This window comes from Hirschia sp. (assembly GCF_058892565.1).
The window spans coordinates 1-115,343 of record NZ_JBZXVU010000024.1 but is presented as its reverse complement, the minus strand read 5'-3'; the positions used below and the strand labels follow the sequence as shown (position 1 = coordinate 115,343).

Annotated in this window: 89 protein-coding genes and 7 pseudogenes (1 of these 96 running past the window's edge); 55 read left to right on the top strand and 41 right to left on the bottom strand. The window is 48.1% G+C overall.

Annotated elements, in window-relative coordinates:
- The 7 genes and pseudogenes from AC5EF3_RS10205 to AC5EF3_RS10175 form a co-directional block, all read left to right on the top strand.
- On the top strand, positions 1–453 hold the 3' portion of the coding sequence (locus AC5EF3_RS10205) for an alpha/beta hydrolase (RefSeq protein WP_493547976.1). The gene continues 339 nt to the left of window position 1, outside the view; only the last 453 of its 792 coding nucleotides appear in the window; its start codon lies off the left edge, out of view; its stop codon occupies positions 451–453.
- A 194-nt stretch (positions 454–647) separates the two neighbouring features.
- Complete coding sequence (locus tag AC5EF3_RS10200) at positions 648–1,586, top strand: hypothetical protein (protein WP_493547975.1); 939 nt, start codon at positions 648–650, stop codon at positions 1,584–1,586.
- A gap of 56 nt (positions 1,587–1,642) precedes the next feature.
- Positions 1,643–2,809 (top strand): benzoate/H(+) symporter BenE family transporter, encoded by a 1,167-nt coding sequence (locus AC5EF3_RS10195; RefSeq protein ID WP_493547974.1) that lies wholly within the window; start codon positions 1,643–1,645, stop codon positions 2,807–2,809.
- A 1,075-nt stretch (positions 2,810–3,884) separates the two neighbouring features.
- Positions 3,885–4,070 (top strand): annotated as a pseudogene (locus AC5EF3_RS10190) (IS6 family transposase); the annotation flags it as partial.
- A gap of 120 nt (positions 4,071–4,190) precedes the next feature.
- Positions 4,191–4,826: a hypothetical protein gene (locus AC5EF3_RS10185; RefSeq protein WP_493547973.1), complete on the top strand. Its 636-nt coding sequence runs from the start codon at positions 4,191–4,193 to the stop codon at positions 4,824–4,826.
- Complete coding sequence (locus AC5EF3_RS10180) at positions 4,826–5,581, top strand: hypothetical protein (protein ID WP_493547972.1); 756 nt, start codon at positions 4,826–4,828, stop codon at positions 5,579–5,581. Before AC5EF3_RS10185 ends, AC5EF3_RS10180 begins: the two co-directional genes overlap by 1 nt.
- Positions 5,581–5,835, top strand: coding sequence for a hypothetical protein (locus AC5EF3_RS10175; RefSeq protein WP_493547971.1), 255 nt, complete (start codon positions 5,581–5,583; stop codon positions 5,833–5,835). The genes AC5EF3_RS10180 and AC5EF3_RS10175 overlap by 1 nt, the downstream gene beginning before the upstream one ends.
- A gap of 28 nt (positions 5,836–5,863) precedes the next feature.
- Here AC5EF3_RS10175 and AC5EF3_RS10170 read toward each other — a convergent pair whose 3' ends face one another.
- The 5 genes from AC5EF3_RS10170 to AC5EF3_RS10150 form a co-directional block, all read right to left on the bottom strand.
- Positions 5,864–7,051 carry a tyrosine-type recombinase/integrase gene (locus AC5EF3_RS10170; RefSeq protein ID WP_493547970.1) on the bottom strand — a complete coding sequence of 396 codons (1,188 nt, stop codon included), beginning with the start codon at positions 7,049–7,051 and terminating at the stop codon, positions 5,864–5,866.
- A gap of 546 nt (positions 7,052–7,597) precedes the next feature.
- On the bottom strand, positions 7,598–9,220 hold the full coding sequence (locus AC5EF3_RS10165; protein ID WP_493547969.1) for a recombinase family protein: 1,623 nt from the start codon (positions 9,218–9,220) through the stop codon (positions 7,598–7,600).
- Positions 9,220–9,630: a DUF2924 domain-containing protein gene (locus AC5EF3_RS10160; RefSeq protein WP_493547968.1), complete on the bottom strand. Its 411-nt coding sequence runs from the start codon at positions 9,628–9,630 to the stop codon at positions 9,220–9,222. The genes AC5EF3_RS10165 and AC5EF3_RS10160 overlap by 1 nt, the downstream gene beginning before the upstream one ends.
- The gene (locus tag AC5EF3_RS10155; protein WP_493547967.1) at positions 9,627–9,854 is read right to left on the bottom strand and encodes a DUF3489 domain-containing protein; all 228 of its coding nucleotides are present in this window, start codon (positions 9,852–9,854) and stop codon (positions 9,627–9,629) included. The genes AC5EF3_RS10160 and AC5EF3_RS10155 overlap by 4 nt, the downstream gene beginning before the upstream one ends.
- A 142-nt stretch (positions 9,855–9,996) precedes the next feature.
- Complete coding sequence (locus tag AC5EF3_RS10150) at positions 9,997–10,182, bottom strand: hypothetical protein (protein WP_493547966.1); 186 nt, start codon at positions 10,180–10,182, stop codon at positions 9,997–9,999.
- Between the two features lie 88 nt (positions 10,183–10,270).
- Between AC5EF3_RS10150 and AC5EF3_RS10145 the strand changes: the two genes are divergently transcribed.
- Positions 10,271–10,480, top strand: coding sequence for a hypothetical protein (locus AC5EF3_RS10145; protein WP_493547965.1), 210 nt, complete (start codon positions 10,271–10,273; stop codon positions 10,478–10,480).
- A 155-nt stretch (positions 10,481–10,635) separates the two neighbouring features.
- Here the strand turns inward: AC5EF3_RS10145 and AC5EF3_RS10140 are convergent, their stop codons facing one another.
- The 5 genes from AC5EF3_RS10140 to AC5EF3_RS10120 all read right to left on the bottom strand — a co-directional run bounded on the left by AC5EF3_RS10140 (position 10,636) and on the right by AC5EF3_RS10120 (position 17,667).
- The gene (locus AC5EF3_RS10140) at positions 10,636–12,558 is read right to left on the bottom strand and encodes a UvrD-helicase domain-containing protein (RefSeq protein ID WP_493547964.1); all 1,923 of its coding nucleotides are present in this window, start codon (positions 12,556–12,558) and stop codon (positions 10,636–10,638) included.
- Positions 12,559–12,567: 9 nt separating this feature from the next.
- On the bottom strand, positions 12,568–14,730 hold the full coding sequence (locus AC5EF3_RS10135; RefSeq protein ID WP_493547963.1) for an AAA family ATPase: 2,163 nt from the start codon (positions 14,728–14,730) through the stop codon (positions 12,568–12,570).
- A 247-nt stretch (positions 14,731–14,977) separates the two neighbouring features.
- Positions 14,978–16,369 carry a hypothetical protein gene (locus tag AC5EF3_RS10130; RefSeq protein ID WP_493547962.1) on the bottom strand — a complete coding sequence of 464 codons (1,392 nt, stop codon included), beginning with the start codon at positions 16,367–16,369 and terminating at the stop codon, positions 14,978–14,980.
- A 243-nt stretch (positions 16,370–16,612) separates the two neighbouring features.
- Complete coding sequence (locus AC5EF3_RS10125) at positions 16,613–16,957, bottom strand: hypothetical protein (protein WP_493547961.1); 345 nt, start codon at positions 16,955–16,957, stop codon at positions 16,613–16,615.
- A gap of 122 nt (positions 16,958–17,079) precedes the next feature.
- Complete coding sequence (locus tag AC5EF3_RS10120) at positions 17,080–17,667, bottom strand: hypothetical protein (protein ID WP_493547960.1); 588 nt, start codon at positions 17,665–17,667, stop codon at positions 17,080–17,082.
- Positions 17,668–17,784: 117 nt separating this feature from the next.
- Between AC5EF3_RS10120 and AC5EF3_RS10115 the strand changes: the two genes are divergently transcribed.
- Positions 17,785–17,988, top strand: coding sequence for a helix-turn-helix domain-containing protein (locus tag AC5EF3_RS10115; RefSeq protein WP_493547959.1), 204 nt, complete (start codon positions 17,785–17,787; stop codon positions 17,986–17,988).
- A 7-nt stretch (positions 17,989–17,995) separates the two neighbouring features.
- On the opposite strand, the gene terL is transcribed toward AC5EF3_RS10115, so the two are convergent.
- The 3 genes from terL to AC5EF3_RS10100 are packed head-to-tail and all read right to left on the bottom strand — an operon-like array spanning position 17,996 to position 21,295.
- Complete coding sequence (terL, locus tag AC5EF3_RS10110; RefSeq protein ID WP_493547958.1) at positions 17,996–19,456, bottom strand: phage terminase large subunit; 1,461 nt, start codon at positions 19,454–19,456, stop codon at positions 17,996–17,998.
- Positions 19,449–19,904, bottom strand: a complete 456-nt coding sequence (locus AC5EF3_RS10105) for a DUF5681 domain-containing protein (protein WP_493547957.1) — start codon at positions 19,902–19,904, stop codon at positions 19,449–19,451. Before AC5EF3_RS10105 ends, terL begins: the two co-directional genes overlap by 8 nt.
- Positions 19,901–21,295 (bottom strand): DNA modification methylase, encoded by a 1,395-nt coding sequence (locus AC5EF3_RS10100; protein WP_493547956.1) that lies wholly within the window; start codon positions 21,293–21,295, stop codon positions 19,901–19,903. Before AC5EF3_RS10100 ends, AC5EF3_RS10105 begins: the two co-directional genes overlap by 4 nt.
- Positions 21,296–21,627: 332 nt before the next feature.
- On the opposite strand from AC5EF3_RS10100, the pseudogene AC5EF3_RS10095 reads away from it, so the two are divergent.
- A pseudogene (locus AC5EF3_RS10095) lies at positions 21,628–21,789 on the top strand (IS6 family transposase); the annotation flags it as partial.
- Between the two features lie 282 nt (positions 21,790–22,071).
- Here the strand turns inward: AC5EF3_RS10095 and AC5EF3_RS10090 are convergent.
- From AC5EF3_RS10090 to AC5EF3_RS10065, 6 genes are all read right to left on the bottom strand, one after another.
- On the bottom strand, positions 22,072–24,093 hold the full coding sequence (locus AC5EF3_RS10090) for a heavy metal translocating P-type ATPase (protein WP_493547955.1): 2,022 nt from the start codon (positions 24,091–24,093) through the stop codon (positions 22,072–22,074).
- Positions 24,094–24,148: 55 nt separating this feature from the next.
- A complete protein-coding gene (locus AC5EF3_RS10085) occupies positions 24,149–27,274 on the bottom strand; it encodes an efflux RND transporter permease subunit (RefSeq protein ID WP_493547954.1) in 3,126 nt (1,041 codons plus the stop codon).
- A gap of 11 nt (positions 27,275–27,285) precedes the next feature.
- Positions 27,286–28,611, bottom strand: a complete 1,326-nt coding sequence (locus AC5EF3_RS10080) for an efflux RND transporter periplasmic adaptor subunit (protein WP_493547953.1) — start codon at positions 28,609–28,611, stop codon at positions 27,286–27,288.
- On the bottom strand, positions 28,608–29,900 hold the full coding sequence (locus AC5EF3_RS10075) for a TolC family protein (protein WP_493547952.1): 1,293 nt from the start codon (positions 29,898–29,900) through the stop codon (positions 28,608–28,610). The genes AC5EF3_RS10080 and AC5EF3_RS10075 overlap by 4 nt, the downstream gene beginning before the upstream one ends.
- Before the next feature lie 73 nt (positions 29,901–29,973).
- Positions 29,974–30,294 (bottom strand): hypothetical protein, encoded by a 321-nt coding sequence (locus AC5EF3_RS10070; protein ID WP_493547951.1) that lies wholly within the window; start codon positions 30,292–30,294, stop codon positions 29,974–29,976.
- A 182-nt stretch (positions 30,295–30,476) separates the two neighbouring features.
- Entirely contained in the window at positions 30,477–30,935 is a 459-nt protein-coding gene (locus AC5EF3_RS10065; protein WP_493547950.1) for a MerR family transcriptional regulator, read from the bottom strand.
- Between the two features lie 498 nt (positions 30,936–31,433).
- Between AC5EF3_RS10065 and AC5EF3_RS10060 the strand changes: the two genes are divergently transcribed.
- The 12 genes from AC5EF3_RS10060 to AC5EF3_RS10005 all read left to right on the top strand — a co-directional run bounded on the left by AC5EF3_RS10060 (position 31,434) and on the right by AC5EF3_RS10005 (position 43,601).
- Positions 31,434–31,580, top strand: coding sequence for a hypothetical protein (locus tag AC5EF3_RS10060; RefSeq protein WP_493547949.1), 147 nt, complete (start codon positions 31,434–31,436; stop codon positions 31,578–31,580).
- Positions 31,581–32,037: 457 nt separating this feature from the next.
- Complete coding sequence (locus tag AC5EF3_RS10055; protein ID WP_493547948.1) at positions 32,038–32,274, top strand: cation efflux transmembrane domain-containing protein; 237 nt, start codon at positions 32,038–32,040, stop codon at positions 32,272–32,274.
- A 737-nt stretch (positions 32,275–33,011) separates the two neighbouring features.
- Complete coding sequence (locus AC5EF3_RS10050) at positions 33,012–33,395, top strand: hypothetical protein (RefSeq protein ID WP_493547947.1); 384 nt, start codon at positions 33,012–33,014, stop codon at positions 33,393–33,395.
- A gap of 272 nt (positions 33,396–33,667) precedes the next feature.
- Entirely contained in the window at positions 33,668–34,033 is a 366-nt protein-coding gene (locus AC5EF3_RS10045; RefSeq protein ID WP_493547946.1) for a copper-binding protein, read from the top strand.
- A 20-nt stretch (positions 34,034–34,053) separates the two neighbouring features.
- Complete coding sequence (locus AC5EF3_RS10040; protein WP_493547945.1) at positions 34,054–36,030, top strand: copper resistance system multicopper oxidase; 1,977 nt, start codon at positions 34,054–34,056, stop codon at positions 36,028–36,030.
- Positions 36,027–36,857 carry a copper resistance protein B gene (locus AC5EF3_RS10035; RefSeq protein WP_493547944.1) on the top strand — a complete coding sequence of 277 codons (831 nt, stop codon included), beginning with the start codon at positions 36,027–36,029 and terminating at the stop codon, positions 36,855–36,857. Before AC5EF3_RS10040 ends, AC5EF3_RS10035 begins: the two co-directional genes overlap by 4 nt.
- Positions 36,858–36,868: 11 nt before the next feature.
- Positions 36,869–37,957, top strand: coding sequence for a DUF2231 domain-containing protein (locus tag AC5EF3_RS10030; protein ID WP_493547943.1), 1,089 nt, complete (start codon positions 36,869–36,871; stop codon positions 37,955–37,957).
- 12 nt (positions 37,958–37,969) lie between these two features.
- Positions 37,970–39,034 (top strand): acyltransferase family protein, encoded by a 1,065-nt coding sequence (locus AC5EF3_RS10025; RefSeq protein WP_493547942.1) that lies wholly within the window; start codon positions 37,970–37,972, stop codon positions 39,032–39,034.
- Between the two features lie 122 nt (positions 39,035–39,156).
- On the top strand, positions 39,157–39,417 hold the full coding sequence (locus AC5EF3_RS10020; protein WP_493547941.1) for a DUF5676 family membrane protein: 261 nt from the start codon (positions 39,157–39,159) through the stop codon (positions 39,415–39,417).
- A gap of 100 nt (positions 39,418–39,517) precedes the next feature.
- Positions 39,518–41,758 (top strand): copper-transporting P-type ATPase, encoded by a 2,241-nt coding sequence (locus AC5EF3_RS10015; RefSeq protein WP_493547940.1) that lies wholly within the window; start codon positions 39,518–39,520, stop codon positions 41,756–41,758.
- A 194-nt stretch (positions 41,759–41,952) separates the two neighbouring features.
- Entirely contained in the window at positions 41,953–42,273 is a 321-nt protein-coding gene (locus tag AC5EF3_RS10010) for a DUF411 domain-containing protein (protein WP_493547939.1), read from the top strand.
- Complete coding sequence (locus tag AC5EF3_RS10005; RefSeq protein ID WP_493547938.1) at positions 42,270–43,601, top strand: APC family permease; 1,332 nt, start codon at positions 42,270–42,272, stop codon at positions 43,599–43,601. Before AC5EF3_RS10010 ends, AC5EF3_RS10005 begins: the two co-directional genes overlap by 4 nt.
- Positions 43,602–43,642: 41 nt before the next feature.
- On the opposite strand, the gene AC5EF3_RS10000 is transcribed toward AC5EF3_RS10005, so the two are convergent.
- Complete coding sequence (locus AC5EF3_RS10000) at positions 43,643–44,923, bottom strand: hypothetical protein (protein ID WP_493547937.1); 1,281 nt, start codon at positions 44,921–44,923, stop codon at positions 43,643–43,645.
- A 193-nt stretch (positions 44,924–45,116) separates the two neighbouring features.
- Here AC5EF3_RS10000 and AC5EF3_RS09995 point away from each other — a divergent pair, with 193 nt between their 5' ends.
- The 9 genes from AC5EF3_RS09995 to AC5EF3_RS09955 all read left to right on the top strand — a co-directional run bounded on the left by AC5EF3_RS09995 (position 45,117) and on the right by AC5EF3_RS09955 (position 54,391).
- Positions 45,117–45,677: a DUF305 domain-containing protein gene (locus tag AC5EF3_RS09995; RefSeq protein ID WP_493547936.1), complete on the top strand. Its 561-nt coding sequence runs from the start codon at positions 45,117–45,119 to the stop codon at positions 45,675–45,677.
- Positions 45,678–45,681: 4 nt separating this feature from the next.
- On the top strand, positions 45,682–46,440 hold the full coding sequence (locus AC5EF3_RS09990; RefSeq protein ID WP_493547935.1) for a MauE/DoxX family redox-associated membrane protein: 759 nt from the start codon (positions 45,682–45,684) through the stop codon (positions 46,438–46,440).
- A 193-nt stretch (positions 46,441–46,633) separates the two neighbouring features.
- Positions 46,634–46,909, top strand: a complete 276-nt coding sequence (locus AC5EF3_RS09985; protein ID WP_493547934.1) for a metal-sensitive transcriptional regulator — start codon at positions 46,634–46,636, stop codon at positions 46,907–46,909.
- Between the two features lie 86 nt (positions 46,910–46,995).
- The gene (locus AC5EF3_RS09980; protein ID WP_493547933.1) at positions 46,996–47,382 is read left to right on the top strand and encodes a hypothetical protein; all 387 of its coding nucleotides are present in this window, start codon (positions 46,996–46,998) and stop codon (positions 47,380–47,382) included.
- An 82-nt stretch (positions 47,383–47,464) separates the two neighbouring features.
- Complete coding sequence (locus tag AC5EF3_RS09975) at positions 47,465–48,676, top strand: TolC family protein (RefSeq protein WP_493547932.1); 1,212 nt, start codon at positions 47,465–47,467, stop codon at positions 48,674–48,676.
- Positions 48,673–50,520 (top strand): efflux RND transporter periplasmic adaptor subunit, encoded by a 1,848-nt coding sequence (locus AC5EF3_RS09970; RefSeq protein WP_493547931.1) that lies wholly within the window; start codon positions 48,673–48,675, stop codon positions 50,518–50,520. The genes AC5EF3_RS09975 and AC5EF3_RS09970 overlap by 4 nt, the downstream gene beginning before the upstream one ends.
- A 9-nt stretch (positions 50,521–50,529) precedes the next feature.
- Positions 50,530–53,745, top strand: coding sequence for an efflux RND transporter permease subunit (locus AC5EF3_RS09965; protein ID WP_493547930.1), 3,216 nt, complete (start codon positions 50,530–50,532; stop codon positions 53,743–53,745).
- Positions 53,742–53,876: a hypothetical protein gene (locus AC5EF3_RS09960; protein ID WP_493547929.1), complete on the top strand. Its 135-nt coding sequence runs from the start codon at positions 53,742–53,744 to the stop codon at positions 53,874–53,876. The genes AC5EF3_RS09965 and AC5EF3_RS09960 overlap by 4 nt, the downstream gene beginning before the upstream one ends.
- 185 nt (positions 53,877–54,061) lie before the next feature.
- A complete protein-coding gene (locus AC5EF3_RS09955; RefSeq protein WP_493547928.1) occupies positions 54,062–54,391 on the top strand; it encodes a copper-binding protein in 330 nt (109 codons plus the stop codon).
- A gap of 90 nt (positions 54,392–54,481) precedes the next feature.
- On the opposite strand, the gene AC5EF3_RS09950 is transcribed toward AC5EF3_RS09955, so the two are convergent.
- From AC5EF3_RS09950 to AC5EF3_RS09930, 5 genes are all read right to left on the bottom strand, one after another.
- Positions 54,482–56,596 carry a TonB-dependent receptor domain-containing protein gene (locus AC5EF3_RS09950; RefSeq protein WP_493547927.1) on the bottom strand — a complete coding sequence of 705 codons (2,115 nt, stop codon included), beginning with the start codon at positions 56,594–56,596 and terminating at the stop codon, positions 54,482–54,484.
- 55 nt (positions 56,597–56,651) lie between these two features.
- Positions 56,652–56,906 (bottom strand): hypothetical protein, encoded by a 255-nt coding sequence (locus AC5EF3_RS09945; RefSeq protein ID WP_493547926.1) that lies wholly within the window; start codon positions 56,904–56,906, stop codon positions 56,652–56,654.
- 75 nt (positions 56,907–56,981) lie between these two features.
- Positions 56,982–57,689, bottom strand: coding sequence for a phosphatase PAP2 family protein (locus tag AC5EF3_RS09940; protein ID WP_493547925.1), 708 nt, complete (start codon positions 57,687–57,689; stop codon positions 56,982–56,984).
- Positions 57,683–60,739: an efflux RND transporter permease subunit gene (locus tag AC5EF3_RS09935; RefSeq protein ID WP_493547924.1), complete on the bottom strand. Its 3,057-nt coding sequence runs from the start codon at positions 60,737–60,739 to the stop codon at positions 57,683–57,685. Before AC5EF3_RS09935 ends, AC5EF3_RS09940 begins: the two co-directional genes overlap by 7 nt.
- On the bottom strand, positions 60,736–61,782 hold the full coding sequence (locus tag AC5EF3_RS09930; RefSeq protein WP_493547923.1) for an efflux RND transporter periplasmic adaptor subunit: 1,047 nt from the start codon (positions 61,780–61,782) through the stop codon (positions 60,736–60,738). Before AC5EF3_RS09930 ends, AC5EF3_RS09935 begins: the two co-directional genes overlap by 4 nt.
- 210 nt (positions 61,783–61,992) lie before the next feature.
- On the opposite strand from AC5EF3_RS09930, the gene AC5EF3_RS09925 reads away from it, so the two are divergent.
- The 6 genes and pseudogenes from AC5EF3_RS09925 to AC5EF3_RS09900 all read left to right on the top strand — a co-directional run bounded on the left by AC5EF3_RS09925 (position 61,993) and on the right by AC5EF3_RS09900 (position 68,297).
- A complete protein-coding gene (locus AC5EF3_RS09925) occupies positions 61,993–62,697 on the top strand; it encodes an IS6 family transposase (protein WP_493547922.1) in 705 nt (234 codons plus the stop codon).
- Positions 62,698–62,752: 55 nt separating this feature from the next.
- Positions 62,753–63,022, top strand: a pseudogene (locus tag AC5EF3_RS09920) (2Fe-2S iron-sulfur cluster-binding protein); the annotation flags it as partial.
- Positions 63,019–63,978, top strand: a pseudogene (locus tag AC5EF3_RS09915) (FAD binding domain-containing protein). The pseudogenes AC5EF3_RS09920 and AC5EF3_RS09915, both read left to right, overlap by 4 nt.
- Positions 63,975–66,167, top strand: a complete 2,193-nt coding sequence (gene paoC / locus AC5EF3_RS09910) for an aldehyde oxidoreductase molybdenum-binding subunit PaoC (protein WP_493547921.1) — start codon at positions 63,975–63,977, stop codon at positions 66,165–66,167. The pseudogene AC5EF3_RS09915 and the gene paoC overlap by 4 nt, the downstream one beginning before the upstream one ends.
- Positions 66,168–66,412: 245 nt before the next feature.
- Positions 66,413–66,640: pseudogene (locus tag AC5EF3_RS09905) on the top strand (IS6 family transposase); the annotation flags it as partial.
- 325 nt (positions 66,641–66,965) lie between these two features.
- Complete coding sequence (locus AC5EF3_RS09900) at positions 66,966–68,297, top strand: hypothetical protein (RefSeq protein WP_493547920.1); 1,332 nt, start codon at positions 66,966–66,968, stop codon at positions 68,295–68,297.
- Positions 68,298–68,381: 84 nt separating this feature from the next.
- On the opposite strand, the gene AC5EF3_RS09895 is transcribed toward AC5EF3_RS09900, so the two are convergent.
- The 7 genes from AC5EF3_RS09895 to AC5EF3_RS09865 form a co-directional block, all read right to left on the bottom strand.
- Positions 68,382–69,215, bottom strand: coding sequence for a class III extradiol dioxygenase family protein (locus tag AC5EF3_RS09895; protein ID WP_015828417.1), 834 nt, complete (start codon positions 69,213–69,215; stop codon positions 68,382–68,384).
- A gap of 33 nt (positions 69,216–69,248) precedes the next feature.
- A complete protein-coding gene (locus AC5EF3_RS09890) occupies positions 69,249–69,524 on the bottom strand; it encodes an extradiol ring-cleavage dioxygenase subunit LigA (protein WP_015828418.1) in 276 nt (91 codons plus the stop codon).
- A gap of 58 nt (positions 69,525–69,582) precedes the next feature.
- On the bottom strand, positions 69,583–70,068 hold the full coding sequence (locus tag AC5EF3_RS09885; protein WP_493547919.1) for a hypothetical protein: 486 nt from the start codon (positions 70,066–70,068) through the stop codon (positions 69,583–69,585).
- Entirely contained in the window at positions 70,065–71,561 is a 1,497-nt protein-coding gene (locus tag AC5EF3_RS09880) for a tripartite tricarboxylate transporter permease (protein WP_015828420.1), read from the bottom strand. The genes AC5EF3_RS09885 and AC5EF3_RS09880 overlap by 4 nt, the downstream gene beginning before the upstream one ends.
- Positions 71,562–71,602: 41 nt before the next feature.
- Entirely contained in the window at positions 71,603–72,763 is a 1,161-nt protein-coding gene (locus tag AC5EF3_RS09875) for a type 2 periplasmic-binding domain-containing protein (protein WP_493547918.1), read from the bottom strand.
- A gap of 83 nt (positions 72,764–72,846) precedes the next feature.
- Positions 72,847–75,498 carry a TonB-dependent receptor gene (locus AC5EF3_RS09870; RefSeq protein ID WP_493547917.1) on the bottom strand — a complete coding sequence of 884 codons (2,652 nt, stop codon included), beginning with the start codon at positions 75,496–75,498 and terminating at the stop codon, positions 72,847–72,849.
- Between the two features lie 238 nt (positions 75,499–75,736).
- Entirely contained in the window at positions 75,737–76,945 is a 1,209-nt protein-coding gene (locus AC5EF3_RS09865) for a LysR family transcriptional regulator (RefSeq protein ID WP_493547997.1), read from the bottom strand.
- Between the two features lie 214 nt (positions 76,946–77,159).
- Here AC5EF3_RS09865 and AC5EF3_RS09860 point away from each other — a divergent pair, with 214 nt between their 5' ends.
- Positions 77,160–78,422: a hypothetical protein gene (locus AC5EF3_RS09860; RefSeq protein ID WP_493547916.1), complete on the top strand. Its 1,263-nt coding sequence runs from the start codon at positions 77,160–77,162 to the stop codon at positions 78,420–78,422.
- Positions 78,423–78,510: 88 nt separating this feature from the next.
- Here the strand turns inward: AC5EF3_RS09860 and AC5EF3_RS09855 are convergent, their stop codons facing one another.
- The 3 genes from AC5EF3_RS09855 to AC5EF3_RS09845 form a co-directional block, all read right to left on the bottom strand.
- Positions 78,511–80,253: a glycoside hydrolase family 43 protein gene (locus tag AC5EF3_RS09855; RefSeq protein WP_493547915.1), complete on the bottom strand. Its 1,743-nt coding sequence runs from the start codon at positions 80,251–80,253 to the stop codon at positions 78,511–78,513.
- Positions 80,254–80,314: 61 nt separating this feature from the next.
- On the bottom strand, positions 80,315–81,292 hold the full coding sequence (locus AC5EF3_RS09850; protein WP_015828426.1) for an ABC transporter substrate-binding protein: 978 nt from the start codon (positions 81,290–81,292) through the stop codon (positions 80,315–80,317).
- A 159-nt stretch (positions 81,293–81,451) separates the two neighbouring features.
- Entirely contained in the window at positions 81,452–83,026 is a 1,575-nt protein-coding gene (locus AC5EF3_RS09845) for an aldehyde dehydrogenase (NADP(+)) (RefSeq protein ID WP_493547914.1), read from the bottom strand.
- A gap of 491 nt (positions 83,027–83,517) precedes the next feature.
- Between AC5EF3_RS09845 and AC5EF3_RS09840 the strand changes: the two genes are divergently transcribed.
- Entirely contained in the window at positions 83,518–86,151 is a 2,634-nt protein-coding gene (locus tag AC5EF3_RS09840) for a TonB-dependent receptor (RefSeq protein WP_493547913.1), read from the top strand.
- Positions 86,152–86,231: 80 nt separating this feature from the next.
- Here the strand turns inward: AC5EF3_RS09840 and AC5EF3_RS09835 are convergent, their stop codons facing one another.
- Entirely contained in the window at positions 86,232–86,609 is a 378-nt protein-coding gene (locus AC5EF3_RS09835) for a hypothetical protein (RefSeq protein WP_493547912.1), read from the bottom strand.
- A 271-nt stretch (positions 86,610–86,880) separates the two neighbouring features.
- Between AC5EF3_RS09835 and AC5EF3_RS09830 the strand changes: the two genes are divergently transcribed.
- The 9 genes from AC5EF3_RS09830 (at position 86,881) to AC5EF3_RS09790 (ending at position 98,038) form a co-directional block, all read left to right on the top strand.
- Positions 86,881–87,906, top strand: coding sequence for an amidohydrolase family protein (locus tag AC5EF3_RS09830; protein ID WP_015828430.1), 1,026 nt, complete (start codon positions 86,881–86,883; stop codon positions 87,904–87,906).
- Positions 87,907–87,932: 26 nt separating this feature from the next.
- Positions 87,933–88,787: an amidohydrolase family protein gene (locus AC5EF3_RS09825; RefSeq protein WP_493547911.1), complete on the top strand. Its 855-nt coding sequence runs from the start codon at positions 87,933–87,935 to the stop codon at positions 88,785–88,787.
- Between the two features lie 50 nt (positions 88,788–88,837).
- Positions 88,838–90,157: an MFS transporter gene (locus AC5EF3_RS09820; RefSeq protein ID WP_493547910.1), complete on the top strand. Its 1,320-nt coding sequence runs from the start codon at positions 88,838–88,840 to the stop codon at positions 90,155–90,157.
- Positions 90,158–90,246: 89 nt separating this feature from the next.
- On the top strand, positions 90,247–91,233 hold the full coding sequence (locus tag AC5EF3_RS09815) for a DODA-type extradiol aromatic ring-opening family dioxygenase (protein ID WP_015828433.1): 987 nt from the start codon (positions 90,247–90,249) through the stop codon (positions 91,231–91,233).
- 92 nt (positions 91,234–91,325) lie between these two features.
- Complete coding sequence (locus tag AC5EF3_RS09810; RefSeq protein ID WP_493547909.1) at positions 91,326–92,183, top strand: HpcH/HpaI aldolase family protein; 858 nt, start codon at positions 91,326–91,328, stop codon at positions 92,181–92,183.
- A gap of 13 nt (positions 92,184–92,196) precedes the next feature.
- Complete coding sequence (locus AC5EF3_RS09805; RefSeq protein ID WP_015828435.1) at positions 92,197–93,741, top strand: acetolactate synthase large subunit; 1,545 nt, start codon at positions 92,197–92,199, stop codon at positions 93,739–93,741.
- A gap of 17 nt (positions 93,742–93,758) precedes the next feature.
- Positions 93,759–94,658: a substrate-binding domain-containing protein gene (locus AC5EF3_RS09800; RefSeq protein WP_493547908.1), complete on the top strand. Its 900-nt coding sequence runs from the start codon at positions 93,759–93,761 to the stop codon at positions 94,656–94,658.
- A 496-nt stretch (positions 94,659–95,154) separates the two neighbouring features.
- The gene (locus AC5EF3_RS09795; protein ID WP_493547907.1) at positions 95,155–96,408 is read left to right on the top strand and encodes a LysR family transcriptional regulator; all 1,254 of its coding nucleotides are present in this window, start codon (positions 95,155–95,157) and stop codon (positions 96,406–96,408) included.
- Positions 96,383–98,038, top strand: coding sequence for an MFS transporter (locus tag AC5EF3_RS09790; RefSeq protein ID WP_493547906.1), 1,656 nt, complete (start codon positions 96,383–96,385; stop codon positions 98,036–98,038). The genes AC5EF3_RS09795 and AC5EF3_RS09790 overlap by 26 nt, the downstream gene beginning before the upstream one ends.
- Positions 98,039–98,171: 133 nt before the next feature.
- On the opposite strand, the gene AC5EF3_RS09785 is transcribed toward AC5EF3_RS09790, so the two are convergent.
- Positions 98,172–99,350, bottom strand: coding sequence for a lactonase family protein (locus AC5EF3_RS09785; RefSeq protein ID WP_493547905.1), 1,179 nt, complete (start codon positions 99,348–99,350; stop codon positions 98,172–98,174).
- A 332-nt stretch (positions 99,351–99,682) separates the two neighbouring features.
- Between AC5EF3_RS09785 and AC5EF3_RS09780 the strand changes: the two genes are divergently transcribed.
- Both AC5EF3_RS09780 and AC5EF3_RS09775 read left to right on the top strand, forming a co-directional pair.
- Positions 99,683–101,629, top strand: a complete 1,947-nt coding sequence (locus tag AC5EF3_RS09780; protein ID WP_493547904.1) for a hypothetical protein — start codon at positions 99,683–99,685, stop codon at positions 101,627–101,629.
- A 185-nt stretch (positions 101,630–101,814) separates the two neighbouring features.
- A pseudogene (locus AC5EF3_RS09775) lies at positions 101,815–102,531 on the top strand (IS6 family transposase).
- A gap of 65 nt (positions 102,532–102,596) precedes the next feature.
- Here AC5EF3_RS09775 and AC5EF3_RS09770 read toward each other — a convergent pair.
- The 3 genes from AC5EF3_RS09770 to AC5EF3_RS09760 form a co-directional block, all read right to left on the bottom strand.
- Positions 102,597–103,769, bottom strand: a complete 1,173-nt coding sequence (locus tag AC5EF3_RS09770; protein WP_493547903.1) for an acetyl-CoA C-acyltransferase — start codon at positions 103,767–103,769, stop codon at positions 102,597–102,599.
- 1 nt (position 103,770) lies between these two features.
- On the bottom strand, positions 103,771–104,673 hold the full coding sequence (locus AC5EF3_RS09765) for an SDR family NAD(P)-dependent oxidoreductase (protein WP_493547902.1): 903 nt from the start codon (positions 104,671–104,673) through the stop codon (positions 103,771–103,773).
- Positions 104,674–104,775: 102 nt separating this feature from the next.
- Complete coding sequence (locus AC5EF3_RS09760; protein ID WP_493547901.1) at positions 104,776–105,462, bottom strand: TetR/AcrR family transcriptional regulator; 687 nt, start codon at positions 105,460–105,462, stop codon at positions 104,776–104,778.
- 364 nt (positions 105,463–105,826) lie between these two features.
- On the opposite strand from AC5EF3_RS09760, the gene AC5EF3_RS09755 reads away from it, so the two are divergent.
- Genes AC5EF3_RS09755 through AC5EF3_RS09740 form a run of 4 tightly spaced genes read left to right on the top strand, consistent with a single transcriptional unit; the run spans position 105,827 to position 113,105 of the window.
- A complete protein-coding gene (locus AC5EF3_RS09755) occupies positions 105,827–108,133 on the top strand; it encodes a TonB-dependent receptor (protein ID WP_493547900.1) in 2,307 nt (768 codons plus the stop codon).
- A 14-nt stretch (positions 108,134–108,147) separates the two neighbouring features.
- A complete protein-coding gene (locus tag AC5EF3_RS09750) occupies positions 108,148–109,860 on the top strand; it encodes a carboxylesterase/lipase family protein (protein ID WP_493547899.1) in 1,713 nt (570 codons plus the stop codon).
- On the top strand, positions 109,851–111,425 hold the full coding sequence (locus AC5EF3_RS09745; RefSeq protein ID WP_493547898.1) for an AMP-binding protein: 1,575 nt from the start codon (positions 109,851–109,853) through the stop codon (positions 111,423–111,425). Before AC5EF3_RS09750 ends, AC5EF3_RS09745 begins: the two co-directional genes overlap by 10 nt.
- Before the next feature lie 18 nt (positions 111,426–111,443).
- Positions 111,444–113,105, top strand: coding sequence for a carboxylesterase/lipase family protein (locus AC5EF3_RS09740; RefSeq protein WP_493547897.1), 1,662 nt, complete (start codon positions 111,444–111,446; stop codon positions 113,103–113,105).
- A gap of 101 nt (positions 113,106–113,206) precedes the next feature.
- Here AC5EF3_RS09740 and AC5EF3_RS09735 read toward each other — a convergent pair whose 3' ends face one another.
- Positions 113,207–114,541: a spinster family MFS transporter gene (locus AC5EF3_RS09735; protein ID WP_493547896.1), complete on the bottom strand. Its 1,335-nt coding sequence runs from the start codon at positions 114,539–114,541 to the stop codon at positions 113,207–113,209.
- 521 nt (positions 114,542–115,062) lie between these two features.
- Here AC5EF3_RS09735 and AC5EF3_RS09730 point away from each other — a divergent pair.
- Positions 115,063–115,209, top strand: a pseudogene (locus AC5EF3_RS09730) (IS6 family transposase); the annotation flags it as partial.
- Between the last annotated feature and the right edge of the window lie 134 nt (positions 115,210–115,343).

The window sequence follows — 115,343 nt, the reverse complement described above, 5'->3', positions numbered from 1 at the left end:
GTTGTGGCCGGCCTGGTTTATGTCTCCGCACTCTCTCCCGATATTGGAGAAACAACGGCTCAACAATATGAAGGTTTTCCGCCTGCGACTGAATTTGTCCTAGATACACGAGAAGACGGATTTGCTTTTGTTGCTCGGGACAAGTTTAAGGCTGGATTTGCGCATGACGTCTCGGATGATCAAGCAAAATTCATGGCTGACTCCCAAGTACCAATCAATCTATCTGCATTTGGGACAAAATTGACTCATGCCTCTTGGAGGTCCAAGCCTAGCTGGGCAGTCATCGCGACCGAAGACAAAGCTTTTGATCAATCCATGCTATTACACATGGCAAACCGTATAAATGCCAAAATCGTCAAGGCTCCGGCGAGCCACGCAGTATTTATGACCCAGCCTGACATTGTGGCTGATACAATTGATCAGGCTGCTAAGTCTGCGTCCAATTCCAATTAACATTCTGATTAAAAAAGAAAAAACTGGAGCGGAGAGCCTCTCGATTATCTGCTCCGGTTTTGATCAACTCTTACAAAGTGGGTTTTGATATTGCTGTTACGAGCAATTGACTTAACTCAGATATGCAGCCAATGCGTGCTTCTGCAACTTGCGCCTTTCATTTCATTCATAAGCTTCTCTTTGGTTCAAAAACTATGACTTTATACAAAAACTCAATTCCATTATCTGCTGCATTTGCATTTTTATGGGTTATGGCATCGAGCTGTTTTTCTGCAGCTGCTGCGCCGGTTTTAGATACAAAAACGGACCTGACTGAGGTCTTGGAAGAGCGTATTGCTCAGCCCCACGAGGAAACAATAGCTGCATATATCAGCACCGGAGCCACCGGCACAAAATCACACAATTTGACCGAAGCTGAATGGGATATGGTAAAGCAGTCTATCGCAGATCTTCCGTTACTTCATCAACAAGTTCTAAAACAGTACTTATCACGTTTAAGCTTCATTGATGCGCCTGAAAGTGCTGGAACCGCACTCACACGCTCATTTAAAGACACGGATGGAACGCTTAAATTCGATATCACAATCCGGGCAGATATTATGAAAATATCACTCGGCGACTTTCTGACTTTAAAAGAACAAAGACTGTTCACCGAAGATGAATCCGGTCAGTCAGTCATAGTATCAACAGGTGATATGAATGCTTTGACCTACCTCCTTCTTCATGAGGCGACACACGTCATCGATAGGAGCCGCGGTATAACTTTAGATGGCGGTCCATTTCGCTCTCTTTGGGCTGATTATAGAACGCTAAAAGATCCCTACCCGTCACAGCCAATCGGTAATTCACCCTACCGTCGGGGACCTAAATTAGCAAATGCACAAAGCATAAGCCTCTATCAGGCACTTAAAAACTCTCCATTTGTGAGCTTATATTCTTCTGCTTCAGCGGGCGAAGATTTCGCTGAACTCGTGACTTGGCGCGTTCTGTCTACACAGTACAACATGCCACTTAGCTTCCAAGTCGTAGACCGGCATGGAAAACCCGTAATCACTGTCGAACCGCTTCAATCTACACAGGTGCTGAACCGCTTCCAAGCAGTTGACGCAATATTGAATGTGCAACCCAATTAAGCGCTCACAAACATTCGGCGCATCTTTTTAACTCCACATCAGAGCTGGCATTTCCCATGCGCAAAATAGTTCCACCATTACAATCATGGTCCTCTGCAATTATCGCTGCCCTGGTAGGGTTTGGTGGAACAATTGCTCTGGTTGTGCACGCTCTTCAAGGCATGGGAGCCAGTGTCGAACAAACGGGCTCGGGTGTCACAGCCTTGTGTCTTGGAATTGGTTTGTCTGGAGCGCTTTTATCTCTAAAATTTAAAATGCCTGTTGTGCTGGCTTGGTCCACACCAGGTGCGGCATTGCTTGCAGCGGCCCCAGCAGGCCTCACTTGGCCTGTCACAATAGGCATTTTCATATTTGCCGCAGTCCTGATGATTATCGTGGGGGTCACGCCAGTATTGGGAAGATTGATTGTTCAAATTCCATCTTCTGTTGCATCCGCAATGCTTGCAGGCGTGCTTTTACCTTTTTGTCTTGAACTTTTTCGCCTTGGATCAGTAGATCCCCTACTGATTGCAAGTTTGGTTATTATCTTTCTTGCAGCCCGCCAACGTGCCCCCATTTATGCACTCATACTGGTACTTATATCCGCAATCGGATTTACGACAATGCGTCAAGATATGGGGCCAATTGCAACGGGGCGGATCTTTGGATCCCTCCTACCTGTTATGCCAATACCTGACCTCGTTTCCATCGTTAGTCTCGGCATTCCCTTGTTTCTGGTCACACTGGTTTCTCAAAACCTTCCCGGACTCGTCGTTTTACGGTCGGCAGATTACGCCCCGCCTGCTGGACCAATAATCGCCATAACCGGTTTAACGAGCCTCACTTTTGCACCTATTGGGGCGCATGGCATTAATCTGGCCGCGATTACAGCCACCTTATGTACAGGCAGTGACGCACACCCAGAGCACTCCAAAAGATGGCAAGTCGGCGTCATTTATGGGTTTATATATTTGCTTCTTGCGGCTTTTGCGCCTGCCCTTGTGCGCCTTTTCCTGGCGTTGCCCAGCACGGTTATCATGTCCGTGACAGGGATAGCTTTGATTCCACCTCTCATTGGTTCTGTCGAAAAAATGATGTCCGAAAAAAAAGATTATGATGCTGCCATCGTAACGTTTTTAGCGACCGGATCAGGCGTCGTTTTTCTAGGCTTAGGGTCCGCCTTTTGGGGACTCATCGCAGGAATGATGGCAATCGCACTGAAATCTTTTTTGAGAAAACGCTGAAAGTCATATTTTTATTTGAAAGCGCTTTGAGAACGCAAGACAATTCCATGCAGAAATCCCGTTTACTCGGCACCAAAGCGTCCGCATTTATTTTTTCAATTCACAGATCATTTACAGAGGCAAACCCGCCTCTTTAACTGTTAACAGATTAAACCTCATTCGTTGAAGGAATTGATTAATTCGAGTTGGTTTGCTTCCTCAAAAGTGGTTCGTAAATTGAGTTAGTTCTGGCTTCATATAAGGAAGCTAGGCATCGTCAGATTAAATCGCTCATTTTCAAACTTGGCCCGTTTGGTCTCGTTGGAACCATGAAAACATCTGTCTTCTGATACGTCTTAATTTTTGAGTGCCATTCTAATCAAACGAGAACATCATACGGAACCGCACAGCCGCCCTTAACAGTCATTCTTGGCGAATGGCACCAATCTTGTGCGAATTCAAAGACTGCCCTGCCCCTAGTCTATCAGAGACCAGTTCGCTTGTGTCTGACACCACCTGCTTCATTCAGTCGTGCCGTTGCTAACCAGCTCAATCATTGCCACGCGCTGGTCGACTGAATGGCCCGGAATGTAGCGGCGCAGGAGCTTGTCGCCCTCCTAGTAACCTCTAACCGATGGCGACAACTTTTGGTAAGCTAAAATAACATTAAACTGCGACCAGTCAGGGTCGTCTACGGTTTCAGGTTTTGCGAATACCTTATATTCTACCCAAAGCCAAATATTAAAACGATACCCAAGTCAATAAAAACTGAATTTTATCCACGGTCTAGAAAAATTAACAACGAAAAAAATGCAAATAATATTCCTGCCAAAGCTCCAAACATATCCTTACGCCAAATGAAAAACGAAATAATTACAAAATTCCAAACTAACCACAATGCTAATGTAGTTAAGCTAGGAGGTATTCCGGTACTCTCACTTATTAGCATTATACTAAATGTCGGCAGGCAAATCACGACCGCACGGACAAAATCTCCGAAAGTTGGCGTAAGCATTGATCCTCTCCTTGATCTTTACGACATTGTCAGATTAAATGCCTTATTTTCATCTTAACGAGCAATTGCTAAGTTGAAACCATGAAAACCTCCATCTTCCGATACTTCAAAACCTCTCCCGAAATCATCAAACTCGCCGTGATGATGTATGTTCGGTTTCCGCTTTCATTTAGAAATGTGGGAGACCTGCTTCGCGAGCGCGGCATTGATATCACGCTCGAAACAATCCGTTCTTGGCGGAATAGATTTGGTCCCTACTTCGCATCATAGATCCGTAGAATACACGCCGATCTCCAACCCCTGAACGTCCCCGAACGCCAGTGGAATGACACTTGATTTAATCCTCATTTTGCCAACTGATTTGGGCAAAAGCGGGAGATTTCAAACATGGGCGGTTTCGGATCTGGCGGTCACAATCTACGCAAGAGATATCTGGAGCAGTTCCGGAGTTTGAATGCAGCCTATTTTCAAAAACACAGCATTTTGACTGATGGCTGGCGCGGCATGATCCATTGGAAAAACGATAGCGAAGACAAGCCCTGCATATCGGTTGAAGGTGGACGAAACCAAGTGACGCTCGTCTATCGCGCAAGGCAAGACAACGCCGCAGACTGGAAAAATGTTCGAGACACGTTTTCCATCGTCTGGTCACCGCGACACTTAGGCGGCGCGCAGGCTTACTTTGCCTGCCTACGATGCAATGCAAGGGCGAAGCTGCTCTATCTCGCCAACTTACATTTTCGCTGTCGCAAATGTCACAACCTTGTCCACGCTTCCAGCCAGGAACAGCCCGGCAATCGAGCCACCCGAAAAAATCAAAAGCTGCGTGCGAAGCTAGGCGCTCCGCAAGGGCTCGGTGATTATGTTCCACGACCTAAGGGCATGCACGAGACTACTTTCCAACATTACTTAGAACGTATTGAAGACGCCGAATGCGAAATCAATGATGACATGATCCGCATTCTACAACGTATTCAGAAAACAAGCGTTCGGCTCAACATGAATCAAAAGGATTTCTGGTAATGACTGCCCCTATCAAAAAGAACATCCCTTCGAGCCATTTTACCAACGCGATTCTGCCTTGGGAAGATGAAACAGAGTTCTTAGAATTGCTGGACAACTGGCGCACAATCTACATGCCGCAAGGCCCCGCCGAAGATAGCCTCATTGACCAACTTGTCTGGATTGAATGGAGACGAAGAAGGCTCATTTCCGGTGAGCGCGCCTTACACATTAATCAGCTTCACAATTGCACAGGAACGGGTGAAACATACTCATCATGCGATCTCCTCACCCGCCGCGCGCTCGTTTGCCAATCAGAACGCAAGCGAACGTTTAACTCACGCACTGCGATATCAACCACTGAAAGAGACGACAAAGAACTGGATATTTTTATAAAAGAAAACCTCTCCCGTTTGAAGGAGGCGCTGCTCATTCTAAAAGACGCAAACAAGAACGCTTACACCAACGCATTAGGTTTTTTAGAGGAAGGAAGCCTTGAATGGTGGGAAGAAGAGATCCAAGAGAATGATAATGGTTTTCAAGCCAACTCAGAAGGTTTAACAAAATTCATTGAAAAAAAACTCCTGCCCTGGCTCAAAAATCTGGAACACGAAACAGAAGAACGCCCAATTGTTCGAATGCAGGCCTATGGGGAAAGTCTAGACCCTCATCGTATGAGCACATTAATGGCGCTGGACGAACGTCTAGGACGCCAGTTTGAAAAGGCTATGAGCATGCTGATTCGATTACAGGAACTCAGAGAAAAGCCGTCCTGATGCTTATGATTACTACGGACGATTGCCCACTTGCCCATTGCACGCCAGACGGTCAGCTGGTTGTGCTTCTCACCTCGAGACATCCAATAACAGGTAAATCGGTTGAGTCAGCTGTCATAAAACTATCCGCGCATCAGGCATTGTGTTTGAGTCATTCTTTGATGGAAATGGCCGAGCAAGTGATAAAGGTTGAATCGAGCCAATCTGGAACCAAAGCGGATATCATCAACCTGAAATCTCAGTTTAAACCCTGAACCCAATCATGGTTCTAATGCATTTGACTTAGCCACACACATACGATGCCCATGCCTCCATTAAAGCGCGGCGGCGTTCTATGGCCTGCCCCCGCCTATAAGCTGCTTCGACTTTGCCAAGACTATGAGCTAGGCTTTCTTCTATGAGTTCACGCGGAAAGTCTGTTTCATTCCTCGCCCAATCGGAAAAGGTAGATCGGAAGCCATGTGCGGTGACAGCTTCCCCCTGTGAATTTGTCAGCTTCATATCTCTTAAAGCCTTGGTCATGGTCATGTCAGAAATCGGCTTTCCTGCGCGCATACCCATAAAGATTAGTTCGCCTTGTCTGGCTTTTGAAATATGATCAATGATTTCAAGAGCCGCTTGGCTGAGTGGCACAATATGCGGTTTTTCAGCCTTCATGCGTTCAGCGGGTATTGACCAAATGCCAGCCTCTATATCGATCTCGTTCCAAGTGGCACCTCTAACTTCTCCTGACCTTGCGGCCGTTAGAATGGTAAACTGAAGTGCGAGTGCGCCCATTCCGTTTTTTTGCCGAAGAGTTTGCCAAAAAGCATGCAAATGGTCGTATTCCAACGCCGCCAAATGCTTTTGCTTTGGCCGCTTACGTCCAAGCACATGCTTTAGCTGACCATTCCAAGATGCAGGATTTGGATCCTCGCGCATGCCGCGCACTCGAGCACTTTCCAGCACTGCTTCAATCCGCCCTCGGACGCGGCGCGCTGTTTCATTCTTTGTTGCCCAGATCGGTTCCAAACATTGTAGTACGTTATCGACTTTAATCTCGTTTAACGGCATAGCCCAGATAGGCTCGGCATAGGTTTCCAATGTTGATCGCCATTGCGCAATATGTTTTGCATTTCGGAAGTCGCCTTTAATCGCGTCTATATGACGAAGCGCAAACGGGCCGAAAGTCTCAATTTTAACCTCTGGCGCATTGAGAACCATCCATTCTTTTTTGGGATCTTTGCGTGGCGTTTGGTTGAGCCAGTCCCGACACATCGCGGCCTGTTTCCGTGCATCGGACAATGAAACTGCTGGATACCCACCCAGCCCTATGGAAGGGCGCTTATCGCCCCACCGGTATATAAACAACCAGTTGCGCGCTCCGGTTTGCTTTACGTTCAAATACAAACCGCCGCCGTCTGAATGGCGGCCGGTTTTCGCGCGTTTGCATTTAAGGTCACTTAGCTTATTGGAAGTCAGGTCAGGCATGGGTTTGATTGCGTCTCAGGGTAAACCATAGGGTCAGCCAAAGAGTATGCCATAAACCATGGATTTGAGCGACTGATAATGAACACGCACGCACAAAAATACTTTAAGTACCTGTATTTTATATATAATAATGGGCCCACACGAAAACACGTAAACACTGGTTATACGGACTGTCTCACCGCCATTCAGTCTGTCTCATTCTGACAGCGCCGTTCTCTCTCAATTTATTGCCGATGTTTCCGTAGCTTAGCCCCCTCATTTTGCGTAGAGACTAGTCGCCTTAAAGATTCCGCCCTGTCTATATCCCAAAATCTCTAGAGCCCATTTTCATGTGGCCGGTTTGCCCATTTTCCCTGTTATTTTACAATTAACAGGGAAATATCGTCTTTTCAGCCTGTATTAAGGTAATATTGGTAAATTATGGAATTTAAAAATGTTTAATTTCAGTGCTTTGATTACCAATTCCCTGATAAAATTAAAACAGGGAATGAAATACACAAGAACAGGGAACAATATGGTTTTGAGTAGGGATATTAATTGAAGCTATCAGGGAGTTATAAATCCCAGTAATTTTTCTTGCTTCTTCCAATCCAATGGAAGCCTTTGAGTAATCAATGCCCGCAATGTTAGCTCAACAGGTTGGCTTCCAGATAATATAGACTCGGTAATTCTAGGGGATAGAAAAGCAAGCGCTATTCGTTTGCGAATGGACGAATCCGTGACGCCCAATTCACGACCTATTTCAGCCAGAGACCGTCCTTCCTTAACCTGCCTCAACCACTCATGCGCTTGAGCAATCGCTTTCACCAAACTGAGATCAGGCTCCCTCACCTCGACACCCGAGACGAGTTTCATCTCATTTCCGCGGCGCTTTAATTGAAAAGGACATTCGAACCTTAAAACAGCCATATCCAATTCATTTACTGAAACACCCAGCATCGAAGCTAAGAGACTGGCATCAAGATCAAAACAAAGGTTTTGTCCTTTAATTTGAGTTCTGTTTATCAAAGACAAAACACAAGTTTTAGCATCTCCTATTTCGGTGACACGCGCTCTCACTTTAGCAAGTATTTGAACATCCGGCGTTTGAAGCAGGAGATGTACATTCTCAGATAATTGATCAATCACTGCTTGGTGAATTAATGCCTCAAGTTGAACAGCTGGAAGCCGCATTGAACTTGCTTCACCTCCACTCTTCGACACATAATAACGGATACGCTTGCCATTCTTCTGAGTATGACTTGGCGTGAGACGGTTACCAATTTCGTCAAACAGTTTTCCCACTAAAAGGGATGGCTGACATCCAGTTTTGCTGTTGCGTGGTTTGTTAGACGCCTTTTGTAAATCAAGCTGCACTTGATCCCACACATCTTGCGTAATGATTGCGCCATGCTGGCCTTCATAGATTTGATCTTTGTGCCGTATATGTCCGGTATAAATTGGGTTTGTCAGTAGGAAGTGAATCTGACCACGAGACATTAGACTGCCCCCTGTTTTGTTCGCTCGCAATTTAGATCTCAACCCTAGCCGATCTGCCGCTTCTTTGACTTTTCTCAAACACTTGTACTCGCCATAAAGCTCAAACAGTTTTCTAACTGTAGCTGCTTCATCTGAATTAATGACAAGCTTACGGATGACGCCCTCTTTTACAGCATCATATCCAAGCGGTGTGAGACCACCCATCCACATACCCTTCTTCTTGGATGCAGCAATCTTATCGCGGATACGTTCGCCTGTGACCTCACGTTCAAACTGAGCAAATGATAAGAGTACATTCAGGGTTAACCGCCCCATAGAACTCGACGTATTAAATGCCTGCGTCACAGATACAAAAGAGCAGTTAGCTTTATCGAAGCGTTCAACCAGTCGTACAAAGTCAGCAAGAGAGCGCGTTAGTCGATCAATTTTGTAAACAATGATCATATCGACTTTCCCAGCATCCACATCATCAAGCAGACGCTGCATACTTGGACGCTCTAAAGTTCCGCCCGATATACCGCCATCATCATAGCGCTGACTGCATGCCTTCCAGCCTTCATGCTTTTGGCTTGCAACATAGGAAAGACAAGCCTCATATTGAGCATCAAGTGAGTTAAACTCCTGATCCAGCCCCTCCTCTGAGGATTTCCGCGTATAGATGGCGCAACGTATGATTTTACGTTTGCTCATCAGTTAGCTTTGCGATTGGTCAACCCAAAGAAACGCGGCCCAGACCAATGCGCGCCCGTAATCTCTTTGGCGACAGCGGACAACGATTTATATGATTTAGCTTTATAAAGAATGCCCTCATCAGAGACATCAACGACATGGCTGACACCATTCCATTCACGCACCAATCTAGTGCCCGATTTAATCTCTATATTGGGCTTGGACGATTTATCGCCTTTTGCAAACGTCAGTAATCGATTCAATGTGCGTTTCTTCAGACCGCCTTCTTGCTTCACCTGAACTTCAAAACCGATAATACGCGCCATCATAGGTCGGCTCATGCCTGATGGTGGATCATCGCCAAACAGCGCTTTCCAATGCTTAAATAATTCGGCGCGTGAGCTTTGTTCTAAAATACCCAAATCTATCATTTGGACACCTCAACAATACGGTAACGTCCCGCTCCAACCTTTGTTTCAGCAGAAATACGTTCTATTTTGTGATCCGCTTGACGCAGCCGCGTAAGCGCAGCACGTGTTGTATGTGTTTGCCATCCAAGGGCTTCAGAAAGTTCGACAATCGTCTTACCTCGCTTGGCTTTTAGCAAGCTAATCAATCGATCCGACTTTGTTGTTTTGGAAATAGATTCTCTCATCAGAAACACCGCTCATCATATCAAGCACAAATGCGTGCCCACTGACTTAAGTCTCGCAGATGTATTCATCCATCTGGAGAGTATGGGGTGTGTCAATTCTTATCTTAGCAATGCTTGCTATGCATAAAAAGTCCAGTTCTAATTAGCTCGAACAGGCCTCACGAGCAAAAGCAATCGCTTGCTTTGTAAAGCTAAAGAGAAGCTCCGCACATTCCTCTATTTCATCTCTTGAGTTTGCGGACTGCCCTTCGATTGAAGCTTCATGCGCATCTTCTAAGAATGCACTCGCCTTCGCCATCAATTCCCTAGCTTTATCAATATCTTCCATACCTACACTAACGCTCGAAGTGAGATAGAAGTCGAGATGTTGCTAGGGAGTTTTATGCTGTCTTGATCTAGTATCTAATCGGCTGCAATTGGTCCGTGGTTGCCCTTTTTACCTACTTGATGATGACGGTAACGGGGTTGAAGAAATAGTAATCGATGAAGTCATCTATATCACTGATTGTGCGGAGTTTCAGCCCTTAGGTGCTGATGTGAATATCCGTAAGAAAAATAAACACTATGAAGCTGCTTTAGAAAAAATGCGGAGCAAATTGAAAAGCGGATCAGATATCCAAGAATAGCTTTTCCGAGGTGATGAGAGCATTCAAGGCTGTTGCCCCGTTTCCCTAGTTCGCCGAATTTGAGGACTGGATAATCCTTAGCAGCTCAGAGATCAGAGTTTCGCTTAAAATCGATCAACCTTAGATTCAATCAGCTCCTAAATTAATTTATTGGTCTAAACCACAATAACTTCCTCTTCTTTTGCAAATTTCCTCTCAATGAGGTTAGACTTAACTTTATCAATGTCTGAAGTATAAATAACATGCGCTAGGCTAGTCCTAGCCCTAGTCGATGTTACATAAAACAACCGCCTCGTTCTATCTGCACTGATTTCTTCACCGGAATCCCGTTTTTTCTGGCTCGCCTTGGAAGGCACTTTTGCACCCAAATAATGCTCGTAAGAGAACAAAAACCCACCTGCTTCATCATCATCCATGACGACCATAACACGCTCGAATTCGTTACCCTTAACGCCTTGATGTGTCCGAAATGTTGAGTTTTGATCTATATAATCTCTGTAATTTTGAATTTGAGAAAATTCAGTTTCCAAAGCGTTGGCCCACGCAGTGATTTCACTGTCATCATCGTCTTCCTCTTCGTACAAAAATTTTGCATTAACACCTGTTAGTTCTAAATCTGCTTCTTTGCCTCTAGGAACCGGTACAAAAGCCTGCAATTTTGTTGGAAGACGAAGTAAATTGTGGTTGGCAAGGACTTCTAAAACGCTTCGAAAGCTCACCGTATCGTTCGAAACTACTCCTTTAAAGGCATGCTCTGCCTCCCGGGCAAGTTCAAGTGGATCATTCTTGTTGGCATCGAAGACGCCGGCTTCCAAAAGCGGCGATTTGTTTTCCCGCAATATCGACATCAACTCAGCTCGCCTTCCGCTTAAACTCGCTTCTGCTAACGGAAACACAACGTTAGAAAAGAAGTTAAGTTCAGGGTTGTCACCCTCAGATATTTGCCCTTTGATTTTTTCGGATTCAGATAGTTGATCCCAAAGTTCATCGAATCCCAGACGGCGTCCCGCCATTTTGTGTTCCAAAAGCAAAATCGCAGTTTCTTTGGAATTAGAATCCGTCCACGCTTGGTCACCTGTAATTTGCGCCATGCGCTTGCGGATGTCGTCCTCAACTGCATCTTTGTCTGAAACGCCGTGTGATAGCAAAAAATATCGAACGTATCCTTCTACAGCCCCCTCCCGAGCATACTGAATGCGCCCATCATCTTCGCTCCGAATTTGGTTACCCAACCCTACAATACGTCGCGCCGAACGATGGTTCATTTCCTTGTCGAAAGGTGCCCAACCCCTTGGCTTACTTTTTCCAAGTTCAGGGTCTCCTCCACCAAAAATACGTTGCATCGTATCTCCAAAAAGACCTATAAGAACTCTATCCGATTTAGCTTTTTGAAGATCAAAAAAAACAGTAATTACATCTTTGTTGGTATCCTGACTCTCATCAATAAAGATAAAAGGGAACTTGTTCACGATGACCTCAGCCATCATTGGCTTTGAGGTTAAGAAGTGTGAAAAAATTTTGAGTACATCCGCATGGGAGAGAGCATTCCACGAAGAGTTTACCCCGTTTGGATCGTAAACGAAGGTACGCCTTTCTGCCAACCACTCTAGTTTCTCCCTTAGTCGAATGATTGTTCTTCTTCGTGCATCAGAAGCCTTGGTTCCTGAACGTCCACGACGTTCCAAATCTTCAATTACTGCGAGATCCGCGGGTACCTTTTCGAGGTACCATTTACGAATATCTTCATTGAACCCGTCTATGGCTGCCCAGCAAAAACTATGAATAGTAGATACCGCAAAGATTGGACTTTGTTCGATCCGATCTCTGATTTCGTCAGCGGCATTGTTTGTAAAGGTAACGACTGCAATCTGTCTACCTTGCCTAGCGAACTGGTCTGAATGTTCAGTTTTCAGAAAATCTAGCGCCTTCTTAAGAGAGTAAGTTTTTCCTGATCCCGCGCCAGCAAAAGTAATGAAACTTCTGCCCGATCCAACACGGAGGCATTCTCTGATTGCATCATCAACTTTGTTATCATGATCGATAGACTTAGTTTCGGCCAAAAATGAATCTTGTGACATAATGATATCCTATTTCTCTGGTGAAAGCTGTTCTTCCAACCACTTGAGGCCGTCACTCATATATTCAGGTGGATTGAACGTTTTCTCCTTCTCATCTGAGAGGTACGAAAGGCAATCAAAGGCGAAATTGCCTTTTTTTAATCCCTTCACATATTCAAAAAGAGACTGTGATAGAGGCTTACTCCCGTCCTCAAAAGCGATTTTGGCAGCTCTAATTTTTTCCTTTTTCTCAAAGAACTTGTCGTCAAAGTTTGCCAAGATCAGGGCATCCTCAAAGGTGCGAGACAAAACCTCTTTTCCAGAAACACTCACTGGCTTCTGATATGCAACAAAGAGCGGTGCGTCCTGGCTCATCGTTGAGTGTTCCTCTTTTGGTAAGGCAACCAAATCATCCAACAGTTCTTTCTTAGGATGCCAAAGTCTCAAAGTATCATTGTTGCTCTTCTGATCTGAATCTAACTCTGGGAAACAAGAATTGTTGTTGCTATCAACAGAGTCCAAATCCGTTAATACCAGAGTGGCAACACCAAGTTTTTCGACCAAATCTCTATATTTGTGTGAGTGAGCGCCGCTCACCTCAAGCATAGAGATATACCGACTTGATAACCCAGAAAAATAACTACCGATAAACTCAGGAACCAGAAGGCGCTCTGCCTGCCCTTCGACAAGAATGACTCCATCGGCAAAGAAAATGTCGCAGTGTGTGAGCTTCAAATGCTTTCTCACAAACTGAAGTTCTTCTTTCGGGTTCCCAAAGAGTTCAGACATGTTCGCAATTGAGGTATAATCCATTGCAACTTCTTTATTCGCGTTATTTCTTCGGAAATATCGCAGATCTTTGAAATCAATATCATCAATAATGTGGCTAGAGTGGGTGCTGATCACCAGTTGTGTTTGATACTCTGGTTTGTCAGCACCTGTGCTGCCATCACGCAAATCGGGGTGGTTTCGGAGTGTTTCGTAAGCCTTTGAAACAAACACCCTCTGAACTTGCGCATGCAGGTTGACTTCTGGCTCTTCGACCAGAACTAAATGGATCGGCTCAATCTGCTCTTCTACGTTTTCCATTGTAGACGCTGCTTTTCCAACTCGCATCCACCTGTCCCGAAACTCTAATAGTCTAAACGTCAAATAAATCAGGTTCTGATAACCAAGCCCAAGGTAACTTTCTGGGAGGAATTCGTCGCCATCCTTGTCAAACTTGTATTGAACGGACGAGGCTTTTTGCAAAGCATCTGTTCCGCTTATTTTGGCCGCAATTTCTACAGTTGGGTTTCCACCAATACCGGGATATCCCATTTTTCTAAGCTCTTCGAAGGGGTCTTTGAATTGCTCGTTTAGCCGGTCGGTGAAACCCTTTTCCAGTTCCTGTTGCTGCCCCAAGACCGCAAGGTCTTCGCCTTCAGGAAAGTCTTCTGGGTTCAAGATACGATCATAATAGTCGCGAAGTAGTTTGTTGAGCCTTTGCTTTTCCGAATATGGGCCTTGTTGTTCAGCGCTATCTTCAGCGCCTAGGCCACGTTGTTCAGAAATAACATCTACTCTAACTAACTTTTTCAACGCCTCTGATTTGAGAGGCTGCAAGATATCAGTCCCTGAAGGTCCTGCTCCTTTGCTCAGAATGTGATGTTTCTGCCTTATGTGGTTGCTGAAATTTCGACCTTTTTCTAGAAAATCATATAGATTTTTGGGCCATAGACTTACCTTACCCTTATGTTCGGAAACTACATGCCTTGCATCGACAAATTCGCGAAGGAGCTTCTCTATTTCCTGCGGCTCGTAGGTTATGCGAACCGACAGGAGTCCACCGCACCACTCTAAGTCAGGAAGGATATCACGAACCTTATACGCTTCACTCGCATCTGCTGTGATGTCTACGTCCAGCCTCGGCAGTAAACTGACGAGTCTATCAGTTAGCTCGTCCATTTCCTCGCTCTTGGGAAAGTACTTTTCGACTTCCTCGCCAATTGATTGTATTTCTTTCCAGTTTCGTTTCGAAATGTCACGAACTCTGAGGTTTTCTGGGCTTTTTAGGAATGTATGAAGCGCTCCAATGCATGACGTCTTGCCGCTATTATTTGCACCAACAAGTACAGTTTGCTTATCATCCAGCACTAAATTTACATCGGAAAGTCGGCGATAATTTTTTATACAAAAAGCGACAATTTTCATAAACACACCTGACAAACAAATTCTAAAATTCTAACCCTTTAGCTCCTAATAGTACATTTTCTATTAAAAGTAGAACCGATAAAGGGCGGGAACTGAAAAGTCTATTCTCGCGCGTGTATCATCACTCTTTCATTATTCGGTGCTTCTTCAAATTAATGGCAAGAATCTATCGGGCTAGATCAATGAAAGCCGTCCTATTCATCTGTCAGGAAATGGCCCTAAACGGACGGTTTGAAGAAGATATAGTTCACTTCTTAATCACATTTAGACGGTCATTAACGCACGCATGTTCATCAATCATCAACACCAATTCTGTTTGTTGTTGTTGAAGAAAATACACAAATTTGTAGCCACGACCTTCTTGAAGAATTGCACGGAGGTCAGTGCTGGTACAAAAATCATTGATAATTTTTCGCTCGACGTTCTGTCTGACACCTTCATTCGTCGCTAATTTGCTATCTACTATATATTCGTACTTAGTGAAGGGACTGCTGTAGGACATCCTTTCAAATACTGTTGCTGAATCTAATTGCATTGGTAAACTTTTATTGGCATCCACAGCAACAGCTAGTAAACTCACATCAAGTAATCGGCTCTCGGCTTCGAGAGAAAGTGAGCTATCGGGATCACTAAGTGCATTGGAACGATAAACTCTTGTGATAGTTTCTATCGGCGCTGTTAAACCTGCCTGATAATAATCAATAAACGCTTGGCAATCGCTTTTTGTATAGTCATTTGAAAGTGCGTTGCTTGCAACCTCTTCCCAAGCAAAGAATGATTGAGGACTCTGTGCAGCTAGTATCTGAAGTGATCTTATGTGGTCATTTTCGACCTCGGTATGGCCTGCAACTCCAGAACTTTCTTGTCCTACACTAAGCAATGTATCCGATAGCACGTTTGATATATCAAGCAGGGTCTCTTCTCGAAGGTATTGAGAAATATCAGGAATTGGATTCCCCAACGCTAAATGTACACAACGATTGGGAGAGGAGGCTTTTAAATCTTCTAACTGTTGTGGAATTAATTTTGCGTATTTATAGACAGAAGCATCGCCAGCATTGCGTAGAAATGACATTCGGTGGCGTTCGAAGAACCTAGTAAACACATTGTCTAAACCTTTATAGCCTCCTAACGGTGTTTCTGACGCCTTCAATTCCTCCATTAATTCAGCATAGATAGCTGGCATAGTTTCCTTTAATGCTAGAAGTCCAGTCAACTTGGGGTCCGTTTTTGCTGCCTTTTCAATGTCAAAATCAGCATATTCTTTCCGAACATTATTATTCCAAGTCCCTAGCAACATGATCGCAATAAGAACTATCAGAACTAAAAAGGTGACAATTGGTGATGTTTTACGATTTGAATTTTCTAGAAATTTACCGATCAATCCATAAATGATACCAGCTATCCCAAAGGGAATTGCAAACAAATATGCGGCCCCTTTCCAATCGGGACTTCCACCATCTGCACCGCCATACGAATAGAGAATGGTGCATAGTGTGCCACCAACGATGAAAACGACTGCCTGAACATATCTACGCTTCTGTTTTTTAAAAATTGAACTAGAAATACCCAGAAGTATTAGAGCCCATAAAAACGCGCCTCCAGACAACCCCAAAATATACGGCGAAAAAATACCCATATTACCCCCCATAAACTCTGCAGAACGATTCTATACCAATTTCTATAAGTTGTTAATCTTGGGATTGAACGCGAGCAATTGAATACAAAGACTCGCATTCCATCTTGTGTTTGGTAAGCTTTCTTGAAGACAGGTATAACTGTCCGCTTTTGGCGAAAACCTGCCCGAAACAAAGCCCGATGACGAATTGCTATCCCCCATACGAGTAGCATCAAAATAGCTCATCCTCACTCACTACCTCAACTATAACCCAAGCTGCTTCACACACGCACTTGCCAATACTGCGACTTCCAGATCTCCATATCTTACTGACATTTCATAAGCGGCATTATCGACACAACTCATCAATTTTCGAATATTCACACTTACAGTGTCAGTGCCCCCAATCTGCACTCGCGTACTATATCCCTTAACAGCAGAATACCAATCTTCTGCTGTTGAAAGCTTGTTAGTGTAACTTGCCTCATTCCATGCTGAGACAGATTTATTGTGCAAATTTCCATTCACGCGTTCTGCGTAAGCTGGTGAAGTAAATGAGGCTACCATTGTGAGTACAGCGATTGAAATAAATTTATGGAACTGTGTCATGTTTAAGTCTCCTTTTTAGAAGGATACAGAAGAGATATGTATACTATAAGTCTCACAATAACACATATATCTCCCCTGAATCCGTATCGTAAATTCGGTTTGAGAAATTGGCTTAAAAGGCTCTAGCGATAAACGTCATCAACATTGAGCTGATTAATCTTGCCCGCCTTCATATCTACCAATAGCTGGCGCAGTGTGAGGACATTCGCTTTTGATAACATCATCCGCTCTTCCACACAGGCCGTCAGGCAAAAACCCACCTCAAGATAATGTTGAGATGCATTCCCACTATGGAAAGCAAACTTAAGCTTGCCCGTGCCAATCTGTGACCAAGTTGGTGCTTCACCTATCGTCTTGGAAATAATGTCACTGCGCTGCGTCGCAAGGGCTGACCATTCCAGGTACTTATCCAGCATTGGCAAATACTGGTCGATGTAACGGCTATCAAAATTAACTGAGAAATTCAGCGGAACATTCTGACCTATGCTCGCCCCTGCCCCAAAACCATATTCATCCATAGTCACATTCAATACAGTGCTACCATCTGAAAGCGTGCGCAACTGAGTTGTCGTTGGTCTTTCGATATACCTACTCGCAATATTATTAAACTCACTCGCTTTGAGCGATGTCGGCAAATAGGTGCTTTCACGAATAGATGTACACGCCACCAATATGACTGCACTCGACATAACCGCTATCCATTTTCTCATAAACAATCTCCTTTGTATCTTATGAGTCTCTATTCAGCTCGAAATAAAGCAAAGATCAAGCCAAATGAGACTTATAGTCTGTAGATTTATAGGATGCATTCTGGCGCATTCTTATGAATGGAAATCTGCAAGCGCGTTGGCGCAAACATTCGACAGCTAAGAGAGGCCAAAGACTGGTCGCAAGAAGAACTTGCAGACCAGGCTGGATTTCATCGTACCTATATTTCAGGTGTTGAGCGCGGAATTCGTAATCCTACGATCATAGTACTGGAGCGTATTGCCAAAGCACTGAAAGTGAATACAGCGGAACTTTTACAATAGGGTACTGTCATCTCCTTCTACCCGATGATCGCCGTTTTACAACTCGAGGCCTTTCTCCCAATACCCTCCTTCTATACCATTCTTTGGGATCACGTCCCCGCACCCAATTGGCAAACATGGTTATCGCATCAACAATATCGTCATGCCGTCCATCCGGAAATGATATTATCTCTGACCTAAAAGCGGGATACCAATCTATATTTTTAGGAAAGACAATTCGTTCAGAATATAGTGTATCTGCAGCTGTCGCAGCACGCTCTACTTTCGAGCCTTTTGGAGGTTGAACAACGACTCCGAAGTGCTCCATTTGCCTTAGTTCGCGGCAGAGAGCTAATCCAGTATGACATTCTTCGATAAAGGTATGTTCGGGTTTAAATTTTCGGATGAGTTTTAGCGTTGTTTTTTTTAGAGCTGGATAATCTAACCTCTGTCGAACCAAGTCTATCAAGTGCCAATTGTTGTTATCATCTAGCCCCCAACTGGCAATCACTGAATAATCACAATCTTCATGATCTTTTACTGCCGTATCTATTGTCTGAACCACAGCTCTAACTTTTTCCTGTGGTAGTATTTCATCGATAAAATGCAATCGATCAAACTCAATAACCGTGGATGCTGAAGGCAAAGGTTCTTGAAGAAATTGAGCCGAATAGGCAGAATTACCCATTGACGCTTTTAGTTCATTCAACACATCGTGTGGGAACCGCGCAGGAGAAAGTAAATCTCCCTCTTTGAACAACCAATTCCGATCATTATAGCTTTCAAATAGGATATCTCGCGGCGCTATGGAAGGCAGTATCAATTCCTCGAATTGCCCTCTATCGCGAAGCTGATACACAAGGTCATCAATGTGAAGACGCTGCATGCAGGCAATAAGACGACCGGTATTTTGATCATTGAACCTTGTAATGGCTGTTTCAGAGAAGAACTCGGCAACGCGCTCTCGAGTGGTTTGAGAATGTTGATCCTGAGATTTCATCAAATCATCGAGAATGAGCACATCTACGCCCATTCCTGTAAAGCTGCCTTGAACAGTGACCGGTAAGTATCCGCCACCCGTTTCTAAAGATACCCTTCCTTGCCTATCTCCCCCACGTGCTAAACGAACGTGGGGAAACACCTGTCGATACAAAGGCAGGTCCAATACACGGCGAAACAGCAGCATGTGTTGATTGGACAATTCCTGACCATATGTAACAACACCAATCTGAAGTGAAGGGTCTCGGCCAAGCAACCATGCAGGTAGACAAACCGCAGCACAAAAGCTCTTCAAATGCCTTGGCGGCATATTCACAAGCAAACGACTACCATTCGTCAGTCCTGATTTCTGCAGACCATAACAAAAGGGTTGAATATAAGGCTCATCTTTAAATTCAACTCCGCTATACAATGAACGAAAAACTGTTTTGACAAAATAATCAAAACGTTGGTGAGCTAAAGCGATTAGTCTTTGTTGTTCACTACTCATCTTCATCTCCCCCTTCCTCAATCATTTGCGGTTGGGTAAGACGCAATTCCGCTTCATACTCACCAAGTATCTGTTGAGCTAAATCAGTATCAATATTGAATCTATCCTCATCTGAATGGCTGCTCGCCAATCTGTTTTGGTGGTTTAACACCAATACTGTTGATCTATAGTCGCCCTGTGCTGCTTTTGTGACCACTTGAAGCAAGATTAATTCCTTCTTTGTCAGTGTCCGATTCTTGCCATCTTTTTTAATTGTCACTGTCTCATTCAATAAGTCTTCAAAAGAAGTTTCTCCTGGCTTTTTTGCTTTAGGGCGCCCTCTCGGATTTCCGCTTTTTCCTTTCTTAAAGCGATGTGTCTTTGGCGGCTTGCCTTTGCCGACATCATAGTGAGTTTTGGTTTTTGAAGAATTAGAACGATGTATCTTTAGATCTTTGGGATTGTTCATGACTGATCTCCCTTAAGTGACGTCACTCTCGTCCGCTGTCTAACTTTAGCCTTCTTCTCTTGTGGCAAGGCTTCCAAGTTTGACCGCTGCTCTTTAAGTTGAGAAAAAGTCAGCCCCGTCCCTACATGAATAATCTTCTCATCATATTTTAGGCTGTACCTATTGAGTATCGTCTCAACATATCCAGCATCTAATTCCATTAAATATGCAATCCGACCAGCCTTTTGGGCCGCCATCAATGTCGTTCCAGATCCTCCAAAAGGATCAAGCACAATGTCTCTGCGTTTGGTGCAATCCTTAATAATATCTTCTATCAAAGGCGTTGGTTTAACCGTCGGATGCATGGACAGATCAGTCTCACGTGTAGAACTAAAACTATTTGCTCCTTCATAGCTCCAGACATTCGTGCGGTAGCGACCATGCTTGCCTAATTCTACATTGTTGCGATGCGTTGCACCCGGTTTGCGAAACACAGCAAACAACTCATGCTGAGAGCGATAAAAACTTCCCATACCCGCATTAGTTTTTGCCCAAACACAAATATTAATCAGTTCAAGTTCGGCTTTCTCACCCGCATTGAGTAAAAGCCTTATCCCCCGCCAATCCATGGCGGCGTAGATTAAACTCCCCTCTCTGCAAGCAGATTTAGTTGCAATAAGAAAATCAAACAAAAAGACCTCAAATTCGCTATCGCTCATTTCTCCTGAAGCCATAACAAATTCACGATGTTTGATTTTTCCTAACCCTGTCACATGGCCTGTGACGGGTACATTGAATGGAGGGTCAGTGACCACAACATCTGCTTTTTCACCCTCCATTAATACGCCAATATCTTCAGATTTAAGTGCACTCCCACACATCAACCGATGACCGCTCGAAAATTGAAAAACATCTCCGATTTGAACGAATGATTGAGATATCGGAAGTAATGGTCCTTCTTCAACATCTTCTTCATCTACAATCTTAAAAAGATTGTCGACCTCAGCTACTTCAAAGCCTAATTCATCTACCTCAAATTCGAGCTCCAGTAATTGAGAAAGTTCCTCACGCAGTAAGTCTTCATCCCATTTCCCATTCTCAGCGTGCTTGTTTAGAGCAATGCGTAATGCTTTCAGTTCAGAAGAGGTGTAACCGCTGGCACAAAGTACTTGCACCGTTTCCAAACCCAGTTCTCGAACCGCTTGAAGGGTCAATAGCCCGTCCACCACATTTCCAGCGGTATCTATAAGTATAGGAAATTGTCCAAAGCGCTCTATCGAACGTTTCAGTTTAGCTAGCTTTGACGCCGAATGCTGGCGTAAAGTTCTATTAGGCAGTAGAACACTGTCTATAGCCTTTGTTTGCAATTTTAGTCCGCGCTTCTGCGCATTGAGAATATTTGAGGCAGTCATCCCATTCTCCTTTTCTGTTCGGGATGGCCCGCTAAACTATAGCGCGTTCGATCTCATTCAGATCTGCTTCGGAATTTTATCCGGAAAAGGAAAACTTGACTTAGAACCTCGCTTTGGGGCTATGCCATAATGGCATTATCTATCGTTTTTGTGTCATTCTCGGTGTTACAGAGTTACCTCGAACACAGCTTCTGCAACATTTTTTAGCTATCGATTTAGAAGTGATTCGGCAAGAGCTGATTAACAAAAAGTTAAAATTGTTGAAATGTTATTTTCTCTGATGCCCCCTTCGTTCTCAGCTTCAACTCACTATTCTCTAATATAAAAAAAACATGCTCGAAGTCATCAAACTTGCTGTGATGATGTACATCCGATTTTCACTCTCGCTGAGAAACGTGGAAGACCTTCTTCATGAACGAGGTATCGATATCACACTCGAAACGGTCAGGTTTTGGTGGAACAGGTTTGGTCCAGTATTCGCTTCTCAAATCCGGAAAAAGCATGCAGTCCAAATGCGAAAATTCACAACCATTTCAAACTAGAGAGACACCTCTACTCAAGACCAAATTTCAAACGAAATCGCAACGTCACATTGAGCGAATGGCGACAACTTTTTGTAGGCTAGAAAAAACTAAATTCCCCGTATTTGAGAGCAGTTAGCTTTTATCTAGTACCACCACCAACTAACACTCCAATGTCTGATTGAGTAAAAACTGGAACAGTTTTAATGCTCCTAATCATCAGCGTTTTCCAAAGTTAGGAGTTTACAGTCGAGATCATACGGCTTTATTTTGAATGCTTTCCTTTGCGCTGTATCCAAGCAGGCGCAAGGCATTTGAGACAACCAGCACCGTTGAACCTTCGTGGATGAGCACAGCTGGGCCAATCCCAAGACCGAACAGTGTGGCCGGGATCAGAAACGCGACGATGCCGAGGCTGACCCAGAGGTTTTGCCGGATAATGCGACTGGTTGCCCGGCTCAATCCGACGGCAAATGGCAACGTCTCAAGATCATCAGCCATGAGAGCAATGTCAGCAGTCTCAAGGGCAACGTCTGAGCCCGCAGCTCCCATAGCGATACCGACACTCGCATTAGCCATGGCAGGCGCATCATTGACGCCGTCCCCAACCATAGCGACGCCGCGACCTTGCTTGAGTGATTTGATCTTGGTGACTTTATCATCGGGCAAGAGATCGCCGAAGGCCTCGTCAAGCCCAACATCTCGCGCGACAGCATCTGCCACATTCTGGTTGTCGCCTGAAATCATCATCATACGGGTCACGCCGATGTCGCGCAGCCGCGCTATGACGCTTTTCGCCACCTCGCGCGGCGTGTCCATAAGACCGATTACGCCGAGATAACGCTCCCCGTGACGCACAATCATCGTTGTGCGGCCATTAGCAGACAGCGAATTTACGCGCTCTGCCAAGTCTTCCGGCACTGGCTTGCCGTCCACCTCATCAAACAAAGCCGATTTGCCGATATGCACAATCTGACCATCATACATAGCGGACAGACCGCGGCCGGTAATGCTTGTAAAATCGGTTGCGCTGTCGGGGATTGATCCGAGGCGGGTCTTCGCATCGCGCACCACTGCCTCGGCCAGCGGATGATCACTTAGCGTTTCAACAGCGGCGCTAATCCTAAGTAGAGTATCTGCATCAACATCGCTGAAAGGTACAATATCCACAAGGCGCGGCTCGCCCTCTGTCAGTGTGCCGGTTTTGTCAAAGGCGATGGCGTCGAGCCGCCCGAGCGCTTCAAGCGGCGCGCCGCCTTTAATCAACACGCCGCCGCGCGCGGCGCGGGCCACGCCAGAGAGTATGGCACTTGGGGTTGCAATGGCCAGAGCGCAGGGGCTAGCCGCCACTAATACAGCCATGGCTCGGTAAAAGCTTTCGGAAGCCGTCTCGTCCAGAACAAGGAAGGTCAGCGACGTAACAACCGCCAGAACAATGATGCATGGCACAAATATACGCTCGAACTTTTTGCTAAAACTCTGCGTCGGTGACTGGCGTGTTTCGGCCTCGCTCACCATGGTGACAACACGGGCTAGCGTCGTCTCGCCCGATAATTTGGTCACTTGAACATCCAGACTGCCGGACCCGTTGATTGCCCCCGCGAAGACCCGGCTTTCGGCCTTTAGCGCGTCAGGATTGCCAGCTGCCTTTTCGCGGTCAGCCACAGGTCTTTTGTCCACGGGCGCGCTTTCGCCTGTAATGGGTGCCTGATTGACCGCGCTTTGTCCACTGACCACAAATCCGTCGGCTGGCAAGCGCTCATTGGAGCGCACCACAACGACATCACCGATGACGAGCTCGTCGATCGCAATGGTTTCTGTCGTCTGGCCCCGCCGGACGAGCGCCTCATCTGGAGTGAGATCCGCCAAAGCCGAAATCGCATTGCGCGCCCGGGCCATGGCATAGTTTTCAAGGGCATGACCAATGGCAAACAGGAAGAGGAGAAAAGCGCCTTCCGCCCATTCCCCCAGAATTGCGGCGCCCGTGGCAGCCACCAGCATCAGAAAGTCGATCTGAAACTGGCCTTTCAGTATTTTACCCGTGGCCTCACGCAGCGCGAAATAACCACCGAAAAAGTAAGCCGCGAGCAGGAAGCCAAATCCGATGGGGTCCGGTAGAAACCCAAGTTTGGGGCCGAGCCAGCCTGCCAGCAGGCAAAGTCCAGCCAGCCCGGCAAAGATGATTTCCGCGCGCGGCCCCAATAAGTGGCTAATGACATCGCCATGGTCATGACCGTCAGTGTCGTGATCATGATCTAAGTGTTTCGAGCGTGACATAAGCGTCTCCAAAAAAGTGACGCCTTGGCGGACTGCACCGCCAAGGCGGAGTGATTTATTTCGCCGGAACGGTTTCGGGGCTGTGCGGTGTTTCCAGCAGCGAATGATGCGAGTCTGGTTTCGGTGAGAACCAACGATGCAGAGCCGGCATAACGAGCAGCGTCAGCAGGGTTGAAGAGACAAGCCCGCCTGTGACGACAGTCGCCAGGGGCCGCTGCACTTCCGCGCCGACGCCAGTCGCAAACAGCAAGGGCGCAAGTCCCAAAGCAGTTGTCATCGCCGTCATCAGAACGGGTCTGGCGCGCATCCCAGCCGCATCGATTGCGAGCGCATCCCGGTCTCGCCCGGCGCGGGCGAAATCGTCCATGAAGCTCACCAGAACCATGCCGTTGCCAAGTGCGATACCAAATAACGCGATGAAACCAACCGTCGCGGGAACCGAGACAGGCAGTCCTGTAATCCAGAGTGCGAGCGCGCCTCCGGTTAACGCAAGGGGGATGTTCAGCAGTATGAGAATTGCCGATTTAAGCCGTCCGAATGTCAGTAGCAGGATCAGCAATACAATGCCGAGCGTGATCGGTATTACAACTGCGAACCGAGCATTGGCCTGTTGCTGCAATTCAAACTGACCGCCCCAGACAACGCGGTAGCCTGCAGGCAGGTCAAGATTGGCGTCGGTCAGATCTTGCGCCTCCATTACAAAAGACCCGATGTCTCGGCCCCGCACATTGGATTGCACGGTGATAAACCGCTCGCCATCCTCACGCGTGATCTGACGTGGTCCGATAACGGTCTCGATAGTGGCCACGCTTTCCAGCGTCACACGCGCGCCGTTTGACGATTCCAGCACCAAGCGGCGGATGGCTTCGGCTGTATCGCGGCTCTCTTCATGAAACCGCACGACGATCGGGAATTGCCGAACGCCTTCAAACAGAGCACCGGCTTCTGCTCCGCCGACCGAGGCCCGCAAGGCATCAAGCGCGTCCTCAACATCGAGACCATACCGTCCGAGGGCCGCCCGATCGACACGCACCACGAGTTGTGGTGCCCCTGTAATCTGGTCAGCCTGAACTTCAGCTGCCCCATCTACCTGTTGCAAGATGGCCTGTAGCTCTTGTGACTTTTTCAACAGGACATCACTGTCCGGCCCGAAAATCTTCACGGCAAGTTCTGCGCGTGTCCCGGTCAAAAGTTCATCAACAGACATCGCGATAGGTTGTCCAATATTGACGACAATACCGGGCACCCCTTCCAGATTTTCCGATATCGCTGTGCGCAAGTCCTCCGGCGACAGGCCTTTGCGCCACTCCGACCTCGGATTGAGTTCAACAAAAGCTTCCGCACTATTGGTCGGGTCGGCGTGGGCCCCGACCTCACCGCGACCGATTCGGGTCACGATAGACTTGATTTCCGGAAAGGCCGTCAGAAGCCTTTTCTCAACGCGGGTGGTCGTTTCCGCCGCTTCTGTCAAAGAGATAGATGGTGCCATGGTCACGCGGAGTAGAACATCACCTTCTTCAAGCGAAGGGGTAAATTCAGACCCGAGGCGCGAACCGGCCAGTCCGCCCGCTACCAGGAGGATGGCGGCCAGAGCAATCGCCGCCAAACGCTGGCGAACGAAGAATCCGGCGGCTTGGCTGACCGTGCGGGCAATCCATCCCGGACGGTCCTCACGCGGCTTTTTGCTCCGGCGCATGACCCCATTTGCGAGCGATGGCGCAATCAGCGCGGCGTAGAACAATGACCCCGTCATGGCGAGCGCCGCGGAGGCTGCCAGAGGCCGGAAGGTTTTACCTTCCACGCCTTGCAACGAGAAAAGCGGCAGAAAGACGACGATCACCACCGCAACGGCCGCAATTAGCGGCGCTATGACTTCCGCAGCTGAGCGCGCCACAACATCCCTCTGATCGACAGACGGATCGCTTTCCAGGAATCCCCGGTCGACATTTTCTGCGATGACGATAGCCCCATCCACCATCAAGCCAATGGCAATGGCCACGCCGCCCAGCGACATGAGGTTGGCACTGATGCCGAGCCATTGCATCGCGATGAAAGCAAAGCCCACGGAAAATGGAATAGAGAGGACAACAACCAGGCTTGGACGCCAGCCGCCCAGAAAGACGAAAACGACCAGTGCTACGAGTAGCGCGCCTTGCCACAACGCCGTTGTTACCGTGGCGGCAGCTTTGTTGACCAGTGTTCCCTGATCATAATAGGGCACGGCGTTGACTCCCTCCGGCAGGTTTTTGTTGATTTCCTCAAAGCGTGTCTGAACGCGCGCAATCACATCGGACGTATTGGCACCATAGAGTTTGAGCACCAGCCCCGCGACCACTTCACCTTCGCCATTGGCGGTGGCCAGGCCCTGGCGTACTCCGCCGCCGACTATGATTTCACCGAGGTCGCGTACCCGCACTGGGCGGCCATCGTCCACGTTGACAACAATTTCCGCAAGATCTTCAACCGATCGCGCCAGTCCCACGCCGCGCACAGTATATTGCTCGGCCCCGATTTCGAGAAATTGTGCGCCTTCGGTCTTGTTGCCGCGCTCAAGGGCGGTCATCACATCACCAATCTGGATGTCGTAAGCCAATAGCGCGTCCGGATCGAGCCTGACCTGATACTGCTTTTCATAACCGCCAAGTGACAGCACTTCGGTGACGCCGGGCACAGTCTGAAGCTGGTATTTGATGATCCAGTCCTGGATTTCGCGCATTTCTACAAGATCGCGCGCGCCGGTCTCATCTTCAAGACGGAAATAGAGAATAATCCCTAGACCTGTTGAAATAGGCCCCATTTGCGGGTCACCAAAGCCATCGGGGATATTGCCGCGCGCTTCGGCGAGGCGTTCACCAACAACCTGGCGCGCAAAATACACATCCGTGCCGTCCTCAAAATAGATGTTAACGACGGACAGTCCAAAGTTTGAGACCGAGCGCATATGGTCTAGCTTCGGCAAGCCGGACATGGCGGTCTCAATGGGATAGGTCACGTAGCGTTCGACTTCTTCAGGCGCGAGGCCTTCGGTTTCTGTGAAGACCTGAACGAGTGAAGGTGTCACATCGGGAAAGGCATCAACGGGTAGCGCTTTGAACGCGAATAATCCGCCAAGCGTCATGGCGAGCGCCGCGATGGCGGCAAGCAGCCGCCCTCCGGCGATACGGTGCATAAGATTCATCATGTCAATCAGTCCTAGTGGCCGTGGCCATCGCCAAAGGCGTCTTTTTCAAGTTGAGCTTTGAGGGTGAAGGCACCGTCTGTGACGATGGTCTCACCCGCCATCAGGCCAGAGCGGATTTCCACAAAGCCGCCAGATTTGGTGCCTGTCATCACTGAGCGCGGGGCATAGCCGCCCTCGACAGGGACAAACACGGAAGGTCTGTCTTCAACCAATTGAATGGCTGCCTCCGGTACGCGCAAAACCTGCTCAGACGTGCCAACGCTGAGATCGGCCGTGACATACTGGCCAGGTCGTAATGTGCCGTCCGGATTGTCAACGATCACGCGGGCCGTCGCGGTGCGTGACGTTTCGCTGATGACCGGCAGCACAAAGGCAATTGCGGACTGAGCCAGGATTTCACCGCTGTCGGTTTTCAGCGCGACAGGAGCACCGACGCGAATGCGGGCGATGTCCTGTTTGTAAACGGCAATATCCGCCCAGACGACACTGTCATCGACAAGGGTGAAAAGCGGATCAGCGCCGGCATCCCCGGCTGAGACTGTTTCGCCAAGCGTGACCGTCCGGCGCACCACTGTTCCGGCTATCGGCGCGGACAGGTAGGCATTGGCATTATCGCCATCAGCCGCAGTGGATATGCGCTCCAGTGCGGCATGACTGACACCTGCAGCGTGGAGCTCATTTTCAGCCGCGTCACTATCGGCTTTGGCGGCTTCAAATTCCGCCCGCGCGGCTTGCAAATCGGCTTCCGAAGTAATTTTGTCCGCAAACAGCTTTTCTTCGCGGGCCAGCGCCTGACTGGCGAGGGCTTTGCGCGTTTCAGCGGTGAGCCAAGCGGCTTTCAGACCGGCGAGTTCACGGCTCTTGATCAGCGCCAGCGTATCGCCGCGGGCCACGTGATCCCCCTCGCTCGCATAGAGTTTGCCAATTACGCCGCTGACCTTGGGCGAGACGTTGGCGACGCGATCAGCGTCAAAGCGGATTTCGGCCGGAAGGCTGAGAGATTGCGCAATCGCCCCCTCTGCAACAGTTGCCGTTTCAATACCGGCCTCGGTGGCCGCGTCAGGGGTTAGTTTCACTACGTCCCCTTCGGATTCATCATGGTCATTATGGCCGTCAGGCTTGCCGTCACTTTCCGCATGATCGTCATGATCATCATCTTGATCGGTCTCGCCATGGTCATCATGATCTGCTTTTTCTTCGCCATGATCATCGTGATCAGCGGTCGCGGCAGACGGTTCGTTTGCGACTCGATTGGTATTCGGGTTTGCGTTGCCACATCCCGCCAAAATCACAGCCAGAACCATCATGGTCGTTGGCAAAATAAGTGTCTGTTTCATTGGAAGTCTCCATTAAACGGGGCGGCACCAATCAGGCTTTTGAGACGCATGAGGTCCGCATTGAGGGTACGCCGCGCGTCAATTACGCCGACGCCTGCCTCGATCAGCCCCTTACGGGTATCGAGCGTTGATGTGAGGTCAAATCGGCCTGCCGCATAGCCTTCAACAGATGCGTCGTAGGCGGAACGGGCCGCGGGAAGCGCCTCTTTTTCGATTAAAATCAGCCGGGCCTTTGAAGTGCGAACCCGCGCGGCGGCAGCCTGTTGCTGCGACCGTAATCTGGCTTCAACGGCGACGGCACTGATGCGTTCGGCATCGGCGCGCAGACCCGCTGCGCGAGCGGCGTCGCGGTTACGGTCAAAAAGCGGAATCGGCACGGTGACCCCCACCAGGAGCGCATTGTCGCCAGTCTCTTCAAATTGGCGAACGCCTGCACTGACCGTGACATCGGGAACACCGGCTGCGCGGGCGGCGTCCTGCTCGGCGTCGCGGGCTGTTGCGCCAGCTTTAGCCGCGGCGAGCGCCGGGTGCTCATCAAGCCCGCTCGTCTTTGAGAGTATTTCACTTTCATCAGACAATATGGCGCGCGGGGGCGCAAAGACCGGCGTTGAGCTTCCCCAAAGCGCGGCGAGTTCATACCGCCGCTGATCAATTTCAGCGTCTGCGGCAAGTGCGGCGGCTTTGAGTGCCGCCGCATCGGCCTCGGCGCGTGAGCGCTCCGGCGGGGCTGCCGCGCCGGCTTCAACACGTTTCGCAACGGTTTCGGCCAAAGACACGGCGAGATCCGCAGACTCCCGGGCCAGCGCTGCGAGTTCTGTCGCGGCAATCAGGTCATGATAGAGTAGCGCCGCTTCAAGTTCGGTTTCTCTCAATATGACGCGGCATTCCGCGTCGGCGAGCGCTGCCCGCGCCCGCGCAGCCTGCTCGCGCTTGGCTCTTTTACCGCCTAGCTGGAAGGTCTGCGCAATTGCGAGCGTGGTTTCGCTCTGGTCAAAGCCGCTGAGCGGTCCGGAGCCGGAAAAATTCTCAATTTCCAATCCGATTGACGGATTAAGACGGCGCCCGGCCTGATCGGCTTCGGCGGCGCTGGCGCGCGTTTCCAGTGCGGCTCGGCGAACATCCGGGGACGCATAGCGTATTTGCGCCAGCGCCATGTCGAGTGTTAGCGGGGCGTCCGCCACAATTGGGGGCTGGCCGCCCATTGGCCCGTTGCACGGAGCCGCGATCGCTGCGCCTGGAACGACTGCTGCGATCAGGACGCAAAGTGCGCCCTGTTTTAATTTTGGCATGGGGAGTTCTTCCTTGTGATAACCTGAATAGACATTAATCCCACGCGCAAAGACGCAGGTTCAAAGAATCAGGTTAGGCACGCGGAGGACGGTAGAGGCCGATAGGACCTGCACGCGGAACGTGCTGGTCTGCACCAGGACGAAGCTCTAATGTCGCACAAGAAGCGAAGAAGAAGGCCGAAATGTTCATCCCTACCATATGGAGATGGCATGGCCCGCAGCTATGGATATGATGCTTGTGGGCCGGTCGTTGCCCAGTATAATCATTTTCTGCATCACGGAGTTTGGCGTCATGATGTGCTTCCGCGTCTGTGGTAACACAGGCAATTTCTTCGGCATCCATAGCATGATTAACTGCTGCCGTTGCGCCCATACCAAGGGTAACGCTGAGCATCAGCGCAAGCCAAAATCTGGCGGTGCATATGACGGATACAGTTTTCATTCCTTCAAAGACTATCCTATTTCATTATCAAAATCATTAAATATATTCATTTATTTAGTGCCATCTGTCTTCATGATCCTGTTATAGCACCTACAGCGGCTGTAGGATCAAGCCCATTTTTAAATTATCTTCTATCAGAGCTGCCCGCCGATTTTTGGCGAGAGCGCTGTTCCGTCATGTGGGTCAAGACAATGCCTATGATCCCCTAAACTTTCGAGGACTTTGCATGTGGCAATGCTGCCGCCCGCGCAGGCCGACAACATGCGTTTTAATTCGGCTTCCAGTGTTTCAAGCTGGGACAGTTTCTGACGCACATCCGCCAATTGCCGGCGAGCAATAACATCAACATGGGCGCAATCCTCGCTGGGCTCGTCTTGCAAATCAATGAGCTCACGTATGGAGTCGATAGGGAAGCCCAAATCACGGGCATGACGGATAAAGAACAGGCGGCGCAATGCCGCGTCGCCATAGAGTCGCTGACCGCCTGGACTGCGCTCAGGGTCTCTCATCAGATCGATCGATTCATAATAGCGAATGGTCGTGACTTTCACACCCGCTACCTTCGATAAACAACCAATTGTCATCTGTTTCATTGTCGCCTCCAAACACCTCTTGCGTCTACAGTCGCTGTAGAGGTTAAGCTAAGTGAATTAAAAATAAAACAATGAGACACGAGTACCCGCATTATTCAGTCTACTTGGCCTTAATAGGCCTTTTAATGATCATCAACGCCTTATTTAGCGTACCTTTCGGTATTATAGCCAACAGCAGCATTCGAAAAACCGGCAAACTATCTGTGGGTCTAGCCCTCCGGCCTGACGTCGCGATGCATGGACATGCCGCGTTGACGTTCGCTGAATCCTGCCTCGACCAGGGATCGCTCTAAGCGCCAAACTTAGAATCATTAGCCGTAGGAGCAGCGCTACTCTTGGGGGCACGGTCGTCATATCTCTGGGCCGCAAAGCTTATAGCGATCAAATGCGTGTCTACGGACTAAAGAAAGACGTGCTGATTACGGCTGAAATTCACCGGTGCCCACGTAACCCGCGGTATTTTGAGTATACGTTAATGTTCCTATTGGGTTGGGATCATTGATCGAGCTTATCTTTGTCGTCGCCTTTGCCGCCATGATTTATGCGGGTATCACGCTTGTTGAAGAGCCTCATAGGGAGCGCTTCTTCGGCGATAATTACCGAAACTACAAAAGCAAAGCCGAGCGTTATTTCAGTATCATGTAAGCACTGGAGACACCAAATGTCAGATAACTGTGGCTGTGAAACTAATGAGGGGCTGGTTGGGCAATCTCCAGAGTATCGCCGCGCGCTCTGAACCGTTGTAGGCTTAAATGTCGGATACAGCATCATCGAGTTGATCGGTGGCTTTTTAGACAATTCGCAAGCGCTAAAGGCAGATGCTCTCTATTTCCTTGGCGACGATTCTATCACCTTTTTTTTGCCATACTTGCGATTAGCTGGTCCTTGGTTTGACGGGCACGCTCCGCCTCACTACAAGGGCTGTTTCTCGGCGGCCTCGGACTGTGGGTGCTCATATCGACGGTCCTAAAAGCAATGACCGATACGCCAGTAAGTGCAGGATCAGGATAATGGGAGTGTTCGCTTTGGTGGCTCTACTTCTGAATCTGATCGCCGTCGTACCACTGCTGCCCTACCGCAACTGCGACGCTAAGACACTAATATGCGCGCCGTCTGGTTATTCTCGCGCAACGATGCCATCGGAAATGTGGCTGTAATTATCGCTGCTGGTTTGGTCGCGCTGACTTCTACTCGCTGGCCCGACCTTATTGTGGCCGCTATTTTTGCCACCCTCTTTTTACATTCCGCCTGGATCATTCTTCATGACGTTGTCCGCGATCTGCGCATTGCAAAAACGAACGCAGAAAATCCTCTTGAGAGAAGCAGGACGTCAGAATGAGCAGATTTGTACGCATGCTCGGGTTGTCAGTTGCTGGTCTAGTACTCAACGCGGACTTAGTGACGAAAGCGGTCATGTGCTCTGCCCGTATGCAGGCCATCAGCTTAATCGACGTGCTGCCATTCTTTGACTTGCCATTAGGACTCAATCGCGGGATAAGTTATGGGCTGTTCAGTTCTCGGAGCGTGTGGCTGCTGTGATGGTTGGCTTGTGCCGTCTAGAATTCTGAATTGGGCATCATACTGATCACCGGACTATTGTTTGTGTCCGCAATCGTTGGGTTGCATAGAGATCGGGGGTCTATCTCGTCACACTGATAGCAATTGTATTATTCTACTTGGTCTTAGCGTTCGAGCATGGAGGGGTGTGGGAGATCGCTTTCAATTCGGTTGTCGTATGTGTGTTTATTCTATTCGCTATCGGCGGATATATGCGATCAGTCTGAATCGTCGCTATAGATCTAATTCTCCATGAGTTTTCGACGTCGCGCAGGCTGTATCCAGCACCTGATTGGTGGGGCATCGTTTTGCCTGTCGGCAGATGTGCTACTTGGATTATTCTTGGCGATCTGAATCTGGAAAAACAATATCCGCCACACGCCCAACTGATCGCTGCTGCTGATATGAGACATCACTCTACTACAATGAACGGGGCGATGTCCTACTTCTTCACATACGACAAAGATAATTTAAATTCTCCGATTGAAAAAAACCTATAGGGGGTATAGGGTATTGACTATGCGCACGATTTTATTGTCTTTGATGGTTCTGATCTTTGGGATCGCGCAGGTGCTCTGCACCTGCGCACCTGACAGCGACTCAAACATACAAATCGCGCAATCTGTGGATCATCACCCAGGCACCAGCGCTGATCATAATTCTGATGATGATCAGCACTGCAATGGATGTCAGCACTGCGATAGCGCTGACATGTATGCAATCTCTCAAACTGACAAAGTTGAGGCCACACCGCATCTGGAAGCGAAAGTTGCGATTGTCAAAGCGCGTACTCCCACACCGCGCCCCGTGCAACTTCGCAGGCCACCCGCTCCGCTGATCGACTTGCGATGGCGAACGCATGCAGGTTCGCCTATTTCCAGACACGACATATCTCTGACTTGAGTTCGATGCACGGCTAGCCGTTTTGCAGCCCAGTGCAACGCTTGAGGTCGTACTGCGGCCCACCTTCCAATGCTTTGGGCACCTTCCTAATTCTCCAGTTTTCTCACAGTTCCTCGCGGCGCATCCGCAGGACCGTCACTCACACCTTCTCACATGGAATCCGTACAATGACCTGTTTCAAAACCACTCTTTTCTCCAGTGTCCTCGCTTTAACCGTGTTGGCGTCCCCCGCCATTGCACAGCAATCGCCGCATGCGGGGCACGATATAAACATGACTGATACAACCCGCGCTCAACACATGTATGAGGCCACAGGAACAGTTGTGGCAATCGATGCAGCAAACCGTAAAGTTGGCCTCAACCACGGGCCCGTCGCTGCCCTCAAATGGCCCGCCATGAAAATGGCCTTCTCGGTCATGGATGGCGTGGATATCTCAAGTCTGAAGCCCGGAGACCGAGCTCAGTTCACGCTGCACAAGACCGACACAGGCCCCTACCCCATCGCCGAACTCTGCCTGACGCAATCGACTGAAGTCATCCCTGGCCTTTGCAGCAGCACTTCAGGATCTGTTGCAGGCGAACATGATGACATACCGGCAATGGCCCCTACCAAGATGCACCCCAAAGCGGCGCAGTAGCACAGCGACAGGAGAAGATAATGACTCAGTTTAGCAGACGACACCTCTTGCAGCTAGCAGTTGGAGGCGGCGCATTGGCCAGCCTTGGCGGCTTGCTACCTGCATGGGCGCAAAGCGCCCGCAATGGAAATCTCGGCATCGCAGCGCTCGCCGGAACAGATTTCGATCTGTCCATCGGGAAGTTTCCTGTGCACATCAATGGCCGTGCGGGAATGGCGACCGGCATCAATGGCACCTTGCCCGGCCCATTGGTGCGGTTTCGGGAAGGTGATGACATTACGATCAATGTGACCAATGAACTTGAGGAAGACTCGTCGATCCATTGGCATGGGCTGCTCGTGCCATTCTACATGGACGGCGTACCGGGCATCGCGTTTCCGGGGATCAAGCCGAAAGAAACTTTCACGTACAAATGGACGCTCAATCACGCCGGCACGTATTGGTATCACTCGCATTCAGGATTGCAGGAACAGCTGGGTCATTATGGCCCCTTGATTATCGATCCAAAGGCCTCCGATCCGGTGAGTTATGACCGCGAATATGTCCTCGTGCTGTCCGACTGGAGTTTTGAAAGTCCGCACAGCCTGTTCAAGAAATTGAAAAGCTCAAGCGACACATTCAACTTTCAGAAACGCACCGCCGGGGATTTTATCGATGATGTCTCTGACAAAGGTCTTGGCCAAACCCTTCAGGACCGCAAGATGTGGAACCAGATGCGTATGTCCCAGACAGATTGGGAAGATATAGGCGGCGCGACATACACCTATCTGATCAATGGTCATTCAACGCGCGACAATTGGGATGCCGTCTTTGCCCCTGGCGAACGTGTCCGTCTCAGAATCATCAACGCGTCAGCGATGACAATCTTCAACTTCCGTATCCCCGGTTTGCCGATGACGGTTGTCGCCGCCGACGGGCTCAACGTTCAACCTGTTGAGACTGACGAGTTCCAGATTGGCGTCGCCGAAACCTATGACGTGATCGTTTCGCCAGAGGAAAACCGGGCCTTTGCGATCACCGCCGAATCCATCGGCCGGTCAGGTCAGGTTATTGCAACACTCGCCCCGCGTCCCGGCATGCGGGCTGAAGCCCCAGAGCTTCGCGCGCCTGTCCCGCTGACCATGAAAGATATGGGTATGGGCGGAATGGATCATGGCAGCATGGCGGGAATGTCAACGGACAGTTCCCAAGAGATGACGGGCATGGATCATTCCAATATGTCAGGCATGGAGGGTATGGATCATTCGTCCATGGAAGGGATGGACCATTCCTCTATGCCCGGGATGGAGGGCATGGATCAAAGCGCCATGCCGGGAATGGATGATAAGCAAGCCAGCCCAATGAGCGGCATGTCCGGTATGGATGCAGCCGCTCCCGGCGTGACGCGCGGTCCGGGGGTTGTCGGCATCGCCATGGCACCCGTGAGCCGTCTCGATGAGCCGGGTCAAGGCCTGGAAGGCTTGGACCACCGGGTCCTGCGCTATTCCCAACTTCGCAGCCTTGAACGCAACCCAGATCTGAGAGCCCCCGAACGCGAGATCGAACTCCACCTGACCAGCAATATGGAGCGCTATATGTGGTCCTTCGACGGCGTTCAATTCGCGCACATCAAGGAACCCATCAAGTTCTACAAGGGTGAGCGACTTCGCCTGACCATGATCAACGACACAATGATGCCGCACCCCATACATTTGCACGGCATGTTCTTCGACGTGGTCAATGGCGGCGATGATCACAAACCGCGAAAGCACACCATTCTGGTCAAACCGGGAGAAAAACTCTCGGTCGACATTTCGGCAGAACATGTCGGCGACTGGGCCTTTCATTGCCACCTCCTCTACCACATGCATGCCGGCATGATGCAGGTCGTCTCGGTCCTGCCTTATGCCAATCCGAACGCCCCAAAAGCGATGGAAATGAAAGACATGGATATGAACAACATGGATCACAAATCTATGGATCACTCGAAGATGCCTGGCATGGGAGAGATGAAATGAAACCGATCACGCACACACTACTCATTGCTGCCTTTGGCATGATCTTGCCGTTCGGCGCGCTTGCTCAGCAGCCGGATGAGGAAACGCCGCAATCACCAGCCTCCGCCGATGCCCCTCTCTGGTCTCAAGCCAACCAATACTATGATCCCGAAGAGATGGCCAAGTCCCGTGAGGAAGTCCTGAAAGAGGGCGGCAGTCAAAGAACATCCTACGTGTTGTTCAACCAATTCGAAGCCCAGTCTGCCAATGGCGTGGACGAATTGTATTGGAATGGGCAAGCTTGGTATGGCGGCGACATCAACAAGATCTGGTTCAAAACCGAAGGGCGGTCTTCCTTAAACAATGGCGATGTCGAGGACGCCGAAATTCAAGCGCTCTATTCGCGCGCCGTCGCGCCCTACTGGAACCTGCAAGCTGGTGTTCGACATGATTTCAAACCAGACAGTCTCGATCATGCCGTGATCGGCATTCAAGGCCTCGCACCTTATTTCTTCGAAGTCGACATGTCCGCATATCTGAGCACCGAAGGCGACGTCACCGCGCGCGCTGAACTTGAATATGAGTTGCTTCTGACTCAGCGATTGATCCTGCAGCCGCGTATCGAGGTCAATGTCTCAGCGCAGGACATCCCGGATCGTCAAATCGGTGCAGGCCTCAACAATATCGATGCCGGGTTGCGTCTTCGCTATGAAATCAAACGGCAATTTGCGCCTTACATCGGTGTCGAATGGCAGGGCAGTTTTGGCGACACCAAAGACTTTATTGAAGCTTCTGGCGGCGATGCGGACAGGACCGTCTTTGTCGCTGGCGTGCGGACCTGGTTTTAAGGAACATCACCATGAACTCACTCATAGAACCGAACCTTCATCCAATCCTTGTTCACTTCGCGTACGCACTATCGATTACTGCGGTGATCTCTTATCTGCTGTCCAGGTTTCCGCCCACAGCAAAATGGCGAGATAGTCTCTCTCCTGCCGCGGACTGGATGCTGGCCTTTGGTGCGATAGCGATCGTGCTGACAATCGCTGCAGGGTTTCAAGCGTATTACACTGTCGATCACGATACACCCTCTCACGCCGCCATGACCACACACCGCAATTGGGCGGTTCCGTCAGGCACAGCAATATTGCTCCTGGCGATCTGGCGATGGACAAGCCGTGCAAAAACAGCGTCCACACTATTTATCGGAGGTCTTACAGCAGCTGCTTTGGCACTCAGTGTAACGGCGTGGTGGGGCGGCAAGATTGTCTATGGCTATGGCCTTGGGGTCAAAAGCTTGCCTATCGTCACGGGTGATGGCCACGATCACGATCATGGCGATGCGTCAAGCGAACTAAAAGCCGCTGGCCATGACATGTCAGCGATGGCTTTGCCCGATGCAGCGCCAGCAGCCCATGATGATAGCGATGGTCACCATGACAGCGAGCCGGCACCTGTCGTACCCGAGGGACATGACAACAGCGATGGGCACCACGGTGCAGCACCTGCCGGACACGACAATGCTGACGGTCACCACGACAACTCTCCTGTCAGCACAGATGACGCAGCAATTCTACAAATCATCGAAGAGATAGAAGCAGGATGGGAAGACGGATCAGCCACACCGTTCAGAAAGCACTTTCTTGATTTCGACGGTGCGCGATACTTTGAGTCTGGCGGCGAGAATAGCGGGCTTGAAGACCTTGTCGTCAATCATGTCGAACCGGAAAAGACGTCGATCCCAGATCTGGCGCTGAATGTCTCAAATATCGACATTTATTTCGAAGGCGATTTCGCATGGGCAGTGGGTGACACCACTGTGCAGGGAACGATCGCCAGGACTGGCGAAAAGTTAGACCGGACTGGCAAGCAAACCTGGCTTTTTCGAAAAGTAGATGGCGCGTGGAGGGTGGTGCACACCCACTCGTCCTCGCGCGCGAAGCGTTGACCGAAGATGTCAGTGCTCAAACCTGAAGGAGCGGGAACGGAAACGGATCCGCTCTTTGGGGCAAACCACTTTACAGTGCTCAGATGGTTCCTGGCCAGCGCGGTTGTCGTTGGCCACGCCTGGCTAATTCCGACCGGCTATGAGCCGTCACGCGTTTATAAGTGGACGTTCAGCTATCTCGCTGTGAATGGATTTTTCATCCTGTCAGGGCTTCTGATCGCAAAAAGTTTGGCAACGCGGCAGGATATCAAGGGTTATGCGCGCTCTCGAATACTGAGAATCTATCCAGCCCTGATTTTGCTTCTGCTAACCCTCCTCATAGTGTTTGGTCCATTATTCGGTCGTCCGGCTGGGGCCGCTTATCTCGCCCAGTCGGAACCTTGGGCATATGTCGTCCGCGTACTTTTTATGGGAGACTCGGAGACGGGACCTGGCGGCGTATTTCATGCTTCCCCCGACCCAATCTTCAACGGCGCGCTCTGGACGATCCGCTATGAAGTCATGGCTTATATGTTTGCGGGTCTGGGCTTCTATTTGGGAGCATTAAAGAATCGCTGGATTACGCTCGCAGCGCTCGCTAGCTCTCAACTGGTATATTTCGCCCTGCAATTTACGCCTTTGGCGGAGCTTGTGTCTGGCGGCGTGATTTCACTGTTCCGGTTCACAACCACATTCCTGATCGGAATGACGCTATGGCACTTTCCGCGCCTTCGCAGGCCAGGCTGGATTGGAGTTAGTGCCGTACTTGTTGGCTTTATTTTGCTGGGTTGGACGAGCGTCGGTGAACTGTTTGCCAACCTCTTATTGGCCGCAGCACTTATGCAAATTGGACTGGTCGAAACACCATCATTACGTATCGCCCAAATGCCGGATTACTCGTACGGAATATATATTTGGCACTACCCGGTGCTGCAGAGCGTGATTATTCTCAATCCAAATATATCACCATTGATGCTGCTGGTCACATCAGCCCCCATCATCCTGACTTTTTCTTCGGCCTCTTGGCACCTGATCGAAAAACCAGCCCTCAAACTCAAACGCTTTGGACGTATGGCGAAGCAAGTTTCAGGCGCATAATCGATGGCAGATCACCGGTTTAAGAAAGTGAAGCGAAGGATATTGCATATACCCCCCGGGGGTTTTATATTGGGCTCAACGATACGCAGCATTCTTGGCGCTGCACTGCAAGGAGAGAGACCATGAAACTCAAACCCGTCGGACACGCGCTTTCCTTTTTTATCGCCATCTCATTCCTGATCTGCATTGGCTGGGGGCTGGTGATGCCAGCGTCGCTACATATGCATAGCGCATGGGAGAACTGGCTTCCTGGCTTTGAATTCCTGACGCTGCAGGGCTTCATCATCGGCCTGATCGAAAGCTATCTGTACGGCTGGTACTTCGCTCTGGTGTTTGTACCGCTCTACAATTTTTTCAATCGGTCTAGCGTCAGCAAAAATTAGAAGGGCTACGCCAGCCTCATGCGTACAACATCGCGCAAGAGGTTGGCGCGCCTACAACGGCAACAGCGCGGACGTAATCGCTGCGCAAGGAAACAGAGTTATGAGCACCAATAAGCACGACCAGAAAGCCCAGGCCGACCATGGTCATAATTGTCACCACTCCGGCGGCGATCCTGCTGTTGGTGCAGATGGCGAATATGACCGCGTCCCTGCTGGTTATTCGGGCACGGTCTATACCTGTCCCATGCACCCAAATGTTCGCGATGTCCGCAATTCAGGTTGCCCCATCTGCGGGATGGCCCTGGAGCCTGAAGGTATTGTTGTCGGAGACGAGGACACTTCAGAACTTGATGACATGACTCGCCGGTTCTGGATCAGCGCCATCTTCACGATTCCGCTCGCCATTTATGCGATGGCCGACATGATACCGGGACGTCCATTGGAGAGCCTGCTACCTGCAGGCTGGTCACAATGGGCTCAGTTTGCGCTTGCTTTGCCCGTTGTGCTCTGGGGCGGTTTGCCCTTCTTTGAGCGCGGGGCGCGTTCTGTGCGCACCATGAACCTCAATATGTTCACTCTGATCGCGCTTGGCGTCGGCGTAGCTTTCGCCTTCTCGCTCGTTGCAACGGCTATACCTGGCATCTTCCCAACAGCGTTTCGCAATGAGTCTGGCGACGTCGCAGTCTACTTTGAAGCGGCAGCCGTCATCACGACCCTTGTCTTGTTGGGGCAGGTTCTCGAACTGCGCGCCCGCAGTGCAACCTCGGGCGCAATCCGCGCACTCCTGGAGCTTACTCCGCCCACCGCCGTGCGCATATTGGCAGATGGCCGCGAAGAAGAAGTCTCAATCGATCATGTAAACACGGGCGACCATTTGCGTGTGCGTCCAGGTGAAAAAGTCCCCGTCGATGGCGAAGTGATTGAAGGTCGCTCAAATGTCGACGAGTCGATGATTTCTGGCGAACCCATTCCTGTTGAGAAAGCCACTGGCGATCCCGTGACTGGCGGCACTGTCAACGGAACCGGATCACTGATCATGGCGGCAACACGCGTCGGCGACGACACAACCTTGTCCCAGATTGTCCGTATGGTGGCTGAGGCGCAGCGGTCCCGCGCGCCCATTCAGAAACTGGCAGACACGGTGGCGGGCATGTTCGTCCCAGCCGTGGTCCTGATCTCTCTGGCGACTTTCATCGTATGGTCAATATTCGGACCTGATCCAGCGATGGCCTTCGCCATCGTCAACGCGGTTGCTGTGTTAATTATTGCCTGCCCGTGTGCGCTGGGCCTTGCCACGCCAATGTCCATTATGGTCGCGACCGGCAAGGGTGCTCAATCAGGTATATTGATCAAGAACGCCGAGGCGCTTGAGACCTTTGAGAAAGTAGATACAATCGTGGTCGATAAGACTGGGACATTGACTGAAGGCAAGCCGCGACTGGTCACTGTCGAACCTGTTGAGACGCTTAGCGAAACCGACTTCCTATCTTTAGCCGCAGCCATTGAGCGCAGCAGCGAGCATCCCCTGGCGCAAGCCATCGTCAAAGGGGCAGAAGAGCGCGGTGCAGCACGCCTCGACGCGTCTGACTTTGGTTCCGTAACTGGAGAAGGTGCACAGGGCCGTGTGAATGGAAAAATATTTGCGATTGGCAATGCCAAGATGATGCGCCGCGTTGGCGCCCTCGACGAGGCGCTGCAGGCGCGAGCCGAAACATATCGCAAGGACGGCCAAACAGTGATGTTCGCTGCGCTGGACGGCAAACCTGCTGGCTTGATTGGTGTCGCCGACCCGATCAAGGAGACGACGCCTGAAGCCATTGAAGCTCTTCACAAAGCCGGTATGAAGGTGGTGATGTTGACAGGCGACAGTAAAGCCACTGCAGAGGCGGTCGCCCGCCAAATCGGGATTGACGAAGTCCACGCTGATGTCTCACCGGAAGACAAAAACCGCATCATCCGCGAACTGCAAAGCGCCGGGGCTGTCGTCGCAATGTGCGGCGATGGTATCAATGATGCGCCAGCACTCGCACAGGCCGACGTCGGGATCGCGATGGGCACCGGGACAGATGTGGCCATGGAAAGTGCGAGCGTCACCCTTGTGAAAGGTGATCTGCGCGGCGTCGCCCGGGCCCAGCATCTCAGCCGGGCCACGATGGGCAATATAAGGCAGAATTTGTTCTTCGCATTTGTCTACAACTCGCTTGGCGTTCCGGTTGCAGCAGGCATACTCTACCCGTTCTTTGGTCTATTGCTCAGTCCAATGATCGCGGCCGCTGCGATGAGCCTCAGCTCCGTGTCGGTGATCGCAAATGCGCTACGCCTGCGTACCGTCAAACTCTAACGCCTGAAGGACACAGTATGACAAAATGGATTCTCGGCGCTGTAAGCGCCGGACTTTTCGCTCTGATTGGCGGGTTGGCATTTTTTGCCGCCGGCTCAGGCACGGCAAGCGCTGATACGATTACCGTCTACAAGACGCCGTGGTGCGGCTGTTGTACATCATGGATCGAGCATCTGCAGCGAGACGGTTTTGACGTGCGCGTGATTGAGCGCGAAGACCTCGCGCCAGTGCGCGCATCACTTGGCGTTTCCGATGCACTGGCCTCCTGCCACACAGCCAAAGTTGCAGGCTACGCCATTGAGGGCCACGTCCCAGCTGCTGAAATCCGTCGCTTGCTCAAAGAACGACCCGGCGCAGCAGGTCTGGCCGTTCCAGGTATGCCGATGGGCTCGCCTGGTATGGAAACGCCAAATCCGCCCGACGCTTATGATGTGATCTTGTTTGATGGCGAGGCGCAAAGCGTGTTTGCCAGTTATGTTGGCCGATTCCCAGCCGAACAGGCACCAGCGCAATGAAATCTGCCTCCTACCAGAAAGGCTCTCTGAGCCTCGCGGGCGCTGTCTCCATGGGAACCGGTGTGATGATCGGTGCGGGCATTTTTGCCCTCACCGGACAGGTCGCCCAGTTTTCAGGCCCAGCCTTCCCGCTCGCGTTCTTGATTGCAGCCGCGATCAGCGGGTTTAGCGCATACACTTATATCAAGATGTCGAACAAATATCCGTCGGCTGGCGGGATCGCGATGATCTTGCAAAAAGCGTACGGACCAACCACAATTGCAGCGGCCAGTGCCCTGCTGATGACAATGTCGATGGTAATCAATGAAAGTCTCGTTGCGCGCACATTTGGCGCTTACACATTGCAGCTCTTTGATGTCGAAAAAGACAGCGTTCTTGTCCCGGTCCTAGCAGTCGGCTTGATTGCCTTTGCCTTCATTATCAATATTTCGGGCAACAAGATCATTGGCGGCGTCTCCAAAGCAGCTGCCGTGTTGAAAGTCGGCGGCATTCTGATCTTTGCAGGCGCAGCGCTTTGGGCATCCGGTCTGTCGTTTGAGGCCGCCAGTAGCGGGGCAAGCAATCAAACAACCCCCGCTGGATTCATGGCAGGCGTCGCCTTGGCCATTCTCGCCTTCAAAGGATTTACCACCATCACCAATAGTGGCGACGAGGTCAAGGACCCCAACAAGAATGTTGGCCGGGCCATTATGTGGTCACTCGGGATCTGCCTCATCGTTTATTTGGCGGTGGCCCTCGCTGTCGGGTCATCTCTTTCTCTTGAAGAAATTGTTGCAGCCAAGGATTTCTCTCTGGCCGAAGCGTCACGTCCCGCTTTTGGCGATATCGGTGTAGCGTTCACCGTCATCCTCGCAATCATCGCGACAGCGTCGGGATTGCTGGCAAGCGTTTTCGCGGTGTCTCGCATGCTCGCCATGCTGACAAATATGAACCTAATCCCGCACAAACATTTCGGCATGCCGGGCGACATCCAGAAGCACACACTTGTCTATACGGTCGTTGTCGCAGCATTTTTGGCCGCCTTTTTTGATCTCAGCCGGATCGCATCACTCGGGGCGATCTACTATCTGGTCATGGACATCATCATCCATTACGGCGTGTTGCGCTATCTGCACGAAGACGTCGGTGCTCGCGCCTGGGTACTCATCGCCGCCATACTGTTCGACCTCATTGCTCTGGGCGCTTTCCTTTTCATCAAGGCAAGCGCTGACCCTATGATCGTTTTAATCGCATTTGGATCAATGGCAGCAATCTTCGCGTTTGAGGCGTTCTACCTACGCAAAATCCGCGACAGGCAAGAACCCGATCATGAACACTCTCATTCTTGAGGCGTCGCCAGCCGGAAGAGAAAGATAGATTCAACATCTGTTCAAAACTGATAGACGACTGCAAATCCGCCCCCGCTTGTTCGAAAGTTGGTCGTCTGCCCCTGATACACCCTGGCTGCGACCAGAAGTGTTTCACCTGCATAGGTGTAAAGGCGCACATCATATTTAAGCGTCAGCTGCTCATTCTCAACCGTGACGGCGCGCAAGGTGGGCGGCACAAAAGTCTGCGCGATGTAATCGCCGTCCAGAATCTCAGACCAGACCCGCTTTGTCAGCTTGTCACCGCGATAAGTTGCGCGACTACCAAACCCCGCAGCGGGCTTGAAGAAGTATCCTTTGCGTGCTGTCCACAATTCCTCTGCGTTCTCAACGCTGACGCGCTGGGTCCGCGGGATGCTTGCGAGCGCTAGAATGTGATCTTCCGCAAGACCCCATCTTCGCAACACGTCTGCATCACTCAACCAAATCAGATTGCGCTTATCAGCATACGACGCATGGTGGCGAGGCGAAGGACTGACAATTGCGGCGTCCTCCATCAGGGCCTGCCTCAGCGCTGCATTGCCTGGCTCACTGAGGTTAAAATCCGTCAATCGGTTGTAGACCATATCCACGCGAGATGACCCCGCCCACAATGCTTCGTTCAGATAGGTGAGCTCAGCCGGATCCACGATGAGTGTTTCGATGCCAGCCTGCAGCAAGTGATGCTGGGCCATCAGCATATCGGGATAAAGGTATTGGTCTTCGGGGTCCTGATCGACAATCGCGATGATACCCGGCCGTCCGGTTCGGCCCGCTGCGTGCCACTCTGACAGGAAGGTTGCCACCATCTTCTGAGTTGCTACGCCCTCATTCTGAAGTTCAGCTTCGCCACACTTGAATGCGGCGCGCCCGGCTGCGTCCTGTAGTGCGGCGGCGAGGAAACCTCCGCCTGCGTTTGTATTGATTTCGATAAGCTGGGGCCCCTGCTCCGAAATGTGAAAATCATAACCCATGAAGAGGCCGCTGGTCTTGGGCTGCGCGAAGGTGACTGCGTCACTCGCCCGCTCATGAACAGCTGCTTGAAAGGATTCAAGCGCGGCAGCCGCTTCAATGGCAGCCACCTGTGCTTGCATATTGGCGATGTCGGCCGGAGACACGAAGACGCCTGTTGCCGCGAATAGGTTTGAGCGGTCCGAGAGCAGCTTTTCTAAGCCATCCACGCCGACTGATGCGACAATGCTCGCGTCGAGGTCTGCGCGGCTCAACATCATACAAAAACAAGATTGATTGAGCGCAATCAACCTGCGTGCATCGCTGAGTTCAGTTGTTTCTGTACAGGTCATTTTCATCCTTATTTCGCATTCGGTTATCCAAACAGTCTTTGAGTTTGGGGCATCTCTGAATCTGGCACCTCATAATAGGCTTTTGGAAAGCCTCAGACGAAAAGAACCCAAGCTGATGAAGGCTTCCAGCGGAACTGGAAAACAATTCGCACGTTCTCCTTATACCTATACCCCGTATGAGAAGGACAGTCTTATGGAAATGAAGACCAAATATTGGCGTTTCGCCGCAATGATCGCCACCTCCATGATCGCAATGTTTGGCCTCATGTATTTGAACACCTACGCATTCGAACATGTGCGTTGGAGCGAAACCCGCTTCTTCATGACATTCATCATGGGTGCCGCCATGGCAATCATCATGCTCGGCTTCATGCTGAACATGTACAAAAACACGAAGATCAATCTCGCAATTGTCGCCGGGTCTCTTGTCGTGTTTGCTTTGACGCTTTGGTTGGTGCGCAGTCAGGCAACCATCGAAGATAAGTCATGGATGAGCGCGATGATCCCGCACCACTCCATCGCCATTCTGACAAGTGAACGGGCTAATATTGAAGATGTGCGCGTCCGAGAGCTCGCCGATGCCATCATCGAAGCTCAGCGCCGTGAGATTCAAGAAATGGATTGGCTGATCGAAGACATCGCAAAAAATGGCCCGGTCACGAGTCAGGCCGAAGCGGCAGCCCGCCCGCTCCCCGATTTTGAATCCAGCCTTCAGCCAACTGAGCCGGCTGGGTCAGATATAAGCGAGAACTAGACCTATGCTGGAGAAGACAGAGAAAACCGCGATCCTGTACAGAATGGTCATGGATAAACATTTGTGTCCCTACGGACTCAAATCCAAGTGGCTGCTGGAACGCAATGGCTACACTGTTGAAGACCATCATCTGACAACCCGCACAGAAACAGATGCGTTCAAGGAAAAACATAGTGTGGAAACCACGCCGCAGACATTCATTGAGGGTGAGCGGATTGGTGGGTATGACGATCTGCGAGAGCGTTTCACAGATTGGGAAAAAGGATCAGACGCAAAAACGTATGCACCGGTCCTGGTCATTTTTGGAGTCTGCGCCCTGATGGCATTGGCCATCGCATGGGGAACACTTGGCACTGTGTTGACGGTCAGAACGATCGAATGGTTTGCAGCGTTCTCGATGACGGGGCTCGCAATTCAGAAATTGCAGGATATTGAGAGCTTTTCGACCATGTTTCTCAATTACGACCTGCTGGCACAAAAGCGTGTAGGCTACGGGTATGTCTATCCGGTTGCTGAAGCTTTCGCCGGGATTTTCATGATCGCAGGCGGGCTCCTCGGTCTGATCGCGGCGCCGGTTGCGCTATTTATCGGCATCGTCGGTGCAATATCTGTCTACAAGGCCGTCTATATCGACAAGCGCGAATTGAAATGCGCCTGCGTCGGCGGCAACTCGAATGTGCCGCTTGGCTTCATCTCGTTGACCGAAAATCTCGTCATGATCGCGATGGGACATTGGATGATTACAAAGGCTGTGATTGCCTGAACTGACCAGTTCACGACTGTGGTCGCCGAAGCGGCTTCAAAACGAAGTATCGAGTGCCAATCCCGGCGTTTAGAGCCAATATTCCAGAAAACTCCGGGTTTAACGGGCGTTTTTTTGCACAAATTGGCGTTCGAAGGGTAGTGCTTCATCAACATTGTCACCATATAATATACCCAGTAGAGGGTATTCGATCATGAGAACTAAAACCAAAGACGCAGCCACCAAACGCCTCGCCCGTATCGAGGGCCAAGTGCGCGGTGTCTCCAAAATGATCGCCGAGGATCGTTATTGCATTGATGTCGTTCGCCAGGTCCAGGCCATCAAGGCCGCGCTATCTGGTCTGGAAAAAATTGTCCTCGATGACCATCTCGAAACATGCGTCGAGCACGCATTGGCGGCTGACAATCTCGATGATCGCCGCGAAAAAGTCGAAGAACTTGTTGCGGTGCTTGGTGGCCGCAAAAAGTAATTCAATGACATACCCCGCACCCGTATTTCTTCTTTAACTAATTCTGTGATACTCTCCACTATATGAACCTGTTGACACGCCTCTTCATGCTCTTGGCTATCGCTGCTTTCGCAGCAAGCCCCGTCATGGCGTGTTGTATCACAGGACATGCCCAAGCAAGTGCGGCAACCATTCAGGCTGAAGCGCCCCCTTGTCACGGCAATATGGAATCTGAAGCTGCCGCGCCAATGTCTCAGGACACTCCGGCAGACTGTCCAGGCTGCGGTGACTGCGAGGCGGCGATGTTAGCCGCCGAGACAGCTGATCAGGCCACAGTGCTCACTTCAACAGACGATCTTCAGTTATTGCCCATCGAGGTCAATCGCTGGACCGGGTATGAAACACCCCGCATCCTGCGAACTACGGGGCCACCTCGTGCGTCGCCGGGATTGCCCGACACTCCGATCTCCTTAAAACAACGCCTCCTGGTCTGATCCAGACGGTCTTCATGCGCGCAATATCCAAGAGGATAACGCGCGTTGAGTTCGTCCGTATTCAGAACACAGGAAATCCCTCATGTTTCGTCCTCTTTTCCTCCTGGCCTTCGCCGGGATATCTCCTGCAATAATTGAAGCAGCTCATGGTCAGAGTTTTGCTGATCTGGAATATGGGCTCCGCAACCATCCAAGCCTGCAAGTTATGGCCTATCAGGCCGAAGCGAGCGAAGAACGCGCGACGGCGGCGACCGCGCTGCCAGATCCCGTCATCTCAGCCGGGATCAATAACTTCCCCATCTTCGATCCCTCATTCACTGATTTTTTGCCAACAAATAAATCTATCGGCATCCAGCAAAAGTTTCCAAGCCTCGCAGGCCGCAACGCCCGCGCTGGCGAAGCTGGTGCCCGCGCCAATGAGACACGCGAAATGCGCGCGCAGCGCTATGCGGCGCTGCGGGGCGAACTGATTGCCTTGCTTCATGAAAAACACCGCACCCGCGTTCAGCGCGGTCTGGCAGAAGAACGACGGGCAAAGTACGACGAGCTCACACAAGTTGCAGAACTGGAAATTGATGCAGGACGCCCTGCCTTGTTTCGTTTGGCGGAGATTGAGGGGGAACGCGCTGAGGTCGACAGAACATTGGTGGACTTAAGCGGTCAGGTCGCACAAATCGATGCCCGCCTGATCGATCTCCTGGGAGCCGTACCTGACACACCGCCGCCGCCGCTATCCCCAATAGACTGGTCGGGCGATGCAATGGCGTTCCATGCAGCGCGCGTCGCTGACGCCGGCGTGACGGTCCACGATCGCGGCGTCGATGAAGCCAAAGCCGCATGGAAACCGGAATGGGGCGCGCAGCTCACCTATCAGCAGCGTGAGTCCGGTGCTAATTTTGCTGGCGATGATTGGGTGTCAGGCATGGTGACCGTCACCGTACCGTTCTGGGCAAACAAAAATCAGGAGCCGCGTCTGCGCGCAGCAAAAGCTGAACGCGCCGCCGCCCAAGCGAATTATCTATCCGCAGCACGGTCAGCGTCTGCGCAATATTCGACCTATCGCTCAATACGCCAGACAGCTGAACAAAGCGCAGCGGTTCTGTCCCAAAAGATTGTGGCGATCGAGGACGAAATCACCTCGCAAAACACGATCTACGAATCCGGTGTCGGTGACTATGCGCCGATCATTGATGGCGAAATCGCAATTCTAAAACTCCGTTCAGACATTGCTGGGGAACAAGCCCGCATTGCAACAGCTACAGCGCGCATGAATGCGCTTTTGGTAACCCAATGAAACAGACATTTTTCTTCACAGTCTCAGCCCTGACTTTGCTCCTCGCAGCATGTGGCAACCCTGCGCAGGCACCGAATGCGTCAACAGCCCCGGCTCAGGCCACCAGTACGTCTGAGACAGCGCAATACACCTGCCCGATGCATCCGCATTATATCTCAACCGACCCAGATGGATCATGTCCGATTTGCGGGATGGACCTTGTACCTGCGAGCCCCGCAGCCAGCGGCACCAAAGGTGAAATCCTCTATTACAAACATCCCATGGGCAAAGCGGACACATCGCCGGTGCCCAAGCAAGACTCCATGGGAATGGATTACATTCCGGTCTATGCCGACCCATCATCCGCTGATGGCTCAATCGCCGTTGCGCCGGAAATGATCCAGACCATGGGCGTGCGCACTGCACCTGTCGAACTTGCCAATTTTGGACGCTCTCTCAGAGCCTTCGGTACCGTTGAAACAAATGAGCGGTTGGAGAATGTTGCGGTATCGCGAATCGAAGGTTGGATCGAGGACCTGCGCGTGCGCGCAGAAGGCGACACGGTGCGCCCTGGCGCCTTGCTCTACCGTGTCTACAGTCCCGATCTGATCGCGGCCCAGAAAGATTATCTCAATTCGCTCAAAATCGGGAATGACAACCGGATATCGGCTGTCAAGCAGCGCCTGCGGTCTCTTGGCATGCAGACCACAACCATCAACGGCCTGACCGAAAGTCAGACTGTGATTGAGCGCGTGCCAGTTTACGCCGAATCGGGCGGCATTGTCGCATCGCTTCAGGTCAGAGAAGGCGATTTCATCAAACCGGGCACGCCAATCCTGCGCCTTCAGTCCTATTCGGGTGTCTGGATTATCGCCAGCGTGCCTGAACAGGACCTCGCCTTGGTCGATACCGGAATGTCCGTCCGCCTCAGTTTTCCGAGCGCGCCCGGTGCGCCCACCGAGGGCCGGATCAATTATATTTATCCGGAGATTGATTCTAAAACCCGCACCGGCGAGGTTCGGATCGAAGTTGATAATGCCGCGGGCTATCTTCGCCCAGGCGCCTATGCAGACATCTCGATGGACCTTGGCGGCGAGCCAAGGCTCTCTGTCCCAACCGAAGCAATCCTGCGCGATAGTCGCGGCTCGCATGTCATTCTGGCACTCGGCGACGGTCGCTTTGCTCGCCGCACTGTCCAAACTGGCGTCAATGCGAATGGCCGAACAGAGATTCTCGCGGGCCTCGCATCGGGTGAGCAAGTTGTCGCCAGCGGCCAGTTCATGCTCGATAGTGAAGTCAATCTGCGCGAAGGGCTTTCAAAGCTGCAGGCACCTGTCGCCATGATGGGCGGACTTGATACGCCACTCGCCCAGCTACCTGTCGATGCCACGACTCTCGCCGAGATCGATCATTTCACGGACATGGCGCTCTATTTCCATGAGGCCCTGACGGACGATTACAAAATCGATCCCTATTTCGTCGATCCGGCGCTCGGCCTCAGCGAGCCACTCAAGGTTCGGTTTGCCGATACAAAGCTCGTCGCCATCTTATCCGAGACCGAAGCTGCTCTCAGGGCCGCTAAGGATGCAACCGACAGCGACGCGCTCGCGGTCGAACTTGAGCGCCTGATGACGGCGCTAGAGCCCTGGCTCCTTGAGGGTGCCCCTATCCATTACCGGGATGCTGGTCTTACCCTATTCAAAGAAACAAGCACCGGTCGACTCTGGCTCCAAGAAGGCGGTGAGCCGAGCAATCCGTATGGCGACAGTCCGGCAGAGGCGGTGAACTGGCCCGATCCCATGGCAGGTATGGACACAGTCCGTTCGCAGCCAGACCCGGCCGACCCCTCAGCAGGCAATCGGTAGAGCACGATCATGTCAGACAATATTCCCCACGATCTCGGCGGCCGCGACCCTTCAAAGTCGGCCATCGCAAAACTGATCTCATGGTCAATCTCGAACCAGCTCATCGTGCTTGTCCTCTGCGCAGCGCTCGCCGTTGCGGGATGGATGGCGGTTGAGCGCACGCCGCTCGACGCCGTGCCAGACCTCACTGACACGCAAGTCATTATCCGCACCGATTTTCCAGGCCAAAGCCCCCAAATCGTCGAGGATCTTGTCACCTATCCCCTCTCAACAAATTTGCTCGGTCTACCAAAGACAAAAGATGTGCGCGGCTCCTCCATGTTCGGCACCAGCTTTGTGTATGTCATCTTCGAAGATGATGTGGATCTCTACTGGGCACGTTCCCGCGTGCTTGAAGCCTTGTCGCGGCTTGGTACCAGTTTGCCAGATGGCGTGGTGCCACAGCTCGGCCCTGATGCCACAGGCGTCGGCTGGGTCTACCAGTATGCACTCGTCGACAAGACCGGCGGCTCCGATTTGGCAGAGCTGCGCTCTCTTCAAGACTGGTTCCTGAAGCTGGAACTCTCCGGCGTCGAGGGCGTCTCGGAAGTCGCTTCAGTCGGCGGGTTCGTCCGCGAATATCAGGTCCTGGTCGATCCCAATCTCCTGCGCTCATATGACATTCCGCTCGGCCGCGTGTCCGAAGCGATCAAAGCTGCTTCGAGTGAAGTCGGCGGGCGCGTCCTCGAACAGGGCGAAAGCGAGTTCGTAATCCGCTCATCGGGCTATGTGGATCAGAAAGCCGACCTTGATAAGGTCGTTCTCTATGCCTCCGATGGAACCCCAGTCCTGCTGTCCGCAGTCGCGCGCATTGTTGAAGGCCCCGCCCTTCGCCGCGGTGTTGTAGAACTCAATGGTGAGGGCGAGACGGTCGCGGGGATCGTAATCATGCGGGACGGCGAAAATGCACTGACCGTCATTGACCGCGTGAAGGCCAAACTCGCAGAGCTTGAGCGCGGCCTGCCTGAAGGTGTTGAAATCGTCACTGTCTATGACCGCGCGCCCCTGATTGAAGGCGCGGTCGAATATCTGGAGAAAAAGCTGCTTGAAGAAGGGATCGCGGTCGCACTGGTGATCCTGATCTTCCTGCTGCATGTCCGCTCATCGCTGGTCGCCATCATCACCCTGCCACTTGGCATCCTCGGGGCCTTCCTGATCATGTCGTTCCAGGGCGTCACCGCAAATATTATGAGCCTTGGCGGCATCGCCATTGCCATCGGGGCGATGGTGGACGCCTCCATTGTCCTTGTCGAAAACGCCAGCCGAAAACTTGCCGATCTTGGCGACAAGCCCAGCGCCGCAGAGCGCAGGGCCGCCTTGATCACATCCGCACAAGAGGTCGGGCCGGGTATCTTCTTTTCATTGCTCATCATCACAGTGTCTTTCCTGCCGGTGTTTGCGCTCACAGGTGAAAGCTATCGCCTGTTCAGCCCGCTCGCATTTACCAAAACATATGCGATGGCGTTTGCTGCCATCCTGTCTGTAACACTGGTTCCGGTGCTGATGCTCTATCTCATGCGCGGAAAGTTCCGCCCTGAAGCCGCCAATCCGTTGAACCATTTCTTTATCTGGATCTACAAGCCGGTCTTGCATGCGGCGCTTCGGTTCAAATGGATCACTGTTGCAATTGCCCTTCTTCTCACAGCCAGTGTCATTGTCCCGGCCCAGCGCCTTGGGTCGGAGTTCATGCCAGCACTATATGAAGGTGAACTGCTCTACATGCCGACCACCCTTCCCGGCGTCTCGTCTACCAAGATGCGGGAGATATTGGGTCAGACGAACCGTGTGATGATGACTGTGCCGGAAGTCGAGCGTGTCTTCGGCAAGGCCGGACGCGCCGACACGGCCACCGACCCAGCACCGCTCACCATGATCGAAACATGGATCAAGCTGAAACCGAAAACAGAATGGCGTCCCGGCGTCACTGTCGACGACATTACCGCAGAGCTGGACGCTAAGCTGCAAATGCCTGGCCTGGTCAATTCCTGGGGCTATCCCATTAAAATCCGGATGGACATGGTTTCTACCGGCGTGCGCACACCTATCGGAATCAAAGTCACAGGCGATGATCTGATCGAGATTGAACGGATCGCCAGGGACATTGAGACGGTCGTCTCGGACGTCCCCGGCACACGCTCGGCCTTTGCGGACCGTGTCCTTGGCGGCAAATATCTGGAAATCACGCCGGATCGATCAGAGCTGGCCCGCCGCGATATAGATATGGGTGTGTTCCAGACTGTGGTGCAATCTGCGCTTGGCGGAATGCGACTTGCGCAAACGGTTGAGGGCCGCGAACGCTACAACATCATTCTGCGCTACGACCGCCCGTTCCGCGAAAGCCCGGATGATCTCGACAATATCCTCGTTCCGACGCCGACTGGCGCTCACATTCCACTTGGCAACCTCGCAACCATCGCGTTTACGGAAGGGCCGCCCATGATCCGCTCGGAGAATGCGCGCCTGACCGGATGGGTGTTCGTCGACATCGCAGGACGCGATATGGGCGGATATGTCAGCGAGGCGCGTCAGACCGTCGCCGATGCCGTGACTTTGCCGCCCGGCTATGCTGTCGAGTTTGCAGGCCAGTACGAACAGATGGAAGAAGCCACAGCCCGCCTGCGGGTCGCTGTTCCAGCTGCTGTTGCACTTATCTTCCTGCTCCTCATGCTGCATTTCGGACGGCTCGATCGAACGGCCATTATCATGCTGTCGCTGCCCTTTGGACTTGTCGGCGGACTATGGGCTGTCTGGCTCGCAGGCTATAATCTGTCGGTGGCGGTCGCCGTCGGGTTCATCGCACTAGGCGGTATCGCGGTCGAAACAGCGGTCATCATGCTGCTCTACATCGATGCGCAGGTAAGAGAAGAACAACCAAAAAGCCGTGCAGAATTGTTTGAGGCTATCAGTCACGGCGCGGCCATGCGGGTTCGGCCCAAGCTGATGACAGTGCTGACAATTCTGGTCGGCCTGGCTCCTGTGTTCCTGACCGACGGCCTTGGCGCAGATGTCATGCGCCGCATTGCCTTGCCGATGCTCGGCGGCATGGTCTCGACCCTTTTACTGACCCTGATTGTGATCCCCGTGATCTATTACATCCGAACCGGTTTCCAGCTTTCCTCGGAATTATCACCAGCCGAACCGGAGACCCGGTCCGGCTCACTCACTCTAGAAGGAGAAACATCATGACGAGACACCTATTGAAAGCATCTTTGATCACGCCGCTACTCTTTGCAGGCGTAATCTTGCCAGCGGCATCACAAGATCGTTCGCCCAACCGTATGATGATGGACGGCTTTCGTACAAATATACCAATATAATAATGTTCCGTCTGCCCCAGCTGATGGGATACTATTTTAAACCATTCAACTGATGAGGATATCAAATGTGTAAAAATAATGTGATGACTTTTTTTCTCGGCTCCCTCGCAATAGGCCTTGCGGCCTGCGGCAACCCTGAGGAAAACAGGTCCCTTGAATCCAGCATACCAGATACACCAACTACCATGTCCGACCATGATACTATGGATGATGGCGACCACATTGTGAGCTACAAAATGAATGGTGTGGGATATGCGACGGGTACGATCCGTTCGGTCGGCGGCCAAAGCGATTTCCTGACCATCGCTCACGGCCCCTTTGCTGGCGGCATCAAAATGGGTGCCATGACTATGAGTTTCGACATTATAGGTGACGTGGATCTATCTGACTTTTCCGACGGCGATGAAGTCGCCTTCATGGTCAAGCAGGGGCGAGATGGCTCGTATCGCATTACGAATATCTGCAATACTGGAATAGATGGAACGGACTGTCTTGACGAGGCTTTGACTAAATAGATAGCTGGTGCAGATTGGCGAAAATACCGCCGGGAAACGCGGACCTATGACTGGTCGGCTTAAAACCCGTCTACTTTTCCGTTCTTTAAATCAGCCTATATTGAACTTCAAAGTTAGAGAAGCGGTTTGCGTTTCATATCCATTAAAGTAATCAGCATGGAAGCCAACACCATCAATGGATTGGTCCAAACCAAAATCAGTGAATATGTCCATCACGGCAAATGCGAGCTCTGCGGAGCCATCAAACAAGGTTTTCGTGAGTCCAAAATCCAAAGAAGATCTTGCTTTCTGGTGCCCCTGTGGAATTGCACGGTCTGCATAATAAACACCTGTGACCCGCATTTCCAGATCGAAGGGAAGCTTAAGATCGAGATTGAACTTTCCATCCCACGTGTCGCCTTCCGATGCTGCCAGTTCAATGTCTCGAGGATAAGGAAACAGTAAAGCCACATTCGACTGATCATTCTTTATGCGATAGGCATTGATACTGCTTGAAATACTAATCCAGCTAGCCGGCTTCGCTGTCGCAATCAGCTCAATACCGTTATGCGTCGATTTTCCAGTATTGGCATATATTTTGTTGACGATATCATAATTTGGATTGGTTTCATCTACAGCATAAATGCGTTGAAAATAATCTTCAATCGTCTTTTGATAAATAGCTGCAGATACAGAATACCCATCAAAACCCTTCTTTGCAGCGAGTTCAAAAGTCTTCGAGTATTGTGGCCTAAGATATGGATTTCCGACTTTCAACAATTCAGGATCATCATATTTCGGAAAAATGCGCAATTCGGGCTCACCCGGACGATCAACCCGCGCATTATAAAATGCAGAAATTGATGCATCAGAATCTAGTTTCCAAGTTAAGCGAACATTCGGGAAGACTTTAAAATAATCATAGGCATCATTGCCAGGATAGTAGATGTTTTCCTGCGAAATATCATATGTCACTTCAGTCTGTTCGGCGCGAATACCACCTTCTATGACTGTATGTTTCCCCTCTCGAACATAATTAACATAGCCTGCATATATGTTTTCCGACCAATCCGAAGTGTCACCTAAACCCGTGTAAATCACCGAATTTGTTCCGCGCGTTACATCGTATGTGATTGGTATCCAGCGAAACTGGAATTTAGCACCAGCTTCAATTCGTCCATTAGAAACTGGGTGAACGTAATCAACACTTATCGGCACTGAGTTTTCAACGGCTTCGATATGCGTAGCATCATCTCCGATGCGCACTGAGGACTCTTCGTTTAAGTAGTAGCTCTCATCTTCCCAGCCTCTGATATATTCGATGCGGGATGTAAGTTCCCTGCCGCTTTCACCAAATGCGTGTTTATAATCCACCGCAATTGAAGCGGCACCTGTTTGTTCCTTTTCCGTCCAATACCAGTACCTTTCCCTTTCACCGGATAATACATTAATAAAAGGAACCTGAGCCCTGTCGGTGTGATCCTCGACATCATAAAGTCCGGAGATTGACAGCGTGTCATTTGAGGTTAGGTGCTGATCCGTACCAAGCTTTATGATCCAGTGCGTCTGCTCACGATTTTCTGGAACCTGAGATGCAATAATACGCCCATCATCATAATACCGAGTCGTGAATTCGTTATTGGGAAGTTTCTCCTGAACCAATACCTCACCTTGCATAAAATAATCTGCATAGTCATTACCGTATGTAACAGAAAACGACGGAGAATATTTGGGAGTTTGCGAATAACTTCCCAGATCAGTTGGCAGATCAGCGCGGGTCTTCTCTAGGACACCAACGCCGTATTTGAAAGAGAAGTCACCAGACCAGCCCTTCTGTGCATCATCTTTCATAATCAGATTGATAACACCGGCAGAACCTGCTGAACCATATTTTGAAGATGGATTATTAATAATCTCGATTCTTGAGATATTCGCGGCGGGTATTGAATCCAGAGAAGCCTGCCCATCCACTCCTGTTAGCCCAGACTGTTTACCGTTGATCAAAACGACAACCTTATCAGACCCACGCAATAGAACCTTACCTTCGCGATCAAGAGTTACACCAGGTAGGCCTTTCATAGCATCAAGAGTTGAGCCAGACAGCGCTAAAGCATCACCTTCCAGCGAAAATGCATTAACGCCATCCCCAATTTCCACATCTTTTCTAGCAACACCGGTGATAATCACTTTTTCCAGGACATTGGCACGAGGTTCTAAGCCGATCACACCCAGATTGTAGATACTATTGTGTTCACCAATCAGAATAGGTCGTGCTACAAGCTCAAACCCTTCCTTGTCGATAATAACCTACCGGCAGTTCTGTTAGATGTATCTGCCCCTCAATATCCGAAACGCTGGCGCTAACCAGCTGCGCTCCTTCACCATTGAAAATAGTTACTGCAGCTCCATCAAGAGGAACGTCGCTGGCATTATCCCATACTATCAACGATAGATTGGCTTTGATTTCACCCAATGCAGGTGCAGTTAAACTCACAAGACATGCAGTAGATAGAAAAAGAGTAAGCAAGGATTTCATTTTAAGTCTTCCTGAGTTTAGTGAGCGCTCTTTTCGTTATGTTTCTGGGAGGAGAGCGCTGAATGATTGCTATTTTCAGTGCAGAGAATCTACATTCCAAGTGTAATCAGCGAGCCACCAGATTGCCGCCCAGGCAGCTCCAAAAAACCAACCTGCAACGACATCGGTCGGCCAGTGAACGCCAAGATAAATACGGCTGAGGCCTATTATTAGAACCAAAAGAACCGCCCCCATCATTACAATGGTCCGAATGGTGATTTGCTGATGAGCTCTGGCAATCAATGCTCCAAGTGACAGATATACAACTGCTGAGAGAAATGCGTGTCCGCTGGGAAAACTGGAACTCATCGCGTGAGTAAGATGATCAACAATATCCGGTCTAGGACGACCAAACCCTAGCTTCAATACAGATGAAATAAGCGCACCAGACACAACGGCAGCCAAAATAAGAATTGCTCTTTGCATTTGCCGAGTCGCGACTAAATATAAAGTCGCACTAAGCATCAAAATGCTGATAATTGCGTGCCCACCCAGCGCAGTGACATCTGAAACAGCGTATTCAAACCATAGTGGACCAATAGGATTTGAAAGATCATCCGGTGACCGCAAAAAATACAGAATGGAATAATCCAGACTGTGTGGATCCGGCTCGATAAGGTCTTCTGCAATCGCCCAGAATCCTAACATTCCAAACATAAAAATACTTAATGCGATCAGTACCTTCATATCCGTATTCTGAATGAAGAGGCGTGCTCGTTTCCACACAGATAAAGCTCTTAGCATGAGATGCTTGTCCCGTTTTCTGATTTCCCCCGTCTGCAACTGAAAACGACATCCAGCAACGGCGTAGCAATTAAAACCAGCGGAGCACCAACAATAAGGCCAGAAATAATGGCAACAGCCATCGGTGCGAGCAATGCTGATCCTTGACCAATTTTCAAAGCAATTGGCGAAAGCGCCAATATCGCGATTACAGCCGACATGATAATTGGACGCATACGAGCTAGCCCTGCGTTTAGCCGATGCTCGTGGTGCGTTCCAGCTTCATGTTGCTCGAATTCATCCAGTTCAGAGAAATAGAAACAGCCAAGTTCTGCGACGATGCCGATTACCATCGTCAGTCCCATCATTGCTGCGATATTTAGCTCGGTTCCAGTCAGCCATAAGCCCGTCAGAACGCCTGAAATCGATATTCCGACCACCGTCAGAATTGCTATTGCTCTTCCAATACTTCGAAACAGAAATACAAATAGAAGACCTGATAGCAATAATGCTGCAGCAAACACAGACAACAGATCAAAAAACGACTTTTGTTGCTCAACATAAAGTCCACCAAACGCGTATCTTACACCTGCAGGAAGAGTGAGGCTGGACATCTTAGATCTGACGGATTTCATAGCTGATCCCATGTCGCTCCCCTCAAGTCGGCCGGTAACAGCTGTCATGGGTTGAAGATTTTCGCGACTGGATTGCTGCTGACCTGAAACGATTTCTACATTTGCGATTTGCTCAACTGGAAACAAATGCCCATCAGATGACTTAAGCATCAGATCCTCAATGAATGAGACTCGTTGCCGCAACGTCTCGGGTGACCACAGACGAATTCCAAGACTCTGTTCACCTTGAAGTACTGAGCTTAAAACCTGTCCGCCAACTAACACCTGCAATTGATTTATAGCAGTAGCCGAGTCAATTCCTTCCAGAGCAGATCGGTATGGATCAAAGTGGATTATTAAAGAGTCCCCTGCAGTGCGGTCTGATTTTTGGACCTCAACTATCCCATTGATCGAAGAAATAGCCTCGAGAGCCTGATCAGATGCCTCAGCCAAAGACCTTGGATCATTACCATACAGCTTCACTTCAATCGGTTGTGGAACAGCCGTCAGGTCACCAATGAGATCTCCCATAAGCTGTATGGTTTCGATTTCCATGCCTGGTACTGTTTCAAACACCCGACTCCGAACTTCTGCCATAACTTCTTCAATTGGCCGTCTGGGAAGGGGCTTAAGTCGAATAAACATATCCCCTTCATTCGCTTCAGTTAGTCCTCCCCCCAGACCTGTACCCGTTCGACGCGAATAGCTGGCAACCTCAGGCAGAGACTGAATGATCTCCTCAACCTGCTTTGCTAGCCTATCTGTTTCGGTCAATGAAAGGCCTGCTGGCGCAACGTAATCTAATACAAATCCGCCCTCATCCATCGCAGGCATAAACCCTGATGCGAGCCGCGAAGAAGATAAAAAGCCTAGCCCTGCCGCAATGATTATTAGAACCAGAGAGCTGACACGAGAATGGTTGAGTAGACGTTGCATTGTGCGGGAATAGGTCTCGCCCAACGTCACCAGCAGTCCCGCTTTTGGTTCCTTTAACGCTTGATTTTCATCCAACAGACTACGGGTGATAAGTGGAACAACAAATAACACGTACACCATCGAAAAGAACAGGCAGCCCGCCATTGTCAAAGCTAGAGCCTTGAAAAAACCTCCCGTCACACCCGAGAGAAAAGCAAGCGGTGCAAATACAACGATGGTAGCGAAAGAAGAGCCGATGAGTGGCTTCTTCATCTCCGCGGCGGCTTCGAGGATGCTAGCAGACTTGTCAGTCAGTCGGCGCGAAATGTGCTCGAGCATAACGACGATATCATCGACAATAAGTCCCACAGCTGCAGCCATTCCGCCAAGTGTCATAATATTGAGGCTTTGCCCCAAAACCATGAGAAGAAGCGATGTCGATAACAATACCGCAGGCAATAAGATCGCCACAATGAGTACGAGCCGCAAGCTCCGAAGAAACAGAAAAAGTATAAGTCCTGCGAGCAAAGTTCCGATAAAAATAGCGTCTCGCACGCTGGAAGCGGCTGAGACAATCAAATCCGACTGATCATAATACGGTGTGACCGATACATCAGCAGGAAAGGATGGCATCTGGTCTGCGATCACATTTTTGATGGATTTGGTCAATGCAAGCGAGTTTGCTTCGGGTGCTTGCCGGATGTTTATCAATACTGCGTCAGAACCATCCGCCGTTACGCGTGTCCAGTCGGGCGCGGTCGTCAAATTTACATCAGCAACGTCTCCCAAAGTAGTAATAGAGCCTGCTGCTGCCTTGACGACTATCTCTTCTATATCTGCGAGATTTTGAAGTCGACTATCAGAAATAACCAGGTAGAGACGGGATTTATCTTCTACACGACCAGCCGCCTGACTACTGTTGGTATTTGAAATTGCCGCCGACACATCGTCAACCGACACCCCGAAAGCATTCAGTTTTGCAGGGTCAATTTTGACTTCAAATTCAGCATCGCGTCCGCCCAGAATAGAGACCGCAACCACACCATCAAGTGAAGCCAGCATAGGCCGTAATGTGTACTGAGCGAACCGCTTCAAGGCGACCTGAGAAAGCTTTTCAGATGTAATTGAAAAACCCATGACCGGGAAAATAGTTGGATCCATCTTGCGAACTTCAAAAACCACTCCGGATGGCAATGTGGACGTCAGTTTTGCAAGTTCAGATTCTGATTGGAGCGCCGATGTGACGATATCAGCACCCCAGCCAAAGTTGACCGAAATCTCAGCTGATCCTCTGCTGGTCTGAGATCTGATGCTATGAACACCCGGAACGGCCCTCAATGCCTCTTCAACGGGCCGCGTAATTTCCGCTTCCATCTGCTCAATCGGCATGTCTCCAGCGTCTAGTGATACTGACAAACGCGGAAACTGAATTGTTGGAAACAGGCTGACGGGAAGCTGCGACAAAGCAAACCCACCTGCACAGGTCAAAATAAGGAATGCAACAATTAAAAAACGAGAATGAAGGGAAAGCCAGCGGGTCATTGATCTCCCCCCTCTACCGCGAGTTTCATCCCTTGTGACAATACAGCGCCACCTTGCGTAACAACCAAATCTCCAGCTTGAACGCCAGTTATGATTTCAACTTGATTGTTGTACTGAATTCCCAAACTCACGCGCTGTAGATGAGCAATCCCGTCCTTCGCAACAAAGAGAAAATCTCCATTTTCGTCACGAAGAAGTGCCTCAACCGGAACAGTGGGAATAGACTGATTGATTGTCGCAATAATTTCAGCTCTCACCGCTTCGCCCGGCATGAAGCCCTGACCTACTGGAACTTGCGCAAAAATGGCAGACATCCGCGTAGTCGGATCTATTCTCAAATCAATTGATTGCACTTTAGAGGATGCTGTGTGTTCAATGCCGTTCAATCCTTTCAGATTAATCTGGCTACCAATTTGGATCCGTGACGCATCTTCAACTTCCAAGTTTATCTTCGCCTGAATAGCCTCTTGAGAGGCGAGCCTGATGAGAACTGTACCCGGTTGGACAATGTCACCAACTGATACCGAGATGGTCTCAACTATCCCTGATATATCTGACTGAATTGACCTCAGCCCTTTCACACTCCTTAGTAGTGCGTCTTCTCGTGCGCTTAGGTCCGCGAACGCGTTTTTTGCCTTTTCAACGTCTGCATCGCTCGCCAAACCATCTTCACGCAATCTCATTTGACGATCGTATTCAGACTTTGCTGAACCAGCATCAGTGTGTACTTGGGTCAGTTCCAGATTTGACGCCGACGTTGTCGCCAGACGAAGAAGTATTTGATTGTTCGATACTTGTTCACCTGATTGTACTTCAATCCCAACGACTTGTGCTTCAACCTGATTAGTTAGCGTCCTTACCTCTGCTGGATTGAATGAAATTCCACCATAGCCGGAGACAACAACTGGAAGATCCTGCAAAGTAACCGCCTGAACATGTACGCGCGCTACAGGTTCTGCAGTCGTTGCTTCATTCGATTTTGAACAGGCGCTCACAAGCGCGAATGAAACTAGCAGAAGCGCTGCCGATAAAAGCTTAGTCATTATGTGTTTCCAGTGGTTGCCCGAACACAATCTCTAGCGCCAGAAAGGCTTCATCGACCGCAAGTGCGAGATTGTTTGTTAATATGGATTTATCTAGCGCTGCCATACGCGTTGCTGTCGCTACTGTTTGGGCAATATCACCTCTTGCAGCGGCATTGTCAGATTAAACGTCTTATTTCCAACTTAGCCAGCTTTCGCTAAGCTGCAAGCATGAAAACTTCCATCTTCCGATACTTCAAAACATCACCCGAAATCATCAAACTTGCCGTGATGATGTATATTCGTTTTCCACTCTCACTGAGAAATGTCGAAGACCTACTTCACGAGCGGGGAATTGATATCACGCACGAAACTGTTCGGTTTTGGTGGAACAGGTTTGGTCCCTACTTCGCATCAAAGATCAGGACAAAACGTTCGGCTCAAATGCGTAAGTTCCCTCAATGGCAGTGGCACCTTGATGAAGTATTCGTCAAGATCAACGGTGAGCTTCACTACCTTTGGCGAGCGGTGGATCATGAAGGTGAAGTCCTAGAAGCTTACGTTACCAAACGCCGTAACAAACGAGCAGCATTGAAGTTTTTACGTAAAGCCATGAAGCGATATGGCCCGCCTCACCTGTTAGTCACGGATAAATTGAAATCATATCGTGCAGCAATGAAGGACATTGGAAATGCTGATAGACAAGTGACAGGACGTTGGTTGAACAACCGATGTGAGAATTCTCACCAGCCGTTTCGACGACGAGAAAAGATCATGAATAAATTCCGGCAGACCAAGAGTTTGCAAAAGTTCATTGCCATTCAATCGTCAGTTCACAACCATTTCAATTTGGAGAGACATCTCTACTCAAGATACAATTTTAAACGAAACCGTGACGTCGTTCTGAACGAATGGCGGCAACTTTTTGTTGACTAAAACAACTCCGAATTCCATGCACTAGAGACTCGTTGGATTTTGTCTGACATCACCCCCAGAAGACATGGATGTAATGCAAAAAGCCTTCGTGAAACATGATGGCTTTCAATGTGGGTATTGCACACCCGGCCAAATCTGCTCAGCTAAAGCTGTTCTTGAAGAGATCAAAGCTGGCATCCCGAGCCATGTAACTGATGACCTACTCGCAGACATTACGCCAAGCGCAGCGGAAATCAAAGAGCGCATGAGCGGAAACATCTGCCGCTGTGGTGCCTATGCCAACATTCTAGCCGCCATACAGGATGTATCGGAGCAATCAGCATGAAAGCCTTCAAATACACCCGAGCTCAATCACTTACGGACGCAGCCAAACTGGCCTCCACCCTGCCCAACGCCAAGTTCATTGCTGGGGGCACGAATTTGCTCGACCTCATGAAACATGAGATTGAAACCCCTGCTAATCTTATAGATGTAGGCTCGTGAGACCTTTACGCCATCGAAGACACAGTTGATGGCGGTGTACGAATTGGCGCAATGGTTGCCAATACAGACCTTGCTACCCATCCAAGAATTAGACGCGACTATGCTGTATTGTCCCGTGCTCTACTCGCAGGTGCTTCAGGTCAGCTGCGTAACAAAGCGACAACAGCTGGAAACCTTTTGCAAAGAACGCGCTGCCCCTATTTTTATGACACAAACATGGCTTGCAACAAGCGCGAGAAAGACAGCGGATGTGCGGCTATTGGTGGCTTCACGCGATCTTTGGCGGTCGTTGGATCGAGCCCGTCCTGTGTCGCCACAAACCCCAGCGATATGGCAGTGGGTATGCGTGTGCTGGACGCCCAGATCGAGACAATAAATGCGCAAGGCGAAACCCGCTTGATCCCAATTGCAGATTTCCATCTTCTACCCGGTGAAACGCCTCACAAAGAGACAGTTCTGGATGGTGAGGAATTGATCACGGCCGTCATTCTGCCTCCGCCGATTGGCGGACAACATTTTTATCACAAGGTTCGCGACCGGGCTTCTTATGCATTTGCGCTGGTGTCAGTTGCATTAGTTATTCGGTCGGACGGTACAGGCCGCGTTGCCTTAGGTGGTGTCGCTGCTAAGCCTTGGCGGTCAGTGTCGGCGGATGCGTTGTTACCGCAAGGTGCTAAAGTTGTGATGGCGCAACTCTTTGAGAACGCGCAACCAACCCATGAAAATGAATTCAAGATTACATTGGCTGAACGCACATTGGCGGGCCTCTTGAAAACCTCGATGGAGGCCGTACAATGAAGTTTGACCAACCCGTTTCTAAAGATTTTGTGTCCCACTTGGATGTCGTGGGTAAATCCACACCCCGCATTGATGGCCCGTTAAAAACAACAGGTCACGCACCCTATGCTTATGAACGCCATGAGGTATCTGGCGAACAATTAGTAGGCTACATTGTCTTTTCTTCCATCGCGCGCGGAACCATCACAGCGACGGACTTTAGCCAAGCCGAAAAAGCGCCTGGCTATATGGGACACATCTCAACTCTCGAAATGTCTGCTTTACCAAAGTCAAACTGGCATGTTGCGCATCTCTTTGGTGGCAACAAAGTTGAACACTACCATCAGGCAGTGGCAATTATTGTCGCCCGAAATTTCGAGCAAGCCCGTGCAGCCGCGCATCTGGTGAAGGTAGAGTATGAAACTGAGCCGGCCGAATTTTCCCTGAAATCTGCTATTTTGAACCTTCCCCTCTCTAAAACAGAAGAACGCTCACGCGTGGGCGATTTTGATGCAGCGTTTGCATCCGCCGCTGTTCAACTGGATGAAATGTACTCCACGCCAGGCCACAGCCACGCGATGATGGAGCCGTTTGCAAGTATTGCCAAATGGAAAGGCGATAAGGTTACGTTGTGGACATCAAACCAGATGATCCAATGGAATGTGGATGCGCTGGCACAAGCACTTGAGATGCCTCCTGAAAATGTACGTGTGGACAGTCCGTTTATTGGTGGGGGCTTTGGCGCAAAGCTTTTCCTGCGCGCTGATGGCGTTCTTGCTGCACTTGCAGCGAAAAAATTGGGCAAGGCTGTCAAAGTCATGATTCCGCGTCCCTACATCGTGAACAACTCAACGCACAGGGCCGCGACCATCCAAAACATCAAAATCGGTGCAACACCTGAGGGTATTATTACGGCGCTCTATCATAATGGAAAATCTGGCAATATTCCCGGTGGACGCCCTGAAAACTGCACGGCACAAAGCGTACAATTTTATGCCGGCGCAAACCGATTGATTACTCGCGAGCTGGCCGATGTCTATCTACCCGAAGGTAATGCGATGCGTGCGCCTGGTGAAACATCTGGCCTCATGGCGCTAGAAATAGCGATGGACGAAATGGCTGAAAAATTAGGCATGGACCCCGTGGAATTTCGCATCAAAAATGACACCCAGACGGATCCATCTGACCCTAACAAAACATTCTCTGTACGAAAATTCGTTGAGTGTCTCGAAACTGGATCTGAAAAATTTGGCTGGAAAAATCGTAACACTTCACCAGGTAAAATGCGTGACGGTGACTGGTATATCGGACACGGCATGGCAGGTGCCTATCGGGGTGGCCCTATCACAGAGTCTGGTGCGCGGATCAGACTTCTCAGCAATGGGCACATCAAAATAGAAACCGATATGACAGACATTGGGACTGGAACATACACAATCCTCGCACAAACCGCTGCAGAAGTCCTGGGATTACCTCTAGAAAAAATCGAGGTTGATCTTGGAGATTCTGCAAACCCGACTTCAGCCGGATCTGGTGGACAATGGGGTGCCGCGAGTGCAACAGCTGGCGTCTATGCGGCCTGCGTTGCGCTTCAAAAAGAGATTGCACAGCGCCTTGATGAAAAGGTGGAAGATCTTACATTCGAAAACGGCTATGTCTATTTTGCTAACACATTCATGCCGCTTGGACGCCTTGCAGCGGGTGACGAGCTCGTCGTCGAAGATAAGATCGAAATCGGCGAATTCAGACGTAAGTATGTCGTGTCGACATTTGCCGCCCATTTTGTCGAAGTGGCCGTGCACGCCGCAACAGGTGAAATCCGCGTCAAACGTATGCTCGCAGTTTGTGATGCCGGTCGCATCCTCAATCCATTGTCTGCCAAGAACCAGGTATTGGGCGGTATGACCATGGGTGTAGGTGCAGCAATCATGGAAGAACTTGTTCCCGACACCCGCCATGGCTTTTTTGCCAACCATGATCTGGCTAGCTATGAAGTGCCGGTCCATGCAGATATTGGCGAGCAGGAAGTCATTTTCATCGAAGGTGTCGACCCAATATCTGGCCCGCTTCAGGCGAAGGGAGTCGGTGAACTTGGACTATGTGGCGTGAGCGCGGCTGTAGCTAATGGCGTTTATAATGCAACAGGTGTGCGCATCCGCGATTACCCCATTACACTGGACAAGTATCTCGCAAAACTACCAGAAATTTAGGAGAAGACCTGTCTATTGACACCCCATTGAACCAATCTGATCCTCAAGATGGGTTCAATGGGTGGCATGAGTGCCCTACCTACTCATAGAGACCAGTTAGCTTTTGTCTGACATCACCGCCATTCAGTCCGGCTGTTTCAGATAGAGCCGTTCTCCCTCAAATTACTACCGACTTTACCGTAGCTTGGCATTGTCAGATTAAACCACTCATTTCCAACTTAGACAGCTTTCGCTAAGCTGGAAACATGAAAACCTCCATCTATCGATACTTCAAAACCTCACCAGAAATCATCAAACTTGCAGTGATGATGTATATTCGTTTTCCACTCTCGCTTCGAAATGTAGAAGACCTTCTTCATGAACGAGGGATTGATATTACTCATGAAACAGTTCGATTCTGGTGGAATAGGTTTGGTCCAGTATTCGCTTCTCAAATCCGGAAAAAGCATGCAGTCCAAATGCGAAAATTCACAACCATTTCAAACTAGAGAGACACCTCTACTCAAGACCAAATTTCAAACGAAATCGCAACGTCACATTGAGCGAATGGCGGCAACTTTTTGTTGGCTAAAACAACTCCGAATTCCACGCACTAGAGGCCAGTTGGCTTTTGTCTGACATCACCACAATCTCTTCAACCTCGAACGACACCTCCCACCCACACGATAACTATTTGATGCTACATCAGTATCAACCTACCCCCAAATTCTATAGAGCAACACAACAGAACCCTAGCTAGGTTTATAGTTCACATACCGCTTAATTACGGTAATTTAGAATATAATTTGGGAGGATAAAATGAACAAAGGTCTGTTATACACCATCGCTAGCTTTACATGCGTATCGCTTATTTATGCCAGTCCGGTTACGGCAGAGCCAATGGAAACAGCACTTTTTGCGGGTGCAGCTAAGATTGATGTTACCCCTGAAATAGATAACTTACCAACCCCATTAAACGAAGTTAACGACCCCTTATACATACGTGCGTTGTACATTGAAAGCCGAGATATTCCCGCCCTCATTATCGCAATTGACGTTCCAGCTATTGCACCTGATATTTTCTCAGCGCTATTAGAAACAATATCAAAAAATTATGCCATTCCCGAAGCCAATATAATTCTATCTGTTACCCATACCCACAATTCGCTACGCGTCGCTAACCCCGGACCTTCCCCAATCCCAACATCTGCAGCATTCACAAAAGCCGTGAAAGACGGAACACTAGAAGTTGTTAAAGATGCCATCTCCCAAAAGCAAGCTGCAAAATATGGCTTTAGCACAGCCCAATCATCGCTAATAGTTAGCAGAAACGAGTGGTTGCCGAACGAAAGCCGCTATGTAGACGGCACAGATAGAACGGGACTTGAAGAAGTTGATCAAACCTTTGGTATTCTGCATTTTGAAAGCCTATCCGACAAACCTATTGCAGCCGTGCTAAACCTTGGAATACAACCAGTTGTCTTTGAGCCAGCCAAAAACATTGTAAGTGGAGATGTTCCCGGGGCGACATCCAACTATGTTGAAGCAGCCCTTGGTGAAGATTATGTTGCCCTCTTTACTGTCGGCGCTCCAGCAAGTCCCGCTTACCGCGTTTGGTCAAAAGACAAACCTTCCCGAACAGCGAAAACTGCAAGAACGATTATGAATGCGATGGGAGTTATTCTCGGCGAAGAATCTCTCGCTCAGATAGATTACATGACGATGTCAGAGAAACCTTTTGAGATTTCTTCCGCTGTCGACAGTTTCACTTGTTCAGGCAAGAAGACAACACCGCGCAATCTGAAATCCCATTGTGACATGGACGACGAAACAGACTTACCGGCATGCATACACGTCGATGAGCCCTTTCCAGACGTCAAACTAAGTTTGGGCGTTTTAAGGTTGGGGGATCTAGCCTATCTGACATCTGACAGCAATGTTACACCGGCCCTATGGAACATATTCAAAGCCGGCTCAACACTCGCTCACCCTCAATTGGTCGGCACTAATTTTGGTCCATTCCGATTTGTTGTAAACGATGCCGCCTATGCACTCAACACCTATCCTGCCACAGACACTCGCGCCCAATCGGGATGTGCACAGTCTGGTTTTATTTCGACATTGAACGCATTACTACAAAAAACCGAATAAAATCAATAAAAAGAGCGGTCATATTGCTATACCGCTCTTTTTACTTTTAAAGATTGAACAGAACGCCTTTACCAGACTTACTAACTAAGCATCTGGCTCTAACAACAACACAGCACCACCAGTATTTGATAATGGCTGAAAATAAGTCTGCGTTACAACACGAACTTCTTTGGGCATAGCACCCCGCATTGAGATCCATGAGGTAAATTCCAGCCCTTGGCTTCCAGCTAGATCAACCCAATTTTCTATAGAATAATCAAGAAGATCTTCGGGTGCATTCACTATCTTATCGAGGCACATACGGTCAAAATCTTCATTGATAAAACCAGCAAGATTAATCTGATGAGACAAACCACCACTTGCGACAATCGCTACATTTAAATCATCGGGGTAAGATTCAATCGCCCGCCCAATCGCCTGACCCAGCTTAAAACACCTTTTGAAACTGGGTACTGGGTGCTGCATGATATTGATGTCAATTGGCTGCACTTTAGCTGGCCATTCTTGCTCTGGCCACAACAAATCCCCCGCCAGCAAACAGGCATGATCTAACTTCATCTCTTGGCAAGTTGCGATATCAAACTCGTCCTTCACCAAAGATTCAATCAAATGCCACGAAAATACATCATCCCCTTGAAATTCTCTCGGCGCTGGTGGTCCAAAACCTTCATCTCCAGGACCATAACTAGGTGCTGCTCCAACAGCGAAAGTCGGCCTGTTGTCTAAAAAGAAATTGAGCCCATGATCGCTGTAAAGCATAACAATAAGGTCTGGCTTCTTTTTCTCAAGCCAATCATGAACCGGCGGAAAAGCATCAAAAAAGCCCTTCCATTTAGGCGTACCCTGTAGATTACCTTTAATCGCATCACCAATAGACGGCACATGCGAAGTGGCAATTGCACCAATAATATTAGCCATTTATTTTATCCTTATTTTTACTTAAAACCGGCCCTACAGCATATTCGCGCGACGATAGGTTCGAACGAGTTTGATCCCAAAATACATATTGGCACCGACATCAACGAGCCGCACTCGGTCTCCCGACAATACCGCCTCCCTTTGCTCATTTGTCAGCGCGTACTGATCGCAATAAGCTTCTCGGTTTTTCAAAAACTCTTTTCGGTTTTGTTCAGAATTTAGAGAAAACATCAGTTTATTCAGCGCATATCCTTCACGCGCTGCAACTCCATCAAAAATTCCCTTTGTTCTTTTCTTTTCCTGCACCATAAATCACTCACCTTTCAAAAAAAAATACTACTTATCAATGAATTAATCCCCCCGCTCGTTACACAAGCCACTCATATAACGCCCCAAGATAAGGCGGTGAATCAACAAGAACGCAGAAGAACAAGAACAAAATCGCAGCAATCAATATCGCAACACCGAAACTCAACATGAGTGACATGCGCGCCTTCAACCTGAAGCTCACCAACAAATACAAAAATACAGACGGATAAAATCCAAGTAGCCCAATGCCCAAAACAAAGCCGACCAAATATGCCATCTCTTTTGTTGGAAGAAGTCCATTATCGGATATGGCTTCACGTAGGGATTCGTATCCTTTGGAAAACGGAGACGATTTATCTGCATATGCAATCTTCAAATCACGAAAAATCATGACTAGCAAAAGTACAAATACGAACGCCCCAATACAAAGAGGAAGTAAGGCTGTTTCTGCTGGCCAATTGCGCGCATACAAAAGCCCCACTCCAACCAAAACGAGCAATAAACTTTCAAAACCAATCGTCCAACTTCGATTTACCTTTGTCATACCTTAACCTCACTCTGAGACATCGCTTGCCCAGTTTGACGGCTCAGACGATAGCCAAAGACCAGACCGATAATGACCAAACCAAGAATTGCCATAACGATTGGACGAGTCAGCCAGCTCGCACCATAAATCATCGTGCTTTGAAAAAAGTTCTGTTCGAATACCGGCAAAAGTATGTAGCCAAGAATAAAAGCAGGCCTCGGCCATCGCAAACGCTTCATGACACAGCCCACAACACCAAAGAGAAGAACAACCAAGACATCACCAATATGATTATTCTCGATGATGACACCCGCAAAAATGATGACCATTACAATCGGAGCAAACACCTCTATCTTCACGCGAGTTAATTTAGCGATTTGATTGGTAAATGTGTAAGCGAGAACGGCACCCACAATATTGGCAAGCGCGAGACACCAAATTATAAGAAATATCAAATGCAACTTGCTGGTCAGCATAGCTTGCCCTGGCGTTACACCCTGTATCCAAAGCCCTGCCAAAATCAAAGCGGTCACTGCAGAGCCAGGGATACCAAAAGCTAATGTTGGCAATAATGCCCCACCTAACGCTGCATTATTGGCAGCCTCAGGCGCGATTAGGCCGCGAATATCCCCCTTACCAAATTGGCTTTTATCTTTAGCAAGCGCAACAGCGAGAGAATATGCCATCCAGTTTGCAACCACAGTTCCCATTCCTGGCAAAAACCCGACCCAAGCTCCGACTAAAGACGACAGGCCTATAAGCCTCTTATTCTTTAGCGCTTCTTTTACACCTGCCGCCTTACCTTCAACTTTTGCATTTTGGTTATTCGCAATCGTCGCGCCCTTAGAGAGTAGCTCCGTCAACTCAGGAATTGCGAACAACCCAAGCGCAACAGCAACAAGACTAGTTCCATCCAAAAGATAGTCGGTTCCGAACGTCCATCTGTTAAGAGAATTGACAGGGTCCAGCCCCACCATACCCGTTAGCAAACCTAGCCCAGCGCAAGTTACACCCTGCAAAAAATGTCGCCCTGTGAGCACTGCCACCATTGTGAGCCCTAATATGGTCATTGCTAAGAACTCAGCAGTCCCAAAACTCAGAACGAGTGGGCGAAAAAAAGGAATTGATGCCGACAATAGAAAAGCGCCAATCACACCGCCAACAGCAGAAGAAAAGAAAGCAGCCCCTAAAGCCTTACCCGCCTGCCCCTTTTGCGCCATTGGGTAACCATCAACAATAGACGCTTGGCTACCTGCTGTGCCGGGCGTATTTATCAGTACACAAGGCACCGTATCCGCTGTGGTGGTTACAGCCAGCAATCCAATAATTAGAGGCAGAGCAAGCTCAGGTCCAAGATGAAAGGTGAAAGGAAGCAACAATGCCACACCAACAACACCGCTCATGCCCGGAATAAATCCAACCACCCCACCAATTAAAACACCTGCAAGTAATGCCAGCAACGTCATAGGCTGAACCAGCATTTGAAGCCCTAAAAGCAACGATTCAATCATGCTAACTCTTCCCATTTTTATGTTTAATATCTGTCATTTATCTACCCTCGAACTTTATATTTTTGGGCAATAATTTCTCTAAGTTCTTCTATTTCAGACGGCGTGAGCGACGACAGGCGATCGAAACGTTTCTGAATCACTTTTCGGGATATAAATTCTTGTGTTGGTTTTAATTGCAAACGCTCTAATTCATGTCGGAAATCAGGGTCAGCCCAAGTCCTTCGTAGCGCGTCTTCCAGAAAATCAGCACGATCTTCAGCTATTCCTGGCGGCGCATAGACCAGATACATAACGCTCATCCAGTCATCAATGTAATCAGCCCACTTAGCCCTCCCCCCGACACTAGCCTCCGCCAATGTCGGAACCTCTGGATACTGGCTAAGCGGCAATGCCGTCACTATCGGTTTTACTGCATCGGGCTGTGACGCATACAGCTCAACACTGCCTGCAGTCATCTGAATTTCATCACGGGAAACAGCTGTCGCTCGGCCTGCGGAACTTGTATAACCCGGAATGACAACCATATTCTCCCACCCTAAAGCCGCCGCAAATTGCGGCCCAAAAAAGGGTGTACTTTCACCAAAGAAGAAACGTTCAGAAACTAAATCATCTGGCCTTTCCCATTTGGAGTTAGCATCAGCATAAAGTACAAAGCTTGTTTCTGTGAGCTTCCCTAACGGAACAAACTTACTCCAGTCATATCGCACACCAGCACGCTTAAACATCGACCCAGTAATCATCTTCGGCCCATGCCCAACTAGAACAATTGTTAAGCCGTCGGGCTTTGATTTAAACATTAGATTGCGGGCCTGATATCCACCACCAGCCTGCACAGCTTGGACCGTTACAAATGCTCCGGTATATTTCTCAATATAAGGCTCCATGAGCCGCGCTAGCACTGTAAATGTTGAGGAAGGGCCCGCTGGAGAAATCGCGGTAATCGTTTTACCTGCAAAAAATTCCTTAGCCGATACTTTATCTGAATCAATAACCTCAGGTGTATTGATCTTTAAAAGCATTAAAACACATAGATATATCAGAATAAAAACAGCACATATGAGGGACACCCCGCGCGGAGAAATTGCCTGATTATGACTAGCTGAATTCTCAATATGAGCCACTATATGCCCCGCCTCAACCGCGTTCCCTTGCGGATTACAAGCAGTTTCACTTGAGCCATTTTGTTGATTATCGACACGCATCGAATTTCCAGAATTTTAAGGAAAGAGGATGGTTCCCGCCAAAGCGGGAACCCAGTTAATTTCGGGGCAGAAGCGGAAACGTCCTAATCCCAGAAATATTTCAATTCCAACCCAAGCGTTCTTGGAGCACCATATTGATAGGAATAGACACCCTGACGTTCCTGGAAACCACAATTATTTAGGTAACGCTCATCCGTCAGGTTTTTTGCATATGCTGCCAATTGCCAATTTGCATTATCCGGACGATAAGTTGCACGCGCTCTTACCGTTGAATATGCATCTTGAATACACCTAGAAGCAGGCGCATCAATCGTCGTTGATTGATAGTCATATTCATCTCGCCAATTAACACCAATCATACCAGTCAGAACCCCAGACTTCAGTGTGAAATCTTGCTGCAGCATGGCATTTATCGTCAGGTCCGGTGTGTAGTCATTAATCGCAGTGTTTGTTAGGTCGACATATGTTTCCGTTGCTGGGTCAAATGTCTGATAATTTGTGTACTCGTTTTTCAAATAACCAAAATCGAGTGCAACAACACCGCCATCCCAAGGCATGGCACGCATTTCAAATTCAACACCGCTGATCTCCACAGCTGCCGCATTAGTCGTCAATCCGATAGTTTCTTCATTTCCAAACTGTCCTGAAGAGTTATCAATCTCGATCGATTCTTGTTTGTCTTGATAATCCATAAGAAAATAATCGACAGCTAAGTTCAACCTTCCATCAAAAAAGTTGCCCTTTACACCGATTTCATAGTTTTTGACCTTCTCAGGACCATAAGTAACTAGCGGATCCAATATAGGATCCTGCAGCTCGTCGTTGAAACCACCCGACAAGAACCCTTCAGAGTAAAGAGCATAAACAATAGAATCCTCACCGATTTTACGTTTTAAAGAGACGCGAGGTGTGGTCGCGGAATAGGAAGTCTCACGACTGTTATAAAATTCCACGCCGTTTGTAGTTCCACCGACACCATAATCTAGTTCACACATTTGACTTTCCGGGCCATCGGTCGGCGATCCCCACGGAAGACTTGCATAACTACAAGCCTGACGATCAAACTCAAATTCGACCTGATCAAAGAAACGATCTTCATCAGTTTGACGAATACCTAATTCCAATGCCCACAAATCTGTTAGGTTTACAGTAACATCAGCGAAGAAAGACACAGCTTCAGAAGAGATCAAACCCGAACGACCAGCAATACCTGGTCCACCGCCGGATGGTTTTCCAATAAGATTAAGTCCTTGAAAATTACCATCTGTCTTACAATCAACAAATGCATCTCCAGCCACGATTGCTGCTGTATCACCGTTTTGAACAGCTCTCAGACAATCTCCACCACCTTCATAGAAAACATCGTCATATGTGTTTGCACCCAACACAAAATCCACACGATCCATCAACGAACCGCTTAAAAGAAACTCAAAACTTTCTGTTTCTCTGGCACGCCCATCTCCATAAGGTGTCGTTCCAGCCGCGTGGCTCATGACAGGCGTGTAGTCTCTCTCTCCAAGATAGTGTTGTGATGAAAAGAAATTCCCATAATTAAGCTTGGCACTTAATTCATCTAAGATCCCAACTGATCCTTCAGACTCCCATGCTAAAGATGCCGTTTTAAACTCATTATCAAGCTTCAGGAATGTCGCTTTCTCAGATGAGAAATGATAATCGCCCTGCTCACTATCACTGATACAGGCATCCCAGAAATCAAGCGTCGCACCGGGGTATAAGTCTTCTAAATGCCCGTTTCCTGTTAAACCGCCACCCCATTGCACAACACCATTACTATAGGCTGGTCCTGTATACGGGTTTTCACGTCCGAGATCAGTAGCAATCGTGTTGGCCGTATCAAGCATGCCCTGATCTGGATAGACACGACATCCACCACCATCTTGTTGGTCATCCTGATAATTACCTCGGAAACCAACATCAAAAGTGACGTTTTTAGTTGGCTTTAAACGCAATTGAGCTGAAACAGCTTCTAAATCACGAGCACCCCAGTCCTGACCAAAATAAGTGTTATAATAATGCCCATCATATGTTTCTTTCGCCACAGCAACGCGAGCCGCAGCCCAGTCCGTAATCGGCAGATTCACCGACCCTTTAAATGAGCGATCCCCGTACGAACCTGCCCGCACGGTCATATCAGCTGAAAAATCATCTTCCGGTTGTTTCGTCACGATATTGACAAGACCACCTGTTGAGTTTTTCCCAAACAAGGTCCCCTGAGGACCACGTAAAACCTCGATACGGTCTACATCCAGAGTGCTCAACATACTCCCAATACGGTTGGGAATATAAAATCCATCAATATACATTGCAGAACCGGCAGCCTGAAGCGCACCGCCTCCGCCACCATTGGTATTCCCGATACCACGAATGAAGATAGCTAGTGTACTGCGATATCCACCAACATTGTTTTGAATGGTCAAACTAGGAACAGACGTCCCGATATCAGTTACATCAATTACGCCCAAATTTTCAAGTTGCGCTTCCCCAAGAGCAACAACAGAAGATGGGACCTCATTCAAGCTCTCTTCACGACGACGCGCAGATACAACAACAGTATCCAATATTGCTCGTTTTTCTTCGTCAGCCTCGACCTCAGCACTTTCTTGAGCAACTGCGAATCCACCCGACGTCATCAACAAACAAAATGCCGCACACGTTGACTTCAAACGATACTTTAAAAGATGACCATTGCCTTCAGAACTATGTCTATTTTTCATTTTTTGTCCTCCCTATTTTCTTATTGTCTCAGGATTTTTGAAAATCCGATTATTGGAACCCGACCATATTCAGATCAGAATGAGTCTCCCCTAAAACTATAATTACATATAAAAAAAGGCTGGCACTATAATAATAAATACAACCTATATACAAAAAGAGCTCACAAAATGAGATTATAAAAATATATATCTATCAATTTATAGACCAGATTTATTTTAAGTATTTTACAATACTTATTCATGCAAAAATTTTAATGCTCTTGCCTCCAAGTATACTTGAAACTATTAACATAAAACTATTCTGAACTTTATTCGGCTTCCAACTCCGACGCTTAAAAATGCCGACGGGCGGGCCATTTTCAACAAATTTCAAATCCAGCGGCACCAGATGGCGTGCCTGAGAACTTAATTCCTGATCAGTCATGAAACTCAGCATGTCGCTGCCTGAAAGAATCTCACCAATCAAATTAGGTGCGTTTGTTTCAACAGGTATGGAAGGAAGCTTCAAACCACCTGTTATTTTTTTCAAGAATCCTTGATGCAATCCTTCTGGATCACTGATCACCCAACTATAGCCAATCAAGTCGCTCAATTCTAATTTACCAGCGAAAGTCAACGGATGGCGTTGTCGAACAACAACATGCAAAGTCGGCCTCCAAAGAGGTAGGTGTTCCAAGTGATCGCATGCCTGATCTGACGTCTGGCCGTACACTAAATCTAGGTCACCATTACTTAGACTATTCAATAATTCGGCACTATTCGCTGTCTTGATCTTGACCGTTATCTTTGGATATTTTTGCGTGAAGTGGTTTAGTGCTTGAGCTAAAATCCTACAGCTACAACTGGGCATAACACCAATATGAATTGTTCCGCTGGAAGATACATTATTGGTAGAGAGGTCTTGTTCAATTGAGTCAATTTCCGCGACTGCAAGTTGAAGATATTTTGCAAACTCCTCACCCTCTTCCGTTAAAATAGGACCGTTTCTGCCTTTAATAAGGTATTCCGTATCAGAATTCCGGCCTAATAAATGTATAGACTTGAGAAGTGCTCGCGGCGTAATATTGAGACTACGCGCCGCAGCTTCCACATTCCCAAATTTTCTCACAGATATCAGCGCTTTTACTTGAGAGCGCGTGACGCGGTTTGAGAGTGTTTCAGCACGACAAGATGCATCCGCCCTTAGTCCAGCTTCTAAACCTTGTAGTAAAAACTTTCTAAAACGCCGTATCCGTTCAGCCACAACTCTGCCTTCAGGAGTAACAAAGCTTCCCTTTATTGTCCGCTCAAAAAGACGCACACCTACTAGACTTTCAAAATTACGAATTGCGCGCGTGACTGCTGGCTGCGTCACATTTCGTTCATTCGCAGTGCGCCGAAGACTGTTTAACTGAGCCGCCGTTTCAACCAGCCGCAGATGTTGAAATTGTATCTGATCTGATAACATCAAACCTTAAACTCCCCTTTTTCTTCAGACTCCACGCATATAGAAAGCATGGGTCTGATTATATTTTTTGGGTTTCTCGGTTTGATTCTTTTGCCAAACTCCAAGAACGTCCAACAATGCTCGACAAATTGAACTGGGTGAAGTTATTATTGGTTAGAAAACTTGTTTACAAACATAATTAACATAATAAAAACAAGTAAATAGGAGGATTAGCATGCTCAAGAAGCAAGAAATCGAAGAAGAGATTTCCAACGTCCTTAATAGCGGAGCCTTAGGTCGCAGCAAAAGATACATTCGACTATTGCGATATCTTGCAGAGCGGACCATCACAGATGTACCGACGAAAGAAATTGATATCGCTATTGATGTTTTCGATAAACGTGGAACTTTTGATCCTTCCACGGAATCCTACGTCCGCGTGTATGTTCATAATTTACGAAAAAAGCTTGAAGACTATTATTCTCGCAAGTCCGGAAATACCCAAGATTTGGAATTATCTATCCCTGTTGGAAGCTATAAGCTTGAATTCGCGCCATCAAATAGGACCGAAGAAACACCCTCATTGAGAGGGCAAACATTGCCGCGCCAAATAGCTTTTAAACAGCTAGCAATGTTTTTCGCTGCGAGTGCTGCAATATTTTTTATTGGCGTTTTCATCAAGGAAAAATTCTCCTCAACCTCCCAGCCAGTCAATACTGCCGCCAACAGTATTTGGGCACCAATTTATGACAATGACCGTCCAATTATTATTGCGCAAGGAGACTTCTTCTTTTTTGAAGAAGAGCAAGATAATAATAGAAGTCTATACATTAGGGATACGGCCATAAATTCCCTAGAAGAATTTTATGATGCAGAAGAAAGTGGCCTGATAGAAACTGGAAAATATACTCCATCTTCCAATGCGCGCACCAGCAACGGTGCCTCAATCGGAACTTTTCTTGTCTCCTCAATGCCTGATTTTCCGCGCGAAAGAACAACCGTAAAGATGGCATCCGAGCTGACCACAGCCGACATTCGTGAAAATCACATCATTTTTATCGGTCACATAAAGACACTCGGATTATTATCCGATTTTTACTTTGACATATCCAATTTTTCAGCAAGTCACGATTTTACGCGGCTGACAAATACACAAACAAAAAATGAATTCCTGCTTCAGGGAAACAGAAGCCAGCGCCACACAGATTACGGTCTATTTGCCCGTATGTCGTCACCAGCAAAAAACAAAATATATATCTGTACAGGCATGACAGATACAGCTGTCATTCAAACGGTTAAAACCGTGATATCAAATGAATTTAGTACCTCTATTTTGAATTCGCCACTGAATGAAACCGAAAGCTTGCCAGCCAATTTCGAGTCTCTGCTTGAAGTCGCAGGATATAATCGCGACAATATAACATCTAAGCTTCTATTTTCAGGACAATTAGACCCTTCAAAATTGTGGGACTCAAACTCTGCCACCGTCTCTCAGTGAGAGAGAGACACCGGCCTGCCCACCTACAAACTTTCACGATCATAGGTGGGACGTGGAATTATCAATGCCCATCATTGGGAGCAGAATTTCATTCCGCTGCTGCGTACAAACCAATCATCGCGCCAATGAAATCCCAGCTTCGAATTGGACTTACAATCGAAGCGTCACCATTGACCAACAATGGCTGAGGAACACCATCGCCATATGTATAAAAGAAAGAAATGATCGGCCCATCCATTTCAATGCTGAGTTCAACATTATCGTCGCCCGTCTTGCCCAACACTTTTTCAACCAAAACCCGACCACCGACGACATCATCCTTGCCAGCACGTTCACGCAAACGAAGTACAGCCTGTCCCAATTCGTTGTTCACTAGTCCCAAAGTGAAATAGGCGAGATTGCTCTTGTAAATCACCAGCCCCGCTTCTGTTTCGGAATTTGAGGCACTCAAAGAAACTTCGGTTTTTGCAGTGAAATAATTGTGCTGAATACGTCTTGAAACGATAGAAGGTTGACGACCATTATCAAGGCGCTCTCCGTTTGGGTGTATGATAAGCTCACCCTCACCCGTTTCCCACCATGTTGTTTCCGGTGCGCGAATAAACACCCAATCATCACCTAATTCAGTGTCAAACTCATCCTTAATTTCAAAATTTCCTCGCAATAGCGCCCCGTCCGCCACAAATTCCGGTAGATCTGGCTTGGGCATCTTATGCGGCATGCGCTGATCATTGCTCATAATAACTGGCCAACCAGTTTCCCACGAAACTGGCATGAGATAGGTTTCGCGACCTGCTGAATAGTCTTTTTCCGTATAGTTTCGCGTTCCCAAAAATACAGCCCACCAATCACCATTTTGCGTCTCAACAAGATCAGCATGCCCTGTCGTCGTGATACGATTTGGCTGATCAAATGGAAGGCCGGCCTGAGACAAAATAGGATTATTTTCATAAGGTTCATAAGGGCCAAGCAAGTCTTTTGAACGAAAAACTACCTGCCTATGTTGTAAACCTGTTCCTCCTTCGGCAACCGATAAGAAGTAATAATCATCCACTTTATAAATATGCGGCCCCTCCACATAAATGGGCTCTTCTTCTACATTAGACCCTCGATCAACGATCATATGAGGCTCACTCAATCGGTCAAAAGAGACAGGATCAATTTCTTGAATCCAGATCGCACCATGTGCCTTATATTGAGGTCCACCCGGGGGATCGGCGTGATATAGCAACCAACCTTTATCTCCCTCGAAATATAGCATTGGATCGAAGCCCCCAACATCCGTTAGCCAGATTGGATCAGACCACGGCCCCTCAGGACGATCAGCTGTAACAATAAAATTACCGCCACAATCACTACATGCAGATGCAATAGAATATCGACCATTGTGATATTCTATTGTTGGACCCCAGACGCCTCGACGCGAAAACGACACGCTATCTATATCCAGCATACCGGGACGATCAATTGCATTTGAGACAAGCGACCAATTCACAAGATCCTTACTATGGAAAACTGGCAACCCAGGAAAATATCCAAAACTGGAAAGAGCTAGATAATAGTCATCTTCAACCCGCATAATCGTCGGATCTGGATAACTCCCCGGTAGGATCGGGTTCCAATACTCATTCTCACTCTTACCTATTAAATATTCAGGGTCTCGTCCCTCATATTCAAACCGCTCAAATATAGCTGCTGTTTCAACATTAGAATCTTCAGCATCACTAGATGTTTTCGCTGCAATCTCGGACTTAGTATCCGAACAATTAGCGACCACTAGGCTACAAAAAGCGAGCGCCGCTCCTGCGCAACATTTGATTAGAAAAGACATGCTACTTCCCTCAAAAAAAAGGGCTCTCCCAATCTAGAAGGCCCTTTTCACTTTATGATGGTTAAACCTTACGCGGATCGACGAAAAGCTCATCAACACTCATACGTTTGGGCAACATGCCCTGACTGAATGCGATACGCTCAAGCGCTTTAATAGATTCAATGTTTTCATCAATTCCATATGGCAGCGGATCGTGGCCAACAATTTTCTGGTATTTACGATATTTCACATCTTGAGGGTGATCAGAACCTGAAGTCCCAAGTGTTTCTAACCATTCTGACTTCGCCTGCTCAAATGCATCAAAGAGCGATTTCGCAATCCAAGGATTTTCTTTAAGAACCGCCTCTTTGACTACGATAGTTCCGTGCATTGGATAGATATTAGTCCGCTGATACCATTCCGCTTCAAGCTCTTCAGGGTTCTCAAACATGTCCGGATAATCAACTTCAACTGATTTCCATCCACTTGTTGGATCACCTGTTCGACCAACACCTGCATTCCCGTGAAAGCCAGCAACCAGCTCTCCTTTCGCCATCATATCATTAAGCGAACGACCAGCAGGCGTTTTGATAACATTAGAAGGCAATTTCAATGCAGAAACATGCTCTTCATCATCCACCACCCAAGTGACTTTAGAATTGTCTAAACCAAACTCTTCTTCAAGAATTCCACGCGTCCAGACACCTGTAGTCACGGAATAAGCGCGAACTCCTGCTTTTTTACCTTCCAAATCCTTAGGCACTTTAATGCCCGCGTCAGGACGCACAAGTAAGCCTGAGTGATGGAAGCGACGCAAAACAAAAATTGGCAAAGCAATAATTGGAATACCATGCGCTCTAGCAATTATATATGTGGTTGGGGCCAATTCACACACATCAAACTCAAGATCACGAACCATACGTCTAAAGGCAGCGATCTGGGGCTGGATTGTCAGGAATTCAGCATCAACCCCCTCAATAGGAATAGATCCATTGCGGACGGCAGATGTGTGCGGTAATTCCGCAACAGCAATTTTAAGCGGAACTTTTTGTTTAGACATCACTTGTCCTCCAGAATATCGTTTTGTATTTTTATTTTTCTCATTTTATTTGATCCGAATACGATCCTGAGCTTGAGATTTTTTTCAATCACTTGAACACAATACCTGCCCATTCAGGCGCATTTCCTATCATTGGACAGGCATGCCTCTAGACGTTTGCTAACCAATTTTAAGACCGCCATTCACACGTTGAGGAATGCCGGCAGAATTCTCAGAAGATATTTCTGGCATCATCAAACTAGGCGGAAGATTTTGAAAACAAACAGGTCTCAAAAAGCGTTTGATTGCAATTGAACCAACAGAAGACGTCGCTGGTGCTGTTGTCGAAGGATAAGGGCCGCCATGCACCATGGCGTCACAGACTTCAACTCCGGTACCAAACCCATCAAAAAGAACACGTCCTGCCTTATCCATTAATAACGGCAAAAGTGCTCTCACTTCTGGCTCATCGCCTGCGTCGGCGTGCACTGAAATTGTTAGCTGCCCTTCTAAGATCGTGATAATTTCTCTCAGTTGAGATACGCTTTCACACTTCACGATAAGGGATGCTGCGCCGAAAACCTCATCCTGCAAAGTCTCATCAGCAAGGAAGTTAGCCCCGTCCACCTCAAAGACATGAGCCTGACAAACCACACCTTCAGCATTCATCCCCTCGCCAACGCATGAAACATGCTGATTGGCCTTTAGAGCGCGAACACCGCTTTGATATGCCTCACAGATACCTGCCGTTAACATCGTCGCTGCAGCGCTATTTGCCAGCCCTTTTGCTACCTCTTCTTTGAATAGCTCTAGTGACGGGTCTTCAACAGCCAGCACCAAGCCGGGATTAGTACAGAATTGGCCTGCCCCTATAGTTAGCGCCCCTACAAAAGCTTGCGCAATGCCTGCTGCTTTCTGCTGCATCGCCTCTGGCATAAGTATGACAGGGTTTATAGAACTCATTTCAGCATATACTGGTATTGGCTCAGCTCTCGATTGCGCAATTGCCTGAAGTGCTAATCCTCCTTGACGAGAACCAGTGAATCCAACGGCTTTAACTCTGGGGTCCGCAACAAGTGCCGTTCCAACATCGCGAGACGCAGCAAAAAGCATCGAGAAAACACCTGTTGGCATATTGCAGTGCTTAACCGCAGCCGCGATTGCCTTGGCAACCAACTCAGATGTACCTGGATGTGCGGAATGGGCTTTAACAATAACTGGACAACCCGCCGCCCATGCGGAGGCCGTATCTCCTCCCGCCACTGAGAAAGCAAGCGGAAAATTACTTGCACCAAAAACAACAACTGGACCAACAGGAATATTGACCAACCTTAAATCTGGTCGTGGTGGTGTCCTATCGGGCATTGCCTCGTCGATGCGGACATCAAGATATCCGCCATCCCTGACCACATTAGCAAACAAACGCAGCTGACCAGTTGTTCGCCCTAATTCCCCCTGCAAACGTCCTTCGGGCAAACCTGTTTCCTGAACGCCTCTTGCGACGATTGAAGATTTGAGTTTCTCCAATTCATCCGCAACAGTTTCAAGGAAGTTTGCCCTTTCTTCGAGACTCGTCGCACGGAAAGCCTGAAAAGACTCGTCAGCCAACCGACACGCTGTCGACACTTCTTCCACAGAAGCACCATAAAATTCGGGAAACATTTCCATAGAAGTTGTTGGATTAAAGCCTTTAAAGCTACCTCCACTTCCTTTGACGAAACTATCTCCCAATAAGAGTTTACCCGTCAATTCCATATCTATCTCCCATATTCAAACGCATCAATTGGTGTACACATCACTCAACTGCATTAAATTCAGTACGTTCAGAATACTTAGAGCTTGCGGCTATATAGGAGGTTATCGAAATCAGGGACCGCCATATTCATTCGGCGCATCAATACCTTAAATGCAATTCCAAAGACCACCTTTTATAGGCCTTTGTATAATGGAAGCAGAACTACAAACTCTACTCTATTTATACTTTACCAGAGCAGGACAGCACCAATTTTTACAACTTTGATTTTGCCTTATCTTTGTAGAGAAGCAACATTCAAAAACAAAAAACAAAAATCGAAAATCAACGGCATTCCATAACTAATGACTGCTCAGGATATAAATTTCATGGGCATTTGGCTGTAGATATTTTCAGCTTGTCCACGAAATCTATACCCGAAAACCTCAAGATCAATGAAAGCATGCTCAGACAAAGTGTGGCAGTTAGTGCCATCAATTCTGGGAGGAAGAATATGAAGCGGAAACAATTTCTAAAATTGAGCGCGGCAGTACCAAGTGTGCTTGCGCTGGCAATGGGGCTGTCAGCTAGCGCACAGGAAGCAACACAAACAGAAACACAGGCAGAGGCGCAAACCGAAGAAAAAGAACGCAGCAGCATAATGATCGACACGATTGTTGTGACGTCCGAGCGCGTATCCTTTACAGAACAAGAAGTGCCAACATCACTCATCACCTTTGATGCAGGTGACCTTACTGAGTTAGATGCAGGTAATTTCAAAGACTTATCTAACTTCATGCCCAACCTCTCAATTGGTGGAGCAACACCATTTGGTGAGTCAGTGCCTTTATATTCTATTCGTGGTGTCTCCACCGCTAGTGGACGCGTGTCTGCTGAACCTGGGGTGGCCGTTTATATTGATGGATTATACTACCCAAGAACTATGGGCTCACTGTTGAAACTCGTTGATGTTGAATCCGTAGAAATTTCTCGCGGGCCTCAAGGGACACTATTTGGACGAAACTCTACCGCAGGTACAATTCAGTATAACACAAAAGCTCCAGAATATGAGTTCGGTGCACGCGTTGCCGGTGCTGTTGGCACGAGTAACCGAGCTGATTTAACCGGAATGATCAACATTCCTATGGGCGACCGTGCCGCTCTGCGAGTAAATGCAGGTACATGGAACAGAGACGGATATATTAATGTCACAGACCGTGATGGAAATGTTATTCATGACTCTGGGAATACAGATGAAACCGCCTTTCGGGCAGCTCTGCGTTTAGAGCCAACTGATAAACTAACAATAGACTTATCTGGAACTGTCGCTGAGAGTAACGGATTATCTCCTACGCCTATCATTTCAGACTTTTCTGTTCGTCAGGGAGAAGGTGGTATAAATGCTATCAATCCAGGTGACCCAATCCCAATCAATGATGATTCATTGTCTCCAGCACTCAGAGGATTGCAGGCCTATTTACAAAACAACGGACTAGACCCTCTGGTCGCTCAAGATCCTAGATTTATCAGTGGTGATAATTACACCCGTTCTTTTCCTTGTTATTTAGATCAGGCTACCCCAGTTGAAGGCGACTACATCCCTGCGGATCAACTATGTAAGCTTGAAGACTCCATTAAAAACACCGCATACAGCTTGAAAGTCGGCTATGACTTTAATGATACTTGGTCGATCAATTATCTAGGTGGAATGATTAAGGGTGAATATTACACGCAGAATGTCTTATTTGGTAACCTGTACAATCGTGTAAATGTTACCGAAGTTGATTCTGAATCACACGAATTCACATTGAACTATACTGGCGACAAACTAAAAGCGCTCGGTGGTGTTTACTTCTTCAAAGAGCAACCTTTTGAGCACACAGGAGACCGTGCCCACTTGATCTTTGGTGCCCCTTTCCAGCAAGGAAATGTAGAAGCGGCCGAAGAATTCGTTGATGCTCAAGTGGAAACGCAAGCTATCTTTGCAAATATGGTCTATGACTTCTCAGAGAAATTCTCAGTAACTGTCGGTGCGCGTTATAGTGAAGATGACAAATCTACCGTTATCGGTTTCTATGACGTCGTAAATGGTGGTGCCGATGAAGTTCCTATTGCAGAAGACTATCCGGGCGCAACAATAGATTGGGATGGTGATGGCGTCGTTGTTGCAGGCGTAGATGGCTTTAGCGGACAAGCCTACACAAACAACGGCTTTGATGCTTTCACAGGATCAGCGAAATTTGATTCTTTTGACTGGCGTGTTTCTGCACGTTACTTTGTCGACCCTGTTAAAATGGTTTATGGAACAGTTTCTACCGGCTTTAAAGGTGGCGGCTTCTCCGACAACCTCGTGACCCACGTACCAGAGCCATCTTGTGGCCCCGGACCTTTGGCATCCGGCTGTGTTGCATATGACACCCCAGTCCGCCCTTACAATCAAGAAGACGTTATCAACTACGAAGTAGGTATCAAAGCAGATTGGCTTGATAGCCGCCTGCGGACAAATGCCTCAATCTACGCGATGGACATCAAAGATCATATTGTTCAGTTTGCTACATTCTACCAGCCTCGTTTTGGCAGCCCTAGTCTTGTTATGACAAATGCTGGTGATGTTGTAATCAGCGGATTTGAAGCAGACGGAGAGTTCATTTTAAGTGAAAATTGGTCAGTTTCAGGGTCTGTCGGCCACACAAAATACGACTGGAGTAAACTAGATCCTGAATCAGAACTATACTATTTTGACCAATGTCCTGACATTGCATTTGAAGATGTAAATGTTGACAATTGTCCGATCCGCGATTCAAAACTCGCGCCAGAATGGAGTTTCTCGGCCGGAGCAAACTTCAATCGTGATATGTTGGGCGGTGTTGTTAAAGCTGCATTGAACTACGGTTGGACAGATGAAACTGAAGCAAGCAATGGTGATAACTCAGTTAGAATTGATGCTTATGGCGTAACAAACTTCCGTATTGAATACGATTCAGACGATGAAGCAAACTGGAGTATCGCTCTCGCAGGCTCCAATATTCTAGATGAAGAATACATCCTGTCAGGTCTTGAGCTTTCAGGTCAATCTCCAACCTACACATCCACATTTGTTCCATCTCGCGGAGCAGAATGGTCTCTGACATTAGAGAAACGTTTCTAGAAGCAATTTAGAACCTAAAACCAAAATAAGCCGCGCGATTTAGATCGGGCGGCTTATATTTTTCACTAGAAAAAATTAGTCTATTTAGTTTTTTGCATGCTCTCTATTGTTCTCTTCATCTCAATGTTTTCACGTCGCATAGCTCCGTATTTGGGATATAAACCACGCACAAAATATTGATATAAAGACAGGTTCTCAATATCATTTCCACGATCGCGAGCCAGCTGGCTTATGAGATTTTCAGAGTCAGTCTGCCATATTCCAGAATGAGTCAAAACAGCAGGAAAAGAAGGCTTTATACCGCTCTTTTCCATGTCTATCCTTATCGCTGTATGCCGAGAAGTTCCGTGCTCGAAAACTTCAATATCATACTCTTTGGATAATCCGGTTTCACTTAAAAATATGTACAATTTCAAGCAGTGTGGACAGCCACTTTTCAAAAAAAATTGCGACTTCAAGATACAATACTCCAATCTTAATAACTGTTTCTATTGTACAAATTTCCACCTAAATGCCCCATATCCCTCATTTGTTGGATGCTCTGATACAATATTGGATATAAACATTTTCACGATTTCTGTTCGAACTCTAAACGAATACACTTTCACTGGGTAAATATAGGCTCGCCACAGTATGTTCTTATGCAGCATGCCTCAAATTCTATACCCCAAGCCTGAAATTGATCAGCTAAGCTGGAAGAAAGAATAATTACAATCTTCAGAGGCTTACATGATTATCGATTGCCATGGTCACTTCACTACAGTCCCCCAGTCTTTTAGAGATTGGAGACAAAAGCAGGTACAGTATGCTGATGATCCTGTGAATGCTCCCAAAGTATCCGGAGCACATGTAACTGATGATGAAATCCGTGAAGGTGTTGGCAATGGCCAGCTAAAACTCCAGCAAGACCGAGGGAGCAATCTTACACTCTTCTCTCCTATCGCGGGATTGATGAGCCACCATTTAGGCAATGAACGCACTGCACTTGAATGGGCAGAAGTGTCAAACAATCTTGTGCGCCGTGTGGCTGACCTTTACCCAGATAATTTCGTGCCGGTATGTCAGCTGCCACAAACGCCTCATGCACCTCCGGAAAATAGTATTCCTGAATTACGTCGCTGTGTAGAAGAGATGGGATTTGTTGGCTGTAACCTAAACCCGGACCCTACTGGGGGATATTGGACAGGTAAGCCTATGACGGATCGCTCTTGGTATCCTGTCTATGAAGCTTTGTGTGATTTAGATGTTCCAGCCATGATCCACGTTGCAGCCTCCTGCAACCCCAACTTTCACGGCACTGGTGCACACTATTTAAACGCAGACACCTCTGTATTTATGCAAATATTGCAAAGCGATTTATTTAAAGATTTCCCAAATTTACGCTTTGTGATTCCTCACGGTGGCGGAGCAGTTCCTTATCACTGGGGTCGCTATCGCGGAATGTCTCTTGAAATGGCCAACAGACCACTTGAAGGCCTCCTCGACAACATATTTTTCGATACATGTGTTTACCACCACCCTGGCATCGAACTCCTGACAAAAGTCATCCCAACAAGCAATGTATTGTTTGGCTCTGAAATGGTTGGGGCAGTGCGCGGTAAAGACCCCAACACCGGTCATTATTTTGATGACACAAAACGCTATCTGGATGCTTGTGATGCTCTCTCAGATGCGGATCGTCAGAAAATTTTCGAAGACAATGCACGAAGAGTTTACCCAAGATTAGATGCCCACCTAAAAGCAAAAGGTAAATAATAACAAATAATTAGGGAGCACACATCGTGACCAATCATATTATTGATATTCACCCACATATAATATCAGGTGACTTAGAAACTTATCCGCCGTCTCCTCTTTTCGGCATTCGCTCGGATTGGTCTCAGGAACGTCCCTGTACAGCTGAAACGCTAATAGAAGCAATGGACGAAGCCGGCGTTAGCAAAGCGGCTGTTGTGCACAGCTCAACAACATATGGCTTTGACAATAGTTATGTCGTTGACGGATGTAATGAATTTGCAGATCGCCTCATTGCTGTCGGCTCTGTTGATGTACTTACGTCAGATGCATGCGATCAAATCACAGCTTGGAATAAAAAGGGGCTTGCCGGACTACGTCTATTTACAGGCGGAAGCACAAAAGCTTTTGACCCAAGCGAACTTGACGATCCTCGCTCTTTTGCAGCATGGGAATTACTAGAAGAACTTGGTCTGCCAATGTGTATTCAGACAGGCCCTATCGGCCTGCCACAAGTGAGCATGTTAGCGAAAAAATTCCCGCGTGCGAATATCATTCTAGACCATTTAGGTCGCCCAGATGTTCTAGATGGACCTCCTTACAACAACGCTCAAAGCCTTTTTGACATTGCAGACATCCCTAACATCTACCTCAAACTGACACCGCGTATTTTTGGGGATGTTAAAAAAGGTGAAGCAAGCGCTGAAACTTTCTTCCCGAAAGTTGTATCCGTTTTTGGATCTGACCGCATGGCGTGGGGTTCCAATTTCCCAACATCGCCAGGAAGCCTGACAGAAATACTTGCTACAGCGCAAGAAGGGCTGGCGAGCTTAACCGATAAAGACCGCAACTGGATATTTTCACAAACAGCCCTCAAACTATATCCCGGACTGTCTGCATAAAGACAATAAACAAGCAAACATCCAAATAATAAAAGACTGGGGAGAGAAACGTGAATAAACCAAGCACAAAAACAGAGCCCGACCAACCACGAGCATCATCCCTGCCTCCCCATTTGAAATGGATAACATTGGGCATATTGGCGCTTGGAGCATTGATTGGTTTCTTTGACAGAACCAATATCTCCTCAGCACTCGCTGTTGACGCTTTCAAAGCTCATTTTGCTTTGTCGGATGTAGATCGAGGTTGGATTAATTCAGCTTTCTTCTGGTCATATGCCCTCTTTCAAGTTCCGATGGGATATATAGTTGATAGATATGGGGTCAAAAGACCCTATGCAATTTGTTTTGCAATATGGTGTATCGCCTCTGCCTTAATCGGATTGATGTCAGCACTGTGGGGCCTCATTGTCTTGCGCCTGATTATTGGTGCAGCAGAAGCTGTCGTCGTCCCTGCCAGTTATCGTTGGATTAGATCAAATTTTGATCCAAATGAAAGCGGAACGGCTGTTGGTATCTACATGCTCGGAACCAAATTTGGTCCAGCTTTTGGGGCACCAATAGCAGCATGGTTGATTGTTACAATGAACTGGCAACTCATGTTCATCGTCACGGGTATAGCAGGTTTACTATGGCTAATTCCGTGGATCTTTATTGTTAAAAACGATATGCCCGAACAATTTAGCAAGACTGGAAACAAAAAGAAAAAATCGCCCATCCCTGTTAAATCTATACTTTCAAGCCCTCTCATATGGGGCACGCTCGTTATCAATTTTTGCTATAACTATTTTACATTTTTCTGCATGACATGGATGCCATCATATCTTGTCGAGCAACGCGGATTAACCCTAAAAGAAATGGGCCTGTATACTTTCTTTAGCTTTGCAGGCATCGCTATTGTCGCCTTAACGGCGGGTTGGACAGCTGACAGACTTATAGCAAAATTTGGACGTGCCATTCTTATTAGGAAAGCCTTTGTTGTTGCCGGCTTCGCATGTGCATGTACCGTACTATTGGGTGCACGTGCCGAAACGGTTGAAGAAGCTCTCTTCTGGAATATTGCATCGCTATCCGGTTTAGGTCTGACGACAGCCAACAATTTAGTGTTGTGTACACTGACCTTGATACCAAAAGAAATAACTGGTGTCGTCAAAGGTTTTCAGAACGTCGCATCTGCATCAGCGGGCATATTAGCACCAATCATCACAGGTTGGCTGCTTCATAAATCAGGCTCCTACCTAGCTCCTATGACACTGATTTTTGTCTTCCTGATTATCGGTGCAACAACCGTTCTTCTGGTCTTGAGACCTGAATGGGCTCCCAAAGTTACACCGGAAGCCAATACCGATATCGACGAAGCAAAGTCGACATAAAATTGTAATTAAAATCAATCGCTCACCACGTCTTTTTGATCCCTCCCCAGCAAAAATGACATGTATTGTGATAAAAAAGGAAATTACCAATGGCCGAAATAGTATTTGGAATGGCACAACCACACAGCGGCATGCTGGGCCAGCCCCCTGAAGACTGGCTCACCAATGGCGAACGTGATCGCAACAATAAAAAAATGCTCTGGTATCGCAATAAACGCTGGGACTATGAAGACCTAGAAGCTGAACGTGGACCAGAAAATTTCGAACCGTTCCTTACGTTGGAGGAACGCACACAACGTCAAGCACGTAATCACGCTGCCATTCAAAAGATGAAAGAGGCTTATGAGGCCGCAAATGTAGATGTTGCGATTATTCTGGGCAAGGACCAGCAAGAAATCTTCACGCACATGTCTCCTTCAATCGCAATATACAGTGGTGAGGAAGTACATAACGGTCCACCACAGCGCCCTGTATTTGCGCCAGACAAACCAGTTACACACAATTGCCACCCAGAGCTTGCCAACTATCTCATCAAAAATTTTGAGAAAGACGGCTTTGACATCACTGACCTATTCTCATGGCCAGATAATGTTTGGATGAAACCCGCTGCCCCTATCGTGCCGCATGCTTTCAGCTTCATCTACCATCAAATTATGAGTGATAATCCACCTCCACATGTGCCAATTCTCATGAATTGTTTCTACGAACCGACGCAGCCCCCAATGTGGCGCTGTATTGATTTTGGAAAGTCACTTGTAAAAGCCATTAAGGATTGGGATTCAGATGCGCGCGTCGCCATTATCGCATCAGGTGGCCTGTCTCACTTCGTATGTGACGAAGAATTTGACCGTAAAATCATAGAAATGCTTGGCAATTATGATTTTGAAGGTCTCTCCGCACTACCCGAAACTAGCTATCAGTCCGGCACATCAGAAATCAAACTCTACACATCTGTTATGATGGCACTCAAAGATGCTGGCGCAAAGATGACGCTTGTAGACTATGTCCCAAGCTACCGAACTCCAGCAGGAACCGGAGAAGGCATGGGCTTCATGTATTGGAGCACAGACAAATAACCGGTCATTAATTTGAACAATGCCTCGTCACTTTAAAAGTCTATGGCACCAATTTTCTCTTACACGACTTCTATTCCTGAGGGACACCCCAAATGGCTGACACACGATTAAACGGTATTATCCGTGCCTTTGAGTCAAACAAACCCGCTTTTACTGCTTTTTCAAAATTGGATAAACAAGCTGCAATTGAGATGACTGATTCACCTTATGACGGCATCATCTTCGAAATGGAGCACAATCCATATGATGTCGCTGGCTTAGGCGATGCTCTTCAATACATGCTGAACCGCAAACAAATCGCACAATCTGGCTCAGTTGCGCCCAATGTAACACCGATTGCACGTATACCCGCCAATGGTGTTGAGATGAACCAGGCATTTGCCAAACAAGTTCTTGATCGCGGTGTGTATGGCGTGGTTTGGCCACACGTTGCGACAGTAGAGCAAGCTTATAATGCCGTGGCTTCATGTCGTTATGGTCGTCCAAAGAATGCGCCTTTGTACGAACCCAAAGGTGTACGTGGCGATGGTCCCGCTACAGCAGCTCGATATTGGGGATTAAGCCAAGTTGAATATTATGCAAAAGCAGATGTTTGGCCACTCGTACCACATGGTGAAATTCTTGTAGGACTAATGTGCGAAAGCACACAGGCAATTGAAAATCTTGATGATATTCTTTCGAATGTTCCAGGAATAGGCTTCATCCTAATCGGTGAAGGAGATCTTTCTCAAGAGCTTGGTTTCCCTCGCCAATACGACCATCCTGAAGTTGTTGAAGCAATGGCTAAGATCGTTGCAATTTGTCACAAGCACAATGTTGTCGTGGGCAATCCACACACAAACTCGGGCAATGTGGAACGCTTAATTAGTGAAGGATATCGCTTTTTGATGTCCCCTCCCAAGCGCAGCTATGGCGTTGTCGGCGAAGGCCGCGAAATGGCCGGATACTAATAAGGAAATTGTCATGAATGGTGCAGAGAGTCTCGTATCAACACTGATCGACCAAAACGTAGACATATGTTTCGCTAATCCCGGCACATCTGAAATGCACTTTCTTGCGGCTTTGGATAACCCAAAGATGAAGAGCGTGCTTTGCCTTTTTGAAGGTGTAGCGACTGGCGCAGCTGATGGTTGGTATAGGATGAAAGAGACCCCAGCCTCCACTCTCCTACACCTTGGACCAGGGCTCGCCAACGGACTCGCCAATATTCACAACGCGAAACGCGCTTCATCAGGCATGGTAAATATCGTAGGTGAGCACTCCATGTCGCACCTGAAATACGATCCCCCACTGGCATCTGATATTGAAGGTCTAGCGCGGCCTTTAAGTCATTGGGTACGCCGCGCAGATTCTGCATCTTCTATAGCTTGGGATACGGCTTCAGCGGTGGCTGCAGCTAACGCCCACCCAGGCCAGATTTCTACGCTCATCTTGCCCGGTAACACAAGCTGGGAGGAAGCCGCGCCCACACATGCTTTACCTCAAGTAAAACATGAAAAGCGCGTTCCAGACACTGGCCGAATTGAAAATGTCGCCAATATTCTCAAGAGTGGCGAACCAGCGCTTATTGTTCTTGCCAACAAAGCAACCAAAGGCCGAGCGTTAGAATTAGCTGGAAAAGTATCTGCCTCGTGCAAATGTCGGTTAGGCACACAATTTTTCACCGCTCGTATTGAACGCGGTGCTGGCCGCGTTCCTTTGGAACGCATTCCTTATGCCGTGCCACAAGCTATAGAATTTCTAAAAGGCTTTAAACACATAATCACTGTGGAAACCAATGAACCCACAGCGTTTTTCAGCTATCCTGATAAACCAAGCTTACTCAAAGACCCTTCCACAAACGTGCATTGTCTCGTCGAAAAAGACGAAGATAGTGAATTAGCGTTTGAAATGCTGCTTGAAGCTATCGGCGGTCAAGATGCAGCGCCAATCCTACAAGAACGGGTAGAAACACCCGCTCCTACAGGTGAGTTAATTCCATTAAGCATCGCCCACGCCCTTGCTCATTCCATTCCCGAAAATGCAATCGTGATAGATGAGTCGCTAACAACAGGTCGTGAGACCATGGGGCATACAGTCGGCGCACGTCCTCATGATCTTATCAATAATCTCGGCGGGTCTATTGGATATGCAACCCCCTTATCCATTGGTGCTGCTTTAGCCTGTCCAGATAGACGTGTCGTGTGCATGGTTGGGGATGGTAGCGCGATGTACACAATTCAATCTTTATGGACGCAAGCGCGTGAAGGATTGAACATTACGACAATCATCTTCGCCAACAATAAATATGCCATCTTGAAAGCAGAATACGCCAATATGGGCGCTGGCACTCCCGGCGAACAAGCTATGGCAATGATTGATATAGATCGCCCAACAATTAACTGGGTTTCAATGGCAAACAGTATGGGTGTTTCTGCCCGCTCCGTAAATACAGCTGAAGATTTCACAAAAGCGATGCTGGATTCATTCAATGAACCTGGCCCATCTCTCATCGAAGTTCAGCTATAGCTCCAAGTGAGGACACAATGGAACAATTAGAAAATGGTAAGCTAAAGCTCAAAACCAATCTTGCCGATTATCCAGTCACCCTTGCGATGAAAGATGGGCGCGTCACATCTGACAAAGTAGAACTGGATTTTTGCGGTCCAGAAAAAGCACACAATGGCTTTAAAGATATGATCCGGCGCAATAGCTATGATGCAGGTGAGCTTGCAATCGTTACCTATCTTCAGGCCAAATGCTATAACAAGCCTTATGTCATGCTACCCGCGCCTATTTCAGGACGCTTTCAACACCATTGTTCAGGTTTCAACAGAGATTTTGGACACGTAAACCCAAAAGACATTGAAGGCAAAAAGGTTGGCGTAAGAACATATGCACAAACAACCGGCCTCTGGATGCGGGGCATTTTACAACATGAATACGGTGTCGACCTGAATAAAGTGACCTGGATGACTGTGAATGAAGGTCATCTCGAAGAATATTCCGATCCCGCCAATTGCATTGAGCTACCCAAAGGGTCCGATATCGGCCAATTGATGCTGGATGGTGAACTTGCCGCTACGCTTCAGGGGGTTGATCTGCCAAAAGATGATCGGGTGGAATACCTTGTTCCCAAACCATTTGATGCAGCAAAGGAATGGTTTGCCCGTGAAGGTGTTGTACCAATAAACCATATGTTCGTTGTGCATGAAGATATTTCGCGTAACCATCCCGAAGTCGTTCGCGAGATCTATCGCATGATCTGTGACAGTCGAGAGCTCACTAAAGGAGGCGTCCCCTCCCCATACCCTCCATTGGGCTTAGAAGCGAACCGCAAAGGTATCCAACTTGCTATAGAATGGGCTTTTGAACAGAAAATCATTCCACGCAAGTTATCAGTCGACGAATTATTTGACGATACGACTGCAAGTCTAGGTAGCTAATTTAAGAGCTTATATTCCTCCGCCAAAACGATAAGCACATTTAAAAACACACTTGCCCAAAGTAAGTGTGTTTTTTGATGCCTCCACAACCAACCCTTCCGTATTGGGTACGTTACATATGTTCAAATACTACGTCTAAAAACGACCCAACTTTCTCAAATTCCAACAAATGGATATAAGTTTTATGTCAAACTGGTGATAAATTTAATATGCCGACCATATAAGTTTCGCATCCAAACGTTCGAAATAAAAGACATAATATATCCGAAATTTAATACCCTAAACAATAACACAAAAATTATATTAAGTATTTGTTTTTAAATAATATTTTACAACAAATTAATATAATTATCACGACAACAAAATGCACTTATATACACCTAAAAACCATCAATTTTCATGTTCACTCACTTCTTTGTCCCTCTATAATGGTGATTAATTATGATGTACTCCTCATTTCAAACAGCAAACTAAATAAGACTGGGAGGACGATGAAATGACAACAGAATCCATAAGCTTTCGACAATTAAAGCTTCTCGAAACCGTTGGACGTGTAAACAGCGTTAGACGCGCTTCAGAGGAATGTAATTTATCTCAGCCAGCAGTCACCCAAGCTATTCTAAAACTTGAAAGCCAATTAGGTGTTCAGCTTCTCATACGGAGCACAAGTGGAAGCTACCTCACTGAGCTAGGACGAATTTTTCACCATCGCGCTGAACGTTTCTTTGATCGCTTAAGAGATGCACTCCAAGAACTTCCTAATTCAGAGACAGCTCTCAATCTCGATATTGCTGCGAATCGAATATCCAGATCTCAAATAAACTGTCTCATCGCAATATTTGCAGCAGGGAATCTAGAAGCTGCTGCAAATGAGCTTGGCCTAGTCCCCACATCGGTTCAACGCGCCCTTCGCACGCTGGAAGCTAATGTAAAAAACACCCTATTAAATAGAACAGCCGCTGGTCTTTCATTAACCCCTACCGGCATGAATTTCGGTAAGCGCATGAAGCTTGCTCTTCAGGAGATCGAAGCAGCCCAGAATGATATTGAAATATCCCGTGGAAATACACGCTCACGCATAACTGTTGGCGCAATGCCTTTTGGAGGCAGTTTCCTTCTTGCGACTGTTTTAGATACATTTGTTCAGGAATTTCCAAATGCTGAAATAAAAATTGTGAGTGAGAATGCACCAGAATTAATGCAAAGCTTATCTGATGGTGATGTCGATTTTGTTGTTGGACTTGTACAACAAGATGGTCGAGAGAATCTCGAATATATACCGCTTGCTGATACATGTTTTCATATTGTCGGACGCACCAACCATCCATTATCCTTTAAAGACAACATAACCACTGAAGACCTTCTCGAATATGAGTGGGTTGTAGGTACTCGCGGTGCAAGTCGTAGAGAATGCTTTGAGAAACTCTTTGAAGGCACTTCAGGTCCGCACGCCCCCATTCGCACCAGTGCATTCACAATCATTCGCAGTCTACTTGAATCTGGTGACCGGCTCACGCTGATGACTGATTACGAACTCATGCACCAAAGAGATTACCTACAAGCATTGCATTATCCACCTATTACACCTGTTCCTGCAATTGGTATTACCACACGCAAAGACTGGCTTCCAACACGATTGCAAAAACACTTGGTAGATGAAATTAGCGCTCACACAAAGAATTCCGCCTACGTGATCTCCACACTTTCAACTGAGCCAATTTCTAATGGCAGACACCAGCGAAAGGCATGATGTGGACACTTCTTCAAACAATGAAAAGACATCACCTTCCATAGAGCCGGAAGCGAAAATATCTCCACTCAGCATACCAACCTATAGAAACCTATGGACCGCAACCGCTTTCTCCAACATGGGAAGCCAAATCCAAGTCGTCGCTGCCTCTTGGCTAATGGCAAGTTTGACTGATTCACCCCAGCTTATAGCGCTGGTCCAAACAGCGATGAGCCTACCAGTGATGATGTTTTCAATATTTGGTGGCGCACTCGCTGATAGATGGGATCGCCGCAAATTAATGCTGTTATCACAAACAGTTATGTTTTGTGCAGCTGTCACCCTTATGACTGCGACCTATTTCAAATGGATAACACCTTGGTTTTTATTGCTATTTACAGCCATTATTGCCTCAGGAAACGCTATCAACAATCCCTCTTGGCATGCGTCGGTACGCGATTTGATTCCACGCAATATACTAGGCCGGGCCGTTGCTTTAAATAGTATGAGCATGAATTTAGCGCGCACACTTGGGCCTGCCATTGGTGGTTTAATAGTCGCAATTAGTAGTGCTGCTACGGCCTTTCTCGTCAATGTGTTAAGCTATATCGGATTGATCATTACTTTACTGATCTGGCGACCTACGAGAGATCAATCTGACATCCCGGCTGAACCAATCCTGCAAGCCGTTGGCGCTGGAATGCGGTTTGCAATCAGATCTCCATATATTCGCACCGCCATGGTACGCGGTGCAATGGGAGGTATGACAAACAGTGCTATACTTGCCCTCGCTCCCGTTCTAGTCAGCCAACGCTATGATGGAAACGCATTATCATTTGGATTCCTTTTAGGTGGATATGGTGTTGGTGCCGTTATGGGCGCGATATCTGGCGGCATTCTACGTGAAAAATGGACATCTGAAAATGTGGTCAGACTGGGCACTGCCTGTATATTTATTGGTCTATTACTGTTAGCTTTCGCACCAGTTTATCTCGTATCTGTTATGGGTATGCTTTTAGCTGGCTCCGGTTGGGTGGTAAAACATACAAGTCTCAATACGACTGTGCAATTATGTGCGCCACGCTGGGTAACAGCTCGCGCTTTATCAACGTACCAAATGGCCACATTTGGAGCCATGGTTGTTGGCAGTTGGACTTATGGATTTATTGCTGAATATGGCAGTCTATCAACGGCTTATTTTGTTGCTAGTATAATATTAGCCAGCAGCGCCATTTTAGCTTTGGGCATGAAATTACCGATAGCTGAGAACCTAAATCTAGACCCAATAAAACACTGGCGCGAACCCGTCATTGACATAGACGTACAATTAAAAAACGGGCCTATTTTCGTCGAACTTGAATATGTCATTGCCATAGAAGATCAGCAAGAATTTCTAACTGAAATGGCGCAACGCGAACACATAAGAAAACGAGATGGAGCAAGAGCTTGGTCCCTTTGGCAAAACCTAGAGGATAGCTCTCGCTGGATAGAAAGTTACAGTGTGCCAACATATGGAGAATACATTCGGCACAATAACCGACGCACTCAAGATGATCTCCAAAACATCAAAAATCTGGAAAACCTGCACCGTGGAGCTGAGCGCCCAAGCTTAAAACGCTATCTCAAAGGCAATCCAATTAAGAAAAAGTGATCCGTTTGGTTTCCCCCAAAAACCAATTGCTTTCGAACAAGCTCTTCCTTTTCTTTCATCAAAAAAAAGGAAGAGCTGTTTCTGTGGCCAAACATAGGGCCACAAGCGCTGGACCTAAAACTTCAATTTCTCTTTATTTTCTAAAAGCGACATTTGCGACTTGTGGAATTTCTATCTCCCCTGACATACGCTCCACCAACCCCGTTTCATCATCACGCCTAAAAGCAGTCACGCTGTTGGATTTGAAATTTGCAATCAACAGCCATTCCTCACTTTTATTCATTGCAAAATGCCAAGGTAATTTCCCGCCAACAGATACTCTTTGTATCTCCGAAATTGCACCCGTTTGTTCACTCACATTATAAACAATCAAATGATTTTCACCTCGGTTGGTGACATACAAAAAGCGACCATCTTTTGAAATTGCGAGCTCCGAAACGCTTTTAAATCCTTCAAAACCTTCAGATAGAGTATTTTGAATTTCAATCGGGATTAATTCGCCAATCTGAGCATTCCAAGAATAGACTTGCACCTGAGCTGTAAGCTCAAAAACCAAATAACAAAATTTGCCATTTGGATGAAACACAAGATGACGCGGGCCTGTTCCTGCTGGCGTTGTCACCTCAGCGCGGCTAGCCGCCTGCAATCCACCATCATTCTCTGGGAGTTTATAGATAAAAACTTTATCCGCCCCCAAATCAGGCGAAAGCACAAATTGACCAGACGGATCGAGCACAGCAGCGTGCGCATGCGCGCTATCTTGGCGTCGATGTGGGCCACTTCCCACTTGCATCTGACGCCCAGTCACAGTCTGCAAACTCAAATCATCATTCATAGCAATTTCAGAAACAACCGAGTCCCGAAAGTTCGCTATATATAATTTTTCTCTTTTCACATCTGGTGCAATAAAAGTGGGATCTTCTCCCCCAGATGATATCTTATTGATGATACTCACAGCACCGGTATTCGGATCAGATTTTAGACCATATATCAAACCTGTACCATTCTCCCCTCCGGACGCTGTTGCGTAGAAAACAGATGAGTCTGTTACAAACTCTAACCATGTTGGACGCTCTATATCTGCAACGATACCCAATGGCATCAACACACCCGTTTTGTGATCCAGTTTAGCGCCATATATACCCGTATTTTCGTCACTTACACGCGTACCGAAATAGACATATTCGAAATTCTGATGCGCTTGGTTTTGCAACATAGCGCATGCAGGCAATGCAACGGTGCAAATCAGCCCAAACAAAACTGTACAATATCTGTGTAGCGCCTGTTTTTTGACGCACTTAAAATCAATCATATTTTAGTCCTCCCGCGTCGACGCTACGCGCAAGAAAGACAAAACAACACATAAAACCGCGTCTAGCGTGATAAATAATCACACACTTAATCCCGCAAACTTCGAAAGGAGAGGTAATATCCAGATTCCCTCCCTCTAGACACAAGACACACGCTACCACCTAGATTAAGATTGAAACTTTAAGTTTGTTTCCAACCCAAAACTGATCAATGCAATCATTCTTCCTATCCCCCTCGTCCACCTCAAGCAGATAGGATAGCTAGATAATCCTATACATACGGACAAAAATCATGACCGAATGCAATAATAATGACACCTCGGGGAAGAAAAATATGAGACGCAAAACTCTATTGCTCGCTTGCACAGCTTTAGCACTAATCACCCAACAAGCCTGTACCACCATTGCCGATGGCGAGACACTTCCCGTAACAGATGCACCCCAAGCAATTGCATCATCCACGACTGAAGACGTCGTAGAAAAAAAAGGGGTGATGTTCATGAACCGGATAGGTCCGGGAAGCTCAGAATTATACATATCCAATGCTGACGGCACTAATGAACGCAAGCTTTTAGGTGACAATACTGTTTTTGAATACAGTGCTGAACTCGCCTCTGATGGCACGTCAGTCTATTTTACATCCGAACGCAATGGTGATGGAAACTCCGAGCTATTCAAGGCCAATATTGATGGCAGCAATATTGAAGAAGTAGTATCCAGCTCATCCGTAGAAGATGCTGTCTCCATTTCTCCAGATGGTAAAAAAATAGCATTTGTTTCCACACGAGAAGGTTATTTTTCTAACGTTTGGATCAAAGACCTTGAAACAGGCGAACTGACAAACCTAACAGGCGCAGAGCACATTCAAGGCGACCCTATGCTGCCGAACAGCTTTCTACGTCCGTCTTGGTCACCAGATGGAAAGTGGATCGCCTTTTCTTCAGATCGCAACACAAACTGGCGCGGTCATGACTACCCGATTGGTTGGGAACATACGCAAGAATTATCTATTTACGTCATAGGAGCTGATGGGCAAAATTTCCGTCGTTTAGTTTCTAAACCAGAGATGTCTTACGGCTCGCCTTCTTGGTCACCAGATGGAAAACGTATCTCATTCTATGCAATAACAACGGAAGACACATGGGGCGCACGTCGCTATAATCTCGTACAAGACACGACATCTCAAATTGCTTCAGTTGATGTAGAAACTGGACGGGACTATATCGAGCACACTTCAGGAAAGGGTGTGAAAATTTCTCCAGTTTACATTTCCAATGATAAAATTGGGTATGTAAACAAAGGGCCAGAGAATGAAGGTATCTATTATACCGATGGCTCCACCCCAATTCTAAAAAAGAATGTTCGGGAACCTATATGGACCCAAGATGGCAGTCAGGTCATTTATGAACAAGTCGATCACACGCGCCGCCCTGACGGTGTCGACCTCTATAGCTGGGATCCAGAATGGGAATACAAACATATAGATGTTTTCCCCCTCCTCTCCAGCCAAGATGAAATCGTTATCTCTGATAAGAAAAACATCGGTAATCTCGTTGTGCTGGATCGAGATGGCAAAAATCCACGCACCATTTATGAGGTCACCAAGGAATCAACCAAGACACCATACCTGTTGGGAACCGGCTTGGTTGGAGCTTATCAACCGTCATGGTCGAGAGATGGGGAATGGGTCACATTCTGTGTGGGGACCTTTTTCTATAAACGCTATGATGCTCCTGCGCGCGTTATGATGGTTCGCCGCGACGGTACAGGCCTTAGGGAAGTAACACATGGTGAAGAGAATGCTGGTTTCCCAAGCTTTTCTGCCGATGGCAAAGAAATCGTCTACCGCGTCTGGGACAAAGAAAACATAGGCCTAAGGATATATAACATCGAGAAAGATGAACACCGTGTTCTAACTGAAACGGGTGATAACCTACCTGCCTACTCCCCAGATGGAACACGTATTCTATTCACCCGCAGACACGGCCATGCAGATTATGATCTATATACGATCAAACCTGATGGCACCGATCTTGTTCGCCTGACAACACACCCAAGTGGTGATGGCCATGCAGTCTGGTCAAATGATGGCAGCAAAATCATGTGGAGTGGTTCAGTTTATGGCTTCCGCGATGAGGCAGCCCTATATGATGACACGTTCCAGCAATATGGTCAGATTTGGGTCATGAATGCAGACGGCTCAAATAAGCACATGGTGACTGATAGCAAATGGGAAGATTCCATGCCGCTATATGTTCCATATTTAGACCAAGAAAAGTAAAGCCTAGCGGCTTTATTAGTTGAACATACATATTTCCAACCTAGTGCCATTTCACTAGGTTGGAAGAGCATTGTCAGATTAAACGCCTCATTTCCAACTAAGCCAGCTTTCGCTAAACTGGAAACATGAAAATCTTTATCTTCTGATATTTCAAATCCTCACCAGAAATCATCAAACTCGCTGTGATGATGTAAGTTCGTTTTCCGCTTTCATTGAGAAATGTGGAAGATCTACTTCATGAACGCGGAATTGATATTTCGCATGAAACAGTTCGTTTCTGGTGGAATAGATTTGGTCCCTATTTCGCATCAAAGATCCGTCGCAAACGATCGGCTCAAATGCGTAAATTCACACAATGGCAGTGGCACCTCGATAAATCTCCTGCCGGAGCCTTTTCCACTTAGCTTTGATCTAATAGATCAAACCTTTGGCTTACGCCAACCAGCTCCAAAGTCGTAAAAATCAACAGAGAACTTCATTATCTGTGGTGAGCTTTTGATCACGTAGGTGAAGTTCTCGAAGCTTACGTCATCAAACGCCGCAACAAACAGGCAGCATTGAAGTTTTTACGTAAAGCCATGAAGCGATATGGCCCGCCCCATTGTATAATTACAGATAAATTGCGCTCTTATAAAGCGGCAATGAATGAAATCAGGAATGCGGATAAACAGCTCACTGAGCGTTGGCTAAACAAAAGATGCGAGAATTCACATCAACCGTTTCGACGACGAGAAAAGATAATGAATAAGTTCCGACAGTCAAAAAGCTTGCTGAAATTCGCCGCCATCCAATCGTCAGTTCACAACCACTTCAATCTGGAGCGACACCTCTATTCAAGACCAAATTTCAAACGAAATCGCAACGTCGCCCTGAACGAATGGCGACAACTTTTTGTTAGCTAGAAAAAACTCCAAATTCCACGCACTAGAGACCCGTTGGATTTTGTCTGACATCACCCTTTGTTCTATTAGAAGACTTCAAACAGAGCTGCTGCCCCCATACCGCCGCCAATACACATTGTAACGACCACATATTTGGCATTTTGGCGTTTGCCCTCAATCATGGCATGCCCCACCATACGTGCGCCTGACATTCCATAGGGGTGACCAATTGAAATTGCCCCACCATTGACATTCATCAACTCGTTGGGAATTCCCAGCTTGTCCTGACAATACAACACCTGAACAGCGAAGGCTTCGTTGAGTTCCCATAGTCCGATATCTTCCATTTTGACATCAAACTTTTGCAAAAGCTTTGGAATAGCAAAGACAGGTCCAATACCCATTTCATCTGGATCTGTGCCTGCCACGGCCATGCCGACATAGCGGCCGAGTGGTGAATAGCCTTTGGCTTCTGCCAACTTTGCATCCATCAAGACAGATATGCTGGCACCATCGGACAGCTGGCTGGCATTACCGGCTGTCACAGTTCCACCGTCCATAACTGGCTTCAAACTAGAAAGCTTATCGAGACTTGTACCGGGACGATTACCCTCATCTTTAGCTAGTATGATCTGTCTGGAAACAATCTCACCAGTCTCGGCATTTTCAATATTCACATTTGCTGTGAATGGAATGATTTCGTCGTTAAATCGCCCTGCTTCCTGCGCAGCGTGAATTCTAGCCTGTGACTGCACTGCATATTCATCGCAGCGCTCACGGCTAATACCGTATCTTTTCGCAACAATTTCCGCAGTTTCAATCATAGGCATGGAAACCGCAGGATGTAGCGATGACAAAGCTTCTGAATGCTGAACACGCAGGTCTGGTGTTTGAACCAATGAAATAGATTCAACGCCGCCAGCAACGACAACATCCATGCGATCAACAATGATTTGTTTTGCGGCTGTCGCAATTGTCATCAACCCTGAGGAACATTGACGATCAATTGTCATTCCCGGCACTGTGACGGGCAATCCAGCCTCAAGCGCAGCCATACGGCCAATACTTTGTTGCAATCCTTGAGGAAAAGAACATCCCAGAATGCAATCTTCAACTGCTCCACCCTCAATGCCCGCACGTTGGATACCTGATTTAATCACTTCCGCAGCAAGCGTTGTCGGAGGTGTTTGACTTAAGGTTCCCCGATATGCTTTTCCAATAGGCGTTCTTGCAGTGGCAACAATAACTGCATCTCTCATCTCACTCTCCTACTTTAGAAGTCATGTTGCGTCTTGCGCTGGCGACTTCATTTTCGAATTGGGCAAATCCATAATCTGGAATGACGTCTCCTTCACGGCTGCGGATATCTGGTAATTTCTCGAACACGACAGATGCAGCATCCGTATCCTGACCGATGTAAGCGCCAGGTGTGAGAGTGACATTTGCAGAAGCGACATGTCCTGCACCAGCGCACAAAATTGTACGCGTCGGAGCACCGTCACTGACGAGCGGAAGAAGGGCCGGACTGACAAACGATGGATCCAAAAACTTCATTACGTCCTCATTCAAAACGCCTTCCGTCATGCCTGTTGCAGCGGTCGGCGCAAGAGCGTTGACGCAAATTCCATATTTGTGACCTTCGATCGCCAAGGTCTGCATTAGGCCAACCAATGCCATTTTGGCTGCACCATAATTAGCCTGACCGAAATTACCATAAAGCCCGGATGAGGACGTCGTCATCACGATGCGCCCGTATTCTTGTTCCCGCATGACAGGCCAGACGGCTTTGCAACAAATCGCCGCTCCCATGACATGGACGTCCATGACCAGTCTAAAATCGTCCATGGTCATCTTTGCAAAACTCTTGTCTCGCAAGATACCTGCATTATTGATGAGTATATCAACCCGCCCCCACTTTAGCTGGGTCTGATCGATTATGTGTTGAACCTGATTTTCATCAGTCACTGATCCAGCTATCGCAATGGCATCGCCACCTGATGCACTTATCTCCTCTGCGACACTTTTTGCTGCGTCTTCAGATATATCGTTGACTACGATCTTCCCGCCCTGTTTTGCCAGAAATTTCGCATGCGCTCTGCCCAGGCCACCACCAGCCCCCGTGACAATTGCAATTCGTCCGTCTAAGCGATTTTCGATCATCATTTCTTCAGCCTAGGCCTCCCGTCTATAATATTCACTCTATAGCGAGTGAATATTATAGACGTCAATACCTGCTGATATCCGCCATAATTTCTGCGCTCAATTCTACACCTTTTGCTGCCTCTGACTAAGCTCGTGAAATCCAGCAGCCATAAAGGATGCCATGCGGCTTTTCACTGCTTCATAGTCTTCAGAGTTACATAATCCGCCAGACAATTTATCAATACGTCCCGTGCGAGCGAGGGTCAAAAGCAATGCTCCACTCACAAAATGATAACCCCAGAAAATATCTTCCTTAGAACATTCTGGTAATGCCTGCACCAAAATATCAACCAACCTCAAAACGACGGGATCAAAATATTCATCCATTAATTGCGCGCCCCAATCCGGGGTATTGGCAACCAGCGCACCGAGCCGTCCATAGTTTTTCCAGCCTGGGCCACCACCAATATATAGATCCAGATCTGTATCTAAAAAGGCGTGCAATGCCCCTTCTACAGTTGGCCTGCCGTCAACAGACGCCTCGTATTCATCCAGTGCTTTTATACGCGTTGAACTCGTTATGAACGCACGACGTGAAAACACTTTCTCGAACAAATGCTTTTTGTCGTTAAAGTAGTAATTGAGAAGTGTGTGGTGAACACCTACCCTCTTTGCAACGTCTTTCAGAGTGACACCATGAAATCCGTGCAAAGAGAAAAGCTCTTCAGCCTCATCAAGAATTTGTTCAATTGTTTCTGCGCGTTGTTCTGCTTTCGTAGATCTTCGACGGCTCTTCGTTTCTCTCGTCACCAAAGTACACTCCGTGTTTCAGCCACCTTTATCAGACTCTGCAGCTAAACTCGTCAAGTTCTCATTGAGTCACACCCTGACAGGTTTGATAGAAACGCCGCAATTGGGAAGGGGCAACACTTAGAAATGCAGAGAAAACCACTCAGTATTTGCAATGTTGACGGATCCAAATTTTTCAATTTGAACTTACGGTTCATCAAAAAAATATCCAAAAATTCATCATAACATACTGAAAAATCAAAAAATTTATCGATTTCAAGTAAAATTCACTCGCTTGATAATGAATATTGACATTCTTGTGAATATAAGATCTTATTTAGGGACAGACAGTGATAAAAAAACACTGCGATAGAGGGAAGGAAATATGAAATTCAAGTATCTGGCGTCCGTATCGGCCGTATCACTTGCAGCATTTTGCACACCTGCTTATGCACAAGAAACAACGAATCAGAACACTCAACCACAATCAGAAACAGAAACGACTTCTCGGTCTGAGACCAGAGATGGCAGCAAGAAGCTGGACACGGTTATAGTCACGGCAACACGTCGTGAAGAAAGCCTTCAAGACATCCCCCTGTCAGTTACGGCATTCCAGCAAGAGGCCATGAGTGAGCAAGGGATTGTCAGCTATGAGGGGCTGGCACGCGAAACACCCGGCGTGGTTTTGAACCAGCCAACTGCGAACTTCAATACAATCTCAACACGCGGCATTGCAACCAATGGATACAATGCCAACCTGCAAAGCGCGACTGCAATCTATGTTGATGAATTGCCAATTTCGGCGAACGGGAATTCCACCATTCTTGACCCGACATTATTTGATGTTGAGCGCGTCGAGATCTTGCGTGGACCGCAAGGTACACTGTTTGGTGCAAACTCTCTCTCAGGTGCAGTACGCATACTAACGAAGAAGCCGAACGCATCTAAATTTGAAGCGTCCACCCTTGTTGACCTTGGAATGCTTGGCGAAGATTCGCTACGTCAGCGCTATAACGGCATGATCAACGTGCCGCTTGTTGAAGACAAATTGGCTCTGCGGGTCGTTGGTTTCTACCGTGATGAAGAAGGCTGGGTCGACAATGTTGGCACGGGCATAGACGATGCAAACGCCTTGAAATCCTATGGTGGTCGCGCTGCGCTTCGTTGGGAACCCACATCCAATCTCAATATGCAGCTTACGGTCATCAAGGAAGACAACAAACCAGAAGACTCAGGCTTGATAAACCCTGATCGTGGTGAGTTCGTTCGCTATTCAATCCGCCCGGACCTGTTTCAGGCCAACTTCACAAGCTACAATTTTTCACTTGATTATGATCTTGGTTTTGCAAATTTAACGAGTTCTTCCACATATTCTGACACAGAAGGAAGTTTCATTGTCGATCTAGGCGGCACTTACAACCAGCTCATCCCGTTTTCGCTAGAAGCTGTCGCGTATGACGACATTTTCGTGCAGGAAGCACGCCTTGCTTCAGAAGCTGGCGGCGATTGGGACTGGATTGTTGGGGGCTTCTACTTCAACAAACGCCGCGATGTGGATTTCCTCTATCGTTCCGAGCAAGGATTTCTGGATACCCTGGGACTGACAGGACTACCAAGTGATGCGTTTCTAAACTATTCAAACTATGCGGATTCCGAAGAAGCTGCGGCTTTTGGTGAAGTCACATACCGTTTCTCAGACAAGTTCTGGCTCACAGGTGGCCTTCGCTACACCAACACCTCGGTTCAAGGTTTCACGAACGAAGGCGGCTACACAAGTGACTATTTTGCTGCTGTTTTCGGGGGATTTACAAACACGTCCCTAACTCTCTTCCCAGTGGCAGCCGCAGAAGGTCTGAAAGTAACGACCAACCGCATGTCATACAAGGTGAGCGCATCTTATAAGCCGGTTGATAATGTAACGACTTATGCGACGGTCTCGACAGGTTTCCGATCACCGATTGCTAACTCTCAGGCTGGTTCCGTCAGTACGGTAGACCCGAATGATCTCATCATACCAAATGGCGCAGAATCTGACGATCTGACCAATTATGAGGTTGGCTTAAAAGGCTGGTGGCTAGACAACAAACTCTCCACGAATGTGGCAGCCTATTATATTGATTGGCAGGACATTCAAGTGCAGGCAAACAGATTGTCTGACCAGATCCAGTTTGCCACCAACATTGGCGCAGCAGTCAGTAAAGGTGTTGAATTTGAAATCGGTGCCTACCCGGTCAAAGATCTCAGCATATTCCTGAATGCTTCCATCAATGACTCAGAAGTCACAGAACTGACAGAGGGCGAAGCAGCTATCTCGGGTGCTGAGGAAGGTATTCAGCTGGCATTCCCGAAATATCAGGGATCTCTTTCAGTTCGGTATGACTTTGATGTCACTGATAACATGGACGGATTTATCTCTGGAACAGCTGCCTATATCGACAATTTCCCAGCCATGCTTCCGAATGTGCCGGGCAACCCGAATGTGGCAAGCCCGACCTATGATAAAACAGATGAATATGTTGTCGCCAATCTGGTGGGCGGTATTGTCACCGACAACATCAAGCTGACGGCCTATGTCGAAAACCTGTTTGACGACAATTCCATCACCTACGTCCACCCTGAATCCTTCCTTGAAGCCAGATATGCACGCGTACGCCCTCGTACCATCGGTGTTCGTATCAGTTATGACTACTAATGAAGGCCAAACTCATGTCTTACGTCAGAAATAGACTTAAAGCTTTCTCTCAAAAGACAGTCCTTGGGCTGGCGGCGCTAATTTTAGCGCCGTTTTGCCTAACGGCCTGTGAAAGCACCCCGACTCCAAATCAGACCCAATCCCAAACTTCAACTTCCATAGCACTCACAAACGCACCCGTTGGAGCTATCCGCGGAAGTGAAGAAGATGGCGTTCATGTTTATCGCGGTATTCCCTATGCCCTTGCACCGGTTGGGGAACGTCGCTGGGCACCTCCAATTGCAACACCCGATTGGGCGGATGAATTCAGTGCAGCAAAATTCGGTGATGCCTGCCCGCAACCAAAACCTAATCCTGTAAGCATTTATGCCTGGGACATCCCGACCATGTCCGAGGACTGTTTGAACCTCAACATCTGGACACCTAAAAACACGCAGAATGCCCCTGTTTTGGTCTGGATTCATGGTGGTGCATTGCGTTCCGGATCAAACAGTATCGCGATGTATGATGGCGCTGCTTTGGCTAAAGAAACAGGCGTCATTATTGTCAGCATAAATTATCGCCTTGGAGCACTGGGCTATCTTGCTCACCCTGCATTAAGTGCTGAATCCGCTGAAAGCATTTCAGGCAATTATGGCCTTATGGACCAGATCGAAGCGCTCAACTGGGTCAAGCGCAACATTTCGGCCTTTGGCGGAGATCCTAACAATGTGACAATTGCAGGAGAATCCGCAGGTGCATTAAGCGTCATGCTCCTCATGACATCCCCCAAAGCTGAAGGCCTATTCAATAAAGCAATCGCACAAAGCGCATACATGATCTCAATGACTGCGCTCAAAGATCGTGTGAATGGCCATTTTTCTGAAGAAGAAATTGGCACAGCTCTCATGAGCAAACTCGGCGCAACAACTGCTGAAGACCTGCGCGAGCTTGGCCCAAACAAGATCATAGAGAGCACATCTGCAGCAGGCTATTTTCCTTTTGCCACCATTGATGATGTATACCTGACAGATCAGATGCCAGCGGTTTTCGATGCAGGTAAACAGGCAAAAATACCAATTCTCACAGGCTTTAATGAAGGTGAAATAAGGTCCTTGAGAATTCTTCTCCCGCCCGTCCCTAAAAGCGCGGAAGATTATGAAGCAAAAGTGCGTGCCGCCTATGGTGAACTCGCCGATACGTTTTTGAAAATCTATCCATCAGACAATATCGAAGCCAGCATGCTCGCTACAACACGTGATGCTATGTATGGATGGACGTCAGAGAGACTGGCTGCATCTCAGACAATCGCGGGCCAACCATCCTATCTGTATTTCTTTGATCATGGCTATCCAGCAGCCAACAGGTTAGGGCTTCGGGCATTTCACGCCTCAGAAATCCCGTACATGTTCGGCACTCTCACAAAAGCGGTTTCCCCATGGCCGGAAATTCCAGGCAATGATGAAGAACGCGCACTGTCTGACCTGATGGTCAAATACTGGACTAATTTTGCCAGAACGGGGCAACCAGCAGATGCGACAACACCCGACTGGCCTGCGTATGGAATGAATGCCAATGGCATGGTGCTAGATACACCAGCCCAAAGCCAACCTCACCTTAGTTTCGAACGCTTCAAGCTCCACGAAACCGTTGTATGCAGACGACGAGCAGAAGGCACGATGCAATGGAACTGGAATATCGGCATCATTTCTCCTCCCCTACCTTCTAAGGATTCACAATGCGAATAATTGATGGCGCGATGCAGGACTTCGCGCTAACCCTCGACAAATTATTAGATCATGCTGCGAAATGGCATCCTGACCGGGAAGTCGTGACTGCAGGAAATGACGGTGTTTCATCGCGCATCGGTTATGCGGACCTGAAAAGAAATGCACTTTGTGTTTCTGCGTTCCTAACGTCCCAGAATGTTAAGCTTGGCGATCACATCGCCACGCTTTGTTGGAATACGCATGAACATATGGAATGCTGGTATGGTATTATGGGCATTGGCGCGATCTGCCATACGCTAAACCCGCGACTGAAAGCAGAACAGCTTGCCTGGATGATTGGACAATCTCATGCCAAAATCCTGTTTGCTAGCGGCGACCTATATGACCTTGCTCAACAAATCGTTGAACGCTTGGATTTTGATTGCCAAATTTATCTGATTGATTGTCCCGGCACGCACTCAGATAAATCTAGTAGCGCTCGAATTCTCAAAAATGAACTCCCCAACACTGCAAGCGATACCGTATGGGGACATTTTGATGAGACAACTTCATGTGGACTTTGTTTTACGTCTGGAACCACTGGACCGCCCAAAGGCGTCACATACACGCACAGAGCCAATTTTCTTCACGCACTGAGATTACTGCAGGCCAGTGTCAGTGGCATTACGCCAGCTGATGTCGTTTTGCCCGTTGTACCAATGTTTCACGCCAATGCCTGGGGACTTCCTTTTTCAGCTCCAACAGTTGGTGCCAAGCTCGTCTTTCCTGGACGCCACGCAGATGGTCGGCGACTAGCAAGCCTTATCGACAGCGAAAACGTGACGATTGCTGTGGGTGTCCCTACTGTCTGGTTGGGGTTAATGGACTATCTGGACGAAACCGGCATTGAGCTACATACTTTAAAGCGGATCATGGTTGGTGGCGCGCCAATGCAACCTGCCCTTATGAAACGCATAGAAGATCGTGGTATCGAACTTCAGACCACGTGGGGTATGACAGAATTGTCGCCATTGGGAACAGCTACGCCGCCAACTGACAAACGCAGTGCACAAAGTGCCGGACGCGTCGCAATAGGACTTGATCTGCAGCTAACGGATGAAAATGCAAATGTTTTACCGCAACAACGCGGAAAAGAAGGTCATTTGTGGGTTAAAGGTGCCTCTGTTGTTGAACGGTATTTCGGTCAAGAAGAGACTGCGACGCAGAATGGCTGGTTTAAAACCGGGGACCTTGCCATGATTGATGATGACGGACGGTTATTCATCACAGGGCGATCAAAGGATCTGATCAAATCTGGCGGAGAATGGATAAACCCCGTTGAAATAGAAGCCATTATATCTGAACTGCCGGAAGTCTCGCTTGCTGCAGTTATTGGCAAAACGCACCCCAAATGGGGCGAGCGCCCTTTGCTCATTGTCGAGTTCAGAGAGGGATATTCTTTAAATGACGAAAGTCTAAAAGCTGCGTTGAAAGGCAAAATCCCCTCATGGTGGATGCCAGACAGTGTGGTCACCCTTTCCGCCATACCATTGGCCGCCACAGGTAAAATCGACAAACTACGCCTGCAATCCCAGCATGCTTGAGACCCATAAGGTTAGATCATGGCCACCCCCGCTCCCCATGCATTTTTGAAAACACTTTGCGCGGTTCTTGCCATGCAGGGTTTCTCTCAATGTCAGGAGAAGGATCATATGCAACCGGGCTTGTCAGAACATCCCCTTGTGCAGCTGACCAGCGGAACAATATCAGGGCGCAGCGAAAATGGGCTGAATATCTATCGTGGTATTCCTTACGCCCAACCTCCACTAGGGAATTTGCGGTGGAAACCTCCTCAGCCACCCGCAAAATTCGCTGCGCTTGTTGATGCCAAAGCATTTGGGCCAAGCTGTATTCAACCCGATATTCCGCGCACAAGCCTATATTATGATCCACCCCAATCGATGTCCGAGGACTGTTTATTCCTAAACATCTGGACAGAGCCTCAAGCCGATAAGCGACCTGTCATTGTGTGGATTCATGGGGGATCGTTACGCATGGGTGGGAGTGAGCAGAAGCTCTTCTCGGGGGATAATTTTGCTCATCACGGTGTTGTATTCGTTTCACTGAATTATCGGCTTGGTCCGTTGGGCTGGATGGCGCACCCGCAATTGAGCGCGGAATCTCAGGCTTCTACATCCGGTAATTATGGACTGATGGACCAGATCACTGCACTCAACTGGATCAAAGAAAACATTGCCAGTTTTGGTGGGGACCCATCCAATATCACCATTATGGGAGAGTCTGCTGGCGCATTGAGTGTAACGTATTTGTTGATGAGCCCCAAAGCTGAAAGCTTGTTTCACAAAGCGATCGTGCAAAGCACAAACATGCGCGCTTTTCCAGAATTGAAGGATCGCGCTTTTGGCATGCCGTCAACTGAAGAATTAGGCCAGTCTCTGGTATCCGGTCTTGGATACAAAGATATAGCAGAAGCCAGAAGCGCCGATCCAGTTGAGTTCACTACAAAAGCTCAGGCACGTGGATATCGTCCAGAAGGTACGATCGATAATGTGTACCTGACAGATCAACTGATTGATACACTGGATAATAACAAACAAAATATGGTTCCGCTTCTTGCTGGATTTACCAGTGGCGAAACCCGGTCTCAGCGCGCACTTATCCCGCCTCAACCTAGCAGCGCGCCGAAGTATGAGCATGAAATCCGGCGTCGGTATGGGAAATTGAGTAAAGCTTTCCTCGCTCAATATCCGAGCGAAGATCTGCCCAATTCTTTAATGGCAACCATGCGCGATGCGATATATGGATGGGGAACTGAACGACTAGCTAAGTCAATATCGGCTGCGGGTGCGCCAAGCTATTTCTATGTCTTCGACTATTGCTATAACGAAGCGAAAAAGACAGACCTGTGCGCATTCCATGCAAGCGAGCTTCCATTTGTATTTGGCAATCTGCAGCAACAATCCTTACCGCCTAACTGGCCGCAGCCATACGATGAAGAAGGCATAAACCTGTCTCAAATGTTAATCGAATACTGGACGAGCTTTGCCAAAACTGGACAGCCAGAAAGTCAGCATGGTCCAGTCTGGACACCTTATTCAGAGGATCAGTCATATCTGTTAATTCAACAAGATACAGAACTGAAACACGATCCTTTTCCTGGAATGTTGGAACTGCATGAAACGCTGGTCCAACAAAGAAAAAATGATCAAAAACAGTGGATGCTGAATGTGGGCTTAAGAGCCCCCATACCAAACGAAGAGTAATAAAGGATTGATCTCGCCCTTAATCTTAAACATCTGACATTCAATAAAAACGGGTGAAAGCGAAAGCCAGCTTCCACCCGTTTTGCCTATGTCGGTGAGGGCTAAGCCTTTTGTGCGATATCTGCCCGAATTGTTCGTGTGGCGATCAGGTACAGAACCGCTGCGGATAGCGCGGCAATTACACCACAAACCAGCATGGAAACACCCAATGGTGTCTGCATATTCTGAGTGCCTGCAAGAGTATCGCTCAAGGCACCCACGCACAAAGGGCCAAGGCCAAGGCCGATCATATTTATGGCGAAGAACAGAACAGCTGATGTCAAAGCGCGCATACGTACCGCCACAAGACTATGAGACACTGCCAGAACAGCACCCAGATAGGCTGCTGTTAGGAAATTAAACGGCGCTGTCAAAGCCAATGCCAAGTATACATTACTTGTCGTTAGGGCGACACCCAGTACGGGCACAACCAGCAAGATTAGAAATGCCGGCGTCCACAAATACCATCGCACATCTTTTGCGCCCAAACGGTCTGACATCCAACCGCCGAAAAATGAACCTATCCCGCCGCCAAAACCTGATGTCAAAGCCATCCAGGTTCCAACCTCTGTCAAGCTAATATCAAATGACCTTAAGAAATAGGATGGCAACCAATTGCCTACGCCATAAATGACAAATGCTTGCAGACTAGCACCAAGAGCAATGTATTTAAAAGACTTTTTTAGCCAAAGCACTTTAACGACTTGAGTTAAAGGAGGTGCTTCTACCGGTGTGTCAGATGCACCTTCGGACCAACCTCTCGGCGGCTCTTTGACGGTAAATCTGAGGATTAACGCCAAAATCACACCTGGTACACCGACCACGAAAAACGCCAGTCTCCATCCAAATGTCTGCGCTATCCAACCTCCCAGAGCAAAACCCAAAAGGATACCAAAATAGATGCCTACATTGTAAAATGACAAAGCGGATGCCCGTTTTTGTGGACTAAATATATCTGAAATCATGGAATGTGCCGGTGGACTGCCACCCGCTTCGCCAACTCCGACACCGATACGGGCGAGCAAAAGATGCGTATAATTGGACGCAAGCCCACTCACCGCCGTCATGATGCTCCAGACAGAAAGCGAAAGCGCAATAATGTTTCTGCGAACACCTTTGTCCGCCCATCGCGCTATGGGAATGCCACACACAACATAAAAGACTGCGAAGGCAAAACCTGTTAGCAGCCCAAGTTGCGTATCCGATAAATTAAGCTCAGCTTTTATAGGTTCCTGAAGGATGACCAATAACTGGCGGTCAATGAAATTAAATACATAAACCGCTGTGAGAATGAACAGAACATAGTATCTGTAAAGACCACTCTCGTAAGGGGTTGCATCCCCTGATGCGTCTTTGCCTCGCTCATCAACATGAGCATTTTCGAATTGTTGATCCATAAATCACGTTTAAGGCAATCAATGCATTGCGTTAGTCTGACACTCTTCAACATAGCCAACATGTCATAGATACACCTTCCCTGCATCTCAGGTTGGGTGTTTGTTTTATGTTGGATGCTGAACAAACCAATCTGCAGTTTATCTCTTTAATCGACTGCTTATAGAATTGCCTTATCCTCCCGCATTTATATTCACTCACTTGTGAGGGAAGTCAATAATAATCTGTATCTATTGCGACAAATCAGTATTGTCTTAGCGCATCCAGACCCGATTTTAGCTCAATTTCCTCAATAATTATGCGTTTTTAGACGCGGTCAATTTCGATGAAAGCTTCAGTCATCTCGACTGAATTAATACAATATTTGCACCACCACACGCCAAAAATTGTTGCCACGGTCGGGCGATCACAAGTGTATTGCTGGGACATGTGGCGGTAGCATTGAGAACCTAATATGAAAAATAGCGTTGTCAGATTAATGCCGCTCATTTCCAACATTGAAAGCTTTCGCTAAGTTGGAAACATGCAAACCTCCATCTACCGATACTTCAAAACCTCACCAGAAATCATCAAACTTGCAGTGATGATGTATATTCGTTTTCTACTCTCGCTTCGAAATGTAGAAGACCTTCTTCTTAAACGCGGAATTGATATTTCGCATGAAACGATTTGGCCTACTTTGCTATGTCTAAATAGAAAGAAAAACGCCACCCATGAGGGGTGGCGTTTAAATAGTTCATTGTGGTGTCTATTATAGAGCGTCAGTCAGCTCAGGTAAGACATTGAATAAGTCAGCTACAAGGC

What these genes read in the sequence shown, in the direction of transcription:
- AC5EF3_RS10200 (WP_493547975.1), top strand. Translation starts at nt 648, where the DNA reads ATGACTTTATACAAAAACTCAATTCCATTATCTGCTGCATTTGCATTT.
- AC5EF3_RS10195 (WP_493547974.1), top strand. Translation starts at nt 1,643, where the DNA reads ATGCGCAAAATAGTTCCACCATTACAATCATGGTCCTCTGCAATTATC.
- AC5EF3_RS10185 (WP_493547973.1), top strand. Translation starts at nt 4,191, where the DNA reads ATGGGCGGTTTCGGATCTGGCGGTCACAATCTACGCAAGAGATATCTG.
- AC5EF3_RS10180 (WP_493547972.1), top strand. Translation starts at nt 4,826, where the DNA reads ATGACTGCCCCTATCAAAAAGAACATCCCTTCGAGCCATTTTACCAAC.
- AC5EF3_RS10175 (WP_493547971.1), top strand. Translation starts at nt 5,581, where the DNA reads ATGCTTATGATTACTACGGACGATTGCCCACTTGCCCATTGCACGCCA.
- AC5EF3_RS10170 (WP_493547970.1), bottom strand. Translation starts at nt 7,051, where the DNA reads ATGCCTGACCTGACTTCCAATAAGCTAAGTGACCTTAAATGCAAACGC.
- AC5EF3_RS10165 (WP_493547969.1), bottom strand. Translation starts at nt 9,220, where the DNA reads ATGAGCAAACGTAAAATCATACGTTGCGCCATCTATACGCGGAAATCC.
- AC5EF3_RS10160 (WP_493547968.1), bottom strand. Translation starts at nt 9,630, where the DNA reads ATGATAGATTTGGGTATTTTAGAACAAAGCTCACGCGCCGAATTATTT.
- AC5EF3_RS10155 (WP_493547967.1), bottom strand. Translation starts at nt 9,854, where the DNA reads ATGAGAGAATCTATTTCCAAAACAACAAAGTCGGATCGATTGATTAGC.
- AC5EF3_RS10150 (WP_493547966.1), bottom strand. Translation starts at nt 10,182, where the DNA reads ATGGAAGATATTGATAAAGCTAGGGAATTGATGGCGAAGGCGAGTGCA.
- AC5EF3_RS10140 (WP_493547964.1), bottom strand. Translation starts at nt 12,558, where the DNA reads ATGTCACAAGATTCATTTTTGGCCGAAACTAAGTCTATCGATCATGAT.
- AC5EF3_RS10135 (WP_493547963.1), bottom strand. Translation starts at nt 14,730, where the DNA reads ATGAAAATTGTCGCTTTTTGTATAAAAAATTATCGCCGACTTTCCGAT.
- AC5EF3_RS10130 (WP_493547962.1), bottom strand. Translation starts at nt 16,369, where the DNA reads ATGGGTATTTTTTCGCCGTATATTTTGGGGTTGTCTGGAGGCGCGTTT.
- AC5EF3_RS10125 (WP_493547961.1), bottom strand. Translation starts at nt 16,957, where the DNA reads ATGACACAGTTCCATAAATTTATTTCAATCGCTGTACTCACAATGGTA.
- AC5EF3_RS10120 (WP_493547960.1), bottom strand. Translation starts at nt 17,667, where the DNA reads ATGAGAAAATGGATAGCGGTTATGTCGAGTGCAGTCATATTGGTGGCG.
- AC5EF3_RS10115 (WP_493547959.1), top strand. Translation starts at nt 17,785, where the DNA reads ATGGAAATCTGCAAGCGCGTTGGCGCAAACATTCGACAGCTAAGAGAG.
- terL (WP_493547958.1), bottom strand. Translation starts at nt 19,456, where the DNA reads ATGAGTAGTGAACAACAAAGACTAATCGCTTTAGCTCACCAACGTTTT.
- AC5EF3_RS10105 (WP_493547957.1), bottom strand. Translation starts at nt 19,904, where the DNA reads ATGAACAATCCCAAAGATCTAAAGATACATCGTTCTAATTCTTCAAAA.
- AC5EF3_RS10100 (WP_493547956.1), bottom strand. Translation starts at nt 21,295, where the DNA reads ATGACTGCCTCAAATATTCTCAATGCGCAGAAGCGCGGACTAAAATTG.
- AC5EF3_RS10090 (WP_493547955.1), bottom strand. Translation starts at nt 24,093, where the DNA reads ATGTCACGCTCGAAACACTTAGATCATGATCACGACACTGACGGTCAT.
- AC5EF3_RS10085 (WP_493547954.1), bottom strand. Translation starts at nt 27,274, where the DNA reads ATGATGAATCTTATGCACCGTATCGCCGGAGGGCGGCTGCTTGCCGCC.
- AC5EF3_RS10080 (WP_493547953.1), bottom strand. Translation starts at nt 28,611, where the DNA reads ATGAAACAGACACTTATTTTGCCAACGACCATGATGGTTCTGGCTGTG.
- AC5EF3_RS10075 (WP_493547952.1), bottom strand. Translation starts at nt 29,900, where the DNA reads ATGCCAAAATTAAAACAGGGCGCACTTTGCGTCCTGATCGCAGCAGTC.
- AC5EF3_RS10070 (WP_493547951.1), bottom strand. Translation starts at nt 30,294, where the DNA reads ATGCTCAGCGTTACCCTTGGTATGGGCGCAACGGCAGCAGTTAATCAT.
- AC5EF3_RS10065 (WP_493547950.1), bottom strand. Translation starts at nt 30,935, where the DNA reads ATGAAACAGATGACAATTGGTTGTTTATCGAAGGTAGCGGGTGTGAAA.
- AC5EF3_RS10055 (WP_493547948.1), top strand. Translation starts at nt 32,038, where the DNA reads ATGCGCGCCGTCTGGTTATTCTCGCGCAACGATGCCATCGGAAATGTG.
- AC5EF3_RS10050 (WP_493547947.1), top strand. Translation starts at nt 33,012, where the DNA reads ATGCGCACGATTTTATTGTCTTTGATGGTTCTGATCTTTGGGATCGCG.
- AC5EF3_RS10045 (WP_493547946.1), top strand. Translation starts at nt 33,668, where the DNA reads ATGACTGATACAACCCGCGCTCAACACATGTATGAGGCCACAGGAACA.
- AC5EF3_RS10040 (WP_493547945.1), top strand. Translation starts at nt 34,054, where the DNA reads ATGACTCAGTTTAGCAGACGACACCTCTTGCAGCTAGCAGTTGGAGGC.
- AC5EF3_RS10035 (WP_493547944.1), top strand. Translation starts at nt 36,027, where the DNA reads ATGAAACCGATCACGCACACACTACTCATTGCTGCCTTTGGCATGATC.
- AC5EF3_RS10030 (WP_493547943.1), top strand. Translation starts at nt 36,869, where the DNA reads ATGAACTCACTCATAGAACCGAACCTTCATCCAATCCTTGTTCACTTC.
- AC5EF3_RS10020 (WP_493547941.1), top strand. Translation starts at nt 39,157, where the DNA reads ATGAAACTCAAACCCGTCGGACACGCGCTTTCCTTTTTTATCGCCATC.
- AC5EF3_RS10015 (WP_493547940.1), top strand. Translation starts at nt 39,518, where the DNA reads ATGAGCACCAATAAGCACGACCAGAAAGCCCAGGCCGACCATGGTCAT.
- AC5EF3_RS10005 (WP_493547938.1), top strand. Translation starts at nt 42,270, where the DNA reads ATGAAATCTGCCTCCTACCAGAAAGGCTCTCTGAGCCTCGCGGGCGCT.
- AC5EF3_RS10000 (WP_493547937.1), bottom strand. Translation starts at nt 44,923, where the DNA reads ATGACCTGTACAGAAACAACTGAACTCAGCGATGCACGCAGGTTGATT.
- AC5EF3_RS09995 (WP_493547936.1), top strand. Translation starts at nt 45,117, where the DNA reads ATGGAAATGAAGACCAAATATTGGCGTTTCGCCGCAATGATCGCCACC.
- AC5EF3_RS09990 (WP_493547935.1), top strand. Translation starts at nt 45,682, where the DNA reads ATGCTGGAGAAGACAGAGAAAACCGCGATCCTGTACAGAATGGTCATG.
- AC5EF3_RS09985 (WP_493547934.1), top strand. Translation starts at nt 46,634, where the DNA reads ATGAGAACTAAAACCAAAGACGCAGCCACCAAACGCCTCGCCCGTATC.
- AC5EF3_RS09980 (WP_493547933.1), top strand. Translation starts at nt 46,996, where the DNA reads ATGCTCTTGGCTATCGCTGCTTTCGCAGCAAGCCCCGTCATGGCGTGT.
- AC5EF3_RS09975 (WP_493547932.1), top strand. Translation starts at nt 47,465, where the DNA reads ATGTTTCGTCCTCTTTTCCTCCTGGCCTTCGCCGGGATATCTCCTGCA.
- AC5EF3_RS09970 (WP_493547931.1), top strand. Translation starts at nt 48,673, where the DNA reads ATGAAACAGACATTTTTCTTCACAGTCTCAGCCCTGACTTTGCTCCTC.
- AC5EF3_RS09965 (WP_493547930.1), top strand. Translation starts at nt 50,530, where the DNA reads ATGTCAGACAATATTCCCCACGATCTCGGCGGCCGCGACCCTTCAAAG.
- AC5EF3_RS09960 (WP_493547929.1), top strand. Translation starts at nt 53,742, where the DNA reads ATGACGAGACACCTATTGAAAGCATCTTTGATCACGCCGCTACTCTTT.
- AC5EF3_RS09955 (WP_493547928.1), top strand. Translation starts at nt 54,062, where the DNA reads ATGTCCGACCATGATACTATGGATGATGGCGACCACATTGTGAGCTAC.
- AC5EF3_RS09945 (WP_493547926.1), bottom strand. Translation starts at nt 56,906, where the DNA reads ATGAAATCCTTGCTTACTCTTTTTCTATCTACTGCATGTCTTGTGAGT.
- AC5EF3_RS09940 (WP_493547925.1), bottom strand. Translation starts at nt 57,689, where the DNA reads ATGCTAAGAGCTTTATCTGTGTGGAAACGAGCACGCCTCTTCATTCAG.
- AC5EF3_RS09935 (WP_493547924.1), bottom strand. Translation starts at nt 60,739, where the DNA reads ATGACCCGCTGGCTTTCCCTTCATTCTCGTTTTTTAATTGTTGCATTC.
- AC5EF3_RS09930 (WP_493547923.1), bottom strand. Translation starts at nt 61,782, where the DNA reads ATGACTAAGCTTTTATCGGCAGCGCTTCTGCTAGTTTCATTCGCGCTT.
- AC5EF3_RS09925 (WP_493547922.1), top strand. Translation starts at nt 61,993, where the DNA reads ATGAAAACTTCCATCTTCCGATACTTCAAAACATCACCCGAAATCATC.
- paoC (WP_493547921.1), top strand. Translation starts at nt 63,975, where the DNA reads ATGAAGTTTGACCAACCCGTTTCTAAAGATTTTGTGTCCCACTTGGAT.
- AC5EF3_RS09900 (WP_493547920.1), top strand. Translation starts at nt 66,966, where the DNA reads ATGAACAAAGGTCTGTTATACACCATCGCTAGCTTTACATGCGTATCG.
- AC5EF3_RS09895 (WP_015828417.1), bottom strand. Translation starts at nt 69,215, where the DNA reads ATGGCTAATATTATTGGTGCAATTGCCACTTCGCATGTGCCGTCTATT.
- AC5EF3_RS09890 (WP_015828418.1), bottom strand. Translation starts at nt 69,524, where the DNA reads ATGGTGCAGGAAAAGAAAAGAACAAAGGGAATTTTTGATGGAGTTGCA.
- AC5EF3_RS09885 (WP_493547919.1), bottom strand. Translation starts at nt 70,068, where the DNA reads ATGACAAAGGTAAATCGAAGTTGGACGATTGGTTTTGAAAGTTTATTG.
- AC5EF3_RS09880 (WP_015828420.1), bottom strand. Translation starts at nt 71,561, where the DNA reads ATGATTGAATCGTTGCTTTTAGGGCTTCAAATGCTGGTTCAGCCTATG.
- AC5EF3_RS09875 (WP_493547918.1), bottom strand. Translation starts at nt 72,763, where the DNA reads ATGCGTGTCGATAATCAACAAAATGGCTCAAGTGAAACTGCTTGTAAT.
- AC5EF3_RS09870 (WP_493547917.1), bottom strand. Translation starts at nt 75,498, where the DNA reads ATGAAAAATAGACATAGTTCTGAAGGCAATGGTCATCTTTTAAAGTAT.
- AC5EF3_RS09865 (WP_493547997.1), bottom strand. Translation starts at nt 76,945, where the DNA reads ATGTTATCAGATCAGATACAATTTCAACATCTGCGGCTGGTTGAAACG.
- AC5EF3_RS09860 (WP_493547916.1), top strand. Translation starts at nt 77,160, where the DNA reads ATGCTCAAGAAGCAAGAAATCGAAGAAGAGATTTCCAACGTCCTTAAT.
- AC5EF3_RS09855 (WP_493547915.1), bottom strand. Translation starts at nt 80,253, where the DNA reads ATGTCTTTTCTAATCAAATGTTGCGCAGGAGCGGCGCTCGCTTTTTGT.
- AC5EF3_RS09850 (WP_015828426.1), bottom strand. Translation starts at nt 81,292, where the DNA reads ATGTCTAAACAAAAAGTTCCGCTTAAAATTGCTGTTGCGGAATTACCG.
- AC5EF3_RS09845 (WP_493547914.1), bottom strand. Translation starts at nt 83,026, where the DNA reads ATGGAATTGACGGGTAAACTCTTATTGGGAGATAGTTTCGTCAAAGGA.
- AC5EF3_RS09840 (WP_493547913.1), top strand. Translation starts at nt 83,518, where the DNA reads ATGAAGCGGAAACAATTTCTAAAATTGAGCGCGGCAGTACCAAGTGTG.
- AC5EF3_RS09830 (WP_015828430.1), top strand. Translation starts at nt 86,881, where the DNA reads ATGATTATCGATTGCCATGGTCACTTCACTACAGTCCCCCAGTCTTTT.
- AC5EF3_RS09815 (WP_015828433.1), top strand. Translation starts at nt 90,247, where the DNA reads ATGGCCGAAATAGTATTTGGAATGGCACAACCACACAGCGGCATGCTG.
- AC5EF3_RS09810 (WP_493547909.1), top strand. Translation starts at nt 91,326, where the DNA reads ATGGCTGACACACGATTAAACGGTATTATCCGTGCCTTTGAGTCAAAC.
- AC5EF3_RS09805 (WP_015828435.1), top strand. Translation starts at nt 92,197, where the DNA reads ATGAATGGTGCAGAGAGTCTCGTATCAACACTGATCGACCAAAACGTA.
- AC5EF3_RS09800 (WP_493547908.1), top strand. Translation starts at nt 93,759, where the DNA reads ATGGAACAATTAGAAAATGGTAAGCTAAAGCTCAAAACCAATCTTGCC.
- AC5EF3_RS09795 (WP_493547907.1), top strand. Translation starts at nt 95,155, where the DNA reads ATGACAACAGAATCCATAAGCTTTCGACAATTAAAGCTTCTCGAAACC.
- AC5EF3_RS09790 (WP_493547906.1), top strand. Translation starts at nt 96,383, where the DNA reads ATGGCAGACACCAGCGAAAGGCATGATGTGGACACTTCTTCAAACAAT.
- AC5EF3_RS09785 (WP_493547905.1), bottom strand. Translation starts at nt 99,350, where the DNA reads ATGATTGATTTTAAGTGCGTCAAAAAACAGGCGCTACACAGATATTGT.
- AC5EF3_RS09780 (WP_493547904.1), top strand. Translation starts at nt 99,683, where the DNA reads ATGAGACGCAAAACTCTATTGCTCGCTTGCACAGCTTTAGCACTAATC.
- AC5EF3_RS09770 (WP_493547903.1), bottom strand. Translation starts at nt 103,769, where the DNA reads ATGAGAGATGCAGTTATTGTTGCCACTGCAAGAACGCCTATTGGAAAA.
- AC5EF3_RS09765 (WP_493547902.1), bottom strand. Translation starts at nt 104,673, where the DNA reads ATGATGATCGAAAATCGCTTAGACGGACGAATTGCAATTGTCACGGGG.
- AC5EF3_RS09755 (WP_493547900.1), top strand. Translation starts at nt 105,827, where the DNA reads ATGAAATTCAAGTATCTGGCGTCCGTATCGGCCGTATCACTTGCAGCA.
- AC5EF3_RS09750 (WP_493547899.1), top strand. Translation starts at nt 108,148, where the DNA reads ATGTCTTACGTCAGAAATAGACTTAAAGCTTTCTCTCAAAAGACAGTC.
- AC5EF3_RS09745 (WP_493547898.1), top strand. Translation starts at nt 109,851, where the DNA reads ATGCGAATAATTGATGGCGCGATGCAGGACTTCGCGCTAACCCTCGAC.
- AC5EF3_RS09740 (WP_493547897.1), top strand. Translation starts at nt 111,444, where the DNA reads ATGGCCACCCCCGCTCCCCATGCATTTTTGAAAACACTTTGCGCGGTT.
- AC5EF3_RS09735 (WP_493547896.1), bottom strand. Translation starts at nt 114,541, where the DNA reads ATGGATCAACAATTCGAAAATGCTCATGTTGATGAGCGAGGCAAAGAC.